General features: G+C 39.0%; 70 protein-coding genes, 21 tRNA genes and 1 pseudogene (1 of these 92 running past the window's edge). 27 read left to right on the top strand and 65 right to left on the bottom strand.

Going from position 1 to position 89,718, the window contains the following annotated elements:
• Positions 1 to 411 precede the first annotated feature (411 nt).
• A complete protein-coding gene (locus tag I6F45_RS08740) occupies positions 412 to 1,827 on the top strand; it encodes an alanine/glycine:cation symporter family protein (RefSeq protein ID WP_197160252.1) in 1,416 nt (471 codons plus the stop codon).
• Between the two features lie 168 nt (positions 1,828 to 1,995).
• Positions 1,996 to 3,587, top strand: a pseudogene (locus I6F45_RS08735) (BCCT family transporter).
• 479 nt (positions 3,588 to 4,066) lie between these two features.
• Here the strand turns inward: I6F45_RS08735 and I6F45_RS08730 are convergent.
• The 16 genes from I6F45_RS08730 to I6F45_RS08655 all read right to left on the bottom strand — a co-directional run bounded on the left by I6F45_RS08730 (position 4,067) and on the right by I6F45_RS08655 (position 10,057).
• A tRNA-Leu gene (locus I6F45_RS08730) sits at positions 4,067 to 4,153 on the bottom strand.
• Positions 4,154 to 4,191: 38 nt separating this feature from the next.
• Positions 4,192 to 4,265 (bottom strand) — tRNA-Cys (locus I6F45_RS08725).
• 19 nt (positions 4,266 to 4,284) lie between these two features.
• Positions 4,285 to 4,360 (bottom strand) — tRNA-Gly (locus I6F45_RS08720).
• A 49-nt stretch (positions 4,361 to 4,409) separates the two neighbouring features.
• Positions 4,410 to 4,496, bottom strand: a tRNA-Leu gene (locus tag I6F45_RS08715).
• Between the two features lie 39 nt (positions 4,497 to 4,535).
• Positions 4,536 to 4,611: transfer RNA gene (locus I6F45_RS08710), tRNA-Gly, on the bottom strand.
• Between the two features lie 64 nt (positions 4,612 to 4,675).
• Positions 4,676 to 4,762: transfer RNA gene (locus I6F45_RS08705), tRNA-Leu, on the bottom strand.
• Between the two features lie 39 nt (positions 4,763 to 4,801).
• Positions 4,802 to 4,877 (bottom strand) — tRNA-Gly (locus I6F45_RS08700).
• Positions 4,878 to 4,941: 64 nt separating this feature from the next.
• A tRNA-Leu gene (locus I6F45_RS08695) sits at positions 4,942 to 5,028 on the bottom strand.
• Positions 5,029 to 5,067: 39 nt separating this feature from the next.
• A tRNA-Gly gene (locus tag I6F45_RS08690) sits at positions 5,068 to 5,143 on the bottom strand.
• Positions 5,144 to 5,207: 64 nt separating this feature from the next.
• Positions 5,208 to 5,294, bottom strand: a tRNA-Leu gene (locus I6F45_RS08685).
• A 37-nt stretch (positions 5,295 to 5,331) separates the two neighbouring features.
• Positions 5,332 to 5,405 (bottom strand) — tRNA-Cys (locus I6F45_RS08680).
• 32 nt (positions 5,406 to 5,437) lie between these two features.
• Positions 5,438 to 5,513, bottom strand: a tRNA-Gly gene (locus I6F45_RS08675).
• Between the two features lie 212 nt (positions 5,514 to 5,725).
• The gene (gene pgsA / locus I6F45_RS08670) at positions 5,726 to 6,271 is read right to left on the bottom strand and encodes a CDP-diacylglycerol--glycerol-3-phosphate 3-phosphatidyltransferase (RefSeq protein WP_032827134.1); all 546 of its coding nucleotides are present in this window, start codon (positions 6,269 to 6,271) and stop codon (positions 5,726 to 5,728) included.
• 42 nt (positions 6,272 to 6,313) lie between these two features.
• Complete coding sequence (gene uvrC / locus I6F45_RS08665) at positions 6,314 to 8,137, bottom strand: excinuclease ABC subunit UvrC (RefSeq protein WP_021032122.1); 1,824 nt, start codon at positions 8,135 to 8,137, stop codon at positions 6,314 to 6,316.
• 9 nt (positions 8,138 to 8,146) lie between these two features.
• Complete coding sequence (uvrY, locus tag I6F45_RS08660) at positions 8,147 to 8,797, bottom strand: UvrY/SirA/GacA family response regulator transcription factor (protein ID WP_002963136.1); 651 nt, start codon at positions 8,795 to 8,797, stop codon at positions 8,147 to 8,149.
• Between the two features lie 108 nt (positions 8,798 to 8,905).
• Positions 8,906 to 10,057: a dicarboxylate/amino acid:cation symporter gene (locus I6F45_RS08655; protein WP_165729315.1), complete on the bottom strand. Its 1,152-nt coding sequence runs from the start codon at positions 10,055 to 10,057 to the stop codon at positions 8,906 to 8,908.
• Between the two features lie 362 nt (positions 10,058 to 10,419).
• Here I6F45_RS08655 and cysK point away from each other — a divergent pair, with 362 nt between their 5' ends.
• Together cysK and I6F45_RS08645 are read left to right on the top strand one after the other, a co-directional pair.
• Positions 10,420 to 11,388 (top strand): cysteine synthase A, encoded by a 969-nt coding sequence (gene cysK, locus I6F45_RS08650; protein ID WP_002963138.1) that lies wholly within the window; start codon positions 10,420 to 10,422, stop codon positions 11,386 to 11,388.
• A 142-nt stretch (positions 11,389 to 11,530) separates the two neighbouring features.
• Positions 11,531 to 11,965 (top strand): hypothetical protein, encoded by a 435-nt coding sequence (locus I6F45_RS08645; RefSeq protein WP_007587009.1) that lies wholly within the window; start codon positions 11,531 to 11,533, stop codon positions 11,963 to 11,965.
• A gap of 76 nt (positions 11,966 to 12,041) precedes the next feature.
• Here the strand turns inward: I6F45_RS08645 and I6F45_RS08640 are convergent, their stop codons facing one another.
• A complete protein-coding gene (locus I6F45_RS08640; protein ID WP_197160251.1) occupies positions 12,042 to 14,318 on the bottom strand; it encodes an acyl-CoA dehydrogenase in 2,277 nt (758 codons plus the stop codon).
• 167 nt (positions 14,319 to 14,485) lie between these two features.
• Between I6F45_RS08640 and I6F45_RS08635 the strand changes: the two genes are divergently transcribed.
• Positions 14,486 to 16,333: a M2 family metallopeptidase gene (locus I6F45_RS08635; protein ID WP_197160250.1), complete on the top strand. Its 1,848-nt coding sequence runs from the start codon at positions 14,486 to 14,488 to the stop codon at positions 16,331 to 16,333.
• Positions 16,334 to 16,400: 67 nt separating this feature from the next.
• Here I6F45_RS08635 and I6F45_RS08630 read toward each other — a convergent pair whose 3' ends face one another.
• The 8 genes from I6F45_RS08630 to I6F45_RS08595 form a co-directional block, all read right to left on the bottom strand.
• Positions 16,401 to 17,204 carry a putative porin gene (locus I6F45_RS08630; protein ID WP_165729312.1) on the bottom strand — a complete coding sequence of 268 codons (804 nt, stop codon included), beginning with the start codon at positions 17,202 to 17,204 and terminating at the stop codon, positions 16,401 to 16,403.
• A 666-nt stretch (positions 17,205 to 17,870) separates the two neighbouring features.
• A complete protein-coding gene (locus I6F45_RS08625) occupies positions 17,871 to 18,665 on the bottom strand; it encodes a putative porin (RefSeq protein ID WP_002962833.1) in 795 nt (264 codons plus the stop codon).
• Positions 18,666 to 18,864: 199 nt separating this feature from the next.
• Entirely contained in the window at positions 18,865 to 19,239 is a 375-nt protein-coding gene (locus I6F45_RS08620; protein WP_007377979.1) for a PH domain-containing protein, read from the bottom strand.
• Positions 19,239 to 20,147 (bottom strand): ABC transporter ATP-binding protein, encoded by a 909-nt coding sequence (locus I6F45_RS08615; RefSeq protein ID WP_007377980.1) that lies wholly within the window; start codon positions 20,145 to 20,147, stop codon positions 19,239 to 19,241. The genes I6F45_RS08620 and I6F45_RS08615 overlap by 1 nt, the downstream gene beginning before the upstream one ends.
• Positions 20,144 to 20,971, bottom strand: coding sequence for an ABC transporter permease (locus I6F45_RS08610; RefSeq protein ID WP_165729310.1), 828 nt, complete (start codon positions 20,969 to 20,971; stop codon positions 20,144 to 20,146). Before I6F45_RS08610 ends, I6F45_RS08615 begins: the two co-directional genes overlap by 4 nt.
• Before the next feature lie 143 nt (positions 20,972 to 21,114).
• A complete protein-coding gene (locus tag I6F45_RS08605; RefSeq protein ID WP_024608065.1) occupies positions 21,115 to 22,296 on the bottom strand; it encodes a cystathionine beta-lyase in 1,182 nt (393 codons plus the stop codon).
• Positions 22,297 to 22,305: 9 nt separating this feature from the next.
• Entirely contained in the window at positions 22,306 to 23,226 is a 921-nt protein-coding gene (gene nudC / locus I6F45_RS08600; protein WP_165722920.1) for an NAD(+) diphosphatase, read from the bottom strand.
• A 174-nt stretch (positions 23,227 to 23,400) separates the two neighbouring features.
• Positions 23,401 to 23,904 carry a LabA-like NYN domain-containing protein gene (locus I6F45_RS08595; RefSeq protein WP_007586991.1) on the bottom strand — a complete coding sequence of 168 codons (504 nt, stop codon included), beginning with the start codon at positions 23,902 to 23,904 and terminating at the stop codon, positions 23,401 to 23,403.
• Between the two features lie 150 nt (positions 23,905 to 24,054).
• On the opposite strand from I6F45_RS08595, the gene I6F45_RS08590 reads away from it, so the two are divergent.
• Together I6F45_RS08590 and I6F45_RS08585 are read left to right on the top strand one after the other, a co-directional pair.
• Complete coding sequence (locus I6F45_RS08590; RefSeq protein WP_010555313.1) at positions 24,055 to 24,678, top strand: hypothetical protein; 624 nt, start codon at positions 24,055 to 24,057, stop codon at positions 24,676 to 24,678.
• Positions 24,678 to 25,421 (top strand): DUF3307 domain-containing protein, encoded by a 744-nt coding sequence (locus tag I6F45_RS08585; RefSeq protein WP_010555314.1) that lies wholly within the window; start codon positions 24,678 to 24,680, stop codon positions 25,419 to 25,421. Before I6F45_RS08590 ends, I6F45_RS08585 begins: the two co-directional genes overlap by 1 nt.
• A gap of 127 nt (positions 25,422 to 25,548) precedes the next feature.
• Here the strand turns inward: I6F45_RS08585 and I6F45_RS08580 are convergent, their stop codons facing one another.
• Positions 25,549 to 26,943 carry a DEAD/DEAH box helicase gene (locus tag I6F45_RS08580; RefSeq protein WP_197160249.1) on the bottom strand — a complete coding sequence of 465 codons (1,395 nt, stop codon included), beginning with the start codon at positions 26,941 to 26,943 and terminating at the stop codon, positions 25,549 to 25,551.
• Between the two features lie 200 nt (positions 26,944 to 27,143).
• On the bottom strand, positions 27,144 to 27,983 hold the full coding sequence (locus I6F45_RS08575) for an isopenicillin N synthase family dioxygenase (protein ID WP_024594124.1): 840 nt from the start codon (positions 27,981 to 27,983) through the stop codon (positions 27,144 to 27,146).
• Positions 27,984 to 28,510: 527 nt separating this feature from the next.
• Here I6F45_RS08575 and I6F45_RS08570 point away from each other — a divergent pair.
• Positions 28,511 to 29,713, top strand: coding sequence for a bifunctional alpha/beta hydrolase/OsmC family protein (locus tag I6F45_RS08570; RefSeq protein WP_197160248.1), 1,203 nt, complete (start codon positions 28,511 to 28,513; stop codon positions 29,711 to 29,713).
• A 56-nt stretch (positions 29,714 to 29,769) separates the two neighbouring features.
• Here the strand turns inward: I6F45_RS08570 and I6F45_RS08565 are convergent, their stop codons facing one another.
• Positions 29,770 to 30,519, bottom strand: coding sequence for an alpha/beta hydrolase (locus I6F45_RS08565; RefSeq protein WP_197160247.1), 750 nt, complete (start codon positions 30,517 to 30,519; stop codon positions 29,770 to 29,772).
• A gap of 129 nt (positions 30,520 to 30,648) precedes the next feature.
• Here I6F45_RS08565 and I6F45_RS08560 point away from each other — a divergent pair, with 129 nt between their 5' ends.
• The gene (locus tag I6F45_RS08560; protein ID WP_010555318.1) at positions 30,649 to 30,972 is read left to right on the top strand and encodes a hypothetical protein; all 324 of its coding nucleotides are present in this window, start codon (positions 30,649 to 30,651) and stop codon (positions 30,970 to 30,972) included.
• Between the two features lie 72 nt (positions 30,973 to 31,044).
• Here I6F45_RS08560 and I6F45_RS08555 read toward each other — a convergent pair whose 3' ends face one another.
• From I6F45_RS08555 to aspS, 3 genes are all read right to left on the bottom strand, one after another.
• A complete protein-coding gene (locus tag I6F45_RS08555) occupies positions 31,045 to 31,641 on the bottom strand; it encodes a pentapeptide repeat-containing protein (RefSeq protein ID WP_197120083.1) in 597 nt (198 codons plus the stop codon).
• A gap of 16 nt (positions 31,642 to 31,657) precedes the next feature.
• Positions 31,658 to 31,888: a hypothetical protein gene (locus I6F45_RS08550; protein ID WP_165729303.1), complete on the bottom strand. Its 231-nt coding sequence runs from the start codon at positions 31,886 to 31,888 to the stop codon at positions 31,658 to 31,660.
• A 130-nt stretch (positions 31,889 to 32,018) separates the two neighbouring features.
• Positions 32,019 to 33,797 (bottom strand): aspartate--tRNA ligase, encoded by a 1,779-nt coding sequence (gene aspS / locus I6F45_RS08545; protein WP_024609898.1) that lies wholly within the window; start codon positions 33,795 to 33,797, stop codon positions 32,019 to 32,021.
• 247 nt (positions 33,798 to 34,044) lie between these two features.
• Here aspS and I6F45_RS08540 point away from each other — a divergent pair, with 247 nt between their 5' ends.
• Both I6F45_RS08540 and I6F45_RS08535 read left to right on the top strand, forming a co-directional pair.
• On the top strand, positions 34,045 to 34,893 hold the full coding sequence (locus I6F45_RS08540; protein WP_197160246.1) for a DUF72 domain-containing protein: 849 nt from the start codon (positions 34,045 to 34,047) through the stop codon (positions 34,891 to 34,893).
• Between the two features lie 22 nt (positions 34,894 to 34,915).
• Positions 34,916 to 35,413, top strand: a complete 498-nt coding sequence (locus I6F45_RS08535) for a M48 metallopeptidase family protein (protein WP_197160245.1) — start codon at positions 34,916 to 34,918, stop codon at positions 35,411 to 35,413.
• A gap of 4 nt (positions 35,414 to 35,417) precedes the next feature.
• Here I6F45_RS08535 and I6F45_RS08530 read toward each other — a convergent pair whose 3' ends face one another.
• Complete coding sequence (locus tag I6F45_RS08530; RefSeq protein WP_197160244.1) at positions 35,418 to 36,158, bottom strand: DUF5677 domain-containing protein; 741 nt, start codon at positions 36,156 to 36,158, stop codon at positions 35,418 to 35,420.
• Positions 36,159 to 36,385: 227 nt separating this feature from the next.
• Complete coding sequence (locus I6F45_RS08525; protein WP_197160242.1) at positions 36,386 to 37,075, bottom strand: DUF3334 family protein; 690 nt, start codon at positions 37,073 to 37,075, stop codon at positions 36,386 to 36,388.
• Positions 37,076 to 37,191: 116 nt separating this feature from the next.
• On the opposite strand from I6F45_RS08525, the gene cmoA reads away from it, so the two are divergent.
• The 5 genes from cmoA to I6F45_RS08500 all read left to right on the top strand — a co-directional run bounded on the left by cmoA (position 37,192) and on the right by I6F45_RS08500 (position 41,539).
• Positions 37,192 to 37,917, top strand: coding sequence for a carboxy-S-adenosyl-L-methionine synthase CmoA (cmoA, locus tag I6F45_RS08520; RefSeq protein WP_197160240.1), 726 nt, complete (start codon positions 37,192 to 37,194; stop codon positions 37,915 to 37,917).
• 12 nt (positions 37,918 to 37,929) lie between these two features.
• Positions 37,930 to 38,898 carry a tRNA 5-methoxyuridine(34)/uridine 5-oxyacetic acid(34) synthase CmoB gene (cmoB, locus tag I6F45_RS08515; protein WP_197160239.1) on the top strand — a complete coding sequence of 323 codons (969 nt, stop codon included), beginning with the start codon at positions 37,930 to 37,932 and terminating at the stop codon, positions 38,896 to 38,898.
• A gap of 190 nt (positions 38,899 to 39,088) precedes the next feature.
• A complete protein-coding gene (purM, locus tag I6F45_RS08510) occupies positions 39,089 to 40,141 on the top strand; it encodes a phosphoribosylformylglycinamidine cyclo-ligase (RefSeq protein ID WP_002959993.1) in 1,053 nt (350 codons plus the stop codon).
• Positions 40,141 to 40,788 (top strand): phosphoribosylglycinamide formyltransferase, encoded by a 648-nt coding sequence (gene purN, locus I6F45_RS08505; protein WP_197160238.1) that lies wholly within the window; start codon positions 40,141 to 40,143, stop codon positions 40,786 to 40,788. The genes purM and purN overlap by 1 nt, the downstream gene beginning before the upstream one ends.
• Positions 40,789 to 40,804: 16 nt before the next feature.
• Entirely contained in the window at positions 40,805 to 41,539 is a 735-nt protein-coding gene (locus I6F45_RS08500; RefSeq protein WP_197120087.1) for a DUF3108 domain-containing protein, read from the top strand.
• 31 nt (positions 41,540 to 41,570) lie between these two features.
• Here I6F45_RS08500 and I6F45_RS08495 read toward each other — a convergent pair whose 3' ends face one another.
• Positions 41,571 to 42,335, bottom strand: coding sequence for a class II glutamine amidotransferase (locus I6F45_RS08495; protein ID WP_165740353.1), 765 nt, complete (start codon positions 42,333 to 42,335; stop codon positions 41,571 to 41,573).
• 325 nt (positions 42,336 to 42,660) lie between these two features.
• Here I6F45_RS08495 and fadE point away from each other — a divergent pair, with 325 nt between their 5' ends.
• Positions 42,661 to 45,117, top strand: coding sequence for an acyl-CoA dehydrogenase FadE (gene fadE, locus I6F45_RS08490; protein ID WP_197120076.1), 2,457 nt, complete (start codon positions 42,661 to 42,663; stop codon positions 45,115 to 45,117).
• A 125-nt stretch (positions 45,118 to 45,242) separates the two neighbouring features.
• Here fadE and I6F45_RS08485 read toward each other — a convergent pair whose 3' ends face one another.
• The 15 genes from I6F45_RS08485 to dnaQ form a co-directional block, all read right to left on the bottom strand.
• Complete coding sequence (locus I6F45_RS08485) at positions 45,243 to 46,364, bottom strand: PepSY-associated TM helix domain-containing protein (RefSeq protein ID WP_165740358.1); 1,122 nt, start codon at positions 46,362 to 46,364, stop codon at positions 45,243 to 45,245.
• 18 nt (positions 46,365 to 46,382) lie between these two features.
• Positions 46,383 to 48,419, bottom strand: coding sequence for a TonB-dependent receptor (locus I6F45_RS08480; protein ID WP_165729291.1), 2,037 nt, complete (start codon positions 48,417 to 48,419; stop codon positions 46,383 to 46,385).
• Positions 48,420 to 48,628: 209 nt separating this feature from the next.
• Entirely contained in the window at positions 48,629 to 49,987 is a 1,359-nt protein-coding gene (locus I6F45_RS08475; RefSeq protein ID WP_165729290.1) for a histidine kinase sensor domain-containing protein, read from the bottom strand.
• Positions 49,984 to 50,697, bottom strand: a complete 714-nt coding sequence (locus tag I6F45_RS08470) for a response regulator transcription factor (protein WP_165740361.1) — start codon at positions 50,695 to 50,697, stop codon at positions 49,984 to 49,986. Before I6F45_RS08470 ends, I6F45_RS08475 begins: the two co-directional genes overlap by 4 nt.
• Positions 50,698 to 50,881: 184 nt before the next feature.
• Positions 50,882 to 50,958 (bottom strand) — tRNA-Asp (locus I6F45_RS08465).
• Between the two features lie 54 nt (positions 50,959 to 51,012).
• Positions 51,013 to 51,089: transfer RNA gene (locus I6F45_RS08460), tRNA-Asp, on the bottom strand.
• Between the two features lie 37 nt (positions 51,090 to 51,126).
• A tRNA-Asp gene (locus I6F45_RS08455) sits at positions 51,127 to 51,203 on the bottom strand.
• A gap of 37 nt (positions 51,204 to 51,240) precedes the next feature.
• Positions 51,241 to 51,317, bottom strand: a tRNA-Asp gene (locus tag I6F45_RS08450).
• A 38-nt stretch (positions 51,318 to 51,355) separates the two neighbouring features.
• Positions 51,356 to 51,432, bottom strand: a tRNA-Asp gene (locus tag I6F45_RS08445).
• 31 nt (positions 51,433 to 51,463) lie between these two features.
• Positions 51,464 to 51,540: transfer RNA gene (locus tag I6F45_RS08440), tRNA-Asp, on the bottom strand.
• A 41-nt stretch (positions 51,541 to 51,581) separates the two neighbouring features.
• Positions 51,582 to 51,658, bottom strand: a tRNA-Asp gene (locus tag I6F45_RS08435).
• A 41-nt stretch (positions 51,659 to 51,699) separates the two neighbouring features.
• A tRNA-Asp gene (locus I6F45_RS08430) sits at positions 51,700 to 51,776 on the bottom strand.
• Between the two features lie 27 nt (positions 51,777 to 51,803).
• Positions 51,804 to 51,880: transfer RNA gene (locus I6F45_RS08425), tRNA-Asp, on the bottom strand.
• Between the two features lie 97 nt (positions 51,881 to 51,977).
• A complete protein-coding gene (locus tag I6F45_RS08420) occupies positions 51,978 to 53,348 on the bottom strand; it encodes a TIGR03503 family protein (RefSeq protein ID WP_197160237.1) in 1,371 nt (456 codons plus the stop codon).
• Positions 53,349 to 53,357: 9 nt separating this feature from the next.
• Positions 53,358 to 54,071 carry a DNA polymerase III subunit epsilon gene (dnaQ, locus tag I6F45_RS08415; protein ID WP_165728593.1) on the bottom strand — a complete coding sequence of 238 codons (714 nt, stop codon included), beginning with the start codon at positions 54,069 to 54,071 and terminating at the stop codon, positions 53,358 to 53,360.
• Positions 54,072 to 54,139: 68 nt separating this feature from the next.
• On the opposite strand from dnaQ, the gene rnhA reads away from it, so the two are divergent.
• Positions 54,140 to 54,604, top strand: coding sequence for a ribonuclease HI (gene rnhA / locus I6F45_RS08410; RefSeq protein ID WP_007378210.1), 465 nt, complete (start codon positions 54,140 to 54,142; stop codon positions 54,602 to 54,604).
• 162 nt (positions 54,605 to 54,766) lie between these two features.
• On the opposite strand, the gene I6F45_RS08405 is transcribed toward rnhA, so the two are convergent.
• Complete coding sequence (locus tag I6F45_RS08405; protein ID WP_101217180.1) at positions 54,767 to 55,552, bottom strand: class I SAM-dependent methyltransferase; 786 nt, start codon at positions 55,550 to 55,552, stop codon at positions 54,767 to 54,769.
• A gap of 53 nt (positions 55,553 to 55,605) precedes the next feature.
• On the opposite strand from I6F45_RS08405, the gene gloB reads away from it, so the two are divergent.
• Together gloB and I6F45_RS08395 are read left to right on the top strand one after the other, a co-directional pair.
• On the top strand, positions 55,606 to 56,379 hold the full coding sequence (gene gloB, locus I6F45_RS08400; protein ID WP_165735687.1) for a hydroxyacylglutathione hydrolase: 774 nt from the start codon (positions 55,606 to 55,608) through the stop codon (positions 56,377 to 56,379).
• Positions 56,380 to 56,534: 155 nt separating this feature from the next.
• Positions 56,535 to 58,115, top strand: coding sequence for a LysM peptidoglycan-binding domain-containing protein (locus I6F45_RS08395; protein ID WP_197160236.1), 1,581 nt, complete (start codon positions 56,535 to 56,537; stop codon positions 58,113 to 58,115).
• A 68-nt stretch (positions 58,116 to 58,183) separates the two neighbouring features.
• Here I6F45_RS08395 and I6F45_RS08390 read toward each other — a convergent pair whose 3' ends face one another.
• The 3 genes from I6F45_RS08390 to I6F45_RS08380 are packed head-to-tail and all read right to left on the bottom strand — an operon-like array spanning position 58,184 to position 59,710.
• Positions 58,184 to 58,633, bottom strand: a complete 450-nt coding sequence (locus I6F45_RS08390; protein WP_010553680.1) for a flavodoxin — start codon at positions 58,631 to 58,633, stop codon at positions 58,184 to 58,186.
• The gene (gene truC, locus I6F45_RS08385) at positions 58,633 to 59,397 is read right to left on the bottom strand and encodes a tRNA pseudouridine(65) synthase TruC (protein ID WP_197160235.1); all 765 of its coding nucleotides are present in this window, start codon (positions 59,395 to 59,397) and stop codon (positions 58,633 to 58,635) included. Before truC ends, I6F45_RS08390 begins: the two co-directional genes overlap by 1 nt.
• Positions 59,390 to 59,710, bottom strand: coding sequence for a YqcC family protein (locus I6F45_RS08380; RefSeq protein ID WP_165728588.1), 321 nt, complete (start codon positions 59,708 to 59,710; stop codon positions 59,390 to 59,392). Before I6F45_RS08380 ends, truC begins: the two co-directional genes overlap by 8 nt.
• Positions 59,711 to 59,814: 104 nt before the next feature.
• Here I6F45_RS08380 and I6F45_RS08375 point away from each other — a divergent pair, with 104 nt between their 5' ends.
• Both I6F45_RS08375 and I6F45_RS08370 read left to right on the top strand, forming a co-directional pair.
• Positions 59,815 to 60,843: a DUF3549 family protein gene (locus I6F45_RS08375; protein WP_165721647.1), complete on the top strand. Its 1,029-nt coding sequence runs from the start codon at positions 59,815 to 59,817 to the stop codon at positions 60,841 to 60,843.
• Positions 60,844 to 61,143: a DUF3301 domain-containing protein gene (locus I6F45_RS08370; protein ID WP_002963032.1), complete on the top strand. Its 300-nt coding sequence runs from the start codon at positions 60,844 to 60,846 to the stop codon at positions 61,141 to 61,143. It abuts the gene before it with no gap.
• 851 nt (positions 61,144 to 61,994) lie between these two features.
• Here I6F45_RS08370 and I6F45_RS08365 read toward each other — a convergent pair.
• Positions 61,995 to 62,648 carry a GNAT family N-acetyltransferase gene (locus I6F45_RS08365; protein ID WP_008169301.1) on the bottom strand — a complete coding sequence of 218 codons (654 nt, stop codon included), beginning with the start codon at positions 62,646 to 62,648 and terminating at the stop codon, positions 61,995 to 61,997.
• A gap of 316 nt (positions 62,649 to 62,964) precedes the next feature.
• Here I6F45_RS08365 and I6F45_RS08360 point away from each other — a divergent pair, with 316 nt between their 5' ends.
• The 3 genes from I6F45_RS08360 (at position 62,965) to I6F45_RS08350 (ending at position 64,351) form a co-directional block, all read left to right on the top strand.
• Positions 62,965 to 63,201, top strand: coding sequence for a DUF2789 domain-containing protein (locus tag I6F45_RS08360; RefSeq protein WP_002958240.1), 237 nt, complete (start codon positions 62,965 to 62,967; stop codon positions 63,199 to 63,201).
• Positions 63,202 to 63,297: 96 nt separating this feature from the next.
• Positions 63,298 to 63,564 (top strand): hypothetical protein, encoded by a 267-nt coding sequence (locus I6F45_RS08355; protein ID WP_010553684.1) that lies wholly within the window; start codon positions 63,298 to 63,300, stop codon positions 63,562 to 63,564.
• Between the two features lie 13 nt (positions 63,565 to 63,577).
• A complete protein-coding gene (locus I6F45_RS08350; protein ID WP_165741318.1) occupies positions 63,578 to 64,351 on the top strand; it encodes a Zn-ribbon-containing protein in 774 nt (257 codons plus the stop codon).
• A gap of 329 nt (positions 64,352 to 64,680) precedes the next feature.
• On the opposite strand, the gene syd is transcribed toward I6F45_RS08350, so the two are convergent.
• Entirely contained in the window at positions 64,681 to 65,229 is a 549-nt protein-coding gene (gene syd, locus I6F45_RS08345; protein WP_197160234.1) for a SecY-interacting protein, read from the bottom strand.
• 59 nt (positions 65,230 to 65,288) lie between these two features.
• On the opposite strand from syd, the gene queF reads away from it, so the two are divergent.
• Positions 65,289 to 66,134, top strand: a complete 846-nt coding sequence (queF, locus tag I6F45_RS08340; RefSeq protein WP_165741109.1) for an NADPH-dependent 7-cyano-7-deazaguanine reductase QueF — start codon at positions 65,289 to 65,291, stop codon at positions 66,132 to 66,134.
• A gap of 243 nt (positions 66,135 to 66,377) precedes the next feature.
• Here the strand turns inward: queF and I6F45_RS08335 are convergent, their stop codons facing one another.
• Genes I6F45_RS08335 through I6F45_RS08325 form a run of 3 tightly spaced genes read right to left on the bottom strand, consistent with a single transcriptional unit; the run spans position 66,378 to position 72,744 of the window.
• Positions 66,378 to 67,283 (bottom strand): peptidylprolyl isomerase, encoded by a 906-nt coding sequence (locus I6F45_RS08335; RefSeq protein ID WP_165741108.1) that lies wholly within the window; start codon positions 67,281 to 67,283, stop codon positions 66,378 to 66,380.
• 50 nt (positions 67,284 to 67,333) lie between these two features.
• Positions 67,334 to 71,017, bottom strand: coding sequence for an autotransporter assembly complex protein TamB (gene tamB, locus I6F45_RS08330; protein ID WP_197160233.1), 3,684 nt, complete (start codon positions 71,015 to 71,017; stop codon positions 67,334 to 67,336).
• A complete protein-coding gene (locus tag I6F45_RS08325; RefSeq protein ID WP_197160231.1) occupies positions 71,017 to 72,744 on the bottom strand; it encodes an autotransporter assembly complex protein TamA in 1,728 nt (575 codons plus the stop codon). Before I6F45_RS08325 ends, tamB begins: the two co-directional genes overlap by 1 nt.
• A gap of 214 nt (positions 72,745 to 72,958) precedes the next feature.
• On the opposite strand from I6F45_RS08325, the gene I6F45_RS08320 reads away from it, so the two are divergent.
• A complete protein-coding gene (locus I6F45_RS08320; protein ID WP_165725436.1) occupies positions 72,959 to 73,294 on the top strand; it encodes a ribonuclease E inhibitor RraB in 336 nt (111 codons plus the stop codon).
• 44 nt (positions 73,295 to 73,338) lie between these two features.
• Here the strand turns inward: I6F45_RS08320 and I6F45_RS08315 are convergent, their stop codons facing one another.
• From I6F45_RS08315 to I6F45_RS08285, 7 genes are all read right to left on the bottom strand, one after another.
• Positions 73,339 to 75,090: a DEAD/DEAH box helicase gene (locus tag I6F45_RS08315; RefSeq protein WP_197119524.1), complete on the bottom strand. Its 1,752-nt coding sequence runs from the start codon at positions 75,088 to 75,090 to the stop codon at positions 73,339 to 73,341.
• 124 nt (positions 75,091 to 75,214) lie between these two features.
• On the bottom strand, positions 75,215 to 75,517 hold the full coding sequence (locus tag I6F45_RS08310; RefSeq protein ID WP_007586043.1) for an H-NS histone family protein: 303 nt from the start codon (positions 75,515 to 75,517) through the stop codon (positions 75,215 to 75,217).
• A 167-nt stretch (positions 75,518 to 75,684) separates the two neighbouring features.
• A complete protein-coding gene (locus I6F45_RS08305) occupies positions 75,685 to 78,501 on the bottom strand; it encodes a TonB-dependent receptor domain-containing protein (protein ID WP_165741699.1) in 2,817 nt (938 codons plus the stop codon).
• Between the two features lie 1,175 nt (positions 78,502 to 79,676).
• Positions 79,677 to 82,562, bottom strand: coding sequence for a TonB-dependent receptor plug domain-containing protein (locus I6F45_RS08300; protein WP_165741827.1), 2,886 nt, complete (start codon positions 82,560 to 82,562; stop codon positions 79,677 to 79,679).
• A 1,683-nt stretch (positions 82,563 to 84,245) separates the two neighbouring features.
• Positions 84,246 to 84,488: a hypothetical protein gene (locus tag I6F45_RS08295; RefSeq protein ID WP_024593662.1), complete on the bottom strand. Its 243-nt coding sequence runs from the start codon at positions 84,486 to 84,488 to the stop codon at positions 84,246 to 84,248.
• A gap of 67 nt (positions 84,489 to 84,555) precedes the next feature.
• Complete coding sequence (locus tag I6F45_RS08290; RefSeq protein WP_165728577.1) at positions 84,556 to 87,444, bottom strand: TonB-dependent receptor plug domain-containing protein; 2,889 nt, start codon at positions 87,442 to 87,444, stop codon at positions 84,556 to 84,558.
• Between the two features lie 241 nt (positions 87,445 to 87,685).
• Positions 87,686 to 89,718: the 3' portion of a DNA polymerase II gene (locus I6F45_RS08285; protein ID WP_197160229.1), read on the bottom strand. The gene runs 310 nt beyond the window's last position; 2,033 of the gene's 2,343 nt are visible here — the last part of the coding sequence; the start codon falls outside the window, past its right edge — the gene reads right to left on this strand; it ends in the stop codon at positions 87,686 to 87,688.

The following is an 89,718-nucleotide window of genomic DNA, read 5'->3' as shown; positions in this document are numbered from 1 at the left end:
CCACACAGATGATTGCTTTATATTGTTAAAGAACGTTTTGAGTCGCTTTAGCGTCTCAAGGGATGCGAATAATACACCCTTTATTTTTCGAGTCAACACTTAGTTTTAAACTTTCTTTCGATAATTTAAAACCGAAGTTTTATTTAACTCTCTGAGTAGTTCGTGCCTCGCTATGCGTTGGCGTTTCCTGTCTCAGTGGGGTCGCATTATAGGGAGCTGCGGATTTTACGCAAGCGTTATTTGCATAAAATAGTAATTAAAATTAAGCCCCAAGCAAGCGCACACGATAAGCACAAGTTACCCACAAAACCCTGTTGATAACTCTGTTTTTGAACTTTAAAACTAAACACTTTTATCCTGATGTGATAAGTTGCGGTCACTTTTTTTAACTCATGTATTTAGGCAGTATCCATGACAGACATAATAAACAGTATAAGTGCCCTTCTATGGGGCCAAGTTCTCGTCTACTTATTAATAGCAGCAGGCCTCTTTTTTACTTTTCGACTAGGCTTTATTCAGTTTGTGCAATTTCCACATATGTTCAAAGTTATGTTTGGCTCTCGTAAATGTGCCGATAATGAAATTTCATCCTTTCAGGCTTTTTGTACTTCGTTAGCTGCACGTGTTGGTACAGGTAATATGGCTGGTGTTGCTGTTGCCTTATACCTAGGTGGGCCAGGTGCTATTTTTTGGATGTGGCTTATTGCATTAATAGGTATGGCTACAAGCTTTGCTGAAAGTACTTTGGCTCAGGCTTATAAAACAAAAGATGCTGATGGCAATTTTAGAGGTGGCCCTGCTTATTATATGCAAAACGGCTTAGGTAAACGCTGGATGGGGACTTTATTCTCGTTATGCTTAATTTTAGCCTTTGGTTTGGTATTTAACGCCGTACAGTCAAACTCTATTGCTGCAGCATTTGAAGTAGCGTTTGATGTACCTAAGTATATAGTAGGCATTTGCTTGGTTATTGGCTCTGGTATTATTATTTTTGGTGGTTTGAAAACGATTTCTCGTTTTGCTGAAATGGTTGTCCCATTTATGGCATTAGCTTACTTGTTAGTTGCTCTTTATGTATGTGCTATTAACTTTACTGCATTACCTGATGTAATTGTACTTATAATAAAAAGTGCTTTTGGTATTGAACAAGCTGGTGCAGGTGCAATTGGTTATGGTGTTACACAAGCTATGATCCAAGGTATAAAGCGTGGCTTATTCTCAAACGAAGCTGGTATGGGTAGTGCAGCTAATGCCGCAGCTACTGCGACACCTTACCCTCCTCATCCAGCATCACAAGGTTATGTGCAAATGCTAGGTGTATTTATTGATACTATTGTTATTTGTACAGCGACTGCTTCTCTTATTTTACTATCGCAGCAATTAGTACCTGAATCTGGTGTTATGGGGATTGAACTCACACAAGCAGCATTACAAGAACATGTCGGCGACTGGGGTACTTACTTTATTGCCATTGCTATATTGTTTTTTGCTTTTACTTCTATTGTGGCTAATTACTCTTACGCTGAAACAAATTTAATGTTTTTAGAGCACAACTCTAATAAAGGTATGTTTATCTTTAGACTTGTTGTTTTAGGTATGGTGATGTTTGGTGCTGTTGGTGAGCTTGGTTTAATTTGGACGCTGGCAGATATATCAATGGGTTTAATGGCCATTGTAAACGTTATAGCGTTATTTATGCTTTCAGGAGTTGTTGTATGGCTGTCGAAAGATTATAACGAGCAACGCAAGAAAGGTCTAATACCTACCTTTGATAAAAGTAAACATCCAAAACTCGATAAAGAGGTTGACCCCGAAGCCTGGAAATAAACAACAAACAGCGAGCTACGGCTCGCTTTTTTAGTTCTATAATTTATTTACGCACCCAATTTAATGTCAAACATCACTTTTAATAAAAAACTTATATTAAGCTTAAAACTATTTTATATTTAACTACGTAAATTAAGCGTAATTAGTTATCTATAATAAGGAGCACCAATGGATAACATGAGTAAAAAGTACAGTATCGACACGACCGATTATCAGGTAGGTCAAGATAATGTGCAAAAATGGGGATTTGACATTCATAATCCTGTATTCGGGATAAGCGCCTTCTTAGTCGTATTATTTGTCGTGCTAACTTTAGTTTTTGACCCTACTGTCACTCGAGATTTTTTAACGTCCACCAAAAACGCCATCATAAACCAATTCGATAGCTACTTTATGCTTGTCGCGAATGGCTTTGTGATTTTTTGTTTTGTTTTAGCGCTCTCACCTTTAGGGAAAATTAGACTAGGCGGCATAAAAGCTAAACCAGAGCATGGCTATTTATCTTGGCTTTCAATGTTATTTGCTGCAGGAATGGGCATTGGTTTACTATTTTGGGGAGTTGCAGAACCAACCGCTTATTTTACAGGTTGGTACCATATGCCAATGAATGCTGAGCCCAATTCAGCGCAAGCACATTCATTAGCATTAGGCGCAACGATGTACCACTGGGGACTACATGGTTGGTCTATCTATGCGGTTGTAGGATTAAGCTTAGCATTTTTTGCTTTCAATAAGGGATTGCCTTTATCTATACGCTCTGTATTTTATCCAATTTTTGGCGATCGCGCATGGGGGTGGCTCGGGCATATCATTGATATACTAGCTGTGCTTTCTACATTGTTTGGTTTAGCGACGTCATTAGGTCTTGGCGCGCAACAAGTGGTATAAATTACTTATTAGGTACCGACTACGGCACCGCATTTCAAATTACAGTTATTGGCTTAGTAACATGTATTGCTATTTTTTCTGTGATCAGAGGAATTGAGGGTGGTGTTAAAGTCCTTAGTAATATAAATCTGATTTGTGCATTTATTTTATTGCTCGCCGTTATTGGACTCACCTTTTCTGATGCGATTGGAGCCGTATGGTTCACCCTTGGTGCATATGTAGAACACTTTGTTCCATTAAGTAATCCTTTTGGAAGAACTGACGAAGACTGGATGCACTCGTGGACTGTATTTTATTGGGCGTGGTGGATATCGTGGTCGCCATTTGTAGGTATGTTTATTGCTCGTGTTTCTAAAGGACGTACCGTGCGTGAGTTTTTACTCGTAGTTATCGGGCTACCCACACTTCTTAGTTTGGTTTGGATGGGCGTATTTGGCAACATGGCAATAAACCAAGTTATAGATAAAGTAGGACCACTTGGACAAAATGGTCTAACTGATATTTCGGTAACACTATTTCAAGTATATGAACAACTACCGTTCTCTAGCTTTATATCTATTATGTCGATTGCATTAGTTTTAGTATTTTTTATAACTTCGTCTGATTCAGGCTCCCTAGTTATAGATGGTATTACAGCTGGCGGTAAAATTGATGCACCTGTTCCACAACGAATCTTTTGGGCAACAGTTGAAGGTGTTATTGCAGCGGTATTACTCTGGGTAGGAGGATCACAAGCATTGCAAGCGCTACAATCAGGAGTCGTTACTACTGCCCTACCATTCTCTATCGTGCTTATTTTGATGTGTGTTGCGCTCATTCAAGGCTTATTAAGTGAGTACCCCATTTACAAAACACAAATTACACAACAGTAACTATTATTAAAGCGGCCTATATGGGTCGCTTTTACACTTTTAATAAGTTTGAAGCCTGTAAGCTCTATAAATATCAACTCTTATATTATACCAATTCCAATAAATAGCTGATCTATTTTACTTGCTAAAACAACCCATTCCTTTGTTGTCAATTTCGTAAAGGGAACAACCATTTACATCAATTTACGCCTAGAACTGAATTGTTTTTTCGGCGTGAAATTCAGATCACATATTTAATGGAATTGGTATAACACGGTGAGTGAGCTATTTAATGCGATAAAATGATCATGCTTTAATAAGATTGGAGATGAATAATAAAATTAGTATTTGAAGATTTAGATGATAAAAATTTAGAGTTTCAGAATGAAGGTATTTATTAGAAGGTATTTATTAGAAGGTATTTTATAGAACGTATTTTATAANTTATTAGAAGGTATTTTATAGAACGTATTTTATAAGCAGAGCGCTTAATAGAGAGATGGTGCCCGAGGCCGGACTTGAACCGGCACGACTTGTTAGTCGAGGGATTTTAAATCCCTTGTGTCTACCAATTCCACCACTCGGGCATCGAGTTTGCTAATTAAAGCGTGTGGAGTAAATTATATGGAGGCGGAACCCGGAGTCGAACCGAGGTAAACGGATTTGCAATCCGGTGCATGGCCACTCTGCCATTCCGCCTAAATGTATCCAAATAATTTGGAGCGGTACACGAGGCTCGAACTCGTGACCTCGACCTTGGCAAGGTCGCGCTCTACCAACTGAGCTAGTACCGCAAAATACTGTTTTATCAACTTCAAATCATCTTGGTAAAATAATTTAAAGTGGTGCCCGAGGCCGGACTTGAACCGGCACGACTTGTTAGTCGAGGGATTTTAAATCCCTTGTGTCTACCAATTCCACCACTCGGGCATCGAGTTTGCTATTAAAAGCAAGTGGATAAAACTAATATGGAGCGGTACACGAGGCTCGAACTCGTGACCTCGACCTTGGCAAGGTCGCGCTCTACCAACTGAGCTAGTACCGCATCATATTAATTCTAAATTAACTATTTTATAAATTACACTTGGTAATGTAATTAAACCACAAAGTGGTGCCCGAGGCCGGACTTGAACCGGCACGACTTGTTAGTCGAGGGATTTTAAATCCCTTGTGTCTACCAATTCCACCACTCGGGCATCGAGTTTGCTATTAAAAGCAAGTGGATAAAACTAATATGGAGCGGTACACGAGGCTCGAACTCGTGACCTCGACCTTGGCAAGGTCGCGCTCTACCAACTGAGCTAGTACCGCATCATATTAATTCTAAATTAACTATTTTATAAATTACACTTGGTAATGTAATTAAACCACAAAGTGGTGCCCGAGGCCGGACTTGAACCGGCACGACTTGTTAGTCGAGGGATTTTAAATCCCTTGTGTCTACCAATTCCACCACTCGGGCATCGAGTTTGCTATTAAAAGCAAGTGGATAAAACTAATATGGAGCGGTACACGAGGCTCGAACTCGTGACCTCGACCTTGGCAAGGTCGCGCTCTACCAACTGAGCTAGTACCGCATCATATTAATTCTAAATTAACTATTTTATAAATTACACTTGGTAATGTAATTAAACCACAAAGTGGTGCCCGAGGCCGGACTTGAACCGGCACGACTTGTTAGTCGAGGGATTTTAAATCCCTTGTGTCTACCAATTCCACCACTCGGGCATCGAGTTTGCTAATTAAAGCGTGTGGAGTGTTGAAATGGAGGCGGAACCCGGAGTCGAACCGAGGTAAACGGATTTGCAATCCGGTGCATGGCCACTCTGCCATTCCGCCCCAATACTGGAGTAATAACCTTGAGATAAACTTGGAGCGGTACACGAGGCTCGAACTCGTGACCTCGACCTTGGCAAGGTCGCGCTCTACCAACTGAGCTAGTACCGCATTTTATTTATCAGTTATTTGAATTAACACATGATGATTTATGTGAACATTCAGGTAACTGATTAATTACCGTTTTGTTTATCTCGGGGGCTATGCCCTCTCAACACGGACGCATTCTACAGAGATTATTAAACGCGTCAATACAAAAAATGCTAGTTTTGAACTGTTTGCTTGTTTTTTATCTAAAACGGTGCGTTATTATACATTTAGAGTTAATTTTTAGTCAATTCACCCCATGCTGCACGTAAATATTGCATCATAGAACTCAAGGTTAAAAAGGTCGCAATGTACAGTAGTCCAAAACTTAAATAGTTCATCCACGTATCATATTGCCAAATCAAACCGATAATGGCTAACATTTGTGCAGCCGTCTTTATTTTACCCATATTTGATACAGCTACATTACCACGCTTACCCTGCTCTGCCATCCATTCACGAAGTGCAGATATGATAATTTCACGGCTTATTATAATAAGAGCAGGTATTGTCATATACATTGACTGGTACTGATCAGATAACGCTACAAGTGCAGCACATACCATTACTTTGTCAGCAACAGGATCTAAAAAAGCACCAAAAGGAGTTGATTGCTCAAGCTTTCTTGCCAAATAACCGTCTAATATATCGGTGATCGATGCAAGCCAAAAAATAAAGGCGGCAGCAAAAAAAGCCCAGCTATAAGGCAAATAAAATATCACCAAAAAAACGGGGATAAGAAAAAGTCTAAATGTTGTGAGTGTGTTTGGAATATTCCACATAACTACTTGGATATGTCTTTTTTGCTATATTCGCATGTAGGGCTAGCCCTTGTCATGCAAATGGTTAAATATCTTCTCAGCCATGTCAGGGCTGATCCCAGGAACTTTCTTTAACTGTTCTATATTAGCAGCTTTTACACCCTGCATGCCCCCTAAATATTTTAATAATGTTTGGCGACGCTTAGAACCTACTCCATTTATTTCTTCTAGTAGTGATTGTGTACGTTGTTTTTGTCGTTTATTACGATGCCCTGCAATAGCAAAACGGTGAGACTCATCACGTATATGCTGAATCAAATGAAGCGCAGGCGCATCTGAATCCATCGGAATGGTTTTGCGTCCACCGTCAATCAATAGTGTTTCAAGACCGGGTTTACGACTCGTTCCTTTTGCAACACCGACTAATAAAGGCATTTTAGTGTGCGGCCAATTAGAAAAGTACTGCTCAGCGCGTCCTAACTGCCCCTTACCGCCATCAATAAAGATAACGTCTGGAATTTTGTCTTCGTCTACTAACTTGTTATAGCGCTTGTTAAGTGCAAATTCCATTGCAGCATAATCATCGCCACCTGTAATACCTGTTACGTTGTAGCGCCTATACTCTTTTGTATTTGGGCCTTGTGAGTCAAATACAACACAACTTGCAACGGTGTTCTCCCCCATGGTGTGGCTTATATCAAAACACTCCATTCGGGTAATATCGTCAAGTCGCAGTGTTGCTTTTAATTGTGCATAACGTTTATTAATAGAGTCTTGGGTACTTTGTTTAACCGCAATACTGTTTAATGCATTTTTATTGGCCAGTTGTAAGTATTGCGCACGCTCACCACGAGTGACCACTTTAAGGATTACTTTGCGCTCACTTATTTGTGTAAGCGCTTCGCCGAGTGCCCCGCTCTCTTCTATTTCAAACGGTAATATGATTTCTTTTGCAATACGCCCTGTTGCTCCTGGCGCTAAATAGTACTGTCCTAAAAATGAAGTCAATATTTCTTGCTCACTCGAATCTTTAGGTACTTTTGGAAAATAGGTTTTACTACCCAGTACTTTATGATCGCGGATCATTAATAAATGAATGCCGTTTAACCCGTTTAAATGCGCAAAACCGACAACATCCATTTCTGCAAAGTTACCAGAAATAGACTGTTGCTCCTGCATTTTACGAAGTAGCATTATTTGGTCGCGAACTTTTGCCGCCAATTCAAAGTTTAATTGCAGGCTGGCTGCTTCCATTTTTTTTATTAAATCAGCAATAACTTCGTGAGATTTACCCGTTAAAAATTTACGAACATAGTCAACTTGCTCACTGTAATCATCATCAGTTACTTTATTTACACATGGAGCTGAGCAACGTTTAAGTTGATATTGCAGACACGGGCGACTTCTTGCGCGGTAATAAGCATCTTCACATTGACGAACAGGAAATATTTTTTGCATTAACCGCAAGCTTTCAGATACCGCTCCTGCGCTTGGGAAAGGCCCAAAGTACTCACCTTTAATTTTACGACTGCCACGATGAAATGCTAAACGAGGGTGTTTATGGCTAGTGAGTAAAATATAGGGGTACGACTTATCGTCGCGTAATAATATGTTGTACCGAGGCTGATATTTTTTTATTAGATTATTTTCTAGCAGCAGCGCTTCGGTTTCAGTATTGGTGAGGGTGACTTCAATGTTACAAATATTACTCACTAAAACGCGTGTTTTGCTATCGGTAATGTTACTTCTAAAGTAACTGCTCACACGCTTTTTTAGATGCTTTGCTTTACCAACATAAATAACTTGGTTGTCACTATCAAGCATGCGGTATACGCCCGGCTCACTTGATAGCGTTTTGAGAAAATGTACGTGATCGAATTCAGACATAAATTATAGTTAGTACGAAACGTCTATATCAATCATTTTATGACGAATAGCTAAATGGGTAAGCTCAACATCACCACCTACATTTAACTTTTCAAACATACGGTAACGATAGCTATTTACTGTTTTAGAGCTTAGATTTAAGCGTTCAGCTATATTTTGTGCTTTTTCACCTTTGGTGATCATAAGCATAATTTGCAGTTCGCGCTCAGATAAACTCTGAAAAGGGTTTTCATCTGTGCGGCCTGTCACTTGTGCAAGCGCTATCTGCTGTGCAATTTCAGGTGCAATGTAACGCTGACCAGCATGAACACAACGAATGGCACGAACCATTTCATCAGAACCTGCACCTTTAGTTAAAAAGCCATGTGCACCAATTTGCATTACCTTGCTCGGAAACGGGTCTTCACAATTAACAGTAAGCACAATAATTTTTACATCTGGGCAGTAACGACAAATCTTTTTAGTCGCTTCTAATCCGCCCATGCCTGGCATATTCATATCCATTAATACTATGTTTGGCGCATGCTGACGACAAAACTGTACAGCCTCTTCGCCAGTTTTAGCTTCGCCAATTACTTTAAACCCTCGTACGTCATCAAGAATACGCTTGATTCCTGTTCGTACAAGTTCATGGTCATCAACTAAAAGTACATTAATCAATGGAACATCCTCACTTACCTAACAACATGCAATTTAATTAAATTAATTTGCCACAGTAACATACATAAAGCGAAACAATAATTAATATTATTGCCTCGCTCTAATAGTTTAAGATGACGATTTTTCGCTAAATCTGTCAACCCATAACGCAATGATACCATCACCCGTTACATTACACGCAGTACCAAAGCTATCTTGTGCTAAATAAAGTGCAATCATTAATGCAACAGCACCTTCATTAAACCCAAGCATGCTTGTTAATAAACCAAGCGCCGACATGACTGCACCACCTGGCGCACCCGGTGCTGCAATCATTACTACACCTAACATCATAATAAACGGTAGCATACCCATTAATGAAGGAACTTCCATGCTTGGCGATAAAAACATAACAGCCATTGCACAGGTTACTATAGTGATAGTTGAGCCAGATAAGTGAATAGTCGCGCAAAGTGGCACTGTAAAGTTAGCTACATCTTCTTTAACGTTATTTGCTTTACTTGATTGAAGCGATACTGGAATCGTTGCTGCACTTGACATAGTACCTAACGCTGTAAAGTAAGCTGGTAGCATATTTTTAACTAATTCGATTGGATTACGTTTTAACAATATACCTGTCGCTATATATAAAACGCTTAACCATAACCAATGCATAACAAGCGCTGCAATTAGTACTACACCAAATGTTTGCAACGTATCTACCACAGTGCCTGCCACCGTCATTTCGGCAAATACGCCAGCAATGTAAAATGGTAAAGCTGGAATAATTACTTTCGATAATAACCCGTCCACTACATCACGACCCTGATCAGACACCTTTTTAAGCGTATCAAGTTCTAGTTGGCTCATGCCTATACCAAATACAAAAGCAGTCACTAATGCGGTCATTACACCCATCAGAGGTGGAATTTCTAAATCAATAAAACTACCTATTTCAGTAGCAACTTCTGTTTCAAATGTAATGCCACCACTTAAAAAAGGTATAACAGCACTTACTAATAAAAATGCAAGCGTACCTGCAATAATGGTAGAGCTGTAAGCAAACCCTACTGTTTTACCAAGTAAGTGACCAGACCCTTTTGGTAGGCCAGCAATACCCGATGCAATAAAAAATAAAATGATAAGAGGGATGGTAAAGGAGATAATTTGACCAATCAGCTCTTTTACTGTAAATAAAAGTTCAACACCAGTTATAGGTACATACAGTCCGACTAAGATACCGGCCACAATACCGGCAATTAATTTTAAGATTAACTTCATTGTGATTGCTTAATTGAATTTAGATACGTGTTTTTATCATGTTTTAGACGCATTGTGTGATAAAACTATTCAAGTTACATTCATATGCACAAATAACGAACAAATACAGCTTGATCCAATGCTCTTTCGAACATTTTTTGACTAAACGAGTTTTTACTCTTTAAATTTCAAATTAAGCCCGCACCTATAATAACTAAAGCACCGTTAATAATTGATTTTTATTTCGGCTGGTTATAAGCCCAATAGATATATGTTATAGCCAAACTTTACTTTAGTTTTTTTAAACTCACAGTAAAGTGTGTTTATATAGTTAGTAGCAAAGGCTATTAACACGTTGATCAGATTGCATCCAAAGGAACATTATGTCTACTATTTTTGAAGATAACTCACTAAGCATCGGTAATACACCGCTGGTAAAACTTAACCGTGTTACAGGTGGGAATGTATACGCTAAAGTTGAATCTCGTAATCCAAGCTTTAGTATCAAATGCCGCATTGGTGCATCGATGATTTGGGAAGCTGAAAAATCAGGTCAGCTTGTTGAAGGTAAAGAACTTATAGAACCAACATCGGGGAACACCGGTATTGCACTTGCATTTGTTGCAGCAGCACGTGGTTACAAGTTAACACTTACTATGCCAAACACCATGAGCCTAGAACGTCGCAAGCTATTAAAAGCATTAGGTGCAAATCTAGTGCTTACCGACGGTGCTAAAGGTATGAATGGCGCAATTGAGAAAGCAAAAGAAATTCAAGCAACAGCACCTGATAAGTATATTTTATTACAACAATTCGAAAACCCTGCAAACCCAAAAATTCACTTTGAAACAACAGGCCCTGAAATTTACGATGCGCTTGACGGCAAAGTAGACTTTTTTGTAGCAGGTGTAGGTACTGGTGGTACTATTACAGGTGTTAGCCGCTACCTTAAAACAGAAAAAGGTTTAAACGTTAAGTCTATTGCTGTTGAGCCAACTAACTCTCCTGTTATTAGCCAAACGCTTGCCGGTGAAGAAATTAAACCTGGCCCTCATAAAATCCAAGGTATTGGTGCAGGCTTTATCCCTGGCAACTTAGATATGGACTTAATTGATGGTGCCGAGCTTGTATCTAACGAAGACGCAATTGCAATGGCGCATCAGTTAATGAAAAAAGAAGGTATTTTAGTCGGTATTTCGTCAGGTGCTGCGGTTGTTGCAGCTAAGCGAATTGCTGAAAAACCTGAAAACGCAGATAAAAATATTGTTGTTATCCTACCTAGTGCAACTGAGCGTTACTTATCAAGCCCAATGTTTGATGAAGAATTTAGTGAGCAAGAGTTAGTACAATAAGTAATTTTAAGATTTTTAAAAGGATGCTTTAGGCATCCTTTTTTATTATTTATTATCCAATTTTCTATTTATTGCCCCCCATACCTTTACATCTTCCTAGATAAACCACACACTTTAAAAAAACTAATTAATAATAACTAATATGAAAAAAATCACGAGTTTATTAAGTTTGGTTATCTGTTTATTTTTATCAGCCTGTGGAGACGATACCAAAACACTTGGCGACACTCCTGGCGATACAGCAACCGCTTATTTTGATGCGCTTTATAACCAACAAGACCTTCAAAAAGCCAGCACCATGGCAACACCCAATCTTACGCGCATCATGAAATCCTACGGCACTGCAAAACAGTTTTCCCGTAACTTAGTAAATATGCAATATGATGAAGTAACCATTGAAGTTGATATGACCAATATGAGCATCCGTGAACAATACGGTGATAACGCCAAAATAAACCTTATTTTTACCGGCTATTTAAATGGTGATAAAATTGACGAAATGCGCAGTGTAAAAATGCTTCGTAAAAAGGGCAAATGGTACATAGATAAAATAGTTGCCGACCCTTACGCTCGTTAAAATAAATGAATTAAACATAAAAAGGCCTTACATTTGTAAGGCCTTTTTCGCTTTAGTTAGTATTTAAAGTACTGCGCTACAGCTCACCTGGTTGAAAATTATCAACTGCGATGGCTTTCTTTCGTAACTTATTAGCGTGATGCATTGCATCTGCATCAGTTTGCTCTAATAACTTATTTTCAAGCGCATAATTTATAGCACCTTCAATATCAAGCGTTGCAGGCACACTGCCCTTACGCTGCCATTGTTTTAGATCTTTAAACTGCGCTTGCATATCATGCATAGCTAAAAATGCGCTTTCCATGACCCCTGTACCTGCATTTTCATCTACATAACATAAATGCGTTAAGCGGTTTCTAAATACACCCGGTTGAGTCATACGCTCACAAATACTTTGTGCAATTTCATCACTTGGTCTGTGGTAATGGTTTCCAAGCGGGAATACGATACGTTTAAGGGTAAAATTAACAACCGGATTTGAAAAGTTTTTAAAGAAGCCATTAAACGCTTGGCCAATTTCAAATAATGAGTTCTCAATAGCATATTTTACAAATGGTAAATCAGCTTGTTGGCGCCCTTCGTCTTCATAACGTTTTAAAACAGTTGATGCTAAGTACAAATGACTTAATACATCACCCAAACGTGCCGATATCATTTCTTTTCGTTTAAGCTCACCGCCAAGCATTAACATAGCCACGTCTGTGCAAATAGCTAAGCCTCGGCTCATTCTGCTCAGCTGCTTATAATAAACAGCCGTTTCACCACCTACAGGCGCTTTAGCAAAATAACTACGTGTTAAGCCATGCACAAATGCCATACCTGCATTACTTGCTGCAAATATTATATGGTTCATTAATAAACCATCAAATTGTTCAAGTGCTGCGTCGTCATCTTCCATTGCAGCGGCTTCCATTTCTTTTAAAACAAATGGATGACAGCGTGTTGCACCTTGGCCAAATATCATTAAGTTACGCGTTAAAATATTCGCGCCTTCAACCGTAATTGATACTGGGATACCCATATAGCCATGTGCCAAATAGTTATTAGGCCCTACTTGAATTCCTTTACCTGAATGAATATCCATTGCATCATTCATTACCGTACGACCCATTTCAGTCATATGGTATTTAGCAATCGCTGTTACAACCGACGGGCTTAATTTTAAATCAATCGCACCTGCGGTCATTAATCTGCACGACTCAAGTGTGTAAGTTAAACCACCAATACGTGCAAGTGCCTCTTGCACACCTTCAAACTGCCCTATTGATACACCAAACTGCTGGCGTACCATGGCGTATGCCGATGTCATTTTTGAAGCTAAATGTCCAGTTGCTGCACTTAATGCCGGTAGTGATATACCACGCCCTGCACTTAAACACTCAACAAGCATTCTCCAGCCACGCCCTGCACACTCTTGCCCACCAATGATCCAGTCCAGTGGTATAAATACATCTTTACCGTAAGTGGTACCATTCATAAAGGCCATATTAAGCGGATAATGACGCTCACCCGTTTCGACACCCGGATGATCGGTTGGTATTAGAGCACATGTAATGCCTAGCTCTTTCTTATCACCTAATAAAGTATCAGGGTCATACATTTTAAATGCTAAGCCGAGTACAGTAGCCACTGGTGCAAGTGTAATGTAACGCTTTGACCAATTTAAACGCAGGCCCATTACTTGCTCTCCATTGTGCTCACCCATACACACCACGCCCGAATCAGGAATGCTGCCAGCATCAGAGCCCGCCTCTGGTCCCGTTAATGCAAAACAAGGAACATCTGTACCATTAGCTAAACTTGGCAGCCAACGATCTTGCTGCTCTTTAGTACCATAGTGAAGAAGTAACTCGCCCGGACCTAAGCTATTAGGCACCATAACAGTGACTGCGGCTGTTAAGCTTTTAGTCGAAATTTTTGATACTATCGTTGAATTAGCAATTGCCGAGAACTCACGACCGCCAAATTTTTCAGGAATGATCAGCGCAAAAAAACCTTCTTTTTTTAGGTAATCCCACACTTCTTTTGGTAAGTCTTTGTCTTTTTGTACAATTTGATAATCATCAAGCATCGCCAATAAGGTTTCTACTTGGTTAGCCATAAATGCGTTTTCTTTATCGCTAAGCTCTGGTTTAGGAAAGCGGTGCAGTTTTTGCCAGTCTGGGTTACCACTAAATAACTCACCATCCCACCAAACATCACCTGCTTCCATCGCCTCTCGCTCTGTTTGCGATAATGGCGGAAGCACCTTTTTGAACATTTTAAACGTAGGACGACTAATCAAGTTTAGGCGAATATCTTTAACCGCAAAAATAACCACCACCACGACCAGCAATATTATAAATATTAACATGCGCACATTCCTTACACATTGAATGAAAATAGTAACTTAATTATGACCCATCTTAATTTAAATACAATCATTGAACGACGAGTCGAGAGCCTTAACGCATTCATTTTATTGTTTTAAACATCACTGCTATTATCAACGTTTTAATAACAATAAATTAAAGGAATAGCATGACCCCCTTTCGATTTAAACTAAGTATGAGCGCCTTAATGGTAGCAAGTACTCTTGCTTTAACGGCCTGCGATGCGCAAGTAACGATAGACACTACCGATTCAGCACACACTAAAAAAGCTGTAACAGCTAAAGATGCAAAAATATTTATAACAAACACAGAAAAAGAACTAAGTGCACTTTATTTAGAATCGAGCCGTGCAGAGTGGATTTACGCAAACTTTATTACTCATGATACGTCGGCTCTATCGGCTGAAGTTAACCGTAAAATGACAGAAACAGTCGTGCGTTTAGCAAATGAAGCTGCAAAATACGACGAACTAGAGCTTGATTACGATGCTCGCCGTAAGCTTGATAAACTAAAACTAGCACTTACACTTCCTGCCCCACAAGACGCTGATAAAACAGCACAACTTTCACAAATTGTCGCAGAGCTTGGCGGGCTATATGGTAAAGGTAAATACTGTAAAGAAGACGGCACCTGTTTAAGCCTTGGCGACATGACTTCAAAAATGGCCACCAGCCGAGATTACAACGAACTACTTGATTTATGGCAAGGCTGGCGTGAAATATCAAAACCCATGCGCCCACTTTACGAGCAACAAGTAGCACTTACCAACGAAGGTGCAAAGGAGCTTGGTTATGCCGATACGGGCGCTATGTGGCGCAGTAAATACGATATGCCTGCTGATGACTTCACCACTGAGCTTGACCGTATTTGGGGCCAAGTTAAACCACTGTATAACTCGCTACACTGCCATGTTCGCGCAAAGTTAGGTGAAAAGTACGGCACCGACAAAGTACCTCAAGATCAGCCAATACCAGCGCACTTACTTGGTAATATGTGGGCGCAAGCATGGGGTAATATTTACGATGTAGTTGCACCAGAAAACGCCGATCCGGGTTACGACGTAACCGAGTTATTAGCTCAAAATAATTACGACGAACTTAAAATGGTAAAAGGGGCTGAAAACTTTTTTACCTCAATGGGTTTTGACGCACTACCAGAGACATTTTACGAGCGTTCACTGTTTGTAAAACCAAAAGACAGAGATGTGCAGTGTCATGCATCAGCATGGAATATCGATAGCAAAGACGATTTACGCATTAAAATGTGTATTCAGCGCACAGGCGAAGAGTTTTCAGTTATTCACCATGAATTAGGTCATAATTTTTATCAACGCGCATACAACAAGCAGCCTTTATTTTATCAAGAAAGTGCAAACGATGGTTTTCATGAAGCCATTGGTGACACCATTGCCTTATCGGTTACACCGGGTTACTTAAAAGAAATCGGCTTACTTGAACAAGTACCTGATGAATCTAAAGATATTGGTTTATTAATGAAAATGGCACTTGATAAAGTCGCCTTTGTGCCGTTTAGCTTAATGGTTGATCAGTGGCGCTGGCAGGTATTTTCAGGGGAAGTAGCACCGGAAAATTACAATAAAGCATGGTGGGAACTACGTGAAAAATACCAAGGAGTGCAAGCGCCTATCGCACGTAGCGAAAATGATTTTGATCCGGGTGCTAAGTACCACGTTCCGGGTAACACGCCTTATACACGTTACTTTTTAGCGCATATTTTGCAATTTGAGTTTCATCGCAGCTTATGTGAAATTGCCGGTAACGATAAAGCCATTCATCGCTGCTCTATTTATAACTCAAAAGAAGCAGGGGATAAGCTAAACGCTATGCTTGAAATGGGTTCGTCTCGCCCTTGGCAAGAGGCGCTTGAAACTGTAACAGGTAAGCCGCAAATGGATGCAACAGCAATGCTCGATTACTTTGCACCATTACAAACTTATTTAGATAAACAAAACGAAGGCCGCAACTGCGGCTGGTAAATAGCGCTGAATAAAAAGCCCGCTCAAATGAGCGGGCTTTTTATTCATATTCTAATTTTCTGTTAAATTAGAACTGTAAGCTTACATTTGCAAAGTAGGCATCATAATCAGAATCATCCCAGTTATTGCCGTAACCTGCTTTTAAACCAACATTGTTGTTGAAAAAGTGTTGAGCACCAAGAGTGTAATCATCATTTTTATTAACTGTAACAAAAACCGATGTTGCTTTGCTGAAATAGTAGTTAGATGCTAATTCCCAGTTACTTGAACCGCCATCAACATCTTCAAATTTACCTTCAACAGTCAAGTAGTTACCTTGCTGTAAATCAACAAAGTACTTAGCTGCTACTGCACGGTAATCAAACTCATCATCTGCTGTTACTGTAAAGCCAATATAATCAGTGCTGTTTAACTGGTGGTTATATGCCAAATCAAACACAAACTGATTGTCAGCATCTTCTACATCAACAAACGTAGCTTTTAATACAAGGTTTGGATTAAAGAAGTAACCCGCTGAAAGTTCAATTACATCCGTGCTTGAGCCAAAATCACTATCGAAATTATTGTACTGTGCACCTAATACAAAATCTTCTACAAAATACTCACCGCCAACGCTAGTAACATCTCCAAGATCATTATCACTGTATGCACCATAAACATTTGTTTGCTTATTGATGTATTCAAATTGATCATAAGGACCTAAAGTCGCTTTTGGAGAAAAATAATATGTTGAGTCAACACTTACTGTGTCATCACCATCTACGTCCACATATCCTACATGGCTGATTGATTGGTAAGTATCTGCAGCTATTGCAGTGGTTGCAGCACTTGATAATAAAATGCTCGAAATGATAACGGCTAATTTTTTCATTTTAAATTCCCTATAAATATTACTTTTTATGCCTCAGCTGTCTAGCCAAAGTCGGGGCGCATCCTAACGCCAAAAAAATGAACAAAAACTGAATAAAAGGTCAGATTAAACCCAGTGGAGTTGTAATAATTTATACGTAAATGTAAATACAAAGTATCTTCCAAATCTACAAGACAATATCATGTCATCATTTAAATTTAAAAAGTAACAAATACGGTACAAACTGTCGCTAAATTGAACACAACTTAATTATTCGATAAACCTCATCAATATAATTTCCTCTCACTAAATTTTTTTAATTTCTCAAAAAAATTACTCTGTTTAATTCATTATTTCTGTATTTATAATGAAAAATAGGTTTGTATCAGTGCATATTTTTATCTGTTTTTTTCCAATAACCATTGTTTACTAGCAAAAACAACTCCAATACTTACTATTTTATAGCTATTATCATCGACCGCACTTAATGACTTTAATAACAATTTAGCCATTCATGGCGACTCTATTTATAACTCAAAGGAGTTATTTAGATGAGCATAATAAAGGCCGTAATTATGACTGGTAAAAGTTTATAGTTAAAAGCTCAAACGTTTAAAAACGACAAAGCCCGCTAAATTTAGCGGGCTTTTTAATATTACTTTTGTATTAACTAAGTACGGGACTTAATTAAAACTGAAAACGCATGTTAGCAAAGTACGCATCGTTATCAGAATCATCAGCGTTGTTTTCGTAACCCACCTTTACACCAATATTTTTATTGATGAAGTGTTGAGCACCAAAGCTATAAGTATCTTGCTTATTGTAGTTAGCAAATACAGATGTTGCTTTTGAGAAGTAGTAGTTAGTTTCTGCTACCCATTGGTTTTCTGCATCATCAATGCTTTCGTATTTACCTTCAAAAGTAAGGTAGTTACCTTGCTGTAAATCAATAAAGTATTTAGCAGCTACTGCACGGTAATCAAAATCGTCGTCTGATGTAAGTGTAACACCTACGTAATCAGTGCTGTTTAGCATGTAGTTGTAAGCTAAATCAAATAATGCGTAATCATCGCCGTCTTTGTTTTCAACTAGTGTTACTTTTGCAAGTAAATCAGGGTTGAAAAAGTAACCACCCGTCAGTTTATAAAGCTCACTGTTAGAACCTGAATCTGGGTCTAGGTTTTCGTAAGATGCGCCAACAACAAATTCATTAATGAAGTATTCACCACCAACTGATGTTAAATCGCCAAAGTCGTCATCAGCGTAGCCACCATATACGTTAGTTTGTTTATTGATGTATTCAAACTGATCGTACGGACCTAACGTTTTTTTAGGAGATAAGTAGTAAATAGAATCTACAGCAACGGTGTCGTTGTTATCGCTATTTTTATAGCTTAGGTTACTAATTGAATTATAGCTGTCTGCAGCAGCCGCAGTGCTAGATAATAAAATGCTCGAAATAATAACTGCTAATTTTTTCATTGTAAGACTTCCCTATGTACATTGCTTTTTATGCTCTAGCTGTATTGCTAAAGTCGAGGCACATGCTAACGTTAGGAAACTGAATGAAAACTTAACTAACCAGTTGTATTTATTAAGTTAATTGTAAGGAAGTGTTGTAAACTGTAAAATTAAAGTAGTTGCAACATCTAGTCAACAACTACTTAAAACATGTACCGTATTAAAGCGCGTGTTGGCTAATAATACGATAAACATCGTTAATATTATCGCCAGACTTAAACTCTTTACTAATTGGTGTTGGATCTGAGCCAACCCATATTTTTAGCTCGGCATCTAAGTCAAAATGGCCTGCACTTTCTTTACTAAACTTGGTAATTTTAGAGTAAGCAATACTCACCATTTCCATTTTAGAGCCGGTCATACCTTGCTTATCAATTAAGATTAAGCGCTTATTAGTAAAAATAAACATATCACGTACTACTTTATATGCCTTTTCCACTTGCTCGCCGTCAATTAATGTATTGGCGAGGATTTTCTCTAAATCAGAATCGTCAACTTCGCTTGCATTACCCATAAGTCCGCTAAGTAAACCCATTATACTTTCTCCTGTTTAAATATTTGATTCTCTAATGTGTGACCATTAACTAACTGCCTGTACTGCCAGTGTTGTTGATGACAAAAATTCAGTAGTGCAATATCAAGTGGATCGCTCGTTGGTTGATACTCAACAACATATTCTTTATGCTGGCTCATATACACTCGGCTCACCCCTGCAATTGCTTGAAGCTGTTGCTCAACATTTTGATAAGCTTCGCTTAGCATTAATGTATAAAAGTGTTTATCAGTATTATTTGTTTTTGTTTGATGCTCGCTTAGTACGCCTTTATCTAAATGAAGCACCTGTGAGCATAGTCGTTCAAGCTCAGTTAAATCGTGAGAGCTTAAAATAAACGTAGCCTGTTCACTTAATTCAGATACTAGCTCGCGTACTTCTCTGGCATGAATCGGATCAAGCCCTGCGGTTGCTTCATCAAGCATTACAATTTGTGGCGCGCCAATAAGTGCTTGCGCTATCGTAACGCGCTTGCGCATACCGTGCGATAAATCCCCTGCACGCTGCTTTGCAATTTCTTTTAAGCCAACCAAGTCAAGTACACGTAGCGCCTCAGTTTGGCTTTGCTTAGCGCCCATACCTTGCAGTTTTGCATAAAAGGCGAGTTGCTTATCTATATTAAAACGAGGGTCAAGTTGTGCGTCTTGCGGTAATGCACTTACTTTATTAAATAAAGCAGCGCTCCCTGGCTTATGCCCTAATATTTCAAGGCTGCCTTTACTTGGCGCTATATAGCCGCACAACAAACTAAATAAGGTGGTTTTACCCGCACCATTTGGCCCAACAAGCGCCACTGGCGCGCCTTTATTAATCTCAAAGTCCACATTATTAAGCGCAAGTTTTGCACCATACGATTTACTCAAACCGCTGGCTGTAATTAATGGTCTCATAGTGAGCTCCTTGCAAAAATACATTGAGCAACGCTTAGTAACACCGCAGTTTGCACAAGGGGAATAGCCACAGCGCTTAATAATGGTAAATTTTGCCCCGCTAATAACTCTATTTGCACACCCGGAAATAAATAATCAAGCAAGCCTAATGCGGGTATTTGCCATTGCAATATACCAACTACAATACCGCCTGCTGCAAAATATAAAATTGCCAATACAATAGATAAACGCGATGAGCGAGCAAAGGTATTTATTAACGTCATAAGTGCTACAAATGGACACAGAGTAATCACTAATATTAAAAATATAGAAAGCGCACGGGCAAAACCACCAGCCAGTAAACTTGGATCTCTAAACCCTAGTACAGCAAGCGTAGCCACAAGAGTAATGCCCACTAAGCAGGCTAATACCGCTAATTGCCCTAAAAAACGACCAAACAGTATTTCAAAGCGAGTGGAGCGCAGTGATAAAAACCTTAGTGTGCCGCGCTCTCTATCGCCTACCGTTTGGTCGCTACAAATAAATAAACCAAAAACGGGAAAGCTATACAGGGCTATTAACCAGTACATAGCAAATTCGGCCTCAGGCCAATCCAATAATTTACTTAAACCAATAGAACCTGATATATCACGGGCTATTTGCTCAAAATCGGGCGCACTTACAATGCCTACTGCCTGCCCTATTGGGTAGCGCAGTATTATTAGCCACACCAATGCAAAGGCAGCTAATGCAATAAGTCCACGTTTAGTTAAAAACATACGTACAAGCTCAAATCCCGCTATTTGCGTTAATCGCCCTACGTTTATCGGTAATGGTGTTGCCATTGACTATCCTTAATGACTTTTTATTTTCTGTGTATTTATCCACACTAAGTGTAAACACCTTGAATTACCAGCAAAAAAAAGCTCACCTATAGTGAGCTTTGTAACAATACATTTAAATGTAACAGCATAAATTGCGATATAAATTATAAATGCTGCTTATAAACCTCAAGTGCTTGGCTTAAATCGCTAATTAAATCTTCAACATCTTCAAGGCCAATATGCAGGCGAATAACCGGGCCTAAATCCCAACCTGTATTTGAACGCAGCCCTTTCATAGTTAAATTAGCCGTTACTAAACTTTCAAAACCGCCCCACGAAAAGCCCATTTTAATATGCTCAAGGCTATCTAAAAATGCATCAATCGCTTTTTGATTACCGGTTTTCATCACAAATGAAAACAACCCATTACTGCCATCAAAATCACGTTTAAAAAACTCATGCCCTGGGCAGGTTTCAAATGCAGGGTGGCGAATATGATCAACAAGCTCATGTTGTTCAAGCCATTTAGCTACTTCTATTGCTGCTTTTTCATGTTGATTCAAACGCACACCCATTGTACGCAGGCCTCTAAGCGCTAAATACGCATCATCGGCACTGGTACATTGCCCTAGTAAGTACGAGTTTTCGCGCAAGGTTGGCCAGTACTTTTTATTAGCAACAGCCACACCCATCATCACGTCTGAATGGCCGACAATATACTTCGTTGCAGCCTGAATACTAATATCAACACCGTGCTCTAGCGGACGATAATGCAAACCGTTGCCGTAGGTATTATCAAGTATGGTCATTACGCTATGCTCATTGGCTACTTTTACCATAGCAGGCACATCTTGCACTTCCATCGTAATAGAACCTGGAGATTCTAAAAACAATACTTTGGTATTTGGCTGAATGTAGTCTTTAATGCCTGCGCCAATGGTTGGCGGGTAGTAGGTTGTTGTAATGCCCAGCCCCACTAAAATTTTATCGCAAAAATCGCGAGTTGGTTCGTACACGTTATCAACCATTAAAATATGATCACCGGTTTTTAAAAACGATAAAAATACTTGGCTAATCGCCGCCGCGCCACAAGGGTATAGTGCACACCCTTCGCCGCCTTCAAGTTCTGTAATCGCTTCTTGTAGCGCAAAGTGTGTTGTTGTTCCCCGGCGCCCATAAAATAACGTTTTATCGCCACGGGTTTTAGCAGCTTCTTTTAAATCTGCTACAGTATCAAATACAATGGTAGATGCACGCTGTACAACGGGATTTACTACGCCATGTGTATAGGCTTTTTTGCGCCCTGATGATACCAGCTGAGTGTTTTTATTACTTTTACTCGACATTGTTAATCCTTAAGGGTTTGTGCGCCAATGCTCAATTAAATAACGAGAGATAGAGTCGGTTCTAGGCAGCTTTAAATGCTCCCCTTCTTCGTGCCAATTACCAAATTGCTCTAAGTCTTCACGACTAAACCATTTTGCATCGTCTAGCTCTTCTTTATCTACGTTAATTTCCTCAGATGTCGCCTCTGCAAAAAAACCAAGCATAATGGACGATGGGAACGGCCATGGCTGAGATGCAACATAACGTACGTTATCAACCTCTATACCTGCCTCTTCTTTAACTTCACGCGCAACCGCTTGTTCTAGTGTTTCACCTGGGTCAACAAATCCAGCAAGCGACGAATACATACCAATAGGCCACGCGGCTTGGCGACCTAATAAACAGCGTTCTACTCCGTCAGCAAAGACTTTAGTAACGACCATAATTACCGCAGGATCGGTACGCGGGAATGTAGGATGCTTACAGTTTTCGTTTTCACATACACGAGAATGCCCTGCTTCCACTGAACGGTTTTTACTACCGCAGCGCCCACAAAAACGGTGCGTGGCATGCCAATAACATAACCCTCTCGCAAGGGCGGCTATTGAGGCATATTTAATGGTTACTTGAGGCCCATATTGGCGAATATCAAAAAATTGAGCGCCCTCTATTAAAGGCGTAAGTACGCTTTCATCCAGATCAGATACATCCAATGCAAACACACCATGTTTAGCATTATTTAAACCAACAAAAATAGCACTCGTTAAATCTAAATGCGCCACTTGTTGATACGTTAAATAGCTTACTTTAGGGGTATCTTTAATAAATAGGGTTTGATTATTTTTAACTAAAACCCATTTACTTTGCGCCGACATTTGCGCTTTAAGCCACGATGGGTCTTTACGAAAATTTGAGCCTCTGTCTAGTGGCATGTTGCTATAATGAAGCATGTAAGTCCTTGGTAACTCGTTATGCTTTAAAATTACCATAATCATTTAGCAAACCCAATTGATTACAGTAATAAAAAAAGCCTATATAAGGCTTAATTCATCTATTACGGCTTTGTATTAAAAACTCTCATGTTGCAGGCACTTAGCTTGCACTTTTTTAACTATTTTTTACTGTTAAAGTAGCAAAGTATTATCAATTAAATGAAATTGCTCTGCGCTTTGTTTTAATACCTCAGCGGTTAACCGGTCAGCACCGTATACATCGCACGGTACATTATATTGATTTTTTAAATGCCCAAGTAACAAAGCAAAGTCACCATCGCCAGAGAGCAAAATAACCTTATCAAGGCTTTTACCCTGCTCTAACATGTCTATTGTTATACCTACATCCCAATCGCCTTTAGCACTTCCATCACGGCGTTGAATAAATGGCTTTAGCTTTACGTCAAAACCAATCGCACGCAAAATATTTTGAAACTGATTTTGCTTTTCATCACCTCGATAAATAGCGTACGCAAAAGCACACTCAATATTGTATTGCGCCTGCATTACCCGCCAAAACGCATTGTAGTCAAAGTTTTTTCCGTAACTCTCGCGGCACGTGTAATAAATATTTTGCACATCAACAAAAATACCTACGCGTGGTTTCGTGCTTTGCTGCTCGTTTTGTAAAGTCATTTAGTGTCCTAGTGAGGATTAATAGCAATAAAAGTAACGTTATAAAATAAGTGTACCTTGCAATTTATATTTAAGTAACCTAAATTAGTTACATACCCTTATGTAACCAATATTGGTTACATATTAAAAAGTAACCATTTTGAGATTTTTATGATTGGTGTGATCAGCGGCGATATTATTAAATCGCAAACAATCCCTAAGCAGCAATACGATGCCATGCTTTATCAACTAGAGCAAAGTTTGCGAAACATTTCGGGGGAGCAAACACTTTGGAATATATACCGAGGCGATGCCTTTCAGTTACAAGTTAATAATCCTGAGCTCCTTTTTAAAAATGCCATACTTGTATATTTACACCTTAAATCGTCAGGTTATGAGCTACGGCAAAGCTTGGCACTTGGGCAAATAGATAACCCACGCAGCGATATAAAAACAGCAACCGGTTCTGCTTTTACCCTTTCGGGGCAAGGCCTTGATAAAATAGGTAATCAACGCTTTGTTTTTAATATTAATGAGCAGCAGCTTGATGAAAGCTTAAATCTTAATTTAGCCTTTGCCGACGTATTACTCACTAAAATCACGCAAAAACAAGCAAATGCCCTGTATGTCTATTTAACATCATCAGACAACAGCCACGCGGCACTGGCTAAAGAGCTTAAAACAAGTCGCGAAAATGTAACAAAACTACTAAATTTAGCGCACTACCAACTTATAGAACGCTTTATTAAGCACACACAACACGTTATAAAAAATATAATTAAAGGAGGTGAATAATGGAGTTTTCACTTTTACTGGTCGCGCTTATTATTGGCCACTTACTCGCTGATTTTTACTGGCAACCTATGAGTTGGGTAAACGACAGAAACACCCGTCACTTTAAAGCCAGTAAGCTTTATTTTCATGTACTTGTGCATGGTGTAACAAGTGCACTCATTATTACCGTGTGGGAATACACATTCGGGTGGCAACAACTAAGCAGTGTTTTAATTGCCACGGCGAGCATTATGTTGAGCCATTACTTTATTGATATAGCTAAATCGTATTCTAATAAAGGCGTGGTGCCTTTTTTACTTGATCAAATAGCGCACATACTCGTTATTATTGCGCTCAGTATTTGGCTAACTGATAACAATAGCTTTATGGCTGCAATTAATAATATGCTCACTGATCCCAAAATACTGTGGGTGGTATGCGGTTATTTAATTATTTTAAGTCCTAGCGCCGTATTTATAAGAATGATGTTAGAGCGTTTAACAAGTAACTTTTCAAGTACTGGTAGCTTACCACTTGCAGGGCAAAGCATAGGTATGCTTGAGCGCGTACTTATGCTGAGCTTTATATTGCTTGACCAATTTGCAGGGCTTGGCTTTTTACTTGCGGCAAAGTCGGTATTTAGGTTTGGCGATTTAAGTGCAAGCAAAGATAAAAAACTTACCGAGTACGTTATGCTCGGCACACTACTTAGCGTAAGTGTTACTTTATTTGTCGGCTTGGGTATTAACTATTTAATCAGGTAGGCAATACAGTAAGTACAAATTACAGGCAATAAAAAACGCGCTGCTTCTATTTATTCAAAAGAAGAGAGCGCGTTTTTTGTATCAGCCTTTAACCAAGTTCTAAATTAATTAAACGCCAATATGATCATTAATCGTTATTTGTGCGACGACGGCGTTGGCCACTACCGCCAACAGATTCACGCTTTGCCCATGGGTTTTTCGCGCTGTCATCTGTTTTAGCAGCTGGCTTTTTAGAACCACCACGGCGTGGGCCGGTACCATTACCACCATTATTTGGCTTTTTACTGTTAGGCTTGCTGCTATCAGATTTAGGCTTATTAAAAGGCTGCTTTTTCTTAGGCTTTTTAGACGGCAGTGGGCGAGCATCTAATGCGCGCTCTGCTACTGGGTTAATAGGCTCAAAACCGTCTTCTTCAGCACGTGGGATAAGCTCACCAATAAAGCGCTCAATACCGTATAAATCAACAGCATCTTCTGTTGTTACAAACGAAATCGCATGACCCGACGCACCGGCACGGCCTGTACGGCCAATACGGTGAACGTAATCTTCATATACATTTGGTAAGTCGTAGTTAACAACATGCGGTAATTCAACAATGTCTAAACCACGTGCAACAATGTCTGTTGCTACTAGTACGCGTACTTCACCACTTTTAAAACCATCAAGTGCTTTAACACGTGCGCCTTGTGATTTATTACCATGGATAGCCGCGCCTACAATGTCATCGCGCTCTAGTTGTTTAACTAAGCGGTTAGCACCGTGCTTTGTGCGGCTAAACACTAATACTTGTTGCCAATCGTTAGTGCGAATCAAGTGGCTTAGCAATGCTGTTTTACGTGTTTTATCTACCGCATAAACACACTGAGTAACACTTTTTGCAGTAGTATTTTTTGCAGCAACTGAAATTTCAACAGGGTCATTAATTAACCCTTTTGCTAATGCACGAATTTCGTCAGAAAATGTTGCCGAAAACATTAAGTTTTGACGTTTAGCAGGCATTTTAGCAATTAAGCGTTTAATGTCGTGGATAAAGCCCATGTCTAACATGCGGTCAGCTTCATCGAGTACAAGCACTTCAACGCTATCAAATTTAACTGCATTTTGATTATGTAAGTCGATTAAACGACCCGGCGTTGCTACTAAAATATCAACACCTTTACGAAGACGCTGCATTTGTGGGTTAATTTTAACGCCACCGTAAACTACAAATGAGCTCACATCTGAATGCTTAGCGTACTCTTCAACGTTTTCGCTTACTTGCAAAGCAAGCTCACGTGTAGGCGTTAAAATAAGTGCACGTACGTGGTTACTTTTAGCTTTAGGGCCTGACGACAAACGCTCAATAAGTGGTAATGTAAAACCCGCTGTTTTACCTGTACCTGTTTGCGCTGCTGCCATAACATCACGGCGTTCAATAATTGCAGGAATTGCTTGAGCCTGAATCGGCGTTGGCGTTTCATAGCCCTTTTCTAAAACCGCATTAACCAAAGACTGTGATAAACCTAAACCTTCAAAACTCATATAAACTCTCTTTTAAATTAGGCTACGTTAGCCAGTTGCGCGCATTATACCTGTAGTAGCTAAGAATGCATGCCATTATTTACGTTGCGGGCAATTGAGCATAGCTTAATAAAATTAAACCGGTGATCAAGTTGCTTAAAAATGCAAAAAACGGCCATAGGCCGTTTTATATTTATACTTAATTACTTTAAGTATAAGAGTTACTTAACACCTAACTCGCGTAAACGTTCTTGCAAGTAGCTATCTGCCGTGTAGCGCTCTGAAAGCACAACATCTGGATGCGGATGTAAAAATAACGGTAGTGAAATACGCGATTTAGTAGATGCTTTACCCGTTGGGTTAATCACGCGATGAATTGTCGATGGGAAATACCCGCCCGACGCTTCTTGTAGCATGTCGCCAATATTAATAATTAAGCTGCCAAAATCACATGGTACGTCTAACCAACCGCCATCTGTTTTTTGAACTTGTAAACCAGGCTCATTAGAAGCTGGTAATACCGTTAATAAATTAATATCACCGTGAGCAGCAGCGCGAATAGCACCTGGCTCTTCATCACCCGTCATTGGTGGGTAATGTAGGATACGTAACAATGTTTGCTCAGAACCGGCAATCATGTCTTTTAAATCAATCGAAAATTTAGCGCGAACATCAGCTGGCGCTTCAGCCTGAACCCAGCTTAGTAAAGTACCAGCAAATTCACTCGCTAAACGGTAGTATTCACGTACATCAGCTTCGAGCTCTGCAGGAACACGGCCTTTAGGATACACATGAAAGTACTCTTTAATGTCTTTTATTGTAAAGCCTTTCGCTACTTCAGATACTGAAGGCGGAAAATAACCATCTTGAGTTTCTTTAGAGAATAAAAAGTCCTGCTTTTGCTCTGAGTTAAAAAAGTCTTGCCAATTTTTGTAAATAGATTCAACTAAAGACTGTGGAATTGGGTGGTTTTTTAAAACGCCAAATCCAGTATTTCTTAACGATTCAACAAAGTGTGCAGCCGCATCGGGAGCTTTATAATCAACAGTAGGTAATTGCATTGTACGTTCCAGTGAATAGGTTGTGTGAAGTGAACTGCTTTAATAGTAGCAAATTGCCAAGATAAAGTAGAAAAGCCTTCATTATAGCGCTGTGCGAGGATAGACAAATGACCTCAAAAAAATAAGGACATATGTCCGCAAAGTAACGTTTCCACCATTAGGCTTGATCAAGATCAACTTATAAAAAAACGTTGAATTTGCAAGGTTTAGTACTTATATATGGTCTACTAGGGCGTGCTGACCTTTGGTGGGTGAATTTGTAGCAGACTGTTTGGTATTTAAGCAAGGCAGAGCCTGTGATGTGTGGTTGTTCCCCATAAATAGGCGATAACGCAGCATAAATGCCAAACATGCGCTACCCTTTGGGTTCTTTCTAGGGACGATTAACTCTTTGTTGCTCGGTTTTTACTTAGTCCACTAGGTTACAAACCTCGCGCCGCGATTAAATCGCCCCTAGATTGAACAAATTTCAATCCACAACGGTCAACACGCCCTAATATATTTTATTTGTGTAAATAAGGCTCCCCATGCGACAAAAAGTATCTTTTAAAAGCGGCGATTTAGAACTTGCCGGCCAACTAGAACGCCCCGCCGGCGACATAAAGTTTTATGCGCTATTTGCACACTGCTTCACATGCGGAAAAGACATAGCAGCAGCCACACGTATAAGCCGTGCACTTACGCAGCAAGGCATAGCCGTACTGCGTTTTGACTTTACGGGTTTAGGTAATAGCGATGGCGACTTTGCTAACAGTAACTTTTCATCAAACATTCAAGATTTAGTTTCAGCGGCTGATCATCTGCGTGAGCATTTTGCAGCGCCGCAATTACTTATTGGCCACAGTTTAGGCGGCGCTGCGGTACTTGCTGCTGCTGAGCACATTCCTGAAGTATCGGCTATTACAACCATTGGCGCGCCGTCAGATGCACAGCACGTAGCCCATAACTTTGCAGCACACCTTGATGAAATTAACGCAGCCGGTGAAGCAAAGGTAAGCCTAGCAGGCCGAGAATTTACCATTAAAAAACAGTTTATAGACGATATAGCCAAGTACGATAAAAGCCACATTAGTAAACTTAAGCGCGCATTGTTAGTAATGCACTCCCCTATTGATGCGACGGTAAATATTAGTGAAGCCGAAAAAATTTACGCATCAGCTAAGCATCCTAAAAGTTTTATTAGCCTAGATAACGCCGATCACTTACTTACTAATAAAAACGATGCCGACTACGCTGCAGAAATCATTGCAACGTGGGCTAATCGCTACGTCAAATATGACAAAACTAAATACGCCGCAAGTTTAACGGGTGGCAATGTACTTGTTGAAGAAAAAGACCATGTATTTACTCAGCACGTAAGCACTAAAGATCATACTTGGCTTGCAGATGAGCCAATAAAGGTAGGCGGTAAAAACTTAGGCCCCGATCCGTATCATCACTTATTAGCGGGGCTTGGTGCTTGTACAGCAATGACACTACGTATGTACGCTACACGTAAAGATTTAGCGCTAGAGCATGTTAAAGTAGAGCTTGATCACACTCGCGATTACAACAAAGATTGCGACGATTGTGAGCAAACCGGTAACCTAGAAGCCATTACCCGTAAAATCACTCTAGTCGGTGATTTAACACAAGAGCAACGCCAGCGTTTGCTCGAAATAGCCGACAAATGCCCTGTGCATAAAACACTACATAACAACCCTGTTATTGTAAGTGAACTGGTAAAGTAACTAGCATACAAGCAATATAGCGCAGCTAACACTGCGCTATGCTTTAACAAAACTAACTATTTACTATCTAAAAATTCTTTTACTTCTTTACTCATTCTATCCACCAGCCATTTTGGCCCGCCATCGTACATATCGTTATGACGAGATTTTTCTATTAGTGTTTGTGTAACAGGAAACTTATCCAGCTCTGAATCGTTTAACAACACATTCGCATCAGCTGGGTAATCACTACCACGTAGTGTAAACACGCGAATGTTTTTATTACGAGGGATCAACATACGACGATGATCGATCGTAATAATAGTGCTTACTTCATTGGGGTAAATAGAGCCGTATAATACCGAAATATCACCGCCGTTTGAATGCCCAAATAAGGCGAGTTTTGTAAAGTCGTACGCTGGGTATTTACTCGATAACTCATTAACTAAAAACTTAAGCGTTACCACACCACGATGCCAGTTTTCCATACGAGTGGTTAAGTAAGGCTGTTCACGGTTTAGGTAAGGGTCGGTTTTTAGTTCATGTGCAACGGCTACTGTTAAGTATCCGCGTTGATTAAACGCATTACTGGCAAACGTATACTTGTTATGACTAATACCGTAGCCCGCATTAATAAATGCCACAGGGCACTTTGCTTGCTCTGTACACTTAGCATTGTTACTTGGTAATGTAATATTGATAGGAATAGTGCGATTGCGGCTTTTATCGGTTATAACGTCGTCGGTTGCATAGCTTGTAGTGCTTATTATTGATGTAGTTAAGGTGAGTGCGCTTAACATAAAAAGCTTTTTAAGTGCTTTTTGCATATTTAAACTTATATAAATTATTGTTTTTAATTAAAAATAACTTTTACTTTATAGGTTTGCATTCTCTATTGTCAAACTATGCGATAATAGTCGCCATTGTTTTAATATATTTAGTAAAAGATCCAATAAATGAAATCATACAATAGCATTCAAGAACGTATAGAAATCCTAGAAGACAAACTAACTGCAATACATGACGAAATCGAAACACTAAAAGCACCTGCTAAAAATAACAATGAACGTATTATTTTTAAGTTCATCGAAACAGGCAGCACTGGTAAAACGAAGGATTTTGTACGTGAGTTAGGTATTAAATCACCACGTGACGGTTTGTTTTCATCAGGTGACGTTACAAAACTAATTAAAGATGGCGCTGAAGATATTTCACCTGCGTTATTAGAAATCGCAAGACAGCTTGCCAGTGCACGTAATAAAAATGGCCCAAGCCGTTAATTACCCAGTCACGCAGTATCTAGAAGCCCAGCCAAGCTGTCGCTTCTAGATATGTAATTATATTAAACTAAATTAATCACATAGTTCTATATTAAGGCTGGTAAGCAAATTAAGTGCTTCGAAGCGATCAAACTTAGCATTCGCTAAGATATTATTATTCAAATCTATATTAAACGCTGTAGCACCTACAAAATCACATTTTGTTAAGTTAGTTTGAAAAAACTCACTATCGCGAAAATCTGTTCCTGTAAATTCACTACTGCTTAAATCAGCGTGTCTAAAATCAACATTTTTGGCAAAGCAGTGTGTTAGTTTGAGGGCTTTGAGGGTTAATTCAAAAAAAGAGCTATTACTGAGCTCACAATAATTAAAACTCACCGGTGCGTTAATACTAAGCGCTGGCCAATCTACATCAGCCCATTGCAAACTATTTAATTTACAGTGGCTAAAACTTACATTTTCAAGCGAACTGTAGTTCCATTTAAGTGACGATAAATTACAGTTTTTAAAACTACATTCTATAAATCGGCAATTTTTAAACTGCCCCCCTGAAAAGTCGCAATCGATAAATATACATTCTTCAAACTCAGAGTTTTCAGTTAGCTGCTCTGCGTACTGCAAAGCATTAAATTGCTCATCAAAATACTGTTTATTGTTACTTAACAACACAATTTACCTATTAGATTTAACCTGCGTAGCCATTATTTTTAGGTAAATCTTTTTTAAGAGCAAGCACTGCAATAAAAATTAAACCAAACAATGGAAATAGCGCAAAACAGCCACCCACAAACGCTAAAACACCTGGCATAGTACTTTTACGCTTACCTATTTTGTAGCTAATTACAGCAAAAATAGGGATGCATAATATAATAAAAAAAGCTAAAAACTCACCAAATAAGGTTAGATGAAATGACATAAGAACTCCTTTTCAATATGGATAATAGCAATCGGCACAAACCTTTAAACTGCTTTAAATTTAACCACAAAAAAACCCTTAAGCATATAACTTAAGGGTTTTTAAATTTAGCTTAAAAGCTAAGCAAAAATTACTCTTCGCTTGATACTTCTTTTTCTACAACACTAATTGCAAGCTCAGCTAACGAATCGAGGTTAGGTTTACTTGGCGCGTTAGTTAATAAACACGATGCTTGTGTTGTTTTAGGGAAAGCAATAACGTCACGAATGTTATCGGTACCACATAAAAGCATTGCTAAACGGTCAAGACCAAATGCTAAACCTGCATGTGGTGGTGTGCCGTATTTAAGTGCATCAAGTAAAAAGCCAAACTTGTCTTGTTGCTCTTGCTCGTTAATACCTAAAATTCTAAATGCGGTTTCTTGCATATCTGCATTATGAATACGCACCGAACCGCCACCCACTTCGTAGCCGTTTAATACCATGTCGTAGGCATCTGAAATTGCTGCTGCTGGGTTTGCTTCAAGCTCACTTGCAGTAATATCTTTTGGTGCAGTGAATGGATGATGTACAGCATGTAATGTGCCTTCGTCATCTTCTTCAAACATTGGGAAGTCTACAACCCAAAGTGGTGCCCAGCTATTAAGGTTAGTGATTTCTAAATCAACACCAATCTTAACGCGCAGTGCGCCCATAGCTTCATTTACTGTGTTGCGCTTATCGGCACCAAATAAAATAATATCGCCAGACTGTGCATTAGTACGCTCAAGCAATTTAGTAATTACGTCTTCGCTTAAAAACTTAGCCACTGGTGATTGAACGCCTTCAGCGCCTGCAGTGTGGTCGTTTACTTTCATCCACGCCATGCCTTTAGCACCGTAAATACCAATAAACTTAGTGTAATCGTCAAGCTGTTTACGAGAAAGCTTAGCGCCACCTGGTACTGTTAATACAGCAACACGGCCTTTTTCGTCGTTAGCCGGACCAGAGAAAACATTAAACTCTACGTCTTTCACTAAATCAGCAATATCAACTAATTTCATTGGGTTACGTAAATCAGGCTTATCAGAACCGTAAAGGCTCATTGCCTCGCTGTAAGGCATGATTGGGAAATCGCCTAAATCAACGTTTAGCAGTGTTTGCCACATCTCGCGGATCATTTTTTCAGTCATACCACGTACTTGATCAGAGCTCATGAACGAGGTCTCTATATCTATTTGGGTAAATTCTGGTTGGCGATCGGCACGTAAATCTTCATCACGGAAACATTTAACAATTTGGTAGTAACGGTCAAAACCCGACATCATCAACAATTGCTTAAACAACTGTGGCGACTGCGGTAATGCGTAAAAGCTACCTTTATGAACACGGCTCGGTACTAAGTAATCGCGCGCGCCTTCTGGCGTTGCTTTAGTTAGTACTGGCGTTTCGATGTCTAAAAAGCCGTTTTCATCTAAAAAGCGACGAACAAAGCTGCTTGCTTTAGCACGTAATTTAATACGGTCACTCATTTCTAAACGACGTAAATCTAAGTAACGGTACTTTAAACGACGCTCTTCTGAGTTTACTTGGTTAAAATCTAGCGGTAATGGTTCAGAGCGGTTAATAATATTAAGCTCTTTACCTAAAATTTCGATCTCCCCTGTTGCCATGTCTTTGTTTACTTGGCTGTCTGGGCGTGCGCGAACAACACCTTTTAACTGAACACAAAATTCTTGGCGAAGTGTATTAGCTGAACTCATTAATTCTTCAATGTCAGAGTCGAATACAACTTGAACTAAACCTTCTCTATCGCGTAAATCGACAAAGATAAGTCCACCAAGGTCACGTCGTTTGTTGATCCAGCCACATAGTTCTACTTCTTGATCTACGTGAGTTTTATTTAGCTGTCCGCAATATATAGAGCGCATAGTTTTCCTGTCAGATAAAAGGCTTAAACGGTTAAAGTTATTTGTTTTAAGGCGTGTGATTTAAAAAACAGGTCACCACAATACAAATAAAGCCGTTAGCAATCTAAAAATAATCAAATTAAGCTCTGCATTATACCCAAGTAGTATCAAGATACTAGGGCGTGTACGGCTTTTACCCCTGAATTTACAGCAGCTCGTTTTGTTATTTGCTACACTATCGCCACTTTATAATAAGGCGCTAGTTTGTATGTTATATATTGGATGCCCGCAGTGGTCGAGTAATGCATGGAAAGGCAATTTATTTTCAAGCCAATGTAAAAACGCCGATATGCTTAGCCAATACGCCCAACACTTTAACTCTGTTGAAGGCAATACCAGCTTTTACGCTGACCCTTCGCCAAGCACCGTATTGCGCTGGGTAAACAGCGTACCCGACGATTTTAAATTTACTTTTAAGTTTAATCGTCGCTTTAGCCACGAACTCCACCTTACTAATATACAAACTGAGCTTACTGATTGGCTAAACTTGTTCTCCCCTATTTTAGAAAAAACCGGGCAAATCATGCTGCAATTGCCAAAAGCCTTTGGCCCAAACGACTTACCCAAACTCGCACAGTTTATTAGCCTGTTACCTAAAGAGATTAATTACGGTGTAGAAGTACGCCATGCCGCATTTTTCAAAAAAGGTGAAGCCGAAATAGCGCTTAATCAGCTATTAATAACAAACAATATAAATCGCATATCAATGGATACGCGTGCCCTATTTGCGGTAAAACCTACTACCGAAGCACTAATAGATGCACAGCAAAAAAAGCCTCATTTACCAGTGCACGCTATTGCTACAGGCTCGCAGCCTATGGCGCGCTTTGTAATAGCCGATTTACAAAACGACTATAAACCCTTTTATAAACCGTGGCTGAGCAAAGTAAAACAATGGCTTGATGAAGGTAAAACACCGTATGTGTTTTTTCATACCGCCGATAACCGAGAAGCGCCGTTATTAGCTCGCCAGTTTTGTAATGACCTAGGTTATAATCACAAAGCATTAAACCCCTTTACGGGCGAAAAAGAAGCCCACCAGCAAGCGCTTTTTTAAATAATAAAATTAGAGAATATAAATGAGTGAATACGCACGTTACTTTACCGGCTACCCTGCAAACATTGTTGAGCAGGTATTAAGCCTAATCAACAACAAAAAGGTAAGTAACTACTTACTTAAAAAATACCCACAAGCGCATACCCTAACCAGCGATAAGTTACTTTATAGCTACGCCACCGAACTTAAAAAACAATATTTAAAAAATGCCCCGCCGTTTGGCCGCGCTGCATTTAAAAAACAAGGCGACATGGTCACCAATGCATTAGGTACACACACCTACCGTATGCAAGGCAAAACCCGTAAGCACGATTTAGCGATTAACAGCGATTTGCTAAACGCTCCCGAGCCACTACTAAAAGCATTAGTGGTTCATGAATTAGCGCATTTTAAAGAAAAAGACCATAACAAAGGCTTTTACCAACTTTGCTGCCACATGGAACCGCAGTATCACCAATTGGAATTAGACTTAAGGATATTTTGTGTGGTAGTGGCGATGGGAGAGAATCCGTATTTGTAAATTTTTAGTTGTCTTTATCATAAGCTTTTACGAAATCTGAAAACTTACGAACATCCGACAAATCGAAATCTGAAATATACGGATAACCTAATTTAGACAAAACTTCAGCGTATCCCTCAATAAAAAACACTAGGATACTGGACATAAATAAATAGTTTATTTCATTTCGCTTAATTTCCTGTAGTGGTTCATAAGTATGACTTATATTCTCTTGCATTAAAGCATCAAAACCAGAGTGGGAATGGGATGACCAAAAAGAGTATTTATCGTATAGAAACTTTGGCATATTGAGATGATTACCTAATTCGTACCAACTTTTAGGTTTCCAATCATACTTTTTAGGCTCTTTAAAATTGTTCAATTCTAGTCGTGAAGTTAATTCATCCATAATTTCCTGTTCTTGAAGAATTTTATTATCTAATTCAACACTACTAACTCTTAGCTTATTCCTTCCCCTATTTCTATATCCAAGTAGCTTGTACCAATCTACAACATCGTGATCAATTTCATCTCCAAAAAAATGATAAGCGATTACTACCAAATTCTCATATGAAACTCTTAAAAGTGCTATCACACTCGAATTATCGTAATAAAGATAACTCTTTTCTAAATGATTAAATTCAAGCGTATTAGCCATTAACATTTCTGTAGTATTGAGATGCTTTAAGAGCTTGATAGAAGCAACATTCATGAAGTAATAGTTATCATCTTTTTCGTTTATAAATTTGAAACCAGATTCAAACATGTTGCAAGCAATTCGGTAAAACTTGCTGTAATCCTTTTGGCTAACCATAGAATCCATCTTATTTAAAATATTATTTAACTTTGATAGTAAATAAAATACTTTATTTCTAAGCTAAACGGGGATCTAAAAAACGCGATATCAAATCGCGCTTTTTCTGGATTTGTATTAACTTACTGATAGCTGTGTAAACGTTGGGTTTCGTTTCACTCAAACCAACCTACGTAACATTAAAGTCCTAAGCCTGCCATAAAGTCGTCATCTGCATCATCTTGCACAATGTCTTTAGCCTTTGCGCTTTCTTTTTCAGCTTTCTTTTTAGCTTCGTTTTCAATTATGTCGTCTGGATCGAGTGCTTCTGCAATATCAAAGTCATGTAATTTAATAAACTCTGTTTTATCCATCGCTAATTCCAAGTAAAAGATATTCTGCTTACTTGTGGTGAATGTTACGCGGCGGGCTTGCGGGCGATCCATCGTGGTATCTACCGATATTTGCACTTGCTTGTTAATGGCCATCATTTTTGGCTGATTTTGTGTAATTGAAGTATGAAGCTGCTCACGCACTTTAGACGTAAAGTCGCCCACAATTTGGTTCATCAACTCGCCTAATACATTTGATACGTCGTCTGATAAATGGCTATGCGCTATTTCATTCTCAGGCATACCCATATTACGCATATAATCGCCATAAATTTCCATCGCCGCTTGCGAGGTAAAGTTGGTAATTACAAGGCCGGTAAAACCGCCGTCAAATAAAACAAAGCAGCCAATATCTGGTCGCATACATGTACGCGTTATTTTTTGTACCATGGCAGAGTAGCTAATACCATTACCGCTGGCTGATGTGAGTACGCCTGTCACTGAATGACAAAGGGTTGCTAATATATCGTCTGTGCTGATGACCTTACTTTTGCTCATTTAATCTTCTCTTTTATACTTATTATTCATAATTCTAGTCAAGCTACTGAATTTATCACTGACTATCCAGTATAAAATGTTAAAATAACTCTATTATTTACAAAGAGACTGCCTTCGTGACCATAAAAGACAGTATTTATGCCTCTGAGCAACAAGTAAAAGATTTTAGCTTTGACCAAAATGTAGTCGAAGTTTTTCCAGATATGATTCAGCGCTCTGTACCGGGCTATGCAACTATTGTTAGTACAATGGGTAAACTTGCCGGTGAATACGCACAAAGTAACTCTAATCTTTACGATTTAGGCTGCTCGCTAGGTGCAGTAACGCTTAGCATGCGCCGAAATATTCGTACCGATAACTGCCATATAATAGCGGTAGATAACTCGCAAGCGATGGTTGAGCGTTGCAAGGTACATTTACAGGGTTTTAAATCAGATGTGCCCGTTACTGTTACTTTAGGCGACATTAATGAGCTTGAAATTCAAAACGCCTCAGTTGTAGCAATGAACTTTACACTACAGTTTATTCCGCATGCTCAGCGCCAAGCCGTGCTTGAAAAAATATACGCTAATCTAAAACCTGGCGGTGTATTACTGCTTAGCGAAAAAGTAAAAGCCGAAAACGAGCTATGCGATAATTTATTAATAGATTTACACCACGACTTTAAACGTCACAATGGCTACTCTGAGCTTGAAATAAGCCAAAAGCGTACCGCCATCGAAAACGTTATGCGCCCAGATACACTCAGCGCTCACTTTATTCGCTTACAAGATATTGGTTTTAGCCAAACTCAAGTGTGGTATCAATGTTTTAATTTTTGCTCAATGGTAGCAATTAAATAAAGAGAGTGACTTATGTCTCAATGGTTTAACCAATTTTACGCATCTATCGCACAAAGCCCTCTTAGCCACTGGCTAGAAACCCTGCCGGCACAATTAAAACACTGGCAAAACGAGGCAAGCCATGGCGATTTACCTAAATGGCAAAAAGTGCTTAAAAATTTGCCTGAAGTAGCAACTACGCATGTAGATGTCTCTACCAAGGTAGAAATAGGCGCGTCAGGGGAGATGAGTGATGGCGAACAAAAACAGGCGATGCATTTATTAAAACGTATGATGCCGTGGCGCAAAGGCCCATTTAGTGTTCACGGTATTGAAATAGACACTGAATGGCGCAGCGATTGGAAGTGGGATCGCCTACTTCCTCATATTGAGCCATTAAAAGGCCGCACTGTTTTAGATATTGGTTGTGGTTCTGGTTATCATTTATGGCGTATGCGCGGTGAAGGTGCAGAGTTTGTAGTGGGTATTGATCCGTCTGATTTATTTTTATGTCAGTTTCAGGCAATTAAACACTATAACCCAGACGAAAACGTGCATTTATTACCACTAGGCGTTGAGGCATTACCCGAGCTTAAAGCCTTTGATACGGTTTTTTCGATGGGCGTACTTTATCATCGTCGCTCACCTATCGACTTTTTAGCGCAGTTAAAGGCGCAGCTTCGCCCAGGCGGCGAACTTGTACTTGAAACGCTAGTAATTGAAGGTGATGAAAACACAGTATTAGTCCCTACCGACCGCTACGCTAAAATGCGCAACGTTTGGTTTATTCCAAGTACTGCAGCATTAAAACTATGGATGGAACGCGTTGGCTTTAAAGATGTGCAAATAAAAGATTGCGCTATTACCACGCTTGAAGAGCAACGCAAAACCGATTGGATGGAAAACGAATCGTTAATCGACTTTTTAGATCCAAACGATACAAGTAAAACAATTGAAGGCTACCCCGCTCCACTTCGAGCCATATTAACCGCAAAAGCATAGCTGTTAATTTAACGCCTTTAATACTAAAAAAACGCCTACGGGCGTTTTTTTGTTTATTTAAACAACAGACAGCGGACAAGTGTCCTTGTTAATTATTTCAAAATTACATTTGAGCTAGCCGCGACCTTGCAATTGTTGTAAAATACGCGCGTTTCTAAGCAACCCAAAACAACTATTTTGAGGAAAACCTGTGAGCGAACAAAAACAGTCTCTAAGCTATAAAGACGCGGGCGTAGATATCGACGCTGGTAATGCACTTGTTGAGCGTATTAAAGGCGTAGTTAAAAAAACTCGTCGTCCTGAAGTAATGGGCGGAATTGGTGGTTTTGGCGCACTTTGCGAAATTCCTGAAGGCTACAAGCAACCAGTATTAGTTGCAGGCACAGATGGCGTTGGTACTAAACTACGTTTAGCAATCGACTTAAAAAAACACGATACGGTTGGTATTGATTTAGTTGCAATGTGTGTAAACGACTTAATTGTTCAAGGTGCTGAACCCCTGTTTTTTCTAGATTACTATGCAACTGGTAAACTAGATGTAGACACAGCAGCTGACGTAGTTACAGGTATTGGCAAAGGTTGTGAAATTTCAGGTTGCGCCCTAATTGGTGGCGAAACAGCTGAAATGCCAGGTATGTATGATGGTGAAGACTACGACATGGCAGGCTTTTGTACAGGCGTTGTAGAAAAATCAAAAATTATTGATGGCACAAAAGTAGCAGCAGGCGATCAGCTTATTGCACTTGCTTCAAGCGGCCCTCATTCAAATGGCTTCTCTTTAATTCGTAAAGTACTTGAAGTGTCAAAAGCTGATACCAGCGCTGACTTTGAAGGTAAAACATTAGGCGAAACCTTACTTGAGCCTACTCGTATTTACGTAAAACCTTTACTTGAGTTATTCAAAAACGTTGACGTACATGCGCTTTCGCATATTACTGGCGGCGGTTTTTGGGAAAACATTCCACGTGTATTACCCGCTTCAGCAAAAGCTGTAGTTAAAGGTGATAGCTGGCAGTGGCCACCTATTTTTAACTGGCTACAAGAAAACGGCAATATTACTACACACGAAATGTACCGTACATTTAACTGTGGTGTAGGTATGGTTTTAGTAGTTCCTGCAGACAAACTTGAGCAAAGCTTAACAATGCTAAAAGACTTGGGCGAAAATGCATGGCACCTTGGTGAAATTCAAGATGCAGCAGCTGGCGAAGAGCAAGTTGAAATTGTAGGTGGTGCTAAGTAATGGCACCGACTCGTCTGGTAGTTTTAATCTCAGGTAGTGGCTCTAATTTACAAGCCATCATAGATGCCTGCGAACGTGGCGAGATAAACGGACATATAGCGGCTGTTATTAGTAACAAAGCAGACGCTTATGGCCTAGAGCGTGCAAAAAAAGCAGGTATTGCTACAAAAGTGCTCAGTCATAAAGATTTTGACTCGCGCGAAGCGTACGATGCGCAATTAATGAACGTTATCGACTCTTTTATGCCAAATCTAGTTGTATTAGCTGGGTTTATGCGTATTCTTACTCCTGGCTTAGTGCAAAAATATGTTGGAAAAATGTTGAACATTCATCCATCTTTGTTGCCTAAGTATCAGGGGCTGAATACCCACCAAAGAGCAATTGATGCAAAAGACGATGTTCATGGCGTAAGTGTTCACTTTGTTACTGAAGAATTAGACGGCGGTCCCGTTATTCTTCAGGCGCAAATACCTGTACTCAAGGATGATACAGCAGAAACATTAGCAAAACGCGTGCATGAGCAAGAGCATATAATTTATCCTTTGGTGGTCAAGTGGTTCAGTGAACACAGACTTACTATGGAAGCAGATTATGCAGTTCTTGACAAAAAACAACTTCCTTCACACGGCGCGCACTACTCACAATAAAAAAATAAGTGCCCTGTTGTTATGTGCGGGCGCTTTACTTCCAACTAGCCTAATTGCAGGCGAATTGACCCAATATCAAGCTAACTACGATATTTTACGCAAAGGTAAAAATCATGGTGAGGCTGTTCGTGAGCTCAAAAAAATGGGCGACGATACTTATGAACTAACATACCACAGCAATATTGAGTGGATGATTTTCTCTGATTCTCGTGAAGAAACATCAAAGTTTACCTTTAAAGATGGCAAGGTCACCCCGCATCATTACAATATGATCCGCACCGGTACAGGCCCTGATAAAGATTATAAAATTGATTTTGATACAACAAACAAAGTAGTGACTAGCAGTGCTAGCGAATACCCTCTTAAATGCGAATGGACTGATGACTTTCAGGATGCTATTTCGTACCAAGTACAAGTACGCGAAGGATTGAAAAAAGGCGAAACGAGCTTTTCATTCCCGCTTATTGATAAAAAAGGTAATCGCCGCGACTACAATTTTGAAGTATCTGGCACCGAGATGATTTCGTTGCCTATCGGTAATGTAGAAGCTATTAAAGTAAAGCGTTTATACGATAACGATAAACGCCAAGCAATTGCATGGTTTGCGCCAGAAATGGATTACATGCTGGTACGTATGTGGAAAGGTGAAAAAGGCATGGAGCAGTTTGAAGTTCAAATGAATTCATTTACTGTTACTGCACCTACAGCTGTTGCGCCTGCTATAGCACAACAACCTCAAGAAGCTAACTAGCTTTAAATAAATCAGTAATAAAATAGGTGGGCTAAATTAGCTCACCCATTTTAAACAATGCAAACTCCCCCGGCTCCATTTTTTGCCAGCGCTCATCATTTGTCAAAGGTCTTGTGGCTATTACTGTTACTACATCGTTTGGTGTGGTCTCTTGTTGAAAATCAACCACCATGTCGGCATCAATCAACGTTGCTTTACCAAATGGCGCACGGCGCGTTATGTAATGTAAGTTATTAGTGCAATACGCTAGAACAAACACCCCGTCGGTCAATAGCATATTAAACACGCCTTTTTCACGCAACGTATGCGAGAGCTTAGCGGCGTATCTAAAAACCGATGCCATATTACTTGGACGTTTTGGGTATTTTTCGCGAATTTTATCGAGTAACCAACAAAAAGCGAGTTCGCTATCGGTGTTCCCCACTGGACGATAGTACTCTGTTTTTAAATCATGATAATTTGATAGTTGCCCGTTGTGTGCATAGGTGAGCTCACGCCCCCACAACTCTCGTGTAAACGGATGGGTGTTTTCCAGACACACTCTACCGCGGTTCCCTTGTCGAATATGGCTAATAACCGATACACTTTTAATTGGGTATGCTTTAACGAGTTTAGCTATTTCAGATTGATAACTCGGCTCAGGATCTTTAAAGGTTCTACAGCCTTTACCTTCGTAAAACGTAATACCCCACCCATCTTTATGTGGGCCGGTATTTCCACCACGCTCTAAAAGGCCTGAAAAACTAAAACAAATATCGGTAGGCACGTTGGCTGACATGCCAAGTAATTCACACATTAATAAAATAACCCTTAAAAACCATACATTAAAAATAAATAGCGTTATATTTTTACATTAGGCGTACACTAATTTACAGCCCACTATGATTACTATACTTACTTAAAAAGTGTCATTTTGCTATTAGATTTATTTATTTTTACGTTAACAATACTTGCAGCTAACGCTTTGACTATACGATAGTAATTAAGCGTTCCTCTGTCGGGTAATTAAATATCGTATTTAAGTTACTTTCTACTACAATTTAACATCGTTATGTACTTGAAAATTACTGTTACTAGCGCTACTCTAAGTGAGGTGGTCTGACCTCTATTAAGGAATAAAAATGACACTCATATTTACACTGGTTCTAATCGTGTTGCTTTGCACTGCGATTTACCACAGAGCAAGTTGGAACACAGCACTTGGTGTTTCAGCTATTACTTTATTAATTGGTACCTTTGCGGGTGCTTTTGGTTTAATTAGCTGGTTGATCTTTTTGATCATCGCGGTTCCTCTTTCTGTTACTGGCATTCGTCAGCAATATATTATCAAGCCAATTTTTGCTATGTTTAAAAAAGTAACGCCAAGCATGTCTGATACTGAAAAATCAGCTATTGATGCCGGTACAACGTGGTGGGAAGCTGATTTATTTTGTGGTAACCCAGATTGGAAAAAGCTTCACCAATACCCAGTTCCTAAACTTACTATTGAAGAGCAAGCCTTTGTTGATGGCCCTGTTGAAGTAGTATGTAGCATGTTGGACGATTGGGAAGCAACGCACGAACTAACCGACCTTCCTCAAGATGTATGGCAATATCTAAAAGATAATAAATTCTTTGCCATGATCATCAAAAAAGAATATGGCGGTTTAGAGTTTTCTGCATTTGCACAGTCATGTGTACTTCAAAAACTAACAAGTAAATCAACATTACTTTCGTCAATTGTTGGTGTACCGAACTCTTTAGGCCCAGGTGAATTATTACAACACTATGGTACAAAAGAACAAAAAGATCATTACTTGCCGCGCCTAGCGAGCGGTCAAGAAATTCCATGTTTTGCATTAACGTCGCCAGAAGCGGGTTCTGATGCAAGCTCAATTCCAGACTACGGTGTGGTATGTAAAGGGCAATGGAATGGTGAAGAAGTTGTGGGTGTTAGTTTAACGTGGAATAAGCGTTACATTACACTTGCCCCAGTTGCTACCGTACTTGGTCTTGCGTTTAAGTTACAAGATCCAGATGGCTTAATTGGCGACAATAAAGAGCCAGGTATTACCTGTGCACTTATACCAACGGATACTCCTGGAGTTGAAATTGGTCGTCGACATTTCCCGCTTAACGTACCATTTCAAAATGGGCCTACTCGCGGTAAAGACATTTTTGTACCACTTGATTACATTATTGGTGGTCCAGATATGGCTGGTCAAGGCTGGCGTATGCTGGTTGAATGTTTATCGGTTGGTCGTGCAATTACATTGCCGTCAAACTCTGCCGGTGGCATTAAAATGATTGCCATTGCGACAGGTGCGTATAGCCGCATTCGTCGTCAGTTCCGTTTACCTATTGGTAAAATGGAAGGTGTTGAAGAGTCACTAGCTAAATTAGCTGGTTACGCTTACAGCTCTGATGCTGCGGTTAGTATGTCTACGGGTGCGGTTGATTTAGGCGAAAAGCCATCGGTTGTTTCTGCCATTATTAAATACCACCTTACAGAGCAAATGCGTGATGCAACTATTCATGCAATGGATGTACTTGGCGGTAAGGGCATCATGCTTGGGCCAAATAACTATTTAGGTCGTGGCTATCAAGGTGCACCTATTGCCATTACCGTTGAAGGTGCAAACATCTTGACCCGTAATATGATTATTTATGGTCAAGGTGCAATTCGCTGTCATCCATTCGTACTAACAGAGCTTGGTGCATGTGAAATAGAAGACCGCGAAGAAGCGCTTAATGTATTTGATAAAGCGCTAATGGGCCATATTGGTTTTACTATGTCGAACCTTGTGCGTACTAAGTGGCTTGCGCTCACAGGTGCTCGTTTTACAAGTGTGCCGTACAACGACGAAACAGCTGAATTTTACCGTATAGCGTCACGCTTTAGTGCATCACTTGCTCTTATGTCTGACATTAGCATGGCAGTATTTGGTGGTTCACTAAAACGTAAAGAACGTATTTCAGCACGTTTAGGTGACTTACTTAGTTACTTATACTTAGTGTCTGCAACGCTTAAGCGTTACAACGATGAAGGCCGTAAAAAAGAAGATTTTGCGCTAGTAAAATGGAGTTGCCAAGATCACCTTTACCATTGCCAACGTGCACTTGCTGATTTAATTAATAACATGCCTTCGGCTCCACTACGCGCCGTGTTAAAAGTATTGTTATTCCCGTTTGGTCGCCCGGTTCGTAAACCAACTGACCAACTTGAGCATAAACTTGCGCAACTACTACAAGTACCTAGCGAAACGCGTAACCGTTTAGCAAGCTATGTATACTTAACAAATGAGCCGCTTAACCTTGTAGGTCGTCAAGAGCAAACGCTTAAAGACGTACTTGCTGTTGAGCCATTATTTGAAAGAGTATGTAAAGAAAAAGGCCTTAAACTGCCATTCTTCCAGCTTGATAAAGTAGCGCAAATGGGGCTTGAAGCAGGCATATTAAGCCAAGCAGAGGCTGATAAACTAGCTGCTGTTGAGCAATCTCGTTTAGATGTTATTAACGTTGATGACTTTGACCCAGCTGACTTACTTGCAGGCAAAGCCGCGCGTAATAGCGTTAAAAAAGAAGCTGATGCGGCTTAATTAACTAAGTAAGCATTTGAATACTAAAAGCCAGCGCCTAATGCGCTGGCTTTTTTGTGTAAAATAAATTGTTATATATCAAATCGCACATATCAAGCAATCAAATACTCGTCGACAAGTGTAAATTAGCGCTTATTTATCAATCGCTTCCATGCTAAAACTATGCCTGTATACACTAAAAAACATGCGAACAATGATGCCAAACCAGCTAATGTTTGCCCTAAAAAACCAAAGTATTCACCGGTATGTAAAAATCGAGATGTTCCCCATGCTTGATCGCCTCGCGTCCAATCCGATTTTTTAAACGTTTTAGTTACGTCGCCCGTGTGAGTATCTAAAAATAATGAATACGCATATTCTTGACGATTCCCAATACTGGTATCAATATAAAAACGTGCTTCGTGTTTTTTGTCACCTAATTCTAACCACATTGAATACCAATCAGCGGCACCATTATTAATTGCATGTATTTGAGCTTGTTGGAATAGAGCATCGTAAGGTACTTTATCAGCCGATAAATCTAATACTGGTAGATGCTTTTCTCGCTCCGGTACGTTTTGCCCAAACGCGCCATATAACGCTTTATTCGCCCAGTCAAAATGAAACAAAGTAGCCGTTAATGACAAAACGAGTAAAACCGGTAAACACCAAATTCCAAAAACTAAATGCCACTGCCTATTTCGATGATGTGATGATTTGTAACTCTTTGCTAGTAATAAATATCCTTTTAATGCAGAGCGATTAAATCGCTTTGGTAACCACAGATAAGCACCCGATAGTAATAAAAAGATAAAAAATAGATTAGCGTAGCCATTTATATTTTTGCCAATCACTTGTGAAGCGCCATGCAGTAATAAATAACGATGTATATCAGTTACAACGTGAAAAAAACCAGCCGCTAGCCCCTCTCCTTCACGAATAACATCTCCCGTATAAGGGTGTAATAAGTAGCTATGTTTTCCCGCCCAGGCAGGAATAGCAGCCCCTTCTCGATTTACCCAACGAATATAAATATGTGATTGACTCGGATGCGATTCTTGCAAAATATCTACAACATCATCAGTCGATAGCCGCTGTTGAGCATAGGTGCTTTTTACAGTAAATCGCATTTCATCTAGCTCAACAATCTGTCGCTCATAGGTTAATAAAAAACCCGTGAACGACATGCTAAAAATAAATAAACCGGCGATTAAACCTATAATTAAGTGAGCCCAAAAGACCCACTTTTTAAACAATTTTAAGAACATAAAATAAGTTACTTATTCTTAAAACTGATAAGAAATCGATAAGCGAATATCGCGCCCAGATTCGTATGGACCAACAACAGTGTCAAATACTTCACTGTAATCACCCACACTTGAATGATCGATATATAACTCATTAAATAAGTTAGTAACAGCAACATTAAATAATAATGCATTTGTCACATTCCACTGCCCATATAAATCAACAGTGGTATAGCTTGGTTTATTTAGGGTATATAAAGAATCGGTCCAACCAAGGTCAACAGCTTGATGAAGAGTATTAATATCGAGTGAATCGACTTTAATTACACTAAAACCAACCTTTGCATCGGTGTTAATGTCGTAATCAACGCCGGCAACCCATGTATTGCCTCTGCTATTACCTAAACCGACAAACTCATAGCCATTAATATCAATTGCATCATAACTTACACTGTACAACCCATCACGTGGGTCAAGCTCTGTATCAGTAGCTGAAAATCCAATGAAGAAATCAAATGAATTTAAACGATATGCTAGGTCAAACTCAAACCCTTTAGTCTCTAACGTGCCTATATTGTTATAAACCGAGTTTCCTTCATACCCTTCAAATATCACATCATCTAAAGACGAATTATAAATACTTGCCTTAGCGGATAAATTTTCATTAGTGTACGTTATGGATGCTTCAATATTAGCTACGGTCTCAGGTACTAAACTTTCATCCGCTACTGGAATATCTGAACCGTCATATAAATATCCATCAATGGTAAAGCCATCCCCTATTTGTTTACCACGCGCGGCTTCAGCATACCCAAGCCCTACTGTCCAAGCATCATTAATATCGTATGCTAAACCGATATTAAAGCTCACTTCATTGTCGTCTAAACTCGATGCGCTTTCTGTAATTGCAGTCCCATAATATTCATCTAATAGGATGTCTTGTTTAAACTTATAACTATCAAAACGCACCCCATAACTCAGTAAAAGTTGTGGAGTAATATCACTATAACCTTGTGCATAAACACCCAGTACACTGCCTTGTTCTGAATTTTCTTTTGCACCAGCTGCAGACCCACTCGATACTTCATCGTTTCTATAATCAATGCCATAAACAAATTTATGTTCATCAATAATACTTGTATTACGAATATCTAAGCCATATGTGTCAATGTCAGCAAGCCAAGCAAATCGGCCGCCATTAAAAGATGATTCGGTTTTGTATGCTGTCGCCTCTAAATACAATAAGTTATTGTGAGAAAATATATAATTAGCAACGTAAGTCTCTCGCTCTGCTTCACTTGGGTACAAAGCATCACCCTCTTGTACCGCCCAGTTAGGGCGTGCTGAAAAATCCCCTTCTTCGTCGCGTTTTTCAATACTTACCGACAAATGATGATTATCTGCTAACTCACCACTGGCTTTAATAAACATCATATCTTGATCGGCGGCCGTACCATAAATAGTATCGCCATCACCATCTTCCATGTTCTCGCGATTCACAGTACTGAAATATCCTAGTACGCCCCATGTATCACTTAATTTACCGTATACACTAGTGCTTAAACGCGTACCGTCATTTGAAAAGTAACTTGCTTTAACACGTCCACCAAATTGTTCACCTTGATTAAGTAAGTCTTGCGCGTCTTTAGTTTTAAAGCGGATAGAGCCGCCAATCGCACCAGGACCACTTGTTGCTTCGCCGGCACCTGCTTGCACATCTATTTGCTGTAATAGGTCAGGATCTATTGTTACACGACCAATATGATGAAATAACGTTGATGTTTGCTGTGCACCATCAACCGTTATATTTAATAAAGAATCTTCAACACCACGAATATAGATCTTTTGTGCAACGCCTACCGAGCCGCCCACGCTAACAGAAGGTGAATGTCGAAAAATGTCAGCCAGATCACTTGCTTGATATTGTTCTATTTCTTCAGCTGTAATACTCAAATTAGTTGCAGAACCAACTACAGATATTTTTTCAACAGACGCTGTACTTTTAGTAAGTTCTTGCGCGTATATAGGTGAACTAAATGATGCACAAATGGCACTCATTAAGGCTAATTTTTTCAAGGGGGACGTTCCTTCTTAATTGCAAATAAGAAGGATTATCATTTTCTTTTAATGAAAAGCATAGCAACTTTACATTTGTTACATTTAGGACATATACAAAGACGCGTTAGGTGCAACCTACTTTAGTTGCCTAAAAATATGTAAGTAAGGGCGTGAACAGGACGAGAAAGCGTTGCTCAGTTTTACAAGCACACAATATGAAATGTAATTTATACACCTTTAGGAACCGTTACAGTCATTACTAAACCACCTGCAGTATCATTTTTAGCACATACTGTTGCAGCAATCGCATGTAATTGCCTTTGTGCTAAAGCAAGCCCTAAACCAAAGCTATCACTGTTGCATGAGCGAGCTGAATCAATCCGGAAAAAAGGTCTAAAAATAGTATTTAAATGCTCTTTAGGTACTCCTGGACCTTGATCTGCAATAATAATTTTATATTCATGTTTATAATCAATGAGGCTAATCCGTACTTTTTTATTAATGGGTGTGTAACGTAGTGCATTTCTAAGTATATTCTCCAGTGCTTGACCTAAAGCTCTGTGATTACTGTTTTCAATATGGGCTTGATTAGGTAAGTCAGCAGAAATAAGTTTATCTGGGTACTCAAAACGCCCATCTTCAATGAGGATTTCGAGTAAATCGACTAAATCCAAAGATTCGATGCGCAACTGAGGTGACTCGTTATCTAACCAGGATAACGTAAGTGTGTCATCCACTAACTTACGGATATGCTGTGACTCTTTGTGAATACGCTCTAATTTGATTTGCGTGTCTTCTACACCCTTTTCCCTGTGAGTGAGTAAATTGTCAGTTGCTATATCTAAACGTGTTAAAGGTGTTCTCAACTCGTGAGACAAATCAGTTAATAATACACGTTGATGCATAATTTGATCACTGATCCGCTCTGCCATTAAATCAAATGTTTCAGCTAGCTGAGATAGTTCATCATTGCGTGAGCCCAACTGCTCCCGAACTCTGACACTAAAGTCTCCTTTGCTAAATGCCCTACTTGCTAAGTCGAGTTCTTTAATAGGGTGCATAATATGACGATATAACACAATCGATAAACACACCAATATCAGCATTGGCAATAAAACTTGTAACGACAAACGTGTTAAATTCCAAAGTGATCCTGGGTGCATTCTTTGCGGCAACTGCACAACAAGGCTAGTTGCACCATCTTTAAAGGGTAATTGCATAACGGGTGCATGCTCAAAATACAGATGGATTTTCCAATCAATACTTCGCCCCAAGTTATACCCTGTATACTCATAACGATGAGAACGATTACCTGCTAACTCAATCACATTGGCTTTAGCAATTACAGCCCAAATACTCTCTTGTTGTTGTAAATCATCAACCCAACGCTCAAGTTCGCTCATATCGCCTTGATCAAATATAACCTCAGCCTTTTTTTGCCAATTAATTAACTCTTCTCGGCTTGAGTCACTTAGCATGCTCATATCATTTTCAAAATGATTAACCGCGACATTAATTAAATAAAACATAGCAACAACACCAGTACCAATAATTAAGCACAGCTTCCAAAATAAACGTCGTGTCATTTAATACAGTACCCTTGCCCATGTACAGTGTGTAAACGGCTGCCATCCCAGCCGGCGTTATTTAATTTTTTTCGTATACGACTCATATGCATATCTAAACTACGATCGTACTGACTGAAACGCTTGTTAAGCGCCACTTGATATAAAAAAGGTTTTAACAGTATTTGTTCTTGGTTTTTCATTAAAATTTGCAGCAAGGCAAACTCAATAGGCGTAAAAGCTAATAGCTCACAATGCAGAAAAACCTGCTGCTGTAGGCTATCTATTTCAAGTCCATCAATATTAGCAATGTAAGGGGTATTTGTGTCTTGTTTAAAAACGCGCCTTAGTACTGAATCTACGCGTAGTAATAATTCTTGGCTATTAAACGGTTTTGCTAAGTAATCATCTGCACCAGCTGATAGACCTAGTATGCGCTCTTCTTCAGCATGTTTTGCCGATACAATTATTACAGGGGTGTTATTACAACTACGTAAAATATTAAGTACTGCTAAACCGTCTTTGCCCGGCAACATAACATCTAATAAAATAAGACTAAAACGTTGAGAAACCGCTAAATCAAGCGCTTGATTACCATCAAAACACTGTGTAACAGAGTATCCTTGATTGCCTAGTAATTCAGTAATTTGATCATTAAGTAATGTATCGTCTTCAACAACTAAAATATCAAAATCAGATTTGTTGCGTTGATAGGCCTGTGGTGCAGACATAGAAAGCCATAATTTTTATAGTATTAAAACAAGTTAAAGCAAATGGTAATACAAATCAATATCAAAAGCAGTATGCAGGAAGAAAGTTAATTTTTTAAGTGTTTTGAGTGTTTTGAGTGTTTTGAGTGTTTTGAGTGTTTTGAGTGTTTTTTAAACATAAATTTATTATTGAGGAAATAACAAGTGGCGGAGTGGACGGGACTCGAACCCGCGACCCCCGGCGTGACAGGCCGGTATTCTAACCAACTGAACTACCACTCCGCAGTGGTATGTGCATGGGGTAATGCACTTACTAATTTTAATCATGATATCAAATGGCGGAGTGGACGGGACTCGAACCCGCGACCCCCGGCGTGACAGGCCGGTATTCTAACCAACTGAACTACCACTCCGCAGAGATATCATTATACTTGTTATTACTTAATTTGTTGGCGGAGTGGACGGGACTCGAACCCGCGACCCCCGGCGTGACAGGCCGGTATTCTAACCAACTGAACTACCACTCCGCAGAGATATCATTATACTTGTTATTACTTAATTTGTTGGCGGAGTGGACGGGACTCGAACCCGCGACCCCCGGCGTGACAGGCCGGTATTCTAACCAACTGAACTACCACTCCAGCATACAAATTTTGTAATATAACATTGTTTAAATAGTTGGCGGAGTGGACGGGACTCGAACCCGCGACCCCCGGCGTGACAGGCCGGTATTCTAACCAACTGAACTACCACTCCAGCGCATATTTAAACTGTTATTTTTTCTTATTGGCGGAGTGGACGGGACTCGAACCCGCGACCCCCGGCGTGACAGGCCGGTATTCTAACCAACTGAACTACCACTCCATAATAAGAATATGTTTTACAACCATACGTTGTGTAAGTGTTGGCGGAGTGGACGGGACTCGAACCCGCGACCCCCGGCGTGACAGGCCGGTATTCTAACCAACTGAACTACCACTCCATAATAAGAATATGTTTTACAACCATACGTTGTGTAAGTGTTGGCGGAGTGGACGGGACTCGAACCCGCGACCCCCGGCGTGACAGGCCGGTATTCTAACCAACTGAACTACCACTCCAGCTTTTACTTACAAGTTTTACGATATTGGCGGAGTGGACGGGACTCGAACCCGCGACCCCCGGCGTGACAGGCCGGTATTCTAACCAACTGAACTACCACTCCATATTTTCGTTGCTGTTTAGGTCTCCCTGACAGCGGCGTGAATAATACGAACCAACCCCTATTTCGTCAAGGGCTTTTTTGTTTTTTTATAGGTTTTTTAGTCATCTGTCATCGAAAGGTTTAAAATTTCACCTGATCTGTCATTTTTTGAGCCATTTTTACCGACTTGATTTTTTTCTGTGTCGGCAGCATCACCCTCACTTGTTTTCTTTTTCTTTAAAAAAGGTAGCTTCACTTTAAATTTAATCGGTTTTTTCTGCACAAAAATACGAATTGCTAACCAACCTAGTAATAAAATGAGCGTATTGCAGCCTACAATTAAACTAATAATTGTAGATGTGGCCATTTTTTCTTCAACCGGTTCACTCTCAATCATTTTATCTGGGGTAATAATCGTTGCAGGATCAATTTCGGGCACTGCTTCTATAGGTCGTTCTATCTCAAATTTATACGTTGGTAGCGTTGCCATAAATTCGCGGCCATTAATATTAGTGCCAAAAACAGACAACTCAACGCTATACCTACCCCAATCATAATTCTTAACACTAAGCTGGCGTGAGTCTTTAGCTGCAGCATCTATGGTAAACATTTGCTCTTCGTTATTAGGGTAATAAATTTTTCCCTGAATGATGACGGTTTCTGGCTTAACAATATTGGGATCTATATTTATAGTTAACAGATGCTCGTCTGTGTCTTGCTCTGCTAACGCGACTTCGGTTACAAAAGGCGGTTCGTGCACTTCTATTGTATTTTGCACAATACGGCGCTGTAGCAGCGGAGTTGCAACGTAAAGCTCTGGTGTCCATTCACCTGCAGGAAAATCTAAAGTAAACTCGCCGGTAAACACACCATCTTTAGGACGCTCGTCAAATCCGCGTCCATCGTCTTTAAATTCAGCGACTTCTTGAGTGCCTGCGCCAAAGTTAGCAAAGTTTTCATTGTTGGTACTTACAAAGTCAACATTAAGGCTAACAACATCTCTAAATAGATTTGTATTAATTGGCTCACCGTCATTGAGTATTTTGCCAGTAATTTTTATTATCTCCCCTCTAAACAACATTGAAGGAAGAGGCTCTGCCTCAAGAGATATTTCGCCTAATACGACTATTCGGCTGTCGGGCAAAATACTGCCTATGACTTGCCAAGGACCTGCCATTGGTTTTTTTATGGTGACTAAATCGTAGCTGAGTTCGTCAAACCAATCTAAGTTAGGGTTTTTAACTGAGTCAGTAGCAAAGTACTTACTGCCATCGGGCCTGACTAAAATAACTGCTGGTGCGCCTGACTTTCTAAAAAAGAGCAGTGTTATTTCATCAATTTTGCTATCTATGCGAAAACGATTATCAAGTAAAGGGATCTCATTTTGATGCCCATCGCGCTTGAGCACTTCTACTTGTTTTACGCCATATGCATTGCCAGTAAATAAACTAGCGGCACATAACGCTGTTACAAAATACATCGTTTTCATTAAATCGCCTTATTCAGCGCGCCATATACATTGGCCGCCTTCTTTGTTTACAAGATCTAATCGTGCTTCGTGTGCGCTTTGCTCAGCATCGCTTGCTCGCAGAACAACTAATGGGGCTCTATCACTATTTAAACGCTTTATGCCGCCCTTCTGTTGCTCGCTGCCGTCATCTTTATTTTGATTCAAGTTTAGCTTTGTTTGACCGCCCGTCATGGCAAGGTAAACATCGGCTAAAATTTCAGAATCCAGTAGCGCGCCGTGAAGCGTTCGTTTACCGTTATCTACATCGTAGCGACGACATAATGCATCAAGATTGTTCTTTTGACCTGGATGCAAGTCACGCGCCATTTTAAGCGTGTCGAGAACTTGACAAAAAGTATCTGTTTTAGGAAAGCCCTGATTAAGTAGCGCAAATTCGTTATCCATGTGGCCAATATCGAACGGCGCGTTATGAATAACTAACTCTGCCCCTTCAATATAGTCGAAAAACTCTTGGGCAATTTGATGAAACAACGGTTTATCACGTAAAAACTCATTAGTGATACCGTGAACGTCGATTGCTTCTTCTTCGCTTGGGCGTTGTGGGTTTATATAAACGTGAAAGTTATTGCCTGTTAAACGGCGATTTACTAACTCCACACAACCAATTTCTATAATGCGGTGCCCTTGTTTAGGGTCGATGCCGGTGGTTTCTGTATCTAAAACTATTTGTCTACGTGCCATATCGAATTTAGCCTGATTCTGGTATCTTTCTATAATCACTTTATTGTACATAAGATCAAGGTAAAACAGTGCAAAAAACCGTAGAGATTTACACCGATGGCTCATGTTTAGGTAATCCAGGCCCCGGCGGTTATGGTATTTTTATGATTTATAACGGCCACGAAAAAGAAATGAGCCAAGGTTATAAACTCACAACGAATAACCGAATGGAAATGCTCGCGGCTATTGTAGCCCTAGAATCACTCACTCGAGAATGTGAAGTAAACCTAACAACCGATAGCCAATATGTTAAGCAAGGTATTGAATCGTGGATCACTAACTGGAAAAAACGTGGCTGGCTAACATCAGCTAAAAAGCCGGTTAAAAACGTCGACTTATGGAAACGCCTAGATAAAGCCTGTAGCGAGCACAATGTAACCTGGAAATGGGTTAAAGGGCATAGCGGCCATAAGTACAACGAAATAGTTGACGATTTAGCGCGCGATGCCGCTGGCAGTAAAGATTTACTAGAAGATGTAGGCTACCAGCCTTAATTTATTCAAAGCTAGTTGTTATACCAATTTTATTAAAAACATGTTCATTCTATCGCATTAAATAACTCACTAACTGCGCTAAAAATTATTCATATAGAACAACTATATGTCACAATTTTCGCCTTGTTAATGTGCTATTTTCTTAGCGCTATAGTAGATCACTTATTTAATGCAATTGGTATTATTTTCTTGCTCGCACGATTTAAAGTGTTGCTTTGACGTTTGTCTAAGCCCTGCCCCTTTTACTGGCGCAAACTGCGGCCTTGCATGCCACTTAGGTTTTATTGGCGTAAGTGGCGCAACTCTTTTTCGTGCCACCAGCATATAAACACTGCCCATCGGTTTTAAATACTGTTTTGCAAAAGTCCGCCAAAACTCAAATCTTGATAGCCTATTACCTCTTGCCAGTGATGAATAAATAAAACGTTCGTCACTTACAATTTCAAAACCAAGTAAGTTTAGCCAATCTTTAACCCTCGCAGGGGTAAAAAAGCGCCCCGTCCATGGTAATTTCTGACCACTAAAAGGCAGCATTTGTGCAAGTCCGCACAAACTAAACGGATTAAATCCCGTAATTACTATATAGCCGCCCGGAATAAGTGTGCGATGTGCTTCTCGTAAAATGTGATGTGGGTCTGAATGATACTCTAAGCAGTGACTTAGTATGCATGCATCAATACTGTGCTCGTAAAATGGCAGTTCATCTATGTCAGCAACTACCCCAGTGTAAGGCCCAGGCTCTGCAACACACACTTGGTGTTTAATCGTACTTATACTTGTATTTAATTCGCCACTTAAATTACCTAGCTTAAGCATATGATAGCCAAACATACGCGGCAGCCATTGCTCCATTTTGCGTTCAATATCTTTGCGCAAATAATCCCCATGAGGAAACTGTTGCCACGACAGTGGTTTGGGTCCTTCTTGAAAACTAAGGGCTGGTTTCATTTTTTGAGCTCGTTATACTATGCGGTAAGTGTCACTTTATAGAGCAATTTACCATGGTGCAAGTCAAAGCAATTAAAGCCTTTTCTGATAATTACATTTGGTGTTTAACTACCGATAATAGTAACCAAGCATGGGTAGTCGATCCAGGCCAAGCACAGAGCGTATTAGCGTATCTAGCTGAGCACAAACTAACGCTTGGTGGTATTTTAATTACGCATCATCACTACGACCACACTGATGGCGTAGCTGCATTAGTTGACGCCTATCCAGATATATCGGTTTATGGCCCCGCAAATAGTCCATTTAAAGGCATCACTCACGCACTCACTGATGGTCAAAGCATCAGTGTCCTTAATATTAACTTTAATATTTTGGCAACTCCTGGGCACACGCTTGATCATATTTGCTATACAAATGATGAACTTGCTTTTACAGGCGATACATTGTTTAGCGGTGGATGTGGGCGCTTATTTGAAGGCACGCCAAAGCAAATGTGGGAATCGTTTAATAAACTAAGAGAGCTGCCTGCAAGCTGCAGTGTGTATTGCACGCACGAATACACGCAAGCTAATCTTGCCTTTGCCAAAGCGGTTGAACCACGTAACCCAGAACTCCTTGCGTACAGTAAAAAAGTAGATGAATTACGCAGTAATAACCAAATTTCCCTACCCACTTCTATTGGACAGGAGCTAAAAATAAATCCATTTATGCGTAGCGATTTGCCAACCATTACAGAGTTAGTGCCAGAAAAATTCATCTCGGTTACAAAAAACAATGAACCTTGGGGAAACTTTGCTAGTCTGAGACAGTTCAAAGACAATTTTTAATGCACAAACTAATACTTTAATATTTATTTTATTAGAATCATTAACTTAAGATATAGTGATGATTCTATTTCTGCGTTTTAAAAAGTCATTAAGTGGCAATGTTAACTCATAACAGGTAGTATTCGCCGAGTTTTTTACCCGATGTATTGGTATTTATGAATAAATCTCCCCTATTAGTAGCCTTGGCGTTAGCGCTAAGTGGTTGTCAAACTGTGACAACTCTAGACTCAGATTCTCAAGTCGCCACGCAAGCAAATCAACAACTCGAAGGCGCAAGTCCAAACGACATTAACAATGCATTGATGGTAAACGCACAATATCAACAAGTTGACCCTGACGAGCAAGAAGCCCCTGTATTTGATGATGTATGGGAGCGAATTCGCTACCAACTTTCTATCGAAATACCACAAAACCGCCCTGTTGTTACCGAGCGTAATTATTACGCTCGCCACCAAAGTTACTTAGATCGTATTTCTAAGCGTGCAGAACCTTACTTACACTTTATTGTTGAAGAAGTAGAAAAGCGCGAGATGCCAATAGAAATTGCCCTACTCCCTATTGTAGAAAGCGCATTTGACCCATTTGGTTACTCTAATCGCAGCGCATCGGGGATTTGGCAGTTTATGCCTGCAACCGGTGAGCGATTCGATTTAAAGCAAAACTGGTGGTACGACGGTCGTCGCGACATAGTGCAGTCGACTCGTGCAGCACTTGATTACTTGTCGTATTTGCATAAAACACTTGACGGCGATTGGCTAAATGCAATTGCGGCTTACAACTCAGGTGAAGGGCGTTTAATGCGCGCGATAAAAAACAATCGTAAAAAGCATTTACCTACCGATTTTTGGTCTCTTGATTTACCTAGCGAAACAACAGCCTACGTACCAAAGTTATTAGCACTTGCCGATTTATTAAAACGCTCAGATGATTTTAACGTTACATGGCAACCAGTAATTAATGCACAAGTGGTTGAAGTGGTTGATGTTGGATCTCAAATAGATTTAGCGCTTGCTGCTGATATGGCTGATATGACGCTTACTGAGCTATACAGATTAAACCCTGGTTTTAACCGCTGGGCAACTGATCCTAATGGCCCTCATTCTTTATTATTGCCTGTTGATAAAGCAGAGGAATTTAGCCAAAAACTAGCAAACACTGATGTTAAAAACAGATTACGCTGGCAGCGTTATATTGTGGCTCGAGGCGACAGCTTATCGGTAATTGCCAAAAAGTTTACAACAAGCTCAAGTGCAATCCGATCGCTTAATAAACTCAAATCAAATACGATTAAAGTAGGCCAAGAGTTATTAGTCCCGCTTACTGATGGCGCTATAAATAGCGAGCATTTACCAAAGCAGATGCGTTTAGCTGCTAATAAAGCAACTCGCACAAAGCTTTCGCACACAGTTAAAAGTGGCGACACGTTATGGGACATTAGCCGTGAATATGACGTAACTATGGATGAGTTAGCTAAATGGAATAAGCTAAAGAAAAACTCTGTTCTGCGCCTAAATCAAAAACTAACGGTTTATAAGTCAGCTAATAAACCACAAGCAACGGCAAGCACCAACCGTACTATTACATACAAAGTACGCCGAGGAGATTCACTAGCACGTATTGCGTCTAAATTTAATCTAAGCGTTAACGAAATTATTAAGTGGAATAATTTAGCAGGTCAAAAATACTTACAACCTGGCCAAAAGCTAAAACTTAAAGTAGATGTCAGAAGTAGTTAATTTATAAAACTATATTAAAAGCAAAAAGGAGCGCATGCGCTCCTTTTTTAATACCTTAAAGTTAAGGATTAAGCAGGTAGTTTCTCCAGCCATACTTTTAACCAAGGCTCGGTTACTGGCCATGGTTCAAAATCTTCACATGCATCTATTTCTAGGCGGTTGCCCACAGGCTTTGCTTGTAAATCGCGTAGTAGCTCGTCAAAGCTTCGCCCTGCGCCACAAAATGTATCGCCGTAACATCTGTCACCCATTGCAATTACACCAAACGGTTTATCGGTAAGCATTGGGAAAGTGCTATTCATTGCAAAGTACAATCCTGCCAAATTACTCGGTACATCACCTTGGCCTGTTGTGGAGGTAACAATTAAAATATGCGATGCATTTTTTATATCATCAAGTGATGCTTCAGTAATTACTGTAGCAGTATGACCCGCTTGCTCAATTGTGGCAGCAACTTCGTCGCTTAAACGCTCTGCACCGCCATTAACGCTGCCTACAAAAATACTAATATGTGCCATTAATAATCCTTTTCTTGCTCTGGCCAACCTAGCTGCTTACATATTTCAAGCATGTCTTCACCTAGTGGCGCTTTAATTGTTATTGATTCATTACTATAAGGGTGCACAAAACTAAGCTCTGTTGCAAATAACATTAAGCGTCTTAGCTCAAAATGCTCTCTAAAAAATTGATTATGCTGGTTATCACCGTGATTTACATCACCAATAATAGGCAGTGATAAGTGCTTTAAGTGTCTGCGAATTTGATGCTTGCGCCCTGTTTTTGGAAAACACTCAACCAACGAGTAACGCACTGTTGGGTACTTACCAATAGGAATAGGCAATGCAACTTGGTGCAAGCAATTAAACTGGGTTTGCGCTTCTTGCGGTGCTTTGTCTTGATCTGAAAATTTATCGGCTATTTTATCAAGTTCTTCTTTAAGCGGTTTATCTAGAAATACTGACTCTGGCGCAAAGCCGCGCACTAAGGCTAAATAGCGTTTAGCAATAGTACCTTCAATAAATAGCTGGTTCATATCGCGAGCAGCTTCAGAGCTCAGTGCAAACAGCAATACGCCCGACGTAGGTCTATCGAGCCTATGTACTGGAAATACATGTTGCCCTAGCTGGTCACGCAACATTTGCATAGCAAACTGGGTTTCGTGTTTATCTAAAAACGAGCGATGCACTAATAAGCCTGAAGGCTTATTTATAGCCACATAGTTTTCATCTTGATACAAAATAGTCAGCTCGCCATATTCAATAGGCGCCGGACGCTCACTCATTTGGTTCTCCTAAAAAGGAATCAAGGGCTGTTAGCAATTCAATTATTTCATCGCTCCCTGCTTTATTCACAAGTGTCATTTGCGCCATAGGGGCAATAGCAAAGTTACGAGGCAGTGGTTGTTTATGTGTTATTAATTGCTGTATTTTATTAATAAATACAAATTGTAACCACTGCTCAAATGCCATTGTATCGTGACAAAAAGGAGTATTTGAAAGTAGTGCCTCAGCGTCTATTGGCTCACTTTGCCAAAGCGCATGTTTTTGTAAAAGTGCGGTTAGCTGCACTAAATAAGTTTGGGTTTGCTGGTACATAACCACCCTCTTTTATATATGTAATGCAATTATACCCTGTTCCCTCATAGGCGGCTATGACGTATAATTAACGTAATTTTGCAGTAAAAACAGTTGAGAAAACAATGAGTGATCAAATAGCTACATTAGGTCAGCTTTTAGATGGTGCGGGTACTCAGTGGCGTGCTTTTGATATTGGCAGGCACATTACTAAACTCGATAAAAAACAATTTTTAGCTATTGAACAAGCTCAAGTGCCTTACCCTTATCCTCTTGCTGGTCATGCTTGGCTCGCTATCCAATTTTGGGATACTAAAGCCAGTAAAGAACCTTATGTATGGTTTTTAAAGTTTCCACTTGATGAGCAAAGTATGCTTGTAAGTGCTAGCCGCGATCACTTTGCTGATATGGTTATTCAAGCGCTCGGCACTGAAATCACAGGTGAGCAAGCCGATGGAAAACTTGATAATAACCCTTATGTTTTTACACCAAACGCAAATAAATTAGCGGCATTTAACGCCCAAGTAAAAGTACTATTAAAACAGCCTGCGTCGCAGTATTACGAGCATGCACAGTTATACTTTAGCGGTAAAATTGGTTTTGATAATTGGCAAGGTGTTGCACTGCAGGGTATTGCCGATTTTGCACTACGCTTAGACAGCGATACAAACTTAAGTAATTTGCAAAAAGCATGGGCGCATTTACCTATTGAAGTACTACAACCACTCAGTGCCATGCTTGAACACGTTGAAATACCAACATCAATGAGTGAGTTACTTGTTGATTACACACAGGCCGCAATTAGTAATAACGATACATTAGCTATAACCGCAGCACTAAGATCTGTTTCAAAAGGTCAAGCTCAAGGGTTATGCGCTCAATTAGTTGATACTGTACTAAGCTCACAGGTAAGGCACGACTCTGACGTGTTACTAACAATAGCTGGGCGGTGTTTTAAGCAATTAGAAAACCCTGAACGCTTACATGTATTTATGGATAATTGCGCACATCATCAAAAAATTGATGAGTTGTTTCCTAGTATTTTTGCTGACTTAGTTGCAATACCGACTATTCGCCCGCATTTATTAGGCTTATTACGTAAAGAAAATCGTAGCGAAACCCTCGCGCGTGCAATTGGAAGGTTATTCTCTTAAATGGCAAGTTTATGGACGTTCATACTTATTGGTAGTGTAATTTACTTATTTTGGCTTAACCGAAAGGTTGCTGAAGCGGCGAACGTTCATGCTAAACGTCAAAGTGAGCAATTGCAGGTGCAGTTGATGAGTGTTGCATGCACAAAACGCCGCTTTGGTTTTTTAAAGAACGGCAAGCCAGGCATCAAAAGTGAATTTATATTTGAATTTTCAAGCGATGGTGAAAATGCTTATCAAGGTGTGTTAATTATGGAAAATGAGTTTTTGAAAAGTGTGGTTGTTCCACCGCATAAAATATAAAACTTAATATACTTTAGGAGTATTTGTCTTAAATTAATAAACTTAATTCAACACAAAAAACTAAGGCGTAACTAAAGTTACGCCCCAATTGGACTGCATCCTGCTAGATATCCATTATCTTAAATCCGTATTATCATCCCCTGAACGAGTAAACAACCTTGTTTACCCTCACATTGCATCCTGCAATATCCATAGCCACCTTGGCAAACCCACGAAATCTATCGTTTGGCTACATACTGTAGCATCATCCCTGGTAATCCTTTTAAGTAGCTCCTGCCACTTTTTGCATCCTGCAATATCCATAGCCATCTTGGCAAACCCACGAAATCTATCGTTTAGCTACATCCCGTAGCATCATCCCTGGTAATCCTTTAAAGCAGCTCCTGCCACTTTTGCATCCTGCAATGTCCACTTGCCATCTTGGCCGTCCTGCGTAAACTAACGCTCCTGCTACTTCCTGTAGCGTCATCCATGATTATCCTAAAGTAACTCCTAGCTACTAAGTGCTTCATGCACTTCCTTATTCTTCCTTGTATCCGTTTTAGCTTGTCCTTTATGCTTCCTGCTAGCGTCCGCTATGTTGCCTATTCCGTATCCTTGGCAGTAACTCAATCATTGAGCTATGTCGTCTTGACGAAGAAAAGTTTAAAGCAATCAGGGGGGAGAAATAGGACTTAACATTAAATAAATAAACGTCACAAAAATGAAAAATAAAAATAAACTTTAAATAACAATAGCTTGAATTGAAAAAGGCTACTTATTAATAGCCTTTAACTGACAATGCTCACGATAATGTGAGATATATCTCACGGCCTTATGTCCATTTGGGCGCATTGGCTTACATCATAATTTTAAATAGTTGGCTCAATTATTGATTTAAACAGTAACTCGCCCTCTACTTGGTTAAAAGTAAGGTGTTTAAATGCTTCAAACTTTTCGGTTTTAAAAAATTCAGTATGTTCTTTACGCGTTACAAATACAGCCATCCCCGTTGACTCAGCGTTACATTTAACTAAATCATCAAGCCCTCGTAGTAAGTAACGACCAAACCCTTGCCCATGAAAATGTGGATCTACGGCAATAAAAGCTAAAAAGTAGTAATTGCCTTTCTCTTTAAGGGCATCTCTAATTGTTTGTTCTTTATCTATTAATTGATTTGTTTGTAAGTAGCCCGCACTCAGCATTAATTTTAAACGCCAGTGCCAATAACGCTGCGCTTGTAATTGGCTATTAGATTCAAATACACACGCTACTGCTTTTAATTTATCGTTGCGGTATAAACCAATTAATGGCTGCTTTTCTTGCCAAAAACTACTGAGCTCTTCGCGAATTAATGATCGTAATTTTTTTTCGTATACTGATTTATTTTCGTCATTGTAGCTAAGCATGTTTTGTAATACAGGATCGTCATGATAAGCCTGATAAATTAGGCTTGCTGCAGTGCTAATATCTTCTGCGGCTAAATACTGTACGCTGAACGTATCAGCTGGCGTGGTTACACTCATTGTATTTCCTTTATTATTTTAGCTGTAGACTGTTTAACTTTATACCTAACTATATACCTAAAATTATTAACCGTAAATTCAGCGAGAGTTTAACTAGCTAGGAGTAGAGTTAATCCTTAGAATAAGTTTTCATTTAGTTAATACCAATTGCATTAAATGAGTGTTCTATTTATAGCGCTAAGAAAATAGCACAATAACAAGGCGAAAATTATGACATATAGTTGTTCTATATGAGTAATTTTTAACGCAGTAAGTGAGCTATTTAATACGCTAGAATGAGCATATTTTTAATAAAACTGGTATAAGGAGCAATATCATGGATACGACTAAACACGACATCAATACACTATTTGCACAGCTTGGATTACCTAATTCTGATGAACAAATAGATGCATTTATTGCCTCACATGAATTAGAAGACACAACACTACTCCAAGAAGCTTCTTTTTGGGATGAGGCACAACAGCACTTTTTAGCTGAATCGCTTGCACAAGACGGTGATTGGAGTGAAGTAATTGACGAGTTAGATGTACGCATTCGTCAAAGTAAGTAATTTTATTTAATGTACCCTCCCTTATTTATTGCTAACATAGCATCTGCGCAGCATTTATATGCTGCGCAGTTATTTTATTAAAGAGTTATATATCTAATGAATTCAGTTGTATTTGATGCAATTAAAGCCCTTCTCGATGAAGGCAAAACCCCTACTGTAGCACTAACTAAAAGCCGTTTGGCGCAACCGGTTCCTATGCCGATGATTATTGCAGCAGTAAGCCAATATAAAAACAATCCTGATTCAATAAATAACTTCATGAGAAACCCACAGCAGTCAGATAGTACTGAGCTTAAAACAAGTCAATTAGATAGAATTGAGCAAAAACTCGATAAACTTCTTGCACTGCTAGAACAAAAATAATTTGAGACTATAAATGTTCGTTGTTGATTTAACTTTTGATTGCTACCAAGACACCACCCTAGAACAAGCCGAACAAGCAATAAATCGCTTAGTAAATGCATTGCGTTTTAATGGTCAAATAATGGGGGAAGAATTTCCAACCGTTTTAAAAGATGGATTTTTTATTACCCGTGTAATGTGCCCTACTGAAGATGCAATGCACCCGCTAAATAACAGCCCGTTTGTTAAGCACAGTATCGAAAAGTTACATAGTGCGGGGCTACTTGCGCCAAAAGTAAAAGTGATTGGGCAAGATATTCACTCCAACGGCGCTGATTGCTGTAAAGAACCATCAAGTTATATTTTATACACAACCTATGTGCATACGTGTAGCCCGCTTTATTGTGGTGATGACTTTTTGCCTGTGCCGTTATTTCGTATTCCGGCAATTGCTAATGGTGACTATAAAACGCTTATAAAATGGCAAGAAGATTGGCAAGCCTGCGATCAAATTCAAATTAATGGCGCAACCCGTTGTGAGTTTCCGGCACTTGAAGAAATATCGAGTATCCAAAGCGACTTATACAGACGCGGAAAAGACATAACAAAGCGAATTAGTTTTTTAACTGAAAAGCCAACCTATTATTATTTATACCGTGTAGGCGGCGTAGATAAAGCGTCTGAACTTGAACGAAAATGCCCTAGCTGCAATGGTGATTGGAAATTACCTGAATCGTGGTTTGGGTTATTCGACTTTAGGTGTGAGCCGTGTGGCTTAGTGTCTAATATATCGTGGGATTTTCAGTAACCATTAGGGCGTGTTGACCTTTGTGGATTGAAATTTGTTCAATCTAGGGACGATTTAATCGCGGCGCGAGGTTTGTAACCTAGTGGGCTAAGTAAAAACCGAGCAACAAAGAGTAAATCGTCCCTAGAAAGAACCCAAAGGGCAGCGCATGTTTGGCATTTATGCTTCGTTATCGCCTATTTATGGGGAATAACCACACTACATAGGCTCTGCCTTGCCTAAAAACCAAACATACAGCTGCAAAATCAATCACGAAAGGTCAACACGCCCTAGTAATGGCTCTAAAAATCAGCTTAGTGATAACGCTAAGCTGATTTATTAGATGCATTTTAAACCTCTAATGCCTTTAAAAAAGCATTAATGTTAGGTGCAAGTACATGGTGTGTTTTTTTGCCTACGTGCTCTAAACATACTTCACCAGTGTGCACCAATACACTCACTAGTAAATCATCTTGATCTGTTAAACCAATAAATACCGTTTCTGGCTGCTTGAGTTTGCGTTTCATTAAAACGTGACCCGTTATATTTTGCTGTAACAAATTAAAGTCTTCTTCGTTCCATGCTTGTAGTAATTCAACCTGATGCCCATCAATACTTGCTGAAATGCTTCCACCGTACATATGCCCATATAACTCGCTAAGCTCTTTTGGAAATTCAAGCTCAAGTGCATTGGCTAAATCATTAAGTGAACCTGCAGGTTGCTGACGCGCGCCCTGCCATTGAATATTTCCTTGCTCGTCAACTTCGCCAACTTCGCCAACTTCTGATGGGCTTGGCCATTGCTCATCGTGCGCAATAAGTGGGTACTTTGTAGTGTTTTTAAGGGTCTTTTCGCTAAATTGTTGATGAAGTTGTTCTATAAGCAATGCAACAGACATACTGTGAAACTCATTTAAATTAGATATAATGTCCCTATTGTAACTATTTAAGAGCAAACATGACAGATTACAGCAATTCTCCAGACCTTAAAGGTAGCGTATTAGGCAAATCTACTGAGTATGTAGATGTGTACACGCCAAGCTTGCTTTTCCCTATTGCGCGCAAACTAAATCGTGATGCTTTAAATATTGACGAAGCAGAGCTGCCATTTAAAGGCCAAGATATTTGGACTGGTTACGAGCTTTCATGGCTAAACAATAAGGGTAAACCGCAAGTTGCCGTGGCCTTATTTACCTTTGAATGCCAAAGCAGCCATATTATTGAGTCAAAGTCGTTTAAACTTTATTTAAATAGCTTTAACCAAACCCGATTTGAAAGCATTGATGTAGTAAAACAGCATTTAATTGATGACCTATCAAATGCGGTTAACAGCCCTGTCAAAGTGACTTTATACAATCCTGATGATTACAATTGCTTACCGTGTACGGCGCTGCCAGGTGAATGTATTGATGACTTAGATATTGAGATTAATAATTACGATATTGATGCTAATTCACTTAAAGCAAAAAGCGATGAAGTAGTGACTGAAACGCTCTACAGCCATTTACTTAAATCGAACTGTTTAATTACCTCCCAGCCTGATTGGGCAAGTGTAATTATACGGTACACTGGCGAGCAAATATGTCGCGAGTCGTTACTGCGTTATTTAATTTCGTTCAGAACGCATAACGAATTTCATGAGCAATGTGTTGAGCGTATTTATAGCGATTTAACAACACAACTTAATATTAAAGAGTTAGAGGTTTACGCGCGTTATACTCGTCGTGGTGGGCTTGATATAAACCCGTATCGCTCTACGCATTATAACGATACGCCATTTGCAGTTAAAATTAATCGTCAGTAGATTATTTTACACTGGAATATGAGCATTAAAAAAGGAGCCTTGGCTCCTTTTCTATTTGTATATTTAATTAATACCAATTCGCTTAATTTTGAGGCTGGGAAAACGTGTTGATAGCTAGGCAAAAAATTCGCTATTTAGTTGTTCTCGGCAATTGCTCCTGCATTGCTCTACCTTCTGCATCCATACAGTCGTAAATGAGAATTTTTTAACGCAGGTAGCGACACGTTTAGCCCCGCAAAATGATTAAGTATTATTGCGGATTGGTATAACTTCGCGCTTAGTGGGTATGGGCATACCACACACATCAACGTAGTTATGTGCTTTAACAAACCATGGTTCAACACGGTTTTTACGAGCATTGATTAAGTTTTTAAACACTGGTGAATTTGTTTTCATCACTTTAAATATACTTCTATCGCTTTGTACATCGCCAAGGACCTGTATATTGGTAATTGGGTTAAATGCCTTACCTTCAGTTGGCGTACGCGCTAAACGGTTAAAATGCTCTATACCCTCTAACACTCGACCAAACACCGTAATGTTTTTATCAAGGTAGCGCGGGCCCTGCCCTATCGTTACAAAAAACTCAGTGCTCGCACTATTTATATCGTTATCGCGCGCCATAGCAAACACGCCACTACAATGCACTTGCCATGTTTGCGTATGTGCTGAATTTTGAGCTACTGCAAAGCCGTTTAAAAAGCCGGTAACTGGCGCATATCCGTCACCATTTAACTCAGTAATAAAAAGGGGTTTGTTTGTTGTTAAATAAAACTCAGCTGGAACTGTTTTATCTGCCGTTTTAATTAACTTTTTACCCGAGCTGTCGCCGCCTTGAGCTACAAAACCTTCAACAAACCGATAAATGCCAGTATTTTTATAAAACCCTTCTCGCGCTAACTTTTTAATGTTTTGAACGTGCTTTGGAGCAAGCAGTTCATTAAGCTCAATATAGGCATTACCCGTTGGCAACGTTATCTTTAAAATATTTTGAGCGTTCACTACTCGCCAATCATTATCTGTTGCACTGGCAATTACTTCACTAGCGCTCAATAAAGGTAGCTCTTGATTAGCAACATCATTGCTGAGTTGCTGAGCACACCCGCTTAATAAAACACCAAGCAGAGCCGGCAATATAATTTTTTTCATCGCTCATATCCTTATAATTCTTATTGTTTTGGTTTTGGTTTTGGTTTTGGCTATTCCCAATCAAACTTATATAGCACATCAACATTTTGGTATAGCCCGCTCGTTATCTCTATGTATAACTGCGAAAGTAACTGATAACGCACGGCCACTTCACTAAGCGAATCAAATACACCTACGCTATATTTAACTTGTAAGCTGGGTGCTACGTAACCTGATATTTCTACTTTGGTGCTATCACCACTACCTGATGAGCTTAAACTTACATCTGACAACCCAAAGGTTTCACCTACCTTAGAAACAACCCCTTCGCTGCGGCTAACCCCTTGAGAGAGTAATAACTGTGTGAGCATTGCATCGCTTGACGAACTTTCTCCATCACCCAAAGGTTGGCCATTAAGTAAATATGCAAGTGCTTGCGCTTGGTCCATCGCAGGCTCAGAAAATATTTTGAGAGTTGGTTGTTCAACATTACCCGTAAGCGTAACTCCTGCAATGACACCGTTTGCAGTCGTATCGGGGTTACGTATAGCTTTAATATTTAAAAATGGTTGTTCAATTGAACCGCTAAAACCAACTTGCCCGGTGCTGATCACCAAGTCTTGCCCAAAGGCTAAGTAAGTACCTTCAATTAAGTTAAGCTCACCTGTGGCTATAATTGGCGCGCCCTGACTCATTTTTATCGCTAAATCACCTGCAACCTTTGATTCCAAGCCAAACGATTCTACTTTTACATCGTTTTTAACAATCACTTTTAAATCTATGTCGTAATCAAACGGGACTGTCTCGGTGGCCTCGGTTTTTTGATCAACAATAATTTCATCATCGCTAACTTGCACTGCGCCCTCAGGAAGCTCTTCAATCATTATACGACCGTAAGGCACAACTACCTCACCAGCAAGCTTGAGTGCATTATTAGCCAAGCCTATTTTTAAGTCTGGTGATACTTTAAAAGTAACACCTTGCTGCGCGCGTACATAAAACTGCTCGCCAACTACCGCAACATTTACAGCAGGTTGCTCACCTTGCCAATCAACATCACCGGTGAGATTTATTTTACCGCCCTGGTTGTCGATTAAGTTGCCTTTTATTGTGGCTGTTGTTTTATCAAACAATACGTTTATATTTGATTTTTGTAGCGCTATAGGTAATTGCTCGCCCTCTAAACTAATATCGCTAACATTAAGCTCGCCATTTAATAAAGGGTCTTTTAACGTACCGGCTAACGCGACTTTTCCGCTAATATCACCTTTTAACTGCTCGAGAGTTTCAAGAAATGGTTGTAAGTCTGCAAGCAGTATTTTTTCAATATTAACGGTACCATTAAGCGCTTGCGTATTTTGTATATCATCGATATTAATTTGTGTGTTTATTTTCCCAAGCACACTTGATTCTAAATTAGCTTCAAGCTTGCCAATTTGAGAATCCGAAAACGCACTAATGCTTAATGTTTCAATAGGTAATTTAAAACGATCTTCTTCAGAGGTAAGTACCGCTGTTAAATCAGTAGAATCGATATTTGCACGTAATGTTTTAAGCGCACCGCTTTGCCAGTTAAGTGCCACATCGCCAGCTATATTACCGCGAGTACGAATATTGTCAGGCAAAAAGTGCTTAAGTTCTTCAAGTGCTAAGTTGCTTAGTTTAGCATTTAACTGACCGAGATTTTTTGACTGCGCTAAGGTGTCTATGCATAATTTACTTTGCTCAGATGCCCAACAATGTGCACTCACATCAAAGTCGCCACTTTGCGTATTAACCATAATGGCAATATTTTTAGTATTACTAAAACTAAGCTTTTTATCGCTGAGCGTTACATTACTAAGCTCGCCATTCCAAGTGGTATTATTAATTTTGCCATTAACTTCAAGCTCTACACTGCCTTGCTCGGCATTTATAGATGCCGTAAGTTGGTGATCTGTTTTGTCGCCGCTAATATCAATTTTAACGCTATTAATTTGCTGTTCGGCTACAAGCGCCGAACCAACACTCACCGATACATCGGTTTGCCAATCGGCAGCGGTATCTAACTGCCCTTTTACTGATAATTTATCAATGTTTATTTCATCAAAAATAAAGCGATCTAGTATTAACGCTAAATCAACTGAAGGCGTTAATCGCTCGCCTCTCACTTTTAAATCTGCAAAGCCATCTGCAGTAAATGGAATATTAGCTTTTTCATCACTTTTTAGCGTTACTTTGCCATCAACCTGCCAAATGTCGTCAACTTGCCCACTTAGCGCTAACTTGTTGGTGCCACTACTTAAATAAAAGCTATCAATGTTCGCTTTTAACGTGTTGTCTAGCTTAAAGTTTGAGGCAAATTCTAGTGGCACGTCGTTAAGTAATCCGCTTAACTTTGTATTATTCATTTGTAGCTGCCACTTGTCGTCAGCTACATTAAACGAGCCTTTAAACTGCCCTGAAATATCACTTGTTGCAGCGTCAGTTAAATACTGCGCTTTTAAATTAGCAAGCGTGCCATTAAAGTTAGCCTTTATGCCTTGTTGCCAATCAACATTGGCTTTAATCACTGCGCTGCTCTCATTCGCTTTTATACTAAGCGCTTCAAGCGTTGCTTTTGTAAGACTTCCTCTTAGCTGTGTATTTAAATCTACAGCTGGGTACGCGCCTAATTGACTATTTGCCAGCAGTGTAAGCTGATAGTCGTCGGCATTACCTTTAGCATTAAGGCTAACATTTTTAACCTTCAGCTCATTACTTTGCGCATCAATAAGCCACTGCTTAATTTTGCCATTTAACTCAAACGGATAGTTTTTTTGCTTTAAATTTGCCGTTGCCGTTAAACTAAGTGGATATTGCCCCTGCGTTTCTAAATTTAGGTTTAGGTTTGATAAGTCGCCATCTAGCTCCAAGTTAGCTTGATGTTCATCACTTTGTAAAACCACACTCCCTTTTAAAGGTAATTCTCCTGCAAGCTCAGCGTTAAGATGCGTATTAAGGTGCCACTGATCATACTTTGCTGAGAATGACTCTAAATTAATAACCGCATCTTCTACACTTAATTGCAGTGAGATGTTTTCAATAACATGCTGCGCTTCGTCTTGTTCTATCGTAATGTTAGCTATTTCAAAGTCTTCAACAACTAAATCAAGTGGCGAAGTAAATTCTATATTAGGCAATGCAGGTAGGTGTGTTAAAGGCGCTTGAGTATTTTGCGCCGTTTGTGTTTTCGCATCTTGCTCTTTTAAGGCAACAAGTATGGTGGGAATATTCAGGCTTTTAACCGTCAGCTTTGAACCCTCTGCTTTTGCTGAGAGTTTAAAGTTATCCACACTTACGTTTGCACTTGGGTGCTCTAGAATAAATTTGTTTATCGCAATGTTTTTTACAGCAATATTAAAAGGTAAGCTAACTTTTTCAAGTGGTTCTGCAGCGGCTTCTTCTTGTGACTCTGCAGTTTTTGGTAATGTTAAATTTATAGATTTAGCACTTAAGTTATCTATACAAATTCCATCGCACTGCCACCAAAACAAATCAATTTTCAATTGTTGTGCATTAAAGTCCAATCCGTTGTTAGTAAAGCGCACATTAAAGGCATCATTATAAATAAAGCGGCCATTTTTAATTTCAATATGTAGTCCATCAACCGCTTTGTTAGCACTATAAGCAATAAATTGATTACCGGGTGCGGTAAATAACAAACAAAATAGTGCAACAACTAACGTGACAAAAATAGCACTTACGGCGGCTGTTATCTTTTTTAATACTGACATTAAATTTCTGGCCCTATGGTAATACTTAAACGTGTGCTTTTACTTTCTTTTGTTAATCCCCAAGCGTGGTCTATGCGCACTGGGCCAACGGGTGTTAAATAGCGAAAACCAAAACCAGCGCCTACTTCAAAATCATCAGAAAAATCATTAGTCGCAGTACCACCATCAACAAATAAAGCTGCTCGCCAGTTTTTAGCAAACTGGTAGTTATATTCCATCGTGCCCGATAGTAAATACTTACCACCTATTAGCTCGCCGTCGTCGTTCTCGGGCGATATTGATTGGTACGCAAAACCACGAACACTTTGGTCACCACCTGCGTAAAACCGAAGTGAAAATGGCACGTTATTAATATCATCAACAAGCATTGCTCCCACATTCGCTTTTAAAAACACCAAGTGGCGGTCAAAATAAGTGCGTAGCCATGCATGTTGCATTTGCACCCTAATCAGATTAGTACTCGAAAGCACGTCATCTAAGCCAAACTCAGCAGATATAAGCCACTGCTCTCCCCAATAGGGAGTGGTGCCGCCTTTTGACTTTTTACGTGCATAGCTAATGCCGGGCATTAACATTTCGGTACTTTCTTCTGGCTCATCACCAATGCGGTAGGTTTCTTGGTCACGGCGTAAAAAGGCTGTGCGCACCCACTTATTTTCAGTGAGCCATTGGCGCTGAACTTGCCCAGTTAATATTTCACTGTAAGTGTCGTTTGTTAGCTCATCTTCTAATTTATAACCGACAGAAAAACGCCATAAATCATCATTAGGATCATCAACCGGAATTGTATAGGCCATGGAAATATCTTGCTGTTTTTGTGCCACATTTAAATTAGTTTCGAGGTAATGGCCGTCTTCTGTGATCCACGGTTTACTCCATTTAAAACGTACTTTGGGTCCTAAGTCAGTACTAAAACCACCGCCAATTTCATAACTGTTAGCGGGCTTGGGTAATACTTCAACTTTAATCGGTACTTGGCTATTTTTGCGTGCAGCAATATCGGCGTAAACACGAACACTGGCAAAATAAGGTGTGCTTGATAAATCTAGATTATAGTCAGCAATATGTGTTGATTTATAAGGTTGGCCCTGCGAGAAAGGCGCTATAGAGCGTATGTATTTTTCAGCGGGTGTACTACTGGCAATTTGTATATCGCCAAACTCATACCTAACTCCGGTATCAATTATGAAAGTAATAACAGCACTATTTTTTTTAAGCGACACTTCTAATTTGCGCGCTGGCCACTTAGCATCAAAATAACCAAGCTCCAGCAACATAGATTCTATTTTTTTATGAGCATAGTCATATTTACCATGATTTAAAACATCACCTTGCTTTAAGTGATTGCTTTTAATCAATGCCTGTAATTGGGTATCGCTTTGACCATCACCGTTTAGCGTAATATTAATTGCTTCTATGCGAGTTGCAGGCCCCCGTTCAACTTTAACAATTAGTTCGCTGTCGTCTTTATCATAAATAACCTCGACGGTCGGGCTATAATAGCCAAGTGCTTTGATGCTATTTTGTACTTGTTTTTGAGCATAACGGCGAAGTGTACGGGTTGGCTTCTCGCCAATTAACTGCTTGAGGTAAAGAGCTACGTTATTTTCTAAATCGCCACTTAACCCTTCAATTTCGTAATCTTCTATGACTTTTTCTGCCGCATAGCTATTTGTCGCAATTAAAGCGCTCACAACACACATGCAACGTAAAAACTTAATAAACAAGTAAATATCCTTACTTTTAATATCTTACAAAAAACTAGTTAATTACCCGCATATTAGCATAGCCATAATGAGCAACACATTAACTTAATAACAATCTAACGCGTAAATTTAACTTTGAATAAATATCAGCATAATTAAAATTAGTACGCGTTAAGACAATATTTTAGTTACAATAGTGCCTACGAATAAAAAATTAATTTTAAATGAGTTTTTAATGCAATTCCCTGATGATGATAACGGCCAACTTTTAGCCGAAATAGCCGCTGCTGGCATTGATTTAAATAAAATGCACCAAGTCGATTTTTTTATTTTATTTGAACAAGAAGCCGATGCTGAAAAATTTGCTAAAGAAATAGTCTCTGATGCATTAGTTCAAAATGCTGAGCTCGAAAAATGCAAAGACACTGGCGTTTGGGAAGTAATCACTCAAGTACAAATGGTGCCAGAGCACACCCTTCTAGGACAAGCAGAGCAATACATTGAAAGTATTGCTAATAGCTTTAATGGATACGGTGATGGCTGGGGATTAATGGACGGTGAAGAAGCTTAGTTGCCTTTTAATTGTATTAGTTCAATGTACTCTATCAGTTAAGCTTAGCGGCTTAACTGATTTGCCTTTCTAAAACCCCCTTTATAGTCAAATAGTTTATCAGCCACTTTCCAACCATACTTTTTGCTTTTTCGTGCAATAACAAAATCCGGTGGTACTAATTCAAATTGTGCGTTTACTACTTGCTCTGCAGTCTTAAAATTAATAGGTGTTTGCCCAAGTCCTACTCGTAGACCAAATTGCTTATTAAATATAAATTGCCCGCCTTTATTTGCGAGGTTATATACCTCATCGCAACTTGCGCCATCTTCATCAAAATACGTTATTTTAATTAAATCGTCTTTAATTTGAGTTACCGATAACCCACTACATCGAAGCACAAGTGCGTCTTTTAAGTTTAATGCATTACGTAGCTTATCATCAGGGTCAGCCATTACCGCGCCGCAATCATGGCATTGTCGTGCAGCAATATCATTTTGAGCGCCGCACTGCTCGCATTCTTTAAATCTAAAACGATAATCGCACTGCTCTTTATGGCCACTATCGTCTTCTAACAACCCTTTACATCGCCTGCCAAAGTGCTCTATTACTTTTCCAGCAGAATCAGTTTTACCCCAAAATATATTAGCAAACCCACAACCTGGGCAAAGTACCTGCACAGGCTCGTTATCACTATCGCCTTTTTTATCACCCACTTCAGGGTGAAATAAATTAAAACCATTGCCGGCATAATCTATTACTAAGCAATCCGTTTTCGATTCAGATAACCTTAAACCTCGCCCCACAATTTGCTGATATAAACTAACCGATTCTGTAGGGCGTAAAATAGCAATAAAATCAACGTGCGGCGCATCAAAACCTGTAGTTAATACCGAAATATTAACTAAATACTTTAATTGCTTAGCTTTAAATTGCTTAATGATTTTATCGCGCTCAGTGTTTGGCGTATCACCTGTTATTAGCGCACTTTGATGAGCTGGTAGGTAGCTTAATATTTCCTGAGCATGCAATACCGTGGCGGCAAAAACCATAACACCTTCACGCTGCTCACTGTATTGAATTACTTGCTGTAATATAGCTTTCGTTGCGCGCTCACTGTTTTTTAAAAGCGCATTCATGTCATCAGTTGTATATTGCCCAAATGCATTGCTATCTAAGGACGAAAAATCATAATGGCTAATTGCTGCATCAACTTCGTTAGGCGGCGTTAAATAATTATGTTTGATCATATACCTGAGCGGCAATTCAAAAATACAACTTTTAAACGGGCTTTCTTTAGTCCCTTTAACAAAGCCATGATAATGATGATGGTATATCCACCCCGTTCCTAGCCGATAAGGTGTTGCTGTTAAACCCAATACTTTTAACTGAGGGTTATATTCTTTTAAACTACTTATTACTTTTCCGTACTGGCTTTTTTTATCCCCATTTACTCTGTGGCATTCATCAATAATAAGTAACGAATAATGCTCATTTAATTTATTTAAATTACGAGAAAGTGATTGCACACTGGCAAAGGTTACTTGATGGTTTAATGACTTTTCTTTTAAACCTGCTGAAAATATACTCGCCTCTAAACCAAAACTTTTATATTTTTGCGAATTTTGCTCTACCAACTCTTTTACATGAGCAAGTACTAATATTTTTTGCTTAGCAATACGGGCAAGTTCAGCAATAACCAAACTCTTACCTGCGCCGGTTGGTAGCACAATAACGGCAGGATCATTACTCTTTCTAAAGTGTAAAACGGTTCGTTCTACGGCTTCTTGCTGGTAAGGTCTTAGTTTATAGCTCATGGGAAAACAAATAGGTTTGAGTGAAGAGATTTTAGCAAATAATAGCTGGGAGTTTTAAACTTTAATTATATTTTATTGAGGGGGAAACAAAAAAGAGAAGCCGAAGCTTCTCTTATATTTAGCTTTAAGCTAAAAACTTCTCAAGCTCAACACCTTCAAACGCTTTAGGACGACGGCCACGGCCTGTCCATTCAATAGTCTCACCATTAAGTTCCATGCGGTACTTAGGCTTAACTTTAGTACGTTTGTCAGATGCTCCATCTTGTAAATCTTCTAGCGTAAGTCCTTTTTCTTTTAAAAGATCCAAAACTTCCTGTTTCGCTTTTTGCTGCTGGGTATATTTTGAAATTGCATCATTGATAAGCTGTTGGGCTTTTTCAAGATCCGTTAATGATGCTGTTTTAATAAAAGATCGGACTTCTTTCATTTATATCTCGCTAAATTGTGTGATTAGATTTATTTAAATATTCTTTTTTAGTATAAGGGTATTTTTCAAAAATAACTACGACACATAATTTATTAATGTATATAAAATTTATTTATAAAAAAACCGCGATTAAAATCGCGGCTTTTATCATTTTATATAAATAATAATTAGAACTTAGTAGTAAAGCTTAACTGGAAATAACGACCAGTAACATCATAAGCTTCACCAACAGTGTTTATACCTGATGCTCCACTTACAGAACTTTGGTTTGCTACAGGAGGTTGCTTATCAAAAACATTTCGAACTGACAAAGTAACGTCTGTTCCATCAGTGATGTTATAAGTACCTGATAGATCATGATAAATAACAGTCGGGAAGCGATTAAACTTTTCTAAAGGAGCACCAGTTGAGAAATTTTGGTTTCCTTCAATATTACTATCATTTGAACTTGCCCAGTACTTCATGCGCCATGATACTGCAAAGTCATCAACTGCATAGCCTAAATTTAAATTTGCACGATTAGTAGGAGTTAATACTTCACCTCTGTAATCTATCTCTTCACCAGATTCAATTGATGTTTCAGCATACTCATACAAATGATTCCAAATCAAGTCAGCTGATAATTGCCCGTAAGCAAATTCTTGTTTATAGCTTAATTCAATATCCAAGCCTTTTGTGCTTAAATCATTTTCATTGCTAGTACCAGAGCTAACTTCTGTCAAAGCACCTCTTGTATCACGTATTGCCCCACCACATGTCGCATCAAAGTCTGATGGATTAACACCGTAGCATCGGTTTAATACCGTTGTTCTAGCAGTGGTAGCAATAGCGTTATCTACAGCAATATCGTAGTAGTCAAGCGTTAATGAAAATTCATCAGTCACTTGCCAAATAGCGCCAACACTAAATGAATCAGATGTTTCTTCTTTTACATCTTCATTACCACCAACATAACCGCCAGTGCTTTGACGTTCAATAGTTGTTAAATTGAATGCGCCTTCAGTAGCAACTCGATTAGCCACTTCAGCGATAGAAAGACAGTTAGCCGCTACATTTCCGGTAGATGATGCAGTAATTGCATCACATGGATCTGCAACACCTGAAAATGTTTCACCTCTACCACCGAATAAATCAGCAATATTTGGAGTTCTAATAGCTCGCGCTGCTGATGCTCTTAATTTTACTGTATCTGTAGGAGAGTATTGTACACCTGCATTCCATGTTGTTTGTCCACCAACAATTTCATGATCTGAATAGCGAGCGGCTAAATCTAGTTCAACATTTTCGAGAACTGGTAATACAGTTTCAACAAAAACATCGTTAGTGTAGAAGCTACCATTCGTAGGCTCAGATTTATTTGTACTTGAAGCACCAGTTTGCGCTAAATCACCTGGAGAGTATGAACCTTTTTCAAGACGATGTTCTGCACCAACTGCTAGACCAACCATACCACCTTCTAGCTCAATTGGTAATTCACCTGAAAGGGTTGTTGAAAATATAAATTGCTCAACTTGACCTTGAGATTTTGCAGGTGATCTTACATATGCAACAGCTTCATCAGACAAAGTTCCTGCACCGAACAAATCTAAAGGCACACATCCTTGAAGTACTGCTAAATCATTAGAACATTGGACGTTACCTTCTGCGTTAGTGTATACATCTAATGCATTTGCAGCACGTTCAACATTTATTTGACCACCATTTTCTTGGCGCTGGTCAGTTTTACCCCATGAAATATAAGAGTTTAAAAGCCAGTTGTCATTAATTTCCCAATCTATACCTGTCGCAATACGGATAGTATCACGCTCTAAATCTGTTGAACGAGCACCAAACTCAACCATACGGCGAACTAACGTTGGAATATTATTATCCATTGTTAAATCGGGATTATCAGACATTAAATTTTGGCGTAAAAGGTCTGGAACTAAAGGGCTTCCCAGTTTAATCCCACCAACGCCACCACGTGAAGGTAGATATACATCATCCGTAGTAAAAGGAGTTGGTTCAATAGTCGAGTTGTATGTTTTAGATGAATTCCAGTTTACTTCCGTGAAAGAGTGAACACTATCTGAAATATCTTGTTTAAAATTAACTGCTGCGTATTTACGCTCAAGCGGAGTAACTAACTGTCGGTAAGAAGCACGATTGAATGAATTCTCATCACCTACATAAGGTGTCCCATCTGCATTGTATGCGCCAACACGGCCTTGAGGCGGATATGAAGAATTCTGAATACCAACATATTCACCACCCTCATCATTCAAAAATATAGCTTCATCATATCTTGAGAAGTCTCGATCGGATGACTTCAGACCTTTATCATCATCATATCCAGCAGCAATTGTTACACTACCTGAATCCCAACTATTACCAGCAGTAAGGTTTAAAGAATATTTTTCGCGATCAGACTCATCTGAAACACCTGTTTGAGCGTTAACTTCAACACCTTCAAAATCGCTTCGCGTAATAATGTTCACAACACCAGCAACAGCATCTGAACCATAAATCGCTGAAGAAGCACTTTTAAGAATATCAATACGTTCAATCATTGATGCTGGTATTGCATTTAAGTCAACCGCATAACCACTTGATGGAGAAACGCCTGATACAAAGCGACGACCATTCACTAATACTAATGTTCTTGAAGAACCTAAGTTACGTAAAGATGTAGTGTTAAGACCAACGCCTGTAGTACCAAATGCACTATTTGATTGGTTTGAACCAGCAATAGTGACCGGGGATTGATTCAAAACATCAGCTACATTCAATGCGCCCATTTGAATAATATCACTTCGGCCAATTGATGTGATTGGCACGGTTGTTTCAATATCAGTGCGCTTTATGCGTGAACCCGTTACTTGAATACGCTCTACTTTTTCAACACCTTCGTTTGCAGCGATTGTGTTCATAGAAAAAACAGCTGTAGATGCTGCACCAAAAGCAATCGCTAAGCGAACAGCTTTTGAAACTTGATTATTTAACATTGGATTCTCCCTAGAATACTATTTTAATTGTTTTGCCTTCAAAAACGGTCTGTAATTAATCACAGTACCTATTTTGATTCGAATAGTAGTCCTAACTTATGCAAAAGGTCAACACTTGGCTAACCAAATAAAACTCTTTATTTACAAAGCTTTAAAGTAACAAAAAACAAACACAATGCTCTTTTTGCATTATTGCATTATTGCAAAAACTTGATTTAGAATAAGTGCTATTTACTGAAGAAATCATATCTAAGTCTCGCCTCAAACAAGTTACTTACTTCCTTATTGTGGCGAATTATGTAGGTGTAAAAGCATGCAAAAAATAAATTACCTACATAAAATTAACAAAAATGATTGAGACAACTATAGCTATTCAACTATCTGAAAAAGTACTACTTGGCCTTTCTAAAAAAGAAAAAATCCATAAAGCTATATGTTCATTGATTTCAAAAATCGCACACCGATGGCAGGCTAACTAAAATAGCTGAGTCACTTTTTGTAGTAATTACTATTAAATATGTATAAATGCTTAGTCTGTATTTCAGAAAGTCGGCGAGGTAGGAGTGTTAATAACTCCTTATATAGATAAAGACGCTATGCGAGTGACGCAAGCTTAATACTGAAACGAAAAAATGAAAGAGCTGCTGTTATGCGTGATGTAATGTGATGCTGCTGATAGCTTTAAAACTCAAAGATATTAAAGCACCACCCTATTCATCAGATTAGAATATAATAAATTTAGAATAGGCTTTTAAAGGATACGAAGACGTTGTTAACGTAGCTTTGAAGTACGTAACCTCTTTATCAAAAAAAGTAATTGGCGTATCAGATATGATCAAGGTTGAGGCCTGTACTACCCAAGAATATATCCAATCACCACATTTTCAGCTTAAGTAATGAAAGATAATCTTTTGTTGGTATCCATTATGTTTTTAAACTTCTGAAGAACCGCTAAGTAAATCCAACAATTTCCAGTCTAAAGAAACGTAATATCAACTAGATGTAAAAATTTTTGCCTAGTTATAGCGAAATTTACTTATCGTTAAATAAACCCCATATATAAGCCGGTTCGTATAAAAACATATTAGGGCAAGTAAAACATAAAAAAGCCTACTGAAATTTCAGTAGGCTTTAATATTAAACACTTTCGTTTATAAACTTATTTACTAAAGATATTAGAAACGTAAGTTTAGTCCTAAGTTGAAACGTCTGCCGTATACGTCGAAAAACTCACCATCATCGTATGTGCCAGGGTTTCTAGGAGGTGTAATATCAAATAAGTTTGAAACACCTAATCTTACTTCAAGCATTTCGCTAACAGTATAACGACCATTTATTGACCATTCTGTATAAGAAGGAACATCATTATAGTTGTTATTTTCAGCAGTCCACTCTCTGTCTAATACTGTTGAATGACGGTATTTACCAATCATACCTACGTATAAATCATCGTAAGTATAGCCTACCGTTAGGTTACCCTGCCAACGAGGGTATCTTACTTCACCAACTGTAGGTGTTGGTTCATAGCCTTCGCTAGAAACATCTGTATTAAACTCTCTATGCTCAAGGTAACTTGCTAGTAAACGGAAGTTAAATGAACCGTAGCTCGTTTCATACTTGTATGTACCTTCTAAATCAACACCCTTAAGAGAGTAAGATGCTAAGTTATATGGTCCATTACGAACCTCAGAAATATCAAGAGTCGTAGGATCACGGTCAACTAAGTCACAAGCACTATTATCTAAACTAGACGCTTCGTAACAATCATCAATAACACGCTGTGCACCTAAAGAGTTAATTGCATCTTCAACGTCAAAACTCCAATAATCTGCAATTAACGTGATATTTTCAGTTGGGGTATAAATTACACCAAATAATGTATCGTCAGACGTTTCTTCTTGAAGGTTTGCATTACCTGAATTCACACTTGGCGGAGTAACACTACGCCAATCATCAGATGGTCTCCAATCTCCAACTGTAGTACCTGGATTTGGAATGCCTGCAGCTTGACAGTTAGCAATTAAGTTTGCTTTTTTGCTATCACTCGCTGTAGATATATTAGTTTGGTCACATGGATCGCCATAAGACGCGAATGACTGAGTACCAGCAGAATAAAGTTGAGATAATGATGGAGCACGAACCGACTTAGACTTTGTACCACGGAAACGAAGTTCATCGTTCATTGCATAGTTAAAGCCTACCTTCCAAGCTACATTATCGCCCACTGAAGAGTAATCCATGTAACGAGCGGCTAACTCAAGGCTTAATGAATCAACAAATGGTGCATCCACTAATAATGGTACTGACATTTCAACACCAATTTCATCAACTGTAAATTCACCATCCCATGCTTTTACAAAGTTACCAAACACTAGATTATTCTGCATTGCTGCACCAGGTTCATTAGAACCAGTTTCTTTACGATGCTCAGCACTTAAAGCAAAAGAAACACCACCGGCAGGCATATCAAAAGCATAACCTGAAATAACACCACCAATAACTTGCTGCTGTTTAACTTTAGAAATTGATGCTGAGGTAGTAACGTAATCTAAAGCTTCTTGAGATGCACCATTAAGACCGAACAGGCTCAATGCCTGACAACCATCTAACGCACCAACTAAAGAACCATCTGAATCACGGTCTGCACAACGAATTGCTCCGTCAATTTCTACCGCGTCAATAGCCTTGTTAAAGTTCTCAGTAAGGAATTCACCGTTCCATGTAGTGTCGTTTTTATTGCGACCGTAACTAAAATATACTTCGTAATCGAACTCTTCTAGTAATAACCCTTGGAAAGAAAGAGTTGTATTAAGTGTTGTACGATCATCTTCATAGGTACGATTACCGAAACCCGAAGCTAGCTTATAAATTGTAACTGAATCTCTACCAGCTTCATCTAGTTGTGCTTTAGCAGCTGGGTCTAAAAATGCATTATCTGAACGAATCGATTCAGCAAGGAAAATTGGGCTACTTTCTGCATAAGCACTTGCTTTTGAAAAAGAAACTTCAAAATTCATTGAATGATCGTCAGCATAATTATTTACAATGTTTGTAAAAACATTAAAACGATTAAGTGGTGTTGCAAGATCTTGATGTTCAATAAATTTGTAACCATTAGAGAAGCCGTCACCAAAATATCTAAGTTGATTATTCGGTGCAGGTCTTGTTACACCACCAACTGCAACGGGACTAAATTCACCATTATCACCAAATACAACATGGCCATCAGGTAAGAATGCATCACCTGCGCGATCGTAATAGCCTAGTGTTTGCAAACCGGCAAACTCACCTGTAGCTAAGATATTCTGTGGAATTCCATCTGTGTCAGAAACATTATCAGGGTTTAACATTCCAGAAACTGGGTTACGAAGAAAGTCACGGTCTTGAGCTTCAAGCTGTTCTGTTTCTGAGTAAGATAAGCTCGTAATAAAACTTATTTTGTCGCTTTCACCACCAAATGTGAATGAAAAAGACTCTTCTTCACCACCACTTTGTTCTGTAATAGATTTTTTGTAGTTGAAGTCCATAGTATCTTGAGACTTTTTCAAAATAATATTAACTACACCCGCAATTGCATCTGAACCGTAAACTGCTGACGCGCCGCCATGAACAATATCCATACGTTCAATCATTTCAGTCGGAATGCCGTTTAAATCTACCGCAGGATTATCTACAGAAGCACCTACGTATCGACGACCGTTTACAAGTACTAAAGTACGGCCTTCTCCAAGCTGACGAAGATCTGTAGTATTTATACCCGCACCAAAAATAGTGTTAGTAGTTGTTGTAGGTGCAGAGCCTACGCCAGATGAAGGCAGTTTTTGTAACAAATCTGATATGTTTGTGATGCCGGCATTAGACAGCTCTTCGCCGGTGATTGTAGTTACAGGAGTAGGTGAAACCTCTGAGAAGCGCTTAATACGTGAACCTGTAACTTCTATACGTTCTACTTTTTCAACGCCTTCTTCTGCCGCAATTGAATTTGCAGCGAAAACAGCCGTTGATGCTGTACCAAAAGCAATCGCTAAGCGAACTGCCTTTGAAATTTTATTGTTTAACATTTGATTCTCCCTAGAATACTATTTTATTATTTATGCTTAATTTTTAAAATTAATGCGCAATAAAGCCACTTAATAAGACTAAAAATGCCTATATGAAGGTACAGTAGGACTTTATTGTGTGACGGATGATAGTACTAGAGAAACAAAGAGGTCAACACATTATTAACTTTAAACCAGCAAAAATAACAAATGTATCTTTCACCATTACATTAAAACCAACAGTAAGCAGCTGATTTTATTGAAAAAGTAATATGTGTATATTTAAAGCTTATATCACCTTAAAATAAAACACTTTAATAACAATAACTTGAATGTTTGTAAAGATTTGTAACAAAGCATCATTAAAATATATAAAAACATTCATATTTAGTAGAAATATCTAAAGCTGCAGGTTTAAAAAAGTGTCTCTTTTATTTAAGGTGAAATAAAAAATAACCTTACTATCAATTAGATAACCTCACTTTTATACCTTAATAATAAGATGTATATGCGATTACTTTAGTCTTTTCGAGTATATGACTTATAGTATGCTTGTAAAATTTATTATAGGAATGGACCCAATTAATGTGTAAACATGCATAATTACTTACTCCTTCCTTATTTTGCAATCTGAGTTGTAAATTTTATGTTTTTTAACTTAGATATGTGGAAAAAACCTTTTGAAGTAATCACTTAAATTTTATCCTGATCTTTTTAGGATAGGCAGATTATAACCAAGCTACCTGTGTGGCTTTTATGTAAATACCTACTACTGCCTGCATTTAATTTGTTTGAAAAATTCAGTTTAGAACTATTGGTACACATGTCAGATTATAAGTTTGGTTATATTATTTTGTAATTTGGCCTACATCGTGTTTAACCTGATTTATTGAGCTAGCCAGCTGCAAATCATAAATAAACTTTCTTTGATATGTCGTAAAAATGTTCATTATCATTTTTATACTCGAAAAGAGCATCGACTGATGAGTGTTTGTTTAATGAGAGGAAATTATGAACTCAATTGTGAAGGTAGTGCTTGAACATTTGGTTATTAACTGGCCAATATTATTCCTTAATACTTGTTCTAATGATATTAAAACCATCTCTTTATTTACTAATTTGATAACATTCATCTGAGTATCACATTAACCGGTAAATCAAAGTTAAAACATCCAAAATCATCAGATAAGCTACATGTATCTGATAAGGCCTTAACTGTTAATATTGAATGTACTTAAGAAGAGTTATCCCCTATTAAGTGTAATGCGGGATATCCTCTATATTCATATTTACAGATACTTTTGCCGGGAGCCTCTACAATGATTATCGCTAGAAATAGAACAACTATAGTTTATAGTTACTCAAAATAAATAAGCTATAAATTATAAATAACGACAAACACTTAAAAACTTATTGCCATTAAAATCAACTACTTAAATTCACTAAGAGATAAATCATATATAATGCTTTTGTAAAACATACGTTATTGAAATACGAGAAAACACCAACTAAATACAAAGTTACCACGTTAACAAGGTTTGGCAGATAGTCGAAATTCAATGAAATAATGTAGCCTGGAGGAGGGGTAAGTTTAATAGCAAATAGTTTACTTAATATAGATAACCTGTCCGCATTATTATTAGTACTAACACATCAAGATTTCGAACATAAGTTAAAGTATTGCAATTAAACTTAGTAGTAAAATTAGTTCCTATCTTGGTAAATATTTCCTCTTTTGTTAATTTCTCTCATTGCCTCTTGGTTTTTTTTGCGTCTTTCTTCTGCCAACTCTTTTGACATGCATGTACGCTTTTTAATATTACTACCTGTCACCGCTATTTTTTCGCATACCATATTTTCATTACTGCTTAGAGAGTCTTCACTCAGTGAACTACAACCAGATAGAAATAGTAAACTTGAAATGATTATTACGATTAGCTTTTTCATTTTATTCCCTTAAAGTAAAAGCGCTAATATTATGAATATTAGCGCTTTATTATTGTTTTTCTGAACTCTAGAACTTAGCGTTAAGAGTCAAGAATATATGACGACCAGTTGTATTGTAAGTACGAGGGTCTGTATTATCGTTAAACCCTGTTGCTGCATACGGAGGATCTTCATCAAATACGTTATTAATACCAACAGTAGCTGTGTAGTTATCAAGGAAGTAACTAAAGCGAACATTGTGTATTACTTGTGAGTCAACGGTTCTAATAACATCATAAGAATCAAGAGTACCACCGATATTAACGGCTTCAGTTCTAAATGAAGAGTTAACATCAGCTAAATCATCAGGGTCAATATTTGTAAAGTTTTCTTCAACTTCACCAATGTAACGCAATGCATAAGTTGCAGACCAATTCTCTTGAGCTAACGATACATTGAAGTTAGTTTTCCACTCAGGGAAGTTACCATCACCACTATTTCGGCGGTAGTAGCCAGCATTTTGAAGTGTTGAACCGTCGGCTTGAGTTATTGTGTAGTCGTCATAGTAAGTTGCATCTAAGCTTGCTGATAATGAACCAATTGACGTATCAGTTGTATAAGCAACATTAAAGTCGTAACCAGATGACTCTACACCACCAACATTTATGTTTCTGTTATCAATGTCACTTGAGTTACCAGCTAAAATACCTGATGTATAACGAGTTATTTGATCACAGTATGTACCGCTTTCAGCACACTTGTTTAAAATTAACTGCTCGCCTACAGAGCTAATTGCATTTTCCAGCTCGATATCCCAGTAATCGATTGTGAAAGATAAACCATCAACAAACTCAGGGCTATAAACTACACCAACTGTAAATATATCAGCTTCTTCTGGTTGCAACTCTGGGTTACCACCAAGAGTAGAAGATAATTGGTCACCAATAGGTTCAAAACCAGCTGCTGGTACGCCGTCAGCTATACAGAATGATGTAGGGTTAGTAGCACACGGGTCCGAAACTTCAGGGCTATTATCTGATGCGCCAGAGAATAAATCAGAAGTTGAAGGTGCTCTAAATGCAGTAGATGATGTTCCTCGGAACATAAGGCCGTCCATAGGAGACCATTTAATTCCTACTTTATGGTTTGTAGTATCGCCAAAAGTATCATAATCAGAATAACGAATTGCTAAATCTAGCTCTAACACTTTTGCAAAAGGTGCGTCATATAATAGCGGTACATTAAACTCAGCATAAGCCTCATCTACAGTGTAGCTGCCTGATGTTTCTTGACGGCTAGATCCAGATGTAATTCCTAATGCTATTAGTGCATCAGGGAAATCACCACCTTTCTCTTCACGATGTTCTAGACCAAATGCCATACCTAAACTACCTGCTGGTAATTCAAATGCACTACCAAACACACTACCACTAATAATTTGCTGTTCGTTTGAACCAAAATCGTGAGCTTCAAACGAAATAAAATCTAACATTTCTTGAGTAACTTGAGTATCAGTTCCTGGGATACCAAATACATTTAATGATGTACAACCAGCGATAGGATCATCTACAGTTCCACATACAATGCTACCGTCAACGTCTTGGAATGAAGGACCTACGGCTTGTGAAACTTTTTCAAAGTTTACGCCACCAGCTCGTTTAGTTGTAGAATCACTTGAACCAAAGATGTATGAAACTTCATAACCCCAATCGTCATTGATATCGCCTTCAAAACCAACTACTGCGCGAACTGTATCTACGCGAAATTGAGTATCTCGACCGCCAGTTTCAACCATACGACGGCGCCAATCAGAAATCTCAACTGAGTCACCATTTCTGTCTTTAGGACCAAATTGTTGGTTATAGTAGTTATCTGCAGAATAATTTGCATTTGTCACACCAAAGAACGCAAGTGGTGCTAGAGGTAATGGAGCAAGCTTAGTATCTGAAATACGGCGGTTTAAACTAACTTCTGAAAAGAAACGAACATGATCAGAAAACTCATAGTTACTCTGAACAAATACGCCATATCGCTCAGCCGGAGTTAAGTGAAAGTTTACAGGCGCAAAGTTGTAAGTATCTTTATCCCAATCCCAACAATCATAACCAGTTGGATTAGAAAAATCGCTTGGATCTGATTGACCAGGACCATTAGCTGCACCGTGAGTAAAAGAAGAACAATCTTCACCAGCTACTGAACCATCAATACCGTTGTAACGACCCCATGGTGGAGCTGAAGAACCACCTTTAGAAAGCTCACCTGTATGATCCATGTCTAAAGAAAATTTAGACCAGTCTCTATCACCAGAAGACTGAGAACCCTGCTGAACGTAATATGCACTAGCTACCACGCTGCCTTTATCGCTTGTTAAACCTACAGTAAAATCGTAGCTTTTAGTTTCGCCATCACCGCCATGTGTCGAAGCATCGTAACTTGCTGTAGCTTCAAAACCTTCAAAATCATCACGTGTAATAACGTTAACTACACCGCCAATAGCATCTGAACCGTAAATTGCAGAAGCACCGTCTTTTAGAATTTCAACTCGCTTGATAATTGCTGTAGGGATTGTACTTAAATCTACAGAAGAGTTTGCACCACTACCCGACGCAACCATTCTACGGCCGTTTAATAATACTAGCGTTCTTGAAGAACCCAAACCGCGTAAAGATACACGCACCGCGCCTGAGCCACCATTATTAACAGAAGCATTAGTACCCGCACCAGCAACTGAAGGAATTTCTTGAAGAATGTCACCTACGTTACCAATACCTGAAGCAATTAGGTCATCGCGTGTTAATATTTGTACTGGATTCGCACCTTCCATATCAGTTCTTTTGATACGTGAACCAGTTACTTCAATTCTTTCTACTTTATCGGCGCCTTCGGCTGCCATTGTATTACCTGAAAATGCAGCTGTTGAAGCTGCACCAAATGCAAGTGCGACACGCACTGCTTTAGCTACTTGATTGTTTAACATTTGATTCTCCCTGGTGTCACTACTTTATAGTAGTAATCATTATTTATTTATTTTAGTTACATAAGATTAACAGTAACTAAAGCAAATAATAAACAAAAACCACCAAAAAGCCAACAAAAAGTTAACAAGCCTTTACAGAAAAAGAAATATTTGCGAATATAATAATCAAAATCGCAATAAACTAGAATAAATAAGATGTGGACAGTATGAAAACACAGATATGTTGCTATTTATGGTGTTATTAAAAAAGTTCCTCTTGTAAATTTAACCCAAAATAAACACTTGAGTGCGAAACAAGATCAACCATTTCAATTAACGGTACAATCTGTTTTTCTACATAAGTTGCATAGTCATAGCTATGAAAGCCTTGATATAGTTCAACTCCAGCAGTTGTGTAAACAAATGTAACAAATTCACCCCTATTGACCGTAAATTCGCTATTTTTTTTCTGGTGTTTCTTAACTGCCTGAATATGAGGAGGAATATTCTTTTTATAATCGATTAAGTTTTGACCTAATCTCTTTTTAAATATGAGTAAATCATCAAACTCACCTTTAAATAGCTTTGTTGTATAGTCTTTTACAAGGTCATTTATGTTTGAATTTCCATCAAAAAGACCAGTAAATAGATCGAACTGAAATTGTTGAGCAAGTTTAGTCCAATCACTTCTTACCGTTTCTAATCCTTTAAATACTAGTTTTGATTCGTTTGGTTTAATTAATTTACCGACATAGCGCTTTTTAGAGCCAACTAACTTCCCTCTTATTGTTGGTAAAAAGAAAGGGCTATAAAGAGATTCAAACTCTATTTCTAAATGACTTGTTAAGTTGTGCGTTTGTTTAGTCTCATTAACCCAATCTGTAGTTATCTTTTTAGCTAAAAACGCACCAATTTCATTACACTCATCTGGTGTTAGCTCATCATCCAACTTAATAAACGTAGAGTCGGTATCGCCATAAATAACGCTATAACCAAGTTCCTCTATCCACTTTTTAGTTTGTAGCATTATTTCGTGCCCTCTTAGCGTAATAGAGCTCGATAACCTAGGATCGTAAAACCTGCATCCTTTTGAGCCTAGAACGCCATATAAACTATTCATTATTATTTTGATTGCTTGAGAGAGCATTTGATCTTGGTTATCTTTGGCGAGCTGCCTTTGAGACGCTAAGCTTTTAACAAGTAAAGGTAAGTGATGCTTGTCTCGCGAGAATACGGCTTCATTAAATCCCTGCACACTATGCTCAGGATTTTTCAGACCTTCTATTAGTCCGAGTGGATCAATGTAAAAAGTTTGCATAATACTGGGGTATAGGCTTTTAAAGTCTAAAACAATGACATTTTTATAAAGGCCAGGAATAGACTCCATGACATAACCACCAGGGCTTTCAAATGTAAGTCCATGATCGCCCATATTTGGGGCAACATAACCACTGCGATGCAGTAATGGTAAATACATATTGATAAAAGCAGCAACAGAGCCGCCCTTTTTTTCAAGCTCTAACCCCGTAAGCTTTGTTCTTATAATAGAAAAATCGAGTAGCTTTAATTTATCAAAAATTTTATTTACCAAAATACAATCTTGTCGATTATATTTTGCTAAAGAAAGTTTATCTTCGTTAAATTGCCTAATAATTTCCTGGAGACTATTACCCGAATCGATTAATTTAGACTCACCCAACACTTGATTTGAAACATTAGCTAACGAAAAGCTCTCAAAGCTATATGTGCCATTTTTTAATGTGTCTATTCCATCAACCACACATCGCCCAGGGATCGATACTCGAGTAAAGTGCCCTTTTCGAACATATAAAGGCTGATTTCCTCTACCCAGTAATAACTTAACCCCAAGTGCTTCAGCTCTTTCATGAATAACAGCAAAGTCGAACTCAATTACATTCCAGCCAATTATTACATCAGGATCGCTAAGCTTAATAAAATGCTCTAATCCCTTTAAGAGCTCGGCCTCATCTACACACCAAATAATATCAAACTCGAGGTTGGTAGCCTCTCTATCTGGCTCGCCAATCATTAAAACACAGTCTAAATTACAACCCACGAGTCCAACAGAAAACAGAACCCCACTCTCGTTACATTCAATGTCTAACGAGAGTTTATTAAGGGTTGGGGAATATTCTTCATTCACTTTTAATTTAGCGTCGGTTATTAATGTATAGCCATCTTGTTTAAATACATTACCCGTTATCCAAGCTCCACCTTTTATAAAGCGTTCCATTAAATAGCGCTCTATTGGTCGAATATCTTCTTCAAATAATA

Source organism: Pseudoalteromonas sp. SWYJZ19 (assembly GCF_015864375.1).
GTDB classification, from domain to species: Bacteria; Pseudomonadota; Gammaproteobacteria; order Enterobacterales; family Alteromonadaceae; genus Pseudoalteromonas; species Pseudoalteromonas arctica.
The sequence above is the reverse complement of the archived record's forward strand: the minus strand, read 5'-3'. Positions and strand labels throughout refer to the sequence as shown.

Coding starts and splice junctions, on each gene's coding strand:
- I6F45_RS08740 (WP_197160252.1), top strand. CDS start 412: ATGACAGACATAATAAACAGTATAAGTGCCCTTCTATGGGGCCAAGTT.
- pgsA (WP_032827134.1), bottom strand. CDS start 6,271: ATGTGGAATATTCCAAACACACTCACAACATTTAGACTTTTTCTTATC.
- uvrC (WP_021032122.1), bottom strand. CDS start 8,137: ATGTCTGAATTCGATCACGTACATTTTCTCAAAACGCTATCAAGTGAG.
- I6F45_RS08655 (WP_165729315.1), bottom strand. CDS start 10,057: ATGAAGTTAATCTTAAAATTAATTGCCGGTATTGTGGCCGGTATCTTA.
- cysK (WP_002963138.1), top strand. CDS start 10,420: ATGTCTACTATTTTTGAAGATAACTCACTAAGCATCGGTAATACACCG.
- I6F45_RS08645 (WP_007587009.1), top strand. CDS start 11,531: ATGAAAAAAATCACGAGTTTATTAAGTTTGGTTATCTGTTTATTTTTA.
- I6F45_RS08640 (WP_197160251.1), bottom strand. CDS start 14,318: ATGTTAATATTTATAATATTGCTGGTCGTGGTGGTGGTTATTTTTGCG.
- I6F45_RS08635 (WP_197160250.1), top strand. CDS start 14,486: ATGACCCCCTTTCGATTTAAACTAAGTATGAGCGCCTTAATGGTAGCA.
- I6F45_RS08630 (WP_165729312.1), bottom strand. CDS start 17,204: ATGAAAAAATTAGCCGTTATCATTTCGAGCATTTTATTATCAAGTGCT.
- I6F45_RS08625 (WP_002962833.1), bottom strand. CDS start 18,665: ATGAAAAAATTAGCAGTTATTATTTCGAGCATTTTATTATCTAGCACT.
- I6F45_RS08620 (WP_007377979.1), bottom strand. CDS start 19,239: ATGGGTTTACTTAGCGGACTTATGGGTAATGCAAGCGAAGTTGACGAT.
- I6F45_RS08615 (WP_007377980.1), bottom strand. CDS start 20,147: ATGAGACCATTAATTACAGCCAGCGGTTTGAGTAAATCGTATGGTGCA.
- I6F45_RS08610 (WP_165729310.1), bottom strand. CDS start 20,971: ATGGCAACACCATTACCGATAAACGTAGGGCGATTAACGCAAATAGCG.
- I6F45_RS08605 (WP_024608065.1), bottom strand. CDS start 22,296: ATGTCGAGTAAAAGTAATAAAAACACTCAGCTGGTATCATCAGGGCGC.
- nudC (WP_165722920.1), bottom strand. CDS start 23,226: ATGCTTCATTATAGCAACATGCCACTAGACAGAGGCTCAAATTTTCGT.
- I6F45_RS08595 (WP_007586991.1), bottom strand. CDS start 23,904: ATGACTTTACAAAACGAGCAGCAAAGCACGAAACCACGCGTAGGTATT.
- I6F45_RS08590 (WP_010555313.1), top strand. CDS start 24,055: ATGATTGGTGTGATCAGCGGCGATATTATTAAATCGCAAACAATCCCT.
- I6F45_RS08585 (WP_010555314.1), top strand. CDS start 24,678: ATGGAGTTTTCACTTTTACTGGTCGCGCTTATTATTGGCCACTTACTC.
- I6F45_RS08580 (WP_197160249.1), bottom strand. CDS start 26,943: ATGAGTTTTGAAGGTTTAGGTTTATCACAGTCTTTGGTTAATGCGGTT.
- I6F45_RS08575 (WP_024594124.1), bottom strand. CDS start 27,983: ATGCAATTACCTACTGTTGATTATAAAGCTCCCGATGCGGCTGCACAC.
- I6F45_RS08570 (WP_197160248.1), top strand. CDS start 28,511: ATGCGACAAAAAGTATCTTTTAAAAGCGGCGATTTAGAACTTGCCGGC.
- I6F45_RS08565 (WP_197160247.1), bottom strand. CDS start 30,519: ATGCAAAAAGCACTTAAAAAGCTTTTTATGTTAAGCGCACTCACCTTA.
- I6F45_RS08560 (WP_010555318.1), top strand. CDS start 30,649: ATGAAATCATACAATAGCATTCAAGAACGTATAGAAATCCTAGAAGAC.
- I6F45_RS08550 (WP_165729303.1), bottom strand. CDS start 31,888: ATGTCATTTCATCTAACCTTATTTGGTGAGTTTTTAGCTTTTTTTATT.
- aspS (WP_024609898.1), bottom strand. CDS start 33,797: ATGCGCTCTATATATTGCGGACAGCTAAATAAAACTCACGTAGATCAA.
- I6F45_RS08540 (WP_197160246.1), top strand. CDS start 34,045: ATGTTATATATTGGATGCCCGCAGTGGTCGAGTAATGCATGGAAAGGC.
- I6F45_RS08535 (WP_197160245.1), top strand. CDS start 34,916: ATGAGTGAATACGCACGTTACTTTACCGGCTACCCTGCAAACATTGTT.
- I6F45_RS08530 (WP_197160244.1), bottom strand. CDS start 36,158: ATGTTTGAATCTGGTTTCAAATTTATAAACGAAAAAGATGATAACTAT.
- I6F45_RS08525 (WP_197160242.1), bottom strand. CDS start 37,075: ATGAGCAAAAGTAAGGTCATCAGCACAGACGATATATTAGCAACCCTT.
- cmoB (WP_197160239.1), top strand. CDS start 37,930: ATGTCTCAATGGTTTAACCAATTTTACGCATCTATCGCACAAAGCCCT.
- purN (WP_197160238.1), top strand. CDS start 40,141: ATGGCACCGACTCGTCTGGTAGTTTTAATCTCAGGTAGTGGCTCTAAT.
- I6F45_RS08495 (WP_165740353.1), bottom strand. CDS start 42,335: ATGTGTGAATTACTTGGCATGTCAGCCAACGTGCCTACCGATATTTGT.
- fadE (WP_197120076.1), top strand. CDS start 42,661: ATGACACTCATATTTACACTGGTTCTAATCGTGTTGCTTTGCACTGCG.
- I6F45_RS08485 (WP_165740358.1), bottom strand. CDS start 46,364: ATGTTCTTAAAATTGTTTAAAAAGTGGGTCTTTTGGGCTCACTTAATT.
- I6F45_RS08475 (WP_165729290.1), bottom strand. CDS start 49,987: ATGACACGACGTTTATTTTGGAAGCTGTGCTTAATTATTGGTACTGGT.
- I6F45_RS08470 (WP_165740361.1), bottom strand. CDS start 50,697: ATGTCTGCACCACAGGCCTATCAACGCAACAAATCTGATTTTGATATT.
- I6F45_RS08420 (WP_197160237.1), bottom strand. CDS start 53,348: ATGAAAACGATGTATTTTGTAACAGCGTTATGTGCCGCTAGTTTATTT.
- dnaQ (WP_165728593.1), bottom strand. CDS start 54,071: ATGGCACGTAGACAAATAGTTTTAGATACAGAAACCACCGGCATCGAC.
- I6F45_RS08405 (WP_101217180.1), bottom strand. CDS start 55,552: ATGAAACCAGCCCTTAGTTTTCAAGAAGGACCCAAACCACTGTCGTGG.
- gloB (WP_165735687.1), top strand. CDS start 55,606: ATGGTGCAAGTCAAAGCAATTAAAGCCTTTTCTGATAATTACATTTGG.
- I6F45_RS08395 (WP_197160236.1), top strand. CDS start 56,535: ATGAATAAATCTCCCCTATTAGTAGCCTTGGCGTTAGCGCTAAGTGGT.
- I6F45_RS08390 (WP_010553680.1), bottom strand. CDS start 58,633: ATGGCACATATTAGTATTTTTGTAGGCAGCGTTAATGGCGGTGCAGAG.
- truC (WP_197160235.1), bottom strand. CDS start 59,397: ATGAGTGAGCGTCCGGCGCCTATTGAATATGGCGAGCTGACTATTTTG.
- I6F45_RS08380 (WP_165728588.1), bottom strand. CDS start 59,710: ATGTACCAGCAAACCCAAACTTATTTAGTGCAGCTAACCGCACTTTTA.
- I6F45_RS08375 (WP_165721647.1), top strand. CDS start 59,815: ATGAGTGATCAAATAGCTACATTAGGTCAGCTTTTAGATGGTGCGGGT.
- I6F45_RS08370 (WP_002963032.1), top strand. CDS start 60,844: ATGGCAAGTTTATGGACGTTCATACTTATTGGTAGTGTAATTTACTTA.
- I6F45_RS08365 (WP_008169301.1), bottom strand. CDS start 62,648: ATGAGTGTAACCACGCCAGCTGATACGTTCAGCGTACAGTATTTAGCC.
- I6F45_RS08360 (WP_002958240.1), top strand. CDS start 62,965: ATGGATACGACTAAACACGACATCAATACACTATTTGCACAGCTTGGA.
- I6F45_RS08355 (WP_010553684.1), top strand. CDS start 63,298: ATGAATTCAGTTGTATTTGATGCAATTAAAGCCCTTCTCGATGAAGGC.
- I6F45_RS08350 (WP_165741318.1), top strand. CDS start 63,578: ATGTTCGTTGTTGATTTAACTTTTGATTGCTACCAAGACACCACCCTA.
- syd (WP_197160234.1), bottom strand. CDS start 65,229: ATGTCTGTTGCATTGCTTATAGAACAACTTCATCAACAATTTAGCGAA.
- queF (WP_165741109.1), top strand. CDS start 65,289: ATGACAGATTACAGCAATTCTCCAGACCTTAAAGGTAGCGTATTAGGC.
- I6F45_RS08335 (WP_165741108.1), bottom strand. CDS start 67,283: ATGAAAAAAATTATATTGCCGGCTCTGCTTGGTGTTTTATTAAGCGGG.
- tamB (WP_197160233.1), bottom strand. CDS start 71,017: ATGTCAGTATTAAAAAAGATAACAGCCGCCGTAAGTGCTATTTTTGTC.
- I6F45_RS08320 (WP_165725436.1), top strand. CDS start 72,959: ATGCAATTCCCTGATGATGATAACGGCCAACTTTTAGCCGAAATAGCC.
- I6F45_RS08315 (WP_197119524.1), bottom strand. CDS start 75,090: ATGAGCTATAAACTAAGACCTTACCAGCAAGAAGCCGTAGAACGAACC.
- I6F45_RS08310 (WP_007586043.1), bottom strand. CDS start 75,517: ATGAAAGAAGTCCGATCTTTTATTAAAACAGCATCATTAACGGATCTT.
- I6F45_RS08305 (WP_165741699.1), bottom strand. CDS start 78,501: ATGTTAAATAATCAAGTTTCAAAAGCTGTTCGCTTAGCGATTGCTTTT.
- I6F45_RS08300 (WP_165741827.1), bottom strand. CDS start 82,562: ATGTTAAACAATAAAATTTCAAAGGCAGTTCGCTTAGCGATTGCTTTT.
- I6F45_RS08295 (WP_024593662.1), bottom strand. CDS start 84,488: ATGAAAAAGCTAATCGTAATAATCATTTCAAGTTTACTATTTCTATCT.
- I6F45_RS08290 (WP_165728577.1), bottom strand. CDS start 87,444: ATGTTAAACAATCAAGTAGCTAAAGCAGTGCGTGTCGCACTTGCATTT.